This is a genomic window from Ekhidna sp., from assembly GCF_039940915.1.
In the GTDB taxonomy this organism is placed as follows: domain Bacteria; phylum Bacteroidota; class Bacteroidia; order Cytophagales; family Cyclobacteriaceae; genus Ekhidna.
Genome location: NZ_JBDVFO010000002.1, coordinates 979678 through 1095020, shown reverse-complemented (window position 1 = coordinate 1095020; position 115343 = coordinate 979678). Strand labels below are relative to the sequence as shown.

Sequence of the window (115343 nt, the reverse complement as noted above, 5' to 3'; positions counted from 1 at the left end):
TACACCATCAGTATACCCGGAAATTCCTGCATTCCTGCATTTTCAACGCTTATTTGCATTGAACACAAATAAATGGTCACTGAGTAAATGGTTCGCCTAAAGATCTTTTAATACGCATGATTGATAACTAGGGTGGCTACTGCTATGGTGGCTATTATTAGCAGCTCAGAGATGAGCTGCTTTTTTTATTTTATGTCATTAAGGAGGTAGTTTTGCGATCTATGAAAACAGCAGAAATACATACCAAGAAAGGAGTGATGAAAATCGAATTCTTCGAGGAAGATGCTCCGAATACCGTAAAGAATTTCATTGATCTTGCCAATGATGGATACTACGATGGATTGACTTTTCATCGCGTCATTCCAAACTTTGTGATTCAAGGAGGCTGTCCACAGGGAGATGGAACCGGTGGTCCTGGCTACCAGATAGATTGTGAGTTGGATGGAGAGAATCAGCATCACGATAGAGGAGTCTTGTCAATGGCACATGCCGGAAGAAATACTGGAGGATCACAATTTTTTATCTGTCATAGCAGGGAAAATACTGCTCATCTGGATCGCAATCATACCGTATTTGGAAAGGTGGTAGAAGGATTGGAAGTAATAGATCAGATTCGTGAGGATGATGTGATGGAAAAGGTCGTTGTTAATGAATAAGTAAGTATCCATATAAGAAATGAAAGCTCGCAATTTTGCGAGCTTTTTTGTTTGGCGCAAACATCTTGCGTAGGATTGTGGTTAATAATTGAAAAGGGATGATGAAATATATACTTCTATCCATATTGATTTTTGACCTGGCTCTAACAGCAGTACATGGTCAGGTGGATACGATATCAACCGAAAATGGAGCTATTTCTATTCAACCCATCTTACATGGGACACTTGTTTTAACATGGAATAATCAAACAATCTACGTAGACCCATATGGTGGTGGTGAGAAATTTGAGGGATTGGAGCCGCCAACCTTGATATTGATCACCGATATTCATGGCGATCATCTGAATCAAAAAACACTTGATGAGATAAACACTGGGAGAGCCACTTTTATTGTTCCGCAAGCAGTAATGAAGAAATTGCCACAATCGATGCAAAAAAGGACAATGGCAATCGAGAACGGACAAACGGTGGTTTTTCAAGAAATGGAAATTTTGGCAATGCCGATGTACAATTTGCCAGAATCATCTGACTCGAGACATACCAAGGGCAGAGGCAATGGGTATGTGCTCACCATAGGAGGAAAGCGCATTTACATCTCAGGTGATACAGAGGATATTCCAGAAATGCGAAGCTTAAAAGGCATCGATGTGGCCTTTGTTTGTATGAACCTTCCATATACCATGGATGTCGATCAGGCAGCTAGCGCAGTTATTGAATTCAAACCATCCATTGTTTATCCCTATCACTACAGAGGTAAGGGTGGATTAAGTGATGTAGAATCTTTCAAAAATCAAGTAGATGCCGCTGGAATCCCAATAGAAGTACGATTGAGAGATTGGTATTCAAATTAGTGACTACAATTTTTCACATCGCTCTCTGAGACTGGCATACATTAGCTCATTCAGTTGTTGCCTAATGGCTGAGTCAGCATTGTTTTCAATGGTACGCCCATCAATTTCCATTACGGGAGTAAGCTCACCCATGGTTCCTGTTGCAAATACTTCGTCTGCATTGTAGAACTCGACTAAACTTAGATTTTTTTCTTGAACCGGGATGTTGTTATTCTGAGCCAACTCAATCACAAATCCTCTGGTGATGCCATGCAAGCATGCGTTGGCGAAAGGAGTGTAGAGTGTGCCATCCTTTACCATGAAAAGGTTCGTGTCGTTGAGCTCTGCAACAAAACCGCGTTCATCTAGCATCACACCCGCATCTACACCTGCAAAATTGGCTTGAATCTTAGCGAGAATATTATTGAGTAGGTTATTGTGATGGATTTTGCTGTCCAAAAATTGAGGCCCGTTTCTTCGTTGAGTGGATGTGATCACCCGAATACCAGAATCATTGTCATAGACCAGCGGCTTCCATTCGGCGAGTATAATCAAACAGCTCCCTTTTTGATTCAGTCTTGGATCCATGCCTGATGTGATCTTTTCCCCTCGACTCAACGTGATGCGCATCAGCGTATCTTCGGTCATGTTATTTGCCTCCAACGTTTGTTTAATGGCGTCTTTTATAAAAGCTCTGGTGGGGATATGGTCATAAGCCAAAGCCTTTGCTGAGGCAAATAAACGATCAATGTGTTGATCCAAATGAAGAACACCTTCTTTGTATAAACGTGAACCTTCCCATACAGCGTCTCCACCTTGTACGGTACTATCAAATACCGAGACTTTAGCTTCATTTCTATGATACAGACGGTCGCCTACCCAGACTTGTATGTTGTCATTTTTTGCATTGTACTTCTGAAGCATATAATCATTTATTGCGATGCGTGAATATAGTTCTTAAGTTTCTTGTAGTAAGGCAATGCCTCAGCATATAGTGCCTTGCATTGATCAGGTAAGGACCTTTCACTGGTCTTTTGCTTAGAGAAACCGGTAGAATTGTGTACATTTTTGTACCAGTATTTGGCCCAAGTACCATCTTCCAAAATTGGTCCTTTTTCCCATGAAAGCATGTTGGGTTCAAATGGGAGATTAAGCTTATGGAGCAAGTTAGAAAGGCCTTTTTCAGGATCTTTTAAGATGTCATTTGAATCAATAACAATGACAGGTTTAGTGCCGTGCTCGTTGACAAAATCCAATATTTCAGCCTCGTGTTTCAGCCCGATATCCTGCATTGTAGGGTTTTCAATTACTTGTGCAAATGATGCGATCAGCTGTTTTGGATCACGGATCAAAAAGACATTGCACATATCTTTCAAATAATTCCAATCAAGCCCCTCGTGATGATGAGCCATGTTTTTTAAGAAAACTACTTCATGATCTGTCGCTAGTCTGTTGATTTCTTCCAATACAGTATCGGCCCCAGCAGACATACTGGCAATTGTGTCCTCTCTGCCTGGATGATCAATGCCTGTATGAACTAAATAGTGAGCATAAAATGGTTCATCTACAACTTTGACTTGTGAGTGCTGAGCAAAAGAATACATCAACGCGGTGGAGATATTCCTTGGACCAGAGATCAGGTTGATTATCATTTTCTAATTTCCTTTTCCTAAGACCAATTTATATCCATTTATGTCTTCGATTACAAATTCTCGCATTTTATAGTCGGTATCATTGATGGGCTCTATAATCTTAGCACCAGATTTTTGATATTCCTCATAAACGGCATCAGCATCGTGCACAAATATGAAAAGCTTAGGAGAATCTTCCGTAGTAAGTTTTTTTTCGGTCTTCACAAAGTGGATACCCACTGCATCTTCCCGATTGATAACTGCATAGGTGGGCGGATCTTCCCAGAGAAATGAAATTGAAAAGCCGAGAACATCTCGGTAATATTCAGCGGATTCCAATGGGTCGGCCACCGGAAGAATGATGGAGGCGTGGGAGAATAGTTTCATAGTTGTTTTTCATGGTACCAGTTCAATGCTGAGTCTTCTATTGAGGCTCTTGATCTACGGTCATTGCTGATTTGATTGTAATTGAGTTCTTCAATCTCGATTAAATATTGGACTAAAACTTTGTCGGCAAGATATTGGGAAGGGAAGCCTGTTCCATCATCCAGTTTTATCCAAACCCAGTGTGATTCACCAACTTTTTCCCTTTCTGATAGTAGCAAGTCAATACTGGTATTCAATTCGCTATAAGAACTTTCGGATCTGGAGATGTACTCTGCATATCCTTCCAGTTTCCATGATGGCGTTTTTAGCGTAGCAAATCCATAGTGGTGATACTGGTAGGTATGGATGATTTCATGAGCGATTAGTTCTGCGAGATCCCAAGCCTGACCATAGCCAATAGCTTTATTTGTCTTAAAATCAGCCTCACATTTTAATATCACCTTGTTGCCCACCCCATAACCAAAGGCAGGACCTCTCAGTTTGTCGAATAGAAAGGCATAGTTTGATTCGTCATCCAGACAAAGGTCAATCTTGAAATCAGGATCAAATAGCTCAGATTTTTTTATCATTTTCAGGCTTTCATGCAGAAGTGATGTTGCTTCTACATCAAGGCTTGTATTGTAATGGATAGAGATATTTTCCACTTGTACCTTCTTTGCATAGGAAAGACCTGGAAAAAGAATGAATGCAATCAGGGAAAGCATCGGTATTGAGATTGTAATACCGAGGCGGATGAGGATTTTTTTCATGTAGTCTGCTTTGTTGCTGTAGCTAACTAACGAATGCGGAAATTTTGGGTTTTATTCGTCCCTTAATATCGTAGATGGATTGACAATCATCACTCGGTATACCTGATAGGCAAGTGTTACAGTGGTAACTAAAACGACAATGAAGAATGTGAAAACCGGAAATGTAAGATCGAGATCAATGCTATACGCATATCCTTCTAACCACCTATTCATAAAATAATAAGCAAAGGGGATAGCTATCAAAATACCTAGTATAGATGTCAGGAGGTAGTTTATGCTCACCACCTTGGCAATTTGCGGTAACTCTGCACCTAGGATTCTCCTGATGCCAATTTGCTTGATTCGTTGCTGGATGTTAATGGACGAAAGACCAAAGAGCCCTAACAATGAGAGGAAAATGGCAAGTCCGGTAAATACTTTCAAGAGTGAGGCAAACTCCTTTTCTTTATGGTACATGGATTGAATCTGCTCATCCAGAAACCGATAATCAAAAGGAAATCCAGTATTCCCAAACACTTCTTTCCATGTTGCATCCATGTCTTGAAGTGTTTGACCAATGTTTTCAGTTTGATACTTTATGAGTATGTTTCTGTGCTGCCCCAACCACATTTGTAACGCCATGGGTCCAATTTCGTGATGCAGACTTTTGTAGTGGAAGTTTTTGAAAACGCCGATGATTTTGTACGCTCGCTCAAACTGTACCACTTGTCCAATGGGATTATCAACTCCAAGCATTTCAGCAAGCCGCTCGTTGATGAGAATGGATTCCACAGAATCTCTAGCATAGTCTAATGAAAAAAATCTTCCTTCTTTGATTTCCAAATCAAGGACATCCTGTAACTGGTAGTCTACTCCAAAGTATGAAGTTTGGATTACTTGCTCTTCTGGCCACTCTTTCAATCTAAGAGGGCTGGCACTTGTGCTTCCGTCCAGTGATGGTCCAAAGCTGACTGCCTTAACTTCCGGCAGTTTCAACATGGCGTCCACGAAGGCTTGTCGCTTGGTATTCATTTCTTCGCTTCCAAACTTTGCTAATAGCACTCCGTTTTCATTATAGCCGAGATCTTTTTTTGAGAAAAAATTCAACTGACTAATCACGATCAAGCTGACCATAATGAGCGAGGCTGAAATGCTGAATTGCAGTAAAAGAATCAGGCTACCAGCAGACAGTCGATTTCGTGGAGCACTAATAAACTTATTTTTTAAAAGTGCCATGGCTGAGTACGAGGAGAAGGCGCTTCCGAAAAGGATGCCGCTTAGCAAAGTGAAAAGTATCACGATGCCTATTGAGACTAGAATGGATATTGAAATGCCATCGCTCAGAAATTTGAACATATTGCTTTGATTCATGAGAATGATGGCGAGCCAACTTGAAATTACAGCCAAGCCAACAATGATCAATGTCTCTGACCCCATCTGTGCAAAAACCTTGCGCCTGGACGAACCAAACACTTTTCGTATTCCAATTTCCTTTGACCTCATTCGCATGAGTGCGCTAGTGATGTTGAAGTAGTTAAAAAATGAAATTAGAATAATGAGGACAGCAATCACACCGAGACTTATGAGGTTGTCAATGTCGTTTACTTTGAACAATCCTCCCTGTGGGTTACTCAAATTACCAGAAGTCAGATAGATTTTGCTAAGTGGTTGAAGTTGAATTGCTAGGCTGGTGTTTGATGGATTCCTGTGCTCCTCAAACAAATCCAAAATCTTCTTTTCAATTACTTCAGGATCGGCCTCTGGTACGAGTTGGACATATGTGAGAAATCCCAGCCATCGCCAACTTGTCATGGGTTCTAAAGCTCCTGGCCCTGGTTTGAATGTTTCGAATGAGATTAGAAAATCGAAAGAAAAGTGTGAATGCTCAGGCACATCTTCAATGACCCCAACCACTTTCAAATCAATTTCATTATTGTACGTGATGATTTTTCCCAGTGGGTTTTCATTTCCAAAATACTTGGTACTCATCGCATTTGTCAAGACTATCGTATTGATTTCCGATAAGGCATTGGCGGGGCGGCCTGCTTTCCAATGGAATGAAAACATTTCCAGAAAAGTGGGTTCTGCAAAAAAGACCTTTTCCTCATAAAAGGATTGATTCTCATGTTGCATTAATACATCGTATGCATATCTGACGCGTGCGGTCTTTTCGATTTCTGCAAACGCTTCCTTTGAAGCCGGTCCTACCGCTGGAGGAATGATGGGATAGTTGATACTGCCTGAAGCCCGCTCCATAAGGGTGTTGACCCGATATATTTGATCGCTATTTTCATGAAAGCTATCGTAGTTCAATTCATAGTGAATGTAGAATATGATGTAAAAAACACTGGTCAGACCTACGATCAATCCGAAGAGATTCATAGCGAAGTAGGTTTTGGTTCTGGCAAATGATCGTAAACCTACTTTGAGGTAATTCTGAAATAGCCCACGATTAAGAAAGGTGTTGGATCTGCTATGCAGATAATTTTTGGCAATGGTATCCAAGTCCTTATAATCCTCTTGAAGAACTTGTTCGTATGCTTTATCAGGAGACAAGCCATCGCGAACTTTGTTAGCAATTTTAATCCGGAAGTGATCTTCAAGCTCATCAATATCTGCATCCTCGAAACCGGAATGTTTGCGCAATTGGGCTCTCCAATTTTTAATGCTCTCTTCTAAATGGAACTTCATGACCAATCAAGTTTCAGATTCCACATTTTCGCTAACATCTCTATCATTTTTTCCCATTCTTCTTTTTTCTCTGCCAACAGAGTTCGGCCTTCAGAAGTAATGGAATAGTACTTTCGCTTGCGACCATTATCCAGTATTCTCCACTGAGATTTAATTTGACCATTTCTCTCCAGTCTGTGTAAGACGGGGTAGAGCATGGGCTCACTCCAATCAAGGTTTCCACTAGAATATTGCCTCACTTTTTTGATGATCTCATACCCATAATCTTCTCCTGCAAGGAGTATGGTGAGGATTATCGGAGTGGTGGATGCTCCTATCATTTCTTTGGAACTCATACTTAATAGTGTTAGGTATAAGGTCAACGGAAACTTCTGAAAAAGGTTATTTTGGATGGATAGGCATGGGTTAAAAAAGAAAAAGCCTTGATTCTTTAAGAATCAAGGCTTTCAATATGAATATTTTTATCCTTAGGCCATTTGAGCAGTAAGCTTGTCGCTAAGAACCGTTTTTGGAACTGCGCCAATTTGCTTGTCTACAATCTCACCATTTTTGAATACCAACAAGGTTGGGATGGATCGGATACCGAACTTAGCAGATACTTCTGGATTTGCATCCACATCTACTTTGCCGATTACTGCTTTTCCTTCAAAATCTCCTGCAAGTTCTTCCACTACAGGGCCGATCATTTTACATGGACCACACCATTCTGCCCAGAAGTCAACAAGAACTGGTTGATCTGAATTGATGATTTCTTCAAAATTGTTGTCCGTAATTTCTACTGCTTTTGCCATTTTATTAATAATTGAAATTTTTGATTGCTTGTGATTCCAACACAAAAGTAATTTGAATAGTTTATTCTCTTTTGATAAAAGAATAGTTTGTTGTTGTCTTGACAATTAGCCCTTTTGAAGCAACACTCTAAAATGCAGTTCTTCGATGCCTTGAAGTTCCTTTATTAGCTCATCTGTAGGGTCTATAGTGAACTTTCTGCTAAGCATCTCTAAGTTGATGGCTCTGTTTTCATAAACACCAACAAGGGACATTTTGAGCAATGATTTGCCGGGAAATTTTTCAGCGATACGCTCCACTTCGTCCACTATGATGGCATTTACGTCTTCCAGTCTCATTTTGAGCTCAAGTCCTCTGGTCATTTTTTCACGAATCTCACTCAAATGTTCGATGTTTTGAATCTTGAATTCTAATTCTTCACTGTTCCATCGGTTTTGGACATTTCCTGTCAGGTACAAAAACCAGCCTTTCTCAAGCATTGGTTTAAACTTCAGATAGTCCTGCGAAAAGAGGTAAAACGTATAGTTATCATTAAAATCTTCTAAGGTGAATTGACCAAACGGATTACCTTTCTTAGAGGTACGATGCTGTACGTCGCTAACAATTCCTCCAATACGAACTTCTCGTCCTTGCAATTTTTCAGGTTCTGAAAGCTGATGAATGCCAGCATTTGTCAGATGATCCATCTCAAATTTGAATTGATTCAGCGGATGCCCTGAGATGTACAGGCCGACCATTTCTTTTTCAATGTTGAGTTTCTCTATATCACCGTAGGGTTCTATGCGACCCACCTTAGGTTTGGTAATGTCCGTGCCAGAGGCTCCACCAAACAACGAAGATTGATTACTGGCCTCTTCTTCCTGCATACGATTGGCATAGCGAATTGATTTTTCAATCAAGGAAGAGCCTTCATCGTCAGGTTCAACATATTGTCTTCTGTGGAATTCTTCAAAGCAGTCGAACCCACCGGCTTTTGCCAGACTTTCAAATGATTTTTTATTGACCGTGCGTAGGTTTACTCGTTTTGCAAAGTCAAAAATATCTGGGAATGGACCGTTTTCATCTCGCTCTTCGATGATCGCTTGCACAGCAGATTCACCAGTTCCTTTAATGGCACCCATTCCGAATCGTATTTCTCCATCGGCATTTACTGCAAAATCTTTCGCTGATTCATTGACATGAGGACCTAGTACTTTGATGCCGCGGTTTTTACATTCTTCCATGAAGAAGCTGACCTTGTCAATGCTGCTTTGGTTATGGGTAAGAACAGAAGCCATGTATTCAGCAGGGTAGTTGGCTTTGAGGTAACCAGTGTGATAGGCTACTACGGAGTAGCAAGTACTGTGCGATTTGTTAAACGCATATGCAGCAAATGCCTCCCAGTCTGTCCAAACCTTCTCAAGTTTATCTTCCGGGTGTCCTTTTTCTTTGGCCTGCTCGATGAATTTGGGCTTCATCTCATCAAGAACATCTCGTTTTTTCTTGCCCATGGCCTTACGCAAGACGTCAGCTTCTCCTTTGGTAAAGCCTGCCAGCGATTGAGACAAAAGCATTACTTGCTCCTGATAAACTGTAATGCCATACGTTTCGGCAAGGTATTCCTCCATTGCAGGAACATCGTAACTGATTTGTTCCTTGCCATGTTTTCGTGCGATGAAGTTTGGAATGTACTCCATGGGGCCCGGGCGATACAAGGCATTCATGGCAATCAAATCTTCAAACTTGTCCGGCTTCAGCGCTCGAAGGTGTTTTTGCATCCCTGGAGATTCAAACTGAAATGTGCCGTTGGTTTCTCCACGTTGATACAACTCGTAGGTTTTTTGATCGTCCAATGGGATCTGATCAATATCTATTTTGATGCCATGCCTTTTTTCTACGTTTTCTACAGCGGACTTTATGATGGATAGCGTTTTTAGTCCTAAAAAGTCCATCTTCAACATTCCTGCAGATTCTACCACGCTGTTATCAAACTGCGTAACCATCATCTCAGAATCTTTCTGCTTGGCCAGTGGTACGAATTTGCTCATATCATCTGGGGTGATAATCACTCCACATGCATGGACTCCTGTATTTCTTAAAGAGCCTTCTAAAACAACCGCTTGATTTAATACTTGAGAGGGGAGATCTTTCCCCTTTTTGAGGTCTTCTAACTCTTTAACCTCATCAAAAACTTTGGAGAACTTGGTTCCAGGTTGCTCAGGTACCAGTTTGGCAATAGCATCTGTTTCGGGAAGGGGTAATTCCATGACCCTTCCTGCGTCTCGAATAGCAGATTTAGGAGCCATCGTACCGTACGTGATGATTTGAGCAACCTGATCTTTTCCGTACTTATCAATGACATAGTTGATCACTTTCTCTCTACCTTCATTATCAAAGTCGATATCAATATCGGGCAGGGATACACGATCTGGATTCAGGAAACGCTCAAATAGGAGGTCGTAAGCGATTGGGTCGACATTGGTGATTCCTATGCAATAGGCGACTACAGAGCCAGCCGCTGAGCCTCGTCCAGGTCCAACGGCGACACCCATCTCTCTGGCTTTTGCCGTAAAATCCTGCACAATGAGGAAATAGCCAGGATAGCCTGTGTTGGCTATCGTTTCTAGTTCAAAATCGATTCGCTCGCGTATTTCATCGGTAATTTCATCGTAGCGCTTTTCAGCTCCCAGGTAGGTGAGGTGTTTCAGGTATGCGTTTTCCCCACGTTTACCACCATCTTTTTCATCTCCCTGATCCACGAATTCAGCTGGTATGTCAAAGGCAGGAAGTAGAACATCACGCTCCAGACTGTATTCTTCAACTTTATCAATTAGCTCGGAGATGTTTTCGATGGCATCCGGGATGTCACCAAAAGATTCTTTCATCTCTTGCTGCGTCTTAAAATAGTAATTGTTGTTGGGTAGTCCAGGGCGGAATCCCCTGCCTCTTCCTATTGGAGTGCTTTGCTTTTCGTTTTCTTTAATGCATATGAGCACGTCATGTGCTTTTGCTTCTTCTTGATCGAGGTAGAAATACTCGTTTGCGGCAATTAGTTTGATGTCATGTTTTTTGGCAAAGTCAACCAATATTTCGTTGAGTCTGTTTTCTTCTTCAAGTCCATGCCGGTTAATTTCAAAGTAGAAGTCATCACCAAATAGGTTCTTCCAGTACAGCACTGCTTCCTCGGCCTGCGTCTCACCAACGTTTAGTATGAGATGGGGGATTTCACCTCCAAGGCTACCGCTCAAAGCGATAATGTCTTCCTTGTATTCTTCAATGAGTGCTTTATCTATTCTGGGAAAGAGCCCATAGTTCCCTTCTTTGTATGCGATTGAGGTGAGCTTGATCAGGTTTTCGTAGCCCTTCTTTGACTTTGCCAACAAAAGTTGTTTGAAACGCTTATCGGGATTGTCCTTGGTGAATTGAAGTTTTAACCTTTCTTCAGCCACAAAGAACTCGCATCCAAGTATAGGTTTGATGCCGGCTCCTTTGGCTGCACGCACAAATTTGAAGGCTCCAAACATATTGCCGAGATCCGTCATAGCGACAGCAGGCATTTCATATTCTTTGGCCTTAGCGATGATGGCTCCTACATCTGGAGTGGCCTGCAATACCGAGAACTGAGAGTGGCCATGTAAGTGACAAAAATCCCCTTTAATGTCCTCTGCTTTTACTTCTTCCGTTCCAATTTTTCCGCTAGATTTTTCCCTCTTACTCGCAAAATTGGCTGCATCCAGATCTGGAGCTTCGTATGTTATTTCGTTCGGCTTTGTATCATCTATCGTGGGGATGATGGAGCGTTTGAGACACTCGAAAAAAGCTTTGGCCGTTGCATCCACATCGTATGCAGCATCATGAGCATCCGCGAATGGCTCACCAAAGAGCTTTTCGTAGAGTTCGATAAGTTTTGGGGACTTCAAACGGCCACCGATACCTCCTTGTAGCTGACAAAATTCTTTGGTATCCAGCGCCGTGTCTATGTTTTTGGCGTCACCCAGCAAATTGTCACGTTCAGTTCGTAGGTATTCAGCCCCTATGATCTTATTATCAAACTCGATGTTGTGTCCAACAAGGACTTCAGCTCGCTTTACATCCTCTGAAAAGATATCAAGAACTTCCGCAAGGTTTTCACCGACCTCTAATGCACGCTTGGTGGAGATTCCATGTATTTTTTCAGCATTGAAGGGGATCGTAAAACCTTCCGGTTTTACGATGTGGTTGCCTGTGGAAAGCAGTTTGCCAGAATGGTCGTGGAGCTGCCAAGCAATTTGTACCAATCGGGGCCAGTTGTCTAGTTCCTCAACGGGTGCGCTTTTGTTGTGAGGAAGTCCGGTCGTTTCAGTGTCAAAAATGAGGTACATAGGAGTGGCTTATATTCTTTTCAAAATAACACAAAGCCGGGCGATGTACGAATAAAAAAGCCCCGAAGAATCGGGACTGTGGATAACTTGTTGATATGTAAGCTATTTCAATTTCGTTCTACTCATCTTTGAGCGATTTAGCCGGGTTCACGCGTGCTGCTTTCCATGACTGGAAGCTAATAGTGATCCATGCTATGGCTATCGAAATGATTCCAGAGATGATATAGGTAGATGGCTTTAAGCCTGTTCGATAGGCAAACGCTTCAAGCCAGTAGTTCATCGCTACTGATGCGACAGGAATGGCGATGATCAACGAAATGAAGATCAACTTCAGAAAATTTTTCGATAGAAGGTTGACAATGCTTGGAATGGTTGCTCCGAGCGTTTTTCTGATGCCGATTTCTTTTGTTTTTTGTTCAGCTGTAAAGGCGGCTAGGCCAAACAGTCCCAGACAGGCAATGAATATTGTCAGAACAGCAAAAACAGTAAAAATGCCGCCAACCTTGTTTTCTGCCTCATACATTGCATCGAATTCTTGATTCATGAATTGATATTCAAAAGGTTGTCCGGGAGCAAACTTATCCCAGGTTGCTTCCAAATGATCAACTGTAGCATCAGCGTTTTCCATCTGAATTTTGAATAAAGCAAATCCTGAATTTTGTCCTAGGTGCATGACAAGTGGATCGATATTGCTGCGCAAAGATTTGAAGTGAAAGTCACTGACAACGCCAATGATTTTATATCCTTCAACCACAGGGTTTTCATTGGAACCTCCGTAGTTATAAATCATGGATCCAACTGGATTTTCATAGCCAAAGTTTCTTGCGGCGGTTTCGTTGATTAACACCGCAGTGGAATCGCTAGCAAACTCTTGGGAAAAATACCTTCCCTCATTTATTTCAATTCCCATGGTATTGATGAAATCATGATCAACTACTGCGATGTTGATGACCAAACTTTCGTCGGATGCTGCACTGGCATTTTTAAAGTACAAATCAGAGTTGTCGGTTGTTCCCATAGGAGTGAAGCTTGCTACCGTGCTACTTAGAATGTTGGAATTGCGGGAAGCTTCATCCTTGTAGGCATCGACCTGATCCCTCAAAATCCATGCATCGTTTACCATGATGATTTGGTCTTTTTCGTATCCAAGTTTTTTATTTTGAATGAACGAAAGCTGATCAAAGACGATGGCAGTTCCTATAATCATGATGATGGAAATGGCAAACTGGAAGACGACCAATACACTTCTAATGGGACCGCTTTTCATGCCTTGTCTTACGGTTCCTTTCAGTACTTCCACTGGCTTAAACATGGACATGTAAAATGCGGGATAGCTACCAGCCAAGAGCCCAACCAAGAGCATAACTCCAAGCATGAAAAACACAAATGATCCATCGAGAAGGTTGAGGAAACTAAGTTCTTTTGACGCAAGTGTATTGAAGGCAGGAATGGCCAAAAAAGCCATGAGGTATGCGATGAAGAAAGCAAGTACGGAAATGAGTAAAGCTTCAGAAACGAACTGGTTAATTAGCTGATTTTTGCGTGCACCCATTGCTTTTCTGACACCAACCTCTTTTGCTCTGTTGGCAGATCTTGCGGTAGCAAGGTTCATGAAATTAATACAAGCAAGTATCAGAATGAAAAGGCCAACCACAGAAAATATGAAAACATATTTGATGTCTCCGTTGGCTTCAAGGTCGCTTTCTTTATTGGAATTCAGGTGAATTTCCGTCAGAGGAAAGAGAGAGAATCCAACGGCGTTTCCACTGTTTTTGAACTCTTCCATATTCATGTTTAGAAATTGTTCAATGAGTGGTGCACAGTAGGTTTGAATCATTCCGGGAAATTTATCTTCCAGAACCTGACCGGGCGTTCCCTCCTGAAGTTTTACGTACGTATTGAAGTTGGTACTTAGCCAATTTTGATTATTTGTCCATTCAAAGGTGCTCATGGACAGCATCATGTTGTGATGGAAGTGTGTATTGTCGGGGATATCTGCGTAGACGCCAGCTACTTCATAGTCTGTTCTATTATCCAGGACTAAGACTTCACCAACAGGGTTGATGTCTCCGAATAGTTTTTTTGAGGTCGTAAGATCAATGACCAAGGTGTTGGGTCGATTCAAAGCTGTTTCCTTGTCTCCATAAATCAGATCAAGAGAAAAAAACTTGAAGAAGTTGGAATCGGCCATGGCTACATGCTCCTCCTTAAAGGTCTCTGTTTGTCCTTTACGCTTTACAAACCAGTTTCCACTGTTTCTGAATCGGACGGCATCTTCTACTTCAGGGTAGTCTGTTTTAAGTGCCAAAGCAGTGGGTGCTCCTACGGCCGCAGATATGTGATCTGATCCATTAAGGGTGGCCGCAAAATCTACCCGGTAAATGCGCTCAGCTCCATCAAAATGAGAGTCATAGCTCAATTCATCTTTTACAAAGAGAGAGATTAGCATAAAACATGCAAGACCAATTGATAATCCTATCACATTTAAAAGAGAATAGAATTTGTGCTTAAGAAGATTTCTTAACGCGATGTTGAAATAGTTTTTGAGCATAGTAGTAGAAGTTAGTTATACTATTGATGCATATGGATGCGAAAGGTTGCTTCACATAAAAAGGCCCGCTTTGTCAATACAAAGCGAGCCAACATAGTAGAGTAGATGAAATTATTCGTCTTTTAAGGACTTAGCAGGATTTACCCTTGCGGCATTCCATGACTGGAAGCTCATGGTGACCCATGCAATCACCAGAGCTAGTGTCCCAGCCAATAGGAAAATCATAAAGTTGATATTCGTTCTGTTTTGAAAATCCTGAAGCCACTTGTCCATGAAATAGTAGGAGATAGGAGCTGCAAATAAGAACGCAATCGCTACAAGCTTTAAAAACTCTTTTGACAGCAGCGTGATTATACTCATGATTGATGCTCCGAGCACTTTTCTAACACCGATTTCTTTTGTTCTTTGCTGTGCAGTGAAGGCTGCTAATCCATACAGACCCAAGCATGCAATGAAGATCGCTAGGAAAGCAAATACACCGAAAATTTTACCCAGTTTCTGTTCATTTTCATACATATCATTAAACTCCTGATCTAGGAAACTGTATTCGAATGGCTGGCCTGGAGCAAATTCAGTCCATTTTTCCTGCAAGTAATCAATAGTAGCTGGAATGTTTTCGGAATCAATTTTTAAGCTAAGGAAACCACGACTAGTGGAGAGTTCGAAGATCAAGGGTTCAATGCTGTTTCTAAGGTTTTGGAAATGGAAATTTTTGACAAGACCTATGACGGTATATGTGTCAACAGTTGGGTTTTCTTGCGAACCGCTGTAAGTAGACAACTTCATCCCTACAGGATCTTCCCATCCTAATCGTTCTGCAGCCGCTTCATTTATCAAAATAGCTGAGCTATCCGTTAGAAATTCCCTTGAAAAATCTCTGCCCTCTTTGATTTCAATGCCCAGAGTAGTTAAGTAGTCATGATCTATTCTAAACTCACTGAAAACATAGCTTTCATCTTTGGTGGGATTCGCACCTGGAAACCATAAGTTATTGTTGTTATTGCTTGGCACAGGCAGGAATCCGGAAAGAGTTCCTGACTTAATGTTAGCATACTGCAATACCTCGTTTTTATAGGACTCTGATTTATCTCCCATCATCCACGGATTATGAACCAAGAGCACATGATCCTTTGAAAATCCCAATTTCTTATTTTGTATGTAAGAAAGCTGCTGGTACACGATAGCAGTTCCAATGATCATGATGATACTCACACTGAATTGAATCACAACCAATGCGCTTCTTAGCCCGCCACCTTTTAGACCTAAATTCAGCTTACCCTTGAGCACTTCCACTGGTCTGAATCGGGACAAGAAAAAGGCAGGGTAACTACCAGCTAAAAATCCAACCACTATCAAGACACCGATCATTAGGAGAATGAATTGGGTGGATAGCAGCCTATTAAAATCCATTATTTTATCAGCAAGGACATTGAACTGACCGAGCAATAAGAACGATAGACTATAGGCAATGAGGATCGAAATCAGCGTGATTAGAAATGCTTCTGTCAGAAATTGTTTTCTCAACTGACTTTTATGAGCACCCATTACTTTTCTTACGCCCACTTCTTTCGCTCTACCTGCTGATCTGGCGGTGGATAGATTCATGAAGTTGATGCAGGCCAAAATCAGTATAAATAGGGCAATAGCTCCGAAAATTAATACATATTTAAAATCTCCGTTTGCATCCAATTCTCCAAGCTTGTCAGAGTTAAGGTGGATATCTGCGAGTGGATAAAGCTCAAATCCGGCACTATTGCCAGCTTCCCGAAATTCATCCATGGAAGCACCCATAAATTGCTCTATTTCAGGACCAATATATTTTTGTATTAGATCTGGAAACTTGGCCTCCAAGGCATTAGGATCAGCGCCTTCCTGGAGTTTTAAATACGTGTTGAAATTAAAACTCATCCAAAACTTTTGTTTTGCTTCCTCTCTGCTTTCCATGCTTAGGATGATGTTGTATCGGAAGTGGGAATTGGAGGGCATATCATCATATACGCCTGTGATCTCCCAATCCTCATCATTATCCATCACGACAATCTGACCAACCGGATTTTCGTCACCGAAAATTTTATTTGCTATTGATTGAGCAATAACCAATGTATTGGGTCTTTCAAGACACGTTTTACCATCTCCATCGGCTAAGTTGAAATCCCAGAACGTGAAGAAATTTGCATCCGCAAAAACGACATCTTCCTCATTGTAGGCATTGTCCTCTGCTTTTCTTCGTATGGTCCAATTGCCCGACCCCCTTAGTCGCGTCGATTCTTCTACTTCAGGAAATTCATTGGGCATGGTAGGTCCTGCTGGGGCACTGGCAAGTGCCGTAATAAACTCAGCGCCATTGATGGTTCCGGTGAAATCCATCCGATATATGCGATCTGTATCGGAATGAAATTTATCATAGCTGAGCTCGTCTACTATATACAACGAGATCATCAGAAAGCATGTAAGCCCAATTGAGAGTCCTAAGACATTGATGAGCGAATAAAATTTATGCTTAAATAAGTTGCGCAATGCAACATTGAAATAGTTCTTTAGCATGATTTTGAGTTTTTGTCCTTTGAGTTAGTCTAGTCCTTAGTCCTTGCGGTTAGTCGAGCTTTATTTTTTCGACTCGATCCCACGGTACGTAAACTCGGTCACCACTAGTCTTTATGAGCATTCCAAGATTTTTCTCGCTTACGTCCTGTCCATCTTCAAGGGAAAGTTTGCTTCCATCTTTAAGGGTCACGTTTGCAGCATAGGAGCCTCTTGGAGTTATTTCTTCAATGTTTCTGAAAGGAATAATGAATTTTACATCATCATCTTCTCCATTGAGCAGCTCGAAAGTGTATTCCTCATCCAGATCAAAAATAATTTCACCGGTATGTGTGTCTCCATTATCTACTTCTACTGTACCAGTGATTTTTGAAGGAGATGCAAAGGAGTTGTATGATGGACCACTATTGGGTGCTTTTTTGAATGTCACTTTATCGAATTCATCCCAATCGATATCTACACGGCCGAGTCCTTTAACCGTAACAATAATCCCCTTATTGTCATCATTAACATCGTTGGATCCTCTTAGATCAAGCGTACGCCCAGACTTAAGTTTGACGAGACTGCTGCTAAACCCATCGCGCTCAATTGACGCAATTTTATCAAAAGCTATTTCATAGTCATCACCATCTTCATCACCATCAAGCACATCTGTACCTACGCGCTCATCATGATCCCATTGAATATATCCCGTAAATTCTCCAAGATCGCAAATCACAGTGCCGTAAAGAGGATTTCCGAACTTTTCATCGAGATCGGATGGCGTTGAAAGAAATTCAACTTTATCAATGTTAATCCACGAGATTCTTACATTTCCCAGTTCCTGATCCAGGACGGTGATTTTAGCTCCCACATCATTGTATCCACTGCCGTCGACGCGCAGGAAATCACCATTTTTTAATTCTACTTCTACGCGATCACTGGAGCGCATCTTTAATGATTTCAGATTACCAAATTCGGTTGAAAATTCATGTACAAATCTTCCGTTATTGTCTTCATCCCATGAAATATTGACGAATCGAGAAACGATATTGTCATTCCTGTTATCGTATCGATCTTCAAGATCGTCAAGCTCTCGATTCGAGAGGTAGTCCAAATTTTTATTTTCTCTTTTCGAAGCATTGAACATGTCTGTCCAGTATACTTCTTCTTTGCCCCACCTTAGCGGGCCTTCATAAGTGTCACCATCTTCTGTGGTTACACGTCCATAGATAAATCCTTCATCTTGAGCTTCTGCAGTAATGAATAGCAAAGAGGCCAAGACCGCTCCAGGTAGTTTTAGGTAATTCGCAAATCGTGTCATAAGTATTGAGTTTAGGTTTCCTTTTTTTGATTTGATGCTACCTAAAGACAAAAGGTTGCACCGAAGGTTAACTTTAATTGTATTGATTAGTACTTGTTAATGCATAGTACAACGCACCAATAGCTTGGAAGTTACGATTGAGCCTAAATTTCTGGTCTTATCACAGATCGGAGAGAGGGTAAGCTAGTTGGTCTTCTTCACGTATAGATCAAAGTGCTCATTGAGTGGGCACGAAGCAGCAATACTGTTTGCTTCTTCATCGGATTTTGCATTGATTAGAACGAATCCAGCTATGAGTTCTTTTGCTTCGATGAAAGGACCATCTGTGGTTACACCCTTTTTGCTTGGAATTAACTCTCCAGGTTCCAATGAAAGCCTTCTGGCAGTCAGATGATTATCCGCAAGTTTTTCTGCCCATTTTCCATAATCCTGAATACACTGTTGTTCTTCTGATGGAGTCAGCCCCCGTTGGTTTTGAGCGGCTATGAGTATTAGGTATTCTTTCATAAAGATGTGACGATTTGGCTGATAAGAAATGGACTATTCAATGACGCCAATTTTTAGCATTTGACCTTCAGGGTTAAAGTTACCATCTCCATCGTAGGAGCCCCAAGGACTGTTAACAATAAAATAGAACTTTTTCGCTCTCCAAACACCTTGGGTAGGTTCACCAAGCGTACCTCCTTGAGCCAAAACCTCTTTGCTTACGATGCTTGATTCGTTTTCGGAGAGTTGGTAGCGAACTATTCGATTGGGGTTTGTTCCATTATGAAGTCCAATAAGGGTTCCATTGTCATAGTAGAGCCCGTCTATTCCTTTCAGGAGGATCTCATTGGCTTCCACTTTGAGTTTGATTGCCTCTTTGGTTGCAAGGTTTATTTTATAGATGCCGTCAATGTAATCGCTTAGATAAAGTGATTGCTGATCCTTACTTAAGGAAAGTCCCTGAAGATTAAATACAGTATTGGAGAGATCTAAATAAACTTCGAGCTTATTGACTTTCGACTGAACCCAATAAATTTTATTGGCAGAACCGTCTGAAATGTAAATGTTACCATTGTCATCAGATATCAAATCTCCAAAATTGTGTCCGCCAGGCAGGGCAAAAGTTTCTAACAACTCGCCATTTTTCAAATTGTATTTCAATACGCTTGCAAATCCATCCTCGTTTTGGTCGTAATCTTCAAAAAAACTCATTACGGAAGTGCATGCCCACAAAAATTCGTTATCCTTTGATACCTCCAATCCCATGACTGACCATGATTTTTTAGGAGACTCAGCCCAAATTTCCGGTTCTTTTCCCTCTTCAACTTTCCATATATTTCCATCTTTCACTCCTCCGATAAAAAACATGTCTTTATTTTCAGAATAGGCGATAGCTTCTGGGTGTGCGCTTAAGACAGGGTATTCATATGCCTTTTTTACTTCAATTTTCTTTGTTAGCTCCTTTTGCTTTTTCTGTATTTGGATGAATCCAGGTAACTCCAATATGGCATTGAAATCTTCGTCTTTTGTGAAGTCCTGCGTTGCGTCCATCAGGATGTATTTCTCAAGAACCTTTAGCGACAGCTCTTTTTGATCCGTTAGCGCATAACTGCTGGCAAGGTTGTACACAACAGCAGGGTAGTTTGGTCGCAACGTATCGATGGTGAGCATCTTCTCTTTGAAAAGCTCATAGTTCTTATCTTCATAAGCCTTGATGCCTTCTTGGTAAATCTCTCTTAATCCCTGCGCAGAGGTGGTTAAGTACGAAATAGTGAGTAGTGTATAGATTATTTTCCGCATGTTCTTTTCAATTACAACCCCAGAACAGGCAAAGAATATCAAACCACTAACCACTTGTAAAAATGATTAGAATCCGATATTGAAATTTAGTTTTTCACCGTTTCGATCGATCACAACGATCGTTTCGTCCCCTTTCTTAAAAGTCGATAAGGCACGCATATAGCTCATCATGTCGGTAACAGTGCTGTCACCTAGTTGAATGACAATATCGCCTTTTTGTATGCCTGCTCTTATGGCCGGTTTATCTTCACTAACACCATCTATGCGCATGCCTTCACCGTCAAACATATAATCAGGCACAACACCTAATGTCACGGTGAATCGGGGATTATCAGATTGGTCTTTTGTTTTAGTAAAAGCAATTTTTTCGTCATCATCCATGAGGATGATTATCCGCTCAATCATGGAAGCAACTTTGAGTATTCCTGCTTCATTGATTTTTTCCAAATCATCTCCCGGCTTGTGATAGTCTTCATGCTGACCTGTAAAGAAATGAAGTACGGGTATGTCTTGAAGGTAGAAAGAAGTATGATCAGAGGGGCCAACGCCTGACTCACTTTTTATGAGCTTAAGGCTGTCCGTATTCACTTCATCGAGTAGCCAGTTCCAAATGGGGGAGGTACCGGTTCCATTCACTGCCAGCCCTTTTTCTTTATCCAGCCGACCGACCATATCCATGTTGATCATGAAATTGACTTTGGTTAAATCCACCGTTGAGTTTTTTGTATAATAATTGGAACCCCATAGTCCTTTTTCTTCACCAGACATGCCAATAAAGACAATGTCTCTGTTGAGTTTTTTTGGAGCAAGCACTCTTGCCAGATGCATCATGGCAGCAACACCACTTGCATTGTCATCGGCTCCATTGTGGACGGCACGTTCGCCTCGGTGGAGTGAGGAAAAATCACCCATCCCTAAATGATCGTAGTGAGCGCCGACAACAACCATTTCTTCCCCAGGATTGTCAATCATTCCAATTACATTATATCCGGTTATACCATCGGAGCTGTCATCATTTGATGGTTGTGCATGGGGATTGTCCGGATCACTGACAAAAAATGACTGATAATAGCCATCAGTTCCTTGAGCGGTAAGATTAGCTTGCTGGAATTGAGAAACGATATAATCAGCTGCCATCTTTTCTCCAGGTGTTCCTACCTCTCTTCCCTCCAACGAATCGCTTGCGAGAACCTCAATGTCATTCTCAATTTGAGAAATGGCATCATAAGAAGGGGGTTGTTCACAATTTGTAAACGTGAGGATGGGTAGGATCAGGAGTAGATACTTTTTCATATTTGATTTGTGAGTTACTTTCGCAGGGTTAAATATACCAACCGATGAAGGATTTTACGATTTTCACACTTTTGCTCATTGCTTTTTCATGTGCTCAACCTTCCAAGGAAGAAAAGGAAGAAGCTGTTGTAGATTCACTGAGGTACGAAAATGAGGTGCACCTGAAGAATGTGCGGCAACTGACGTGGGGAGGAAACAATGCTGAGGCATATTGGAGTTTCGATGGAAAGCGTCTTGTGTTTCAATCAGATTATTCAGCATGGGGTGTATCGTGTGATCAAATTTTCACATTAGACATTGCAAATGTTGAGCAAGGTGTGAAGCCACCCATGGTAAGTACCGGATTGGGAAGAACAACCTGCGCGTATTTCCTTCCAGGTGATTCCCTGATTGTCTATGGATCGACCCATTTAGCAGATAGCCTTTGTCCACCTACACCTAGTCGAAATAGCGGAAAGTATGTATGGCCAATCTATGAAGGATACGATATTTTCGTCTCGAATTTGAGTGGTGAGATTGTAAATCAACTGACGAATGAGGAAGGATATGATGCCGAAGCAACAGTATCTCCAAACGGAGATCGAATCATTTTTACTTCGACACGATCGGGTGATTTGGAGTTGTACACCATGAATTTAGATGGCTCTGAGGTTGTTCAGCTTACCGATGAATTGGGATACGATGGCGGTGCTTTCTTTTCGCCTGATGGAAGTAAAATTGTCTGGAGAGCATCTCGACCACAAACGGAAGAAGAGATTGCAGAGTACACCGAATTGCTTGCTCAAGGTCTTGTTCAGCCAACAGAAATGGAATTGTATGTTGCGAATGCTGACGGGTCAGATGCGAAGAAAATCACGAGTTTAGGAAATGCCAATTGGGCACCTTTCTTTACGCCGGATGGTGATAAAATTCTTTTCTCCTCGAATCATGCATCGGAAAGAGGATTTCCTTTTAACCTATTCATAGCAAATCTGGATGGTTCTGGACTTGAGCAGGTCACTTTCGATGAGACTTTTGATTCATTCCCCATGTTTAGCCCTGACGGCAAGTACCTTGTATGGGCTTCCAATCGTAACAATGGAGGAACTCGCGATACCAATCTATTTGTTGCGGAATGGCTGGATTAAAATAGAGCTCGTCACCTTTTGTCTACCGTTTTGCTCAACGCTCTTCTTTGATTGGCGTTTCTCTTGAGCATGACGAAAAACATACTTAGATACGTGCTGGCTTTAATTTTATTTAGTAAATGCGGTTCGGACAATGATGTGATTCCAATTGACAAGGAACCTGACTTGGAAAATCCCTCTAATGGCGTTTACTCCATTCCGATTGTGGTACACATCTTACATAATGACGAGCCATTGGGAGAGGGTGGAAACTTATCTGAAGCGCGAATCTTGAAGCAGATAGAAAGTTTAAACAACGACTACCGTAAAAGACAGGGGACGAATGGATTTAACGATCATCCAGATGGCACAGATGCTAAAGTTGAGTTCGTTTTAGCAAGTCAAACACCAGAAGGGAAACAGAGCAATGGTATTGTTCGGATCAATATGTTGGATGTTGACAACCCAATGGAATCTAATTCAACATTTGACTATTGTGCATACTATAGCTACTGGAACCCTGAAGAATACTTGAATATATGGACAGTTCCGTATTTGGAATTAACAGATGTTTTTCTTGGGCTTGGAACAGGCCCTGAGACGGATCTTCCAGGAAAAGATGCCCTCGCTAAAGGTGAGCCTTTCCAAGCTGAGGGAGTGATTATCAATGCAGGCCACTTTGGAGAAAGTAGCCTTTCAACAACCTATAATCTTGGCCGAACATTGACTCATGAAGTAGGACATTATCTGGGTCTACTTCATCCATGGGGTTTGGGTGATTGTGACTTTAATGATTATTGTGCTGATACACCTAAGGTGAATGTACCTGTGACATCATGCACACCTGCAATTGGCTGTGATGGCGAAGAAATACAGGTGCAGAATTACATGAACTGGAGTCCTGATGATTGTATGAATATGTTTACGAATGATCAGGCTTTTCGTATGCACTATGTGCTGGAGAATAGCCCCAGACGAAAGACGCTACTGAGTTCCAAGGGTCTTCAAGAACCACTCTAATAAAAAAAATCGACCCACCGTGGGTCGATTTTTCATCAATTTCTAAAGGATCCTTACTCTCCCAATGTAACAGACCGTTCCACAGAGTTGAATGGTCCAGGTACAGCGTTTCCATCTGCATCCAATAACTCTAGCTTGATAGCTACATTCCCCAATGGCAACCCTTCAATGTAGTAGGGAGCCCATTCATCTATGATGAATTCGTTACCGTTGATTGTAGCTCTCACCTTATTGCCATCTGGTGAAATAGAAGTGTTCAGTAAGTAGAAGTCCAACATTACTTTTTTGGTGTCTGCGCCTTTGTAAGTTCCTTTTGGTCTGCTGTAAAATAAGTGTGGAGCTTCTAGATCTGCATCTTCACCATCGGCATTCCCAACATTTAAATTCTCGATATGGTATGCACCTTCACTTTTGACACTTTCATGATAGGATCTCGAAAGAAATGCCAGAACGACATATTTTCCTTCGTTCAGTTGATTGTTTACACCTGGCATATAGTGTGCAGAATAGGGACCATTGTTTACAATAAAGTGGATATGCTGACCTTTTCCGGAGTTTGCAATCCCTCTACTTCCCGCATCTTCTGTTTGCATTCCCAACTCGTAATTAGTCACATCAAAACCATAGTCAACGGTGAACATGGAATCATTTTCAACTACTGAAACACTATTTTTGGTTAAGACCGCATCTGGGTATTCAGGAGAAGGAGGAGCTTTTGTCAATGTGATTTTTGATTGTACCTCCATCGCCTCGGAGGATTCGGCAGAACTTTCTTCTACTTTTTGCGACGTAGTACATGAAAATACGGCAAATGAAATGAGCAGAAGCGCTAAGGTTTTAGTTGTGTTGGTCTTCATAATTTTGATTATATCTATTCTTAAAGGTAATGGTTATTATTTGTTCCAATTGTTTAGGTAATGGATTTAAATTTTAGACTTATTGTTAAATTCTACTTCAATCAGCCATGAAAAGATTATCAGCAATTTCACTTTTAGCTCTCTGCATTTCCACTTCTGTTCACAGTCAGCTTGGTTTTTCAATTCCAGCAGATTCTGGTAAAGTCGAAATCCCATTTGAGCGATCCAACAACTTGATTATCATTCCTGTTACCATTAACAAGAAAGTTACTCTGAAGTTCATTTTAGATTCTTCTGTAGAGTATAGCATTTTGTCTCAAAAATCAATAGGAGATGAGCTAGGATTGAATTACCTCCGTAAAATAAGACTTGGAAGCACCAATGGTGTGACAAACTTTGGGTATTCAGCGAATGGTGCGCAGTTGTCATTGGGTGCGGCCAGTACGGGCACAAACCATTCAATGGTAGTTCTGGAAACGGATTTCATGAATCTTTCGAACGCTGCCAGAACGCCGGTTGACGGAGTGATCGGGTATGATTTGTTTGGTGCTTTTGTAGTGGAAATAGACTACTCGGATGATATGATCATTCTTCATCCTCGATCTTCTTTTGAACCTCCAAGGGGGTACGATGAAGTGCCCCTTGATGTTGTGGCCAGGAAAGCGTATCTCCCAGCGGACATTGTTTTTGAGAATTGGGATGAAGAAACGAAGAAGTTTCAGATTAAAACCGGAGCAACACATACTGTTTTGTTCAACAGTGACTCCAATCTTTTTCATCTTCCTGCCAGAAAATTGGAAATACCTCTTGGTATGGGTCCCAGTGGGCCTGTTGAGGGGTATGTGGGACGAGTGCGCGAGTTAAGAATTGGAGATGATGAATTTGAAAATGTGATTGCTTCATTTACCAAAAGTGAGGTCGGAAAAAGTAATGAGACAGGCTCCATAGGCATGGGTATTTTATCTCGATTTGATATGTTCCTCGATTACCAAGGCAGCCGCATTTACATTAAGCGAAACCGGGAATTCACCAATTCATTTGAATATGATTTGAGTGGAATGCGAGTAGACGCTGAAAGTGAAAACACATTTCGTGTTACGCATATTGTTTCAGACTCTCCTGCAGCGAAAGCAGGTGTTCAGGTTGGCGATCGTGTTGTGAGCGTGCAAGGTGAAATACTTACAAAAGACAATTTGAATGAGCTGCTGAGGATTTTTTTGGAGAAAGAAGGTAAGCGTGTAAAGATGGAAGTCGAGCGGAGAGGGGAGATAAAGAGTGTTTCCTTTACACTCGCAAGGTTGATATAAAAAAAGCCCCGTTTCCGGGGCTTGATTCTTATTTTGCCATGATTTCAACAGGATCTTCATACCCAAATAGTTCATCTAATTGAACTTCGTTGATTTCTCCATATTTCTTTAGACTTTCGAAATCAATCTTATCTCGTGAACCCACCAGAACCGTAACATAGTTTTTGTCCTTGATGTACTTTTCATGGAAAGAAGAAAGGTCACTGAAAGTCATGCCTTTCACTTGCTCGTAGATATCTTTTCGGATATCATAGTCGAGCCCTTTGTCTTGCGCACTTATGTAGTTCCAAATTACACTGGATCCAGTGACACGCTCACTTTCGATTTTATTTAGAATAGCTTCTTTAGCAATATTAAATGCGCCTTCTGACTCAGGCATGTTGTTAATGAGATCCATCATCGCATTCATTGCTTCTGCTTGCTTGTCTGCTTGTGTCCCTACATAAGCAAGCACGTAGTTGGCTTTTTCTTTTTTAGATGGTTGAGAGAAACTGGAAAATACTGAGTAAGCCAGACCTTGTGCCTCTCTGATTTCCTGAAAGACTATGCTGTTCATTCCACCCCCGAAATACTCATTAAACATCCTGACAGCTGGCGCATTTTTCGCATCATAATTTTCTCCTTTGGCCAGAAAAACTATTTCAGTTTGAACCATGTCATAATCTGTCCAATAAACCTTGGGATCATTCATGTCTTGTTCTTCATAGGCTTTTAGCGTAGGAATGGGATCAAATTCTCCGGGTACCGGGTGATGGGATGCCAGGAATTTGCTTACGCCACTCTCTTCTCTGGGGCCATAGTACAGCACCTTATGAGGGAGTCGTGTGATCCCTTTGATGATATCTGTTAACTCTTCAGCTCGTATCTCCTGGAGCTCATAATTGGCCAATACATCATTGAATGGATTGTCAGAACCAAATTTGCCATAGTTGTATAGACCGCTCCATAAGATTGCTCCCTTATTCTTTTTAGCGTCGGATCTTGATTTGAAAGTTCTATCGATCATTTTATCCAAGGCGTCCTGATCGGCTGCAGGATTAGCCAACAAACTTTCAAATAGCTGGGTGGCCTCTTCCATGTTTTCATCCAGTCCAGAAAGTGTCACGTATGTTCTTTCAGTGGAAGCAAACACATTGAAGCTGCAGCCAAGTTTGTAAAGCTCTTTCTTGAATTCTTCCGCAGTGTACTGATCGTTGCCAATGTATTCTAGGTATTGAGCCGCTATTGACAACTTAGGGTCCGCATTCTTTCCTAAATCCAACAGATAGGTTAGTTCAAATAGCTCATTTTCACTGTTCTTTCGTGAAAGCACAGAGACATTGTTCACAGAAAATTGATTGATATCTGCAGCATAATCAACAAATTTCGGCGTGAGCTTGTTGACTTCCTTCTTTGAGATGGCTAAGTGAAAATCAGATTTTGTTTCTCTATTCAGAGGAACCTTTGTAATGGTTGGCTTATCCACCTTTTGCTTATTGGGATCCTCACCATTTCGTTTATAGACCACTACATAGTTATCTCCATAGTTATCGTTGGCAAACTTGACCAATTCCTCTTTTGTGATCATTTCCATCTTGTCGATGTTTTGGATATAATCACTCCATTCCATGTTATTGGTATAAGCCATTACCATATCGTTTGCACGCGACCAGTTACTTTCAAGTCCTTTCATTCTTGAAGTTTTGAAGTCTGTGATAACGGCATCAAGCAGCCAATCCTCAAACTCACCTTTTTTCAAAAGTTCGATTTGCTCAAGTACCAAATCCTTTACTTCTTCAAGCGATTGATTCTGTTTAGCATTTCCATAGATGGTATGAACGGAATAGTCGTTCATGTTATCTACATAAGAGCCTGCATTTAAAACTGCTTGTTTTTGCTTTAAGTTTAAGTCGATCAATCCTGCTTCTGAATTATTTAAGAGCATGTCGATGAGCTGAACTTTGATGTAATCAGCAGAATTGGTTCCGTCAAACCGAAAGCCAATGTTCAAAAATTCAGCATCTGGCCCAAATACCTCGACTACTCTTGGCTCAGTGATTGGATCTTCTTGAATTTTGTTCCATTCTGGAAGGTTCTCATTTGGTTCCCAATCTCCAAAATATTGATCAATGAGCTTAATTGTTTCGCTGAATTCAATATCTCCACTCATGCATATGGCCACATTGTTGGGCTTGTAGTAGGTGTCGAAGTAGTTCTTGATTTCAGTAATTGATGGATTCTTCAGATGCTCAATGGTACCAATTACCGTTTGAGTGCCATATGGATGATTTTGAAACATGGTTCCGTACATGGACTCAAATACTTTCCAACGATCGTTATCCAACGATCTGTTCTTTTCTTCATAAACGGCCTCTAGTTCCGTATGAAAGAGTCGGTTGACAATTTTCTTGAACCTCGCCCCCTCAATTTCCAGAAAACGAGGTAGTTCATTGGAAGGCACGTCTACGGTGTAGACCGTACGGTCTTCAGTCGTATAGGCGTTGAGTCCTTTACCACCGATCAGCGAGATCATTTTATCGTATTCGTTTGGAATGGCATAGTTTGCTGCATCATTCGAATAATCATCTATTTTTTGATAAAAATCTTTTCGGTCTGAGTCGCTGGTAAGGGTGGCGTAATGGTTGAACATTTGCTCAATGCTATCAAGCATCACAACCTCTGTTTCGTAATCGGTACTTCCGAATTCATTGGTTCCCTTGAACATCATGTGTTCCAGGTAGTGAGCCAAGCCTGTGTTCTCAGCAGGATCGTTTTTTCCTCCCGCCTTTACAGGTAAAAAAACATGCACCCTTGGTGCATTTTCATAGTCACTCAGATAAACTTTTAGTCCATTGTCAAGTGTGTAGATGCGCGTGTTCATTGCATCGCCTGTCACATATTCATGAGTGTAGCCATCTTCAGTGGCTGTTTTGGTATTGTATGCTTGTTCTGTGGTTCCGCAAGCTGACAGAAGTAATACCAAAACAATTAGATAGGGTAATTTTTTCATTGTTCTGTTTGATTAAATATAGGTTCTATTCAAGGATAATTTTACTACCAAAAAGGTTGCAAACAAAAAGTCTGTTCGGTATAAAAACAGACTTTTTGAAGAAATAATATATAGTTAACGTATTAGTTGTCGCTTTTCAAGAAATTCCTCAGTACATAATTTAGTATACCTCCATGCTTGTAGTACTCGACATCTACTCCCGAATCTAGCCTGACAAGTGCTTTAAATTCGATTTTGGAACCATTCTTTTTGGTAGCGGTTACAGGTACCAATTTACCAGGTGTAAGGTTTGATGCTATTCCTGAGATATCGTATGTCTCTTCTCCAGTCAAGCCAAGCGTATCTTGTGTTTCTCCTTCCTGAAATTGAAGGGGCAGTACACCCATTCCTACTAAGTTGGATCGATGAATACGCTCATAACTTTCAGTAATCACAGCTTTCACGCCCAGTAGCAGAGTTCCTTTGGCAGCCCAATCTCTGGAAGACCCTGAGCCATATTCCTTCCCACCGATTACAACTAAAGGAGTTCCTTCTTGTTGATATTTCATTGAGGCATCGAATACAGGCATTTCTTCACCTGTTGGAATGTATTTTGTCCAGCCGCCCTCTCTTGAAGCGAGCTTATTCTTAATTCTAACGTTGGCAAAAGTTCCCCTCATCATTACTTCATGATTTCCCCTGCGGGAGCCATAGGAGTTAAAGTCCCGCTTTTCTACACCATTGTCTACCAGGTATTGTCCGGCAGGGTGTTCTGGCAAGAACTTGCCAGCAGGTGAAATGTGATCCGTGGTAACCATATCGCCTAGCTGGAGAAGTACATTAGCTCCTTGGATATCTTTTGGTTCAGGCACCTCCTCAGTCATGTCATCGAAGAATGGCGCTTCCTGAATATACGTTGATTTGGCATCCCAATCGTACGTTTGACCTGTTGGGGCGTCCAGTGCTTTCCAGGTATCGTCACCATCAAAAGCAGCCGCATATGTTTTAGCGTAATCCTCAGGAGTCACCACTTTGCTCATTATTTCTTCGATCTCTGCATTTGAAGGCCAGATATCTTTTAGGTAGACCGGATTTCCATTTTGATCATCGCCAAGAGAATCATTGTTCATGTCAAAATCCATGGTCCCTGCAATGGCATAAGCTACCACGAGCATGGGAGAGGCCAGGAAGTTCATTTTTATGTTAGCGTGTATTCTGGCTTCAAAGTTTCTGTTACCAGAAAGCGCCGAACAAACGACCATGTCATTATCAATTACAGCTTTTTGTACTTCCGGTATCATGTCTCCTGAATTACCGATGCAGGTTGTGCAGCCGTAGCCTACCACATAGAATTTAAGTGCTTCTAATTCTTGCAGAAGCTCGGATTTCTCCAAATACTCTGTTACGACTCTTGATCCGGGAGCCAGTGAAGTCTTTACCCAAGGTTTTACTTCGAGCCCCTTTTCATGCGCCTTCTTAGCTACAAGCCCGGCACCTAGCATTACCTTTGGATTGGAGGTATTGGTACATGATGTGATTGCGGCAATAACCACATCGGCTTCATTCAAGGTGAAATCGCCATGATCTTGTGTTTTGATCTCAATGCTTTGCCTTTTTGATTTATACTCATCTAAAAGCTTATCCATTTGAGGTTTAGCTTCTCGCAGCAAAATCTTATCCTGAGGTCTCTTTGGACCAGAAATAGTTGGCTCTACTGTGCTTAAGTCTAGCTCAATTACATCTGTATATTCGATCTGAGCATTGTCATCCCTCCAAAGCAGGTTTTCCTTTGCGTACGCTTCTACCATGTCGATGTGAGCGGCTGGGCGATTGGTTTTTCGCATGTAATCCAGCGTTTGGCTATCGATAGGCCAGTGGGTGTCTGTGCAGCCGAATTCGGGGGACATATTGGAAATCGTCGCTCTATCGGTGACGGCAAGATTTGCAAGTCCCGGGCCGAAGACTTCAACAATTTTCCCAACCACTCCATAATCTCGCAATAGTCTGGTTATGGTCAATACAAGATCCGTCGAGGTATTTCCTTCTTTCATTTTTCCAGTAATCTTTAATCCAATTACCTGTGGAAGAATCATGTAAATAGGCTGTCCAAGCATTGCCGCTTCTGCTTCAATGCCCCCAACTCCCCAGCCAAGTACACCTATGCCATTGACCATTGGCGTGTGTGAATCAGTTCCTACGAGCGTGTCGGGAAATAAATAGCCATCTCTTTCAATAACCCCTTTTGCTAAATATTCCAGGTTTACCTGGTGACAGATGCCCATTCCGGGAGGAACTACAGAGAAGTTTGTGAATGCCTGCTTTCCCCATTTCAACAGTTTGTAGCGCTCCTCATTTCTTTGATATTCAAGATCTACGTTTTTCTGATAGGAATCAGCGCCACCAAAGTGATCGACAACCACTGAGTGATCTATGACCATATCTGCAGGGACTACTGGGTTAGTCTTTGCTGTATCTTTTCCTTTGGCTGCAACAGCCGCTCTTATGGAGGCGATATCTACCACAGCGGGAACTCCGGTGAAATCTTGCATCAAAACTCTTGCTGGACTGTATGGAATATCCTTAATTCCGGCAGTCTCTTTCCAATTCAGTATCGTTTCCACGTGCTCTTCCGTAACCGCAAAAGCATCGTAGTTGCGTATGGTGTTTTCGAGAAGAATTCGAATGGAATAGGGGAGTTTGTTTACCGTTTCTTTCCTTTTTGCTAGTTCGCTAAGGCTGAAATAGCCATGGGTGCCAAGTTGGGTAGTGAGTTGTCTTTCGATTCCAAGAAAATCCTGAGGCATAGAAATGGTGTTTTAAAGGTTAAATAATCTGTAAAATATAAACATTATGTCGGTCTTAAAGTTCCGACCGGACACCCTTTCACTTGTATTGCAAGCCGCAACTGATTTTAGAAATTTCACCACACAAGGAATTTTGACGCATTGCACCATTTATTCGATCGTACCAAATAAGATCTGTAATTTTGCAGTCCTACCATTTCTTAAAAAAGTCTACCGCTGGGAATGTTTAAAAAGCTAAGTACAATCTATAGACTGGGTTTTTCGGACTCGCTGAGTACATATGATGCTTTCAAGTTGCAGATTGTCAATAGGCTGGCAGTTCTTTGCATAGGGGTTGCCCTCATTTTAATCCTCATCAATCTTGTTTTTCAAAACTATACAGGCATTCTTATTGATGTTGGTGCGGCCGTTCTTGTGGGTTTTCCGGTACTTTTATTCAACAAGTTCGAGAGGTATCAGCTCGCCATCTACCTATTTCTACTGGGATTTCACATTGCATTGATTACTGGGACGTATCATACAATCGTTGAGGGACGTCAGAATGGAGTGGAATATTTATTCATACCTGGGGTAATTGCCATCATACTTTTAGTAAGTGGAGCAGGGCAGTACATTGGCGTACTTCTAAATTTTGTGATGCTCACAATTCTGAATTACGTCCGATTTGAATACTACGATACGGGTGATTTTTCGACCTATTTCCGCTTGACACTGATTCTGTTTGCTGCCTATCTGATGGTCTATTTTTTTGTGGTGAATTTCAAAAACCAACTTTTTAGGACACTGGAAAATACGGAGAAGCTCAACGCTGACTTGTTGGATAAGGAGGAAGCGTTATTGGATTCTAATAAATCAAAAGATCGATTATTTTCCATCATTGCGCATGATCTAAGGGCTCCATTGACATCAGTTCAAGGATTACTTCAGCCGGATGTCATTCAATCCATGAGCAAGGAGGATTATTTCAAATATGCGGAAACAGCACGTGAGAAGGTTGACAATCTTCAAGACACAATGAATGGCTTGCTCGGATGGGCAAAATCACAGTTGGATAGTTTGACGGTGCATCCTGAGACCGTGATCATACGTGACGAAATTGAGAAAATAGGGGATCTGTTTTCTGGTGCCATTGCTGCGAAAAATATCCACTGGAATTATGATGCAGATGATTCTCAAGTCTTTGCAGATAAAAATCAGTTGATCATCATATTGAGGAATATCATTCATAATGCAATTAAGTTCAGTTCCAAAGACGGTCGTATTCAAGTCTCCGCAGTGTCTAAGGGGACAGAAGTTTGCATATCTGTGGAAGATGCCGGAATGGGCATGGATGAAGAAATCCGTGACCGAATTCTCAAGGGGCAATTGAATGAATCTGCATTTGGGACAGCTGGTGAGTCAGGTTCGGGGATCGGACTCAGCTTCTGTTACGAACTGCTCAAGAAAAACGATGGTCGGTTGGAAATTGAGAATGCTATACCTACTGGGACAATTTTTAAAGTTTGGTTGGCTGGTGTGAGTTCCAGATAATTTGACTCAGGTTTCTCTATAGCAGAATGCCTTAGCTTTTCACGGAAGTAACTTCTGCGCTAGAGGGTGATTTTAAAACCGGCAAAAAAGCCCAAGTCATTATCGCAATTGGTCATTAGATCACCTGGTATAATATCGGTTGAGCGCCAACATTATTCGAATAGAAGTTGTCTAGCACATACTTCTTGAATGAACGCTTAAAAACTAGAGAAGGTAAAATATCTAGGTACCCATCCCATCTGCAATGGTTGACTACTGAATAATGTGTGTCTTTTTCATTTAAAGGAAATAGCAAAGTAGAATTATCTAATCCGGTTTCCTTTTCAAACCAGCCAGCAGTGTATTCCCAGACTTTCAGGTTTTGTTGTCTGCTTTGAGCAGAGAAGTAATTAAAGAGGAAAACCCCCTGCTTTTTATGATTTACTTTTCCCATTCTTTTTATGTTTGAAGCAAGCATGACTTGAGAATAGCTTGCCACTTGCTCAATCTCATTTACCATCACTTCATAGACTTGATGGTGCTTTATTTCAGCGATTATGTTTTCATTGACAATTTCTATCAATATGACAAAATCAAATTTTGCTAAGTGTATGTCATCTGAATTTTCCTTGACATACTTTCCCATGCCTGGGGGAATTAGTGTTGCTTTAAAAAGACTGATTTCGATTACGCCATTGATTTGCTCTAAAACTTTACACCAGTTTTTACAGTGTTCAATTAGTTTTTTCTTTTTCGAACTTGTCGTTAAAAATAGAGGAGTAGGTTGTATATCAATTTCTGCGACTATGTGAATGTAGCTCGAATTTGATGGCTTTATTAATGAGACCTTATCGTAGTTCAGATGCTTGTTTACTACGTTCAAATCATATTCTCCACTCATTTGTTGCTGTTTTATAACTACGTCAACAAAAGTATGATGTGGCTTTACTAAAACTTTTAACAAATGATAAAAACGCTATTTACTAGCCCTAATTCTACTTAACGAAACCTGAGTAATTCCTAAATAGCTAGCTAAATCCCCCAAGCTTATTCTATTGATTAGATGCGCATTTTTAGTTGTGAAATTGGTATATCTTTTTTTCGCGTCTTCTTCAAGAATTTCGCTTATGCGTGCCATCATATTCACGCTGGCAGTTGTCATAAATTTCCGAAAGAAAGTTTCTAGTGAATGGTGTTTTGTGCAAAGCTGTTCAAACTGAAAAAAAGGTAAAGAGTAGTATTCCGTGTCTTCTAAGGCAACTATTTCATATTTGGAGGCTTTCTTGTTGAAATAACTTTCTATATCAGTGAACAATATATTTTCATTAAAAAACCGCATGATGAATTGCTTCCCGTCTGCATTAAAGCAAAATTTTGTAATTCCTTTTTTGATAAAAAAAAGTTCTTTCGAATGAGAACCAACTCTCAATAAGGGCTCATTTTTTTTCACATTTTTTAATTTCAAAATGGAGTTTAAATCAGCTATGCATTTTTCATCAAGAGGTGAGATCTTTTTAGAAAATTCAATGATTTCAATCATTTTTTAGTGGGTGGTAATTGGGTGCTAACGTCCAAGATGGCACGTGCCTCTGGGCTTAGTTTATTTCTTCTAAGCTAGGGGATTTGGTTGTACTTTCATGTTGCTATTGGAAATGGTTCTGTTGGGGAGCACAAGTTATAAACTTGCGCTAGCGGAGATAATGTTTAGCTGAAATGAATATCTGATTAGAACTGCTCAAGAAAAACGAGGGCGTTTAGAAATTGTGAATACGACGCCTACCGGAACGATCTTTAAAGTCTGGTTGGCTGGTGTGAATTCCTGATAAGGATTCTTTATCGAAGAAGGCACCATTTCCTACTTTTTTTCTTCACGCAAAATTTTCTCCATTTTACGACCTTTGGCCAATTCATCAATTAGCTTTTCCATTTGTCTGCATTGTTTATACAATTCAAATTCATCTGCTATTTCTTCAATTCGATAACCACAAACGACTCCTTTAATCATGTGTGCGTTCGGATGTATTTTAGCTTTTTGAAAAAATGTCCCAAACGTGGCTTTTTCGTCGATAAGTGCTTGTAAAGCATCTTGATCAAACCCGGTAAACCATTGAATTACTTGATCAAGTTCTTCTTTTGTTCTTCCATTTTTCTCTAGTCTATTCAGGTAATGTGGGTAAATGGATGCAAATATCATATTGGCAACCTGTTCATTTTTTTCAGCCGTAACTTCCATGCCTCCGGGTTTTGTTTGCCTTCTAAACTAGCGATTTTGCACAGCACTTTCAAGTTGCTGCAAAAAGCGGCTATTGGAAAGAGTTGAATGGGCACAAGTTATAGACTTGGGGCATGTTCAAAAAATCACCTGATTAATCAATGCAACTGTAAACAGACTCAGGAGAAACCAACCAATGAACCCCTGAATTATACACACGTACCTAGCCAGACCTTTCGTAGGAATTGTGCCAAATCCCAGAGTTACAAGCGAATTAATACTAAGAGTGAATGCGTTGACAAAGCTTAAGACAAATAGCCCAGTAGTTTTCATAAGAGGACGAGCAATTTGCTTGTGTTTTTTATCTAATATAAGCTTGAATTGTTCCAATAGTTGTTTTTTAGACGTAGTGTCCCATTCTGAAGGGAAAAAAAAGTAAAAAATGGAAAAAGCAAGAATGATGTAGAAGGAGACCACTAGTGCTCTGGCAGGCGCTGTACCATAAACCACATAATACTCAAGCAGTTGATTAAGTTGCCATTTGAACCAGTTTTCCAAGCCCCCCTCTGTTTGGGATACGTATTCATACCTCCTTGTGTACAAACCTTGCAGTTCCGCATATGCCCCGTTTGCGGAGCTTATATCACCATCTTCTTTATTAATTCGGTACAGTTTTGTGTAAACAGTGATTAACTCTCTAAACCTATCCTTCCGTGCGAGTTCTTCATTTGTTTTACCAAAATATGGTAAACAATTATGACAGGCAAAACCTGAAGTTGTCTCAGCAGCGGTTTGATCTGCGTTTATATATAGTTTATTACCCTTAAGTTGTTCCCAATCAATGTTTACCAGTAGTTCGGGTAATACCGTTTGAGATAGAGAAAATCCATTCGCAAATTCATTATCATAAATAACAACTCTATCTTTTATGATTGCCCTATCTAAAGTGACAGTATTAGTAAATGAATTTCCTGTCATATATAGATTTTGCAAGTCCATCTCAATTAAATCCACTACTCCATAATTAAATATATTATTGGTAAAAGAAATGTTCTCATTACTTTGGAAGATGAAATGGTTAGTTGAAGAAAGCTTATCAATAAAATCGGATTCTTTGGCTTTACCTGTACGTAATTGGATACTATCTGTCACCTGAAAAGTATTTCTATCAAGCCAAATACTACCACTAAAAATTTGAATTCCTTTTTCAACGTTTATATTGCTTCTATATATTCCTACACCTCCATTCGCTACATGGACTTCTAAATTTGAATTGATTTGAGATGCCTCAATTGTAACATAGCCAATGATATTGCTTCGAATATCGAGTCCATTGATTAGGCAATCATTAATGCTTACATCTGAAGGCTCCAATAATTTGTCTTCAGAGTTGGTGACAATCAATCCTTTTTCAAAAACTAAACTATCTAAAGGCAACTCACCGAGATAGGATATTAATTCAACAGAACTTGGAACAATGACTCTACCGATGCTGTCCAGAGCAATGCTAGGATATTTGGATTTCAGATAACTAGCTGTAGAACGATACTGGTAAGGGTAACCATAGCTTAAATTTTTGACTTCAGGTATATTGTCCAGTGATAGTTCAACATCCTGATAGATCACCTTCTCTCTTCCTGAAAATATTGCTTCTTCGAGAATATCGGATAAATAAACTGTTCTTTGTTGGCACATTAAAATAGTACTCAGAAGAAGGGTTAACAGTGTTAATACGATTTTCATTTTTTTTGTGATATTCTACTTAAAGAAACTTGTTCGCAATAGAGAAACGCGATTTATGTAGCTGATAACGTCCCAGATATGCCAAGTGCCTCCGGGCTTTGTTTGTTCTCTAAACTAGCGATTTTGCACAGCACTTTCAAGTAGCTAGAAAAAGCGACTATTGGAAATGGTCTTGTGTAAGGAGCACAAGTCACAAACTTGCGCTAGCGGTGATTCCAATTGTGAATGGTTGCAGTCCAGAAATAGATCTTCCCTGTTTCAGTGTACGACTTTCTGATTTTTTCGAAATAATTCATCTTTGAAAGATAGGAATTATGTTATCAAGGCTGGAATGTAGGTTCGTGGGGACACGAACCTTGGCGTAGGGAAGTACCATGTCATGCCGTGCTTGACACGGCATCTTCAAGTCTTGGGGAGTTGTTTTTTCCGGTGAATTGGTTCGTGAGGACACGAACCTGGGCAGGGGAGCGTCTGTTATGTGCTTTAATTATCCGTTTAGTTACAGTCGTCTTCGTTCGTTGGTTCATTTACATGAATCGCCAGGTTGGTCTCTATGCTACCTGATACTGATTCGTAATCTTCAAATGTCAAATCGAAATTTATAACATATCTTCCTCCCTGTTCGGAAATCGAAATCTGACCACCTGCGGGAGCAGAGAGGTTACCATTATTGGATAGGTAATGTGAAAACCATGCAAAAGGTGGATTTGTTGACTCTTCATTTAAAAGGAATTCATACGTTCCTGTACCCAGTTCAAAATCCTCAAGGTAAAAAGCAATGTGCATTTCCATTTTCCGTTCCTGAAATCTCTTAAAGAATGGAAAATCAGATATTTTCATGTCATAGTAAAAATCATAGTTGTCCCGAAGCGGTCCGAAATGGAAACATTCATAGTAATCTATCTCAGTATATTTTATGCTGAATTGTTCTCCATCGATAATCAGTTCACCTGAGACGTTCGGGTCTGGTAAATCATTATCACAGGATGTTAAGAGGGGAAAGGTTACCACAATGAAAGAAAGCAGTTTCAAGAAGTTGGTTACTTGTTTCATTGATTTTCGTTTTTTACATATTGCACATAACATTTATGTAACAACAGATGTCGTTTATCTGCCTTTCAAATATAGTTTATTCCATCTCGATAGTCACATAACGCCTCTTTGCGAAATAGAATATATAATTTTCTGCTGATAGAAATAGTCTTCTGTAGTATTCGCACAAAGCAACCTTTATCAAACAAAAAAAGCCCAAGTCATTGACCTGGGCTTTGAGATTTTATTGGCGTAATAGTGCTACTTGCTGTGCTACTTACCTCACCAGCTGTTTGTTGGAAGGTGCGAACCGTGTAAGCACAATCCCATCAACAGCGTCTTCATATTCTTTCATGGATGGTGTTCTTCCAAGAACGGTTGAGAGCACTACCACAGGAGTAGATGAAAGGAGTGATTCTCCTTTTTTCTCATTGGAATCTTTTACCACTCTTCCCTGAAACAATCGGGTCGAGGTAGCCATTACCGTATCACCTGGGGCTGCTTTCTCCTGATTTCCCATGCACAGGTTACAGCCCGGACGCTCCAGGTAAAGCATGTTCTCGTATTTCTTGCGTGCTTCTCCCTTAGGCGCATCATCGTCGAATTCAAACCCAGAATACTTCTGCAACACTTCCCAGTCTCCCTCAGCTTTCAATTCATCTACAATGTTGTAGGTAGGAGGTGCAACCACCAAAGGCGCTTTGAACTCAACTTTACCTTGCTGAGATTCAATGTTCTTGAGCATCTGGGCAAGGATTTTCATGTCGCCCTTGTGCACCATGCAAGAACCAACAAAGCCTAAGTCCACTTTCTTATCACCACCGTAATAGGAGAGTGGTCGGATGGTATCGTGGGTGTATCGCTTAGATACGTCATCGTTGTTTACATCTGGATCGGCAATCATTGGCTCAGCGATCTCATCCAAGTCCACCACCACTTCTGCATAATACTTTGCGTTGGCATCAGGTCTGAGTGCTGGCTTTTCACCCGACTGGATTTCCTGGATTCGGTCATTTGCCTTATCCACCAAACCTTGAAGCACTTGCTTCTGGTTGTCCATTCCCTTTTCGATCATGATCTGAATTCGTCCCTTCGCAATCTCAAGTGACTCGATCAAGGTCTCATCTTCTGAAATACAGATGGATGCTTTGGCCTTCATCTCTGCCGTCCAATCGGTGAATGTGAAAGCTTGATCAGAAGTCAATGTTCCTATGTGAACTTCAATAATTCGTCCCTGGAATACATTTTCACCACCAAACTGCTTCAACATTTGTTGCTGTGTAGCATGTACCACATCACGGAAATCCATGAAACTTCTCATCTTTCCTTTGAAGGTAACTTTCACAGATTGCGGAATTGGCATGGTAGCCTCGCCTGTGGCCAATGCAAGCGCAACGGTTCCTGAATCTGCGCCAAAAGCGACACCTTTAGACATTCGTGTGTGCGAGTCACCACCGATGATGATGGCCCAGTCGTCAATCGTAATGTCATTCAGCACTTTGTGAATAACATCTGTCATCGCATGGTACACGCCTTTTGGATCACGTCCCGTGATCAATCCAAAGTCGTTCATGAATCTCATGAGCTTAGGTATGTTGGCTTTTGACTTGTCGTCCCAAACAGAGGCTGTATGACATCCTGATTGGTAGGCTCCATCTACGATGGGTGATATCGTGGTAGCTGCCATTGCTTCCAATTCCTGTGAAGTCATCAGTCCTGTGGTGTCCTGCGAACCAACAATGTTGACTTCTACTCGTGCGTCAGAGCCGGCATGCAAGGTTTTACCTGGAGTTATACCTACTGCATTTTTATTGAAAATTTTCTCAACAGCGGTCAATCCCTGACCTTCGATTGAAACCTCTTTTGAAGGAGCATAAACTTGAGGAGCCTCAATTCCTAAAGTCTTAGCGGCAAAAGTCTGCAGCTTTTTCCCGAATACCACCGCATAAGATCCGCCAGCTTTGATGAACTCCACTTTTTGTGGCGTCAACGAACTTGAGATATCAATGAGCTCTTGGTCACCATTGTATAGCTTCTTCTTCTTGGTATTGATGGTTAGAACAGTACCGGTAGCCACTGAGTAGGCTTCTTCAAGAACGGGCTCGCCATCAGCATTGACAACTGTATTGCCATCTGCATCTTGTTTCTTCACCCAGTTTTTTAAGTCAATCCCAATTCCTCCTGTAACTCCAACAGTCGTAAGGAAAATAGGCGAAATGCCATTAGTGCCAGCAATAACCGGTGCGATATTGATGAATGGGACGTAAGGGCTAGATTCTATTCCGGTCCACAAGGCAACGTTATTTACGCCTGACATCCGTGACGAACCAACTCCCATTGTTCCTTTTTCAGCGATAAGCATGACACGCTTATCAGGATGCTTTTCTTTCAAAACTGAGAGTTCATTCTGCATGTCTTTGTTGTGTTCGAACAAACACTGACCATGCAATTCGCGATCTGATCTGGAGTGTGCATCAGCACCTGGAGAAAGTAAATCTGTAGAAATATCCCCTTCTCCAGAGATGAATGTGACGATTTGGATTTCTTCATCTACCTCCGGGAGCTTAGTGAAGAACTCAGCATTGGCGTAGCTCTCCAAAATATCCTTAACAATTGCGTTACCTTTTTTATATGCTTCTTCTAACCGGGCCGTATCTGCGTCGTAAAGAAAAACTTGAGTTTTTAGCACCTTAGCCGCTTCCTGAGCAATTGAAGAATCATTACCAAGCGTTAAATCAAGTAAAACTTCGATTGAAGGGCCGCCTTTCATGTGGGACAGTAGTTCAAAAGCGAATGCCGGAGTAATTTCTGAGACCGCCGATTGTCCGAGAATAATTTCTTTCAGGAATTTAGCCTTTACCCCAGCTGCGCTGGTAGTTCCAGGTAAGGTATTGTAAATGAAGAATTTAAGAGAGTCTTCTCTGTGTGTATGGTCTTCATCCTTTATCTGTGAAATGATTTCGCTTAGTAATGCTGCATCATCAATTGGCTTTGGGTGCAGACCCTGATTTTTTCGTTCCGCTATCTCCTTGATGTAATCTTGATATGTATTCATTAAGTAAGTTATTTCAGTGTTTTAGCTGCCTTAAAAAAGGTATTCGGTCTCCTCTTTTTTTAAGGGTCGACAAAGATAATTGATTCTTTGACTGATTTGTTAACAAAAATTTGCTCAAAGAAATCAGGCTAAACTTGTCAAAAATTTCAATGTATCGACATCATCGGCATAATCCCATAACTCGGGTCTTTGCGCCTTTCCAAATGGGATGTAGTCCTTACCGACAATGCATTGAATTTTCTCCTTTTTAGTATCCAGAATGGACTCAAGGTTCTCCAGCGAGTCATACTCCTGATGAAAAAGGACACCTATTGGCGATACCAACTCATCTGTCGAATTGATTAAAAGAAACCCGGTATCTAGATGAGGTGTTTTGTTGACTAGATATATTGACTTGTAGTAGTCATAATTGTTTCGATACTTGTTGTGGTTGGCCACTTCCTGAAACCTTTCAAAATGTGGAAATGCTTCTCTGAAATCATATCCTTTTGACGTAAATACCTTCGATACATTTCTACAACCTAAGCCAAAATAAGAGAAAATATCTTCTCCTAATGCGCTCAGTTCATCGGAAGTTTCTTTGCCTGTGAGAATGGCAACTGAGGTTCTGTTTTTGCGAATGATGTTGGGTACCTCTTTGAAATAATACTCAAAATACCTAGCGGTATTGTCACTTCCTGTGGCGATTACCGCATCAATATTGGTGAGCTTTTCGCGTACTTCAATGTTCTTTTTGAGGCGAGGTTCTATATCGATGATCCAGTCGATTAAGGTGTTAGTCAAGAATTGATCATCGCTGCTTGGTTTCACGGCAGCAAAATGACCAGAAATTAAGACAGAAAGCAGGTCATGAAATCCGACAAGCGGAAGGTTTCCTGCCATGACAATGCCAACTACTTTGGGCGTTTCAATCTCAACAGCGTAGTGATTGACCCACTCATTTAGTTTATCTTCTTTCAACATGAAGCTGATACCTTCGAGCGCATTTTGTACACTTTCTGTAGAAAACCAACCATTGGCAGCCTTCGCTGAAGTTGCCAATTGTTCAACTTCTTCGCTTGAAAGTTGAGCTATTTTTTCTCCTAGTTTGGCAAAAGCGTTGATTTTGTCTTGAATGTTCATGAAAAAGTGAAATTGTTAGTCTCTGCTGGTTGGCTACAAACATATTGCGATTAATTTTGTTCACTCATTTGTAACACGAAAAAAGCGTTTTTTCTATGGCAATTATTATTACGGACGAATGTATCAACTGTGGAGCATGCGAACCCGAATGCCCAAATACCGCAATCTATGAAGGTGGAGTAGAGTGGAAGTGGGCAGATGGTACAGATCTGAAGGATATTGAAATGGAGGATGGATCTAAGGTAGATGCAAAAGAAATTCAAGAACCGGTTTCGGATGAATTCTACTATATCGTTCCAGGTAAGTGTACTGAGTGTACCGGATTTCATGAAGAACCTCAATGCGCCGCGGTTTGCCCTGTGGATTGCTGCGTACCTGATCCTGACTATGTCGAGACGGAAGAGGAACTTGCAGCAAAGAAGGAGTGGCTACATCTCTGATTTGAAGAAACTGCGCTTTGGTGGCCTTGTGAATTCGCAGGTCATCTCATTTTCTTTCGCTTGATAAGGTAAGCTCCAAGAACCTTGTCATATGAATCGTTGGTGTTAACTGGTACAAAGTCAACTTTCATCATTCCGCACTTAATTTTTAGGTCTTGATAAAACTTTGACATTTCATCCCTGTAGAGATCCTTTACTTCGTGGGGATTTACTTTCACTGATTCTTTTGTTTCTAAATCAATGAATTTGTGAGGCCTGTCTTCAAAGTCAAAATTTAATTCGCTGGAATAGTCAGAAACGTGAAAGAGAATAACCTCATGTTTTTTATGCTTTAAATGTTGTAGCGCATTTAGTAAATCCTCTTCATTGTGATTTTGAAACATATCTGAGAATATGACTACAAGTGATCTTTTATGCATTTTCTCAGCCATTTCATGAAGCACAGAGCTAATATCCGTCTGGGACTCTGGATTGCGCTGATCCAAGACAGATAGCTTCGATAGAATGGTGCTTAAATGTGCTTTTGTACTTCTCAAGTCTGTCTCCTCTTCAATTTTGTCTGAGAAAACAGAAAGACCAACTACATCCCTTTGTTTCATGAGTAGATAAGAAAGGGCAGAAGCAGCGAATACCGCAAATTTTAACTTGTCTTTTCCAGGAGCGGGGTAGTGCATGGATGTAGAATTGTCTACCAATATGCGACATCTCAAGTTTGTTTCCTCTTCGTATTGCTTGGTATATAGCCGATCTGTGCGCGAAAAGATTTTCCAGTCCATGTGACGCGTGCTTTCTCCGAAATTGTAAAGCTTATGTTCTGCAAATTCAACTGAAAAGCCATGATATGGTGACTTATGTAGCCCCGTTATGAAGCCATCCACCAGTTGCTTGGCGATTAATCCGAGGTTATCAAATTGGTTTATTTCTGAAATGTTTGTCTTCATATGCATGTTTCGAGTGCTAATCATAAGCTGATTTTGCAGATAAAAAAGATAATGCCGTATATTTAGCCCGATTTTAGTAAAAAACTAACACCTAACACTAATATTTAAGCAAGTGGAAGATAATAACGAAAAAGGAAGAGACGAGATCTATTCTGAGAGAGTAAAGGCGGGAAAGCGTACGTACTTTTTTGATGTGAAAGCGACACGGTCGAATGATTATTACCTGACAATTACAGAGAGTAAACGAAAACCTAAAGACGATGGTTTTTTCTATGAAAAACATAAAATTTTCTTGTACAAAGAAGATTTCAATAAATTTGTAGATGCGCTAAATTCCACTGTGAACCATGTGAAGGACGAGTTAATGCCTGAAGTGGATTTCACCCAATTTGACAGAGATAACGAAGAAACGCACACGGTAGCGAATGCGGACGTTTCAGATTCGGACTCTGATCTTAAATGGGATTAAAAATACTTTTTAGTATGTATGAAGAGAGAGGCTCTCAGGAAATTTTCTGAGGGCTTTTTTATTTTATCAACTAGCTTTGCCTGGCGAAAGACTTTCGAGCTTTCAGAACCTCAAAATTATTATCTCCTATGGGATTACAATGTGGAATTGTAGGGTTACCGAATGTAGGTAAATCCACACTTTTTAATGCACTGTCAAACGCGAAAGCTGAGGCAGCAAACTTTCCTTTTTGCACGATCGAGCCAAACGTAGGCGTAATCACGGTGCCGGATGAACGTCTTCAGATTCTTTCTGATTTGGTCAACCCCAAGAAAGTGTTGCCAACCGTAATGGAGTTTGTTGATATAGCGGGGTTAGTAAAAGGAGCGAGTAAAGGGGAAGGGCTTGGAAATCAATTTTTAGCCAACATTCGGGAAGTTGACGCAATTATCCATGTAATCAGGTGTTTTGACGATGATAATATCGTCCACGTTTCCGGTAAGGTAGACCCCATTGAAGATAAAGAAGTCATAGATACAGAGCTGCAGCTAAAAGATTTGGAATCTGTCGATAAGCGAATCCAGCGTGTGGAAAAGATCGCTAAGTCAGGAGATAAAGAAGCCAAGGCAGAGTATGAAGTTCTTTTGAAGTTCAAAACTCATTTGGAAAGTGGACAGAATGCACGCTCCCTAGAGATGGATAAGGAACATCGATCTTGGGTTAAAGTCCTCCAACTGCTCACCGACAAACCAATCATTTATGTTGCTAATGTTGATGAAGAATCGGTGAATACAGGAAATGAATGGAGTAAGAAACTCGAAGAGAACATTAAAAATGAAGAAGCACAGCTCATTCTTGTTTCCGCAGGACTCGAAGAGCAGATAGCAGAGTTTGAAGATCCGGAAGAGAAGCAAATGTTTTTGGATGAATATGAGTTGACAGAATCCGGATTAAATCGATTGATTAAAGCTTCATATTCACTATTAGACTTGATTACCTATTTCACTGCTGGCGAAACAGAAGTAAGAGCTTGGACGATTAAAAAGGGGTGGAAGGCACCACAAGCAGCAGGAGTGATACATACGGATTTCGAAAAAGGATTTATCAAAGCAGAGGTTATCAAAATACCAGATTATCAGGAATACAAAACGGAGGCCGGATGTCGGGAAGCGGGCAAGCTATCCATTGAGGGGAAGGAATATATCGTAAAAGACGGAGATGTAATGCACTTCAGGTTCAATGTCTGATTAAGGCTCAATGGATCGAAATCTTTTATAGCCAATCAATTCATCATTGACATTACCAGGTCTTCGATAGTAGATCAAAATTTCGTACTGATTTTCGGATTGGAAATGACTTCCTTCAAAATAGGTCGCAGGTAATTCATCACTTTTTACATAGTAAAGATATTCGTAGTAGCCTTGTTTGAGAGGGATGGAAGCAGTGTATCTGTTAATGCCATTTTCATTCGTGAATCGCATGCGATTCATGTCATTTAGCTGCCAATTGTTAAACTGTCCCCAGACATAAACCTCACCAGGAATTTCATCTGCTTTGAGATTGAATTGCACATTGGCATAATCTGCGTTTAGAAAACCTTCCCCAAGATCCGTGGTTTGTATGATGAAGTTTCCGTTGATGTCCTGGAAGTTTTGGGAATAGGTTAAGTCGCCTCTGGATCCTCCCAATTGGAGTGGAGCTATTATTTGCTTTCCGGTATTTATGATTTTCCTAACATTCCTACCTGACACACTAAAAGTTCTTAAGTCTGCAAATCTAAAATCATTCCAACCGGGAAAATTGGTTTTCAAATCAACGTGACGATATTCTACAAAACCCTCATTGGTCTTTATTAGCGTAGGAGAAATATCATCGATGGCTGTATTCCAATTGTGATTCTGGAGCAATATTGGACTGATATCCCTTGAAGGTGAGTTGACTAAAACATTTCCATAATTGAGACTAAACTCAATTTGATGATTATTGTCTCTTTTACTGATGGTATTGCTTACCCTTACAATTTGATCAATTGACACCTTGCTATCCGTCACCAGGAACCTTCTGGTTAGGAGTACATCATCAGGATTAGCCCTTCTGAAAATGGCTATTACATAATTACCTGATAAAGTAGGCTTAGCGATGGGTAGTCGATAGTTGATGTATGGTTGAACAGTATTGACACTGTAGTCAAATTCAGAAATCCGATAATTATTTATTTGACTTAAAAACTCCATATCTCTCAAAAGCGACTTATTCCAGTCTTTATTGCAATGGATGATTCTAGCACTTAAGTTTTCGAATTGATCAGTCAACAGATCAAAAGAAAGTACAAGTTGATTGGAAGAATTCAATCCAATTATTGGATGCTCCAGTTCTTTTTCCTGTCCATTCTCGAAAGGTGTGATTTTGGTTGTTCCAACAATGTCTTCATAGTCGTAATTGTCATAAATGATTTGTTTGCTGGAGGTCGATTGTTGGGGGACAATCGGTTCGCAGTTGACTAACAATAGGGCAATTGTTATTATGACTAGGTTCTTCATAACTTTATGGAGTACAAAAGCCCAAATTAGATATTACAACTATAATATTCAGCTTTGGGTCTAATTAAATACCAGCGTAATGTCGGTAACTGAAGAGAAATTGATTAAGGGCTGCCAGAAAGGCAAAAAAGAGTACCAGCAGGCACTCTACGACAAATACTGTGATGGTATGTATTTGGTGGCGCTTAGGTATTCTAAAATGCAGCAAGAAGCTGAAGATATCATTCAAGAAGCCTTCATTAAGGTTTTTAAGAATATCAAAAAATTCAGAAAAGACTCATCACTGGCATATTGGATAAAACGAATAGTTGTGAATACTGCCTTGAACCACCAAAGAAGCAAACTCTACTTATACCCTATGGTAGATGTGAGTGATCTGGAAGATTGGTCAGAAAAAGAGTCGGTGATTTCCGCACTTGGCTATGAAGAGCTACTGGGACTGATACAAGAGCTCCCGACAGGATGTCAAGTCATATTCAACCTATTTGCCATTGAAGGTTATAAGCATCATGAAATTGCAGAAAAATTGCAAATAAGTGAAGGAACCTCAAAATCTCAATATTCGAGAGCTAAATCGCTTTTGGCAGAAAAGGTCATGCAGAGAGAAAAGATAAAGTATGGGTCCGGAGAAGTTTGAAGATAACATCCGGAAAAAGTTTGAAGGACAAACGAAGCATACTCCAAATGGTATTTGGAGTCACATTGATAGTGAATTGAATGCTGAGCTTGTATCTGTTTATGCATCACGGCATGTGGTATATAAGTGGGTTTCAGTTGCAGCAATGGCAATAGTGGTGCTTCTCTTAGGCATAATCTATTCGCCCTCCTTCACGAAGCAGACTTCTGAAGAAATTGCATCCTACAATGCTTTCCTCGCAGAGGATATTGATTTCGATAGTTACCTCACACCTAAACTAACTGGTGTAAAGTCCATGGATTTGACTTTTGATAAAATAATTCCCAACGCGAAAAATGAAGAAGTTTTAATTCCTGAAGAACGTCCTGTATTTGAGATTAAAGGAGTGAATAGACGCAGACCTGTTCTTTATGCGGCTGTGTCTTCAAAAGACATCCATCGCTATTACCAAGTAGGTGCAGGCATAGTCCAGCACAAAGGAAACATTGACTCTGAAACTAAAATGTGGGCAGGATTAGAGGCAGGAGCAGGTACTTTTAATTCAAGCTTCGAAGGATCAGGAACCGTTGCAAATTCATTAAATCCCGGAGCGCTGGCTTCTGCGATTGGTTCCTCCAATTTTGTCAATCCAACAACCAATATTTCGGAGGAGATGGATCAAGGGGTCACCACAACTATTGGTGTTGACTTTGGAGTACAGTTGACCAAAAAATGGACGCTGGAAAGTGGCTTGGCCTATACGAATATGGACAATCAAGGTACCGCATCAATAAGTGTACTTGATGTTTATACCATACAAAACAATGATTTCATTACCAATGGAGGTGGTATTGATGGAGGAACCAGTTTTGGTCTGGCTTCACGAGAAGCGCCCATTGAAGTAAGAGAGAATTTCGATCACGAAGTTGAGCTCAATAACAACGTTCAAATAGCTTCCATACCCTTAAAAGCAGGGTATTTTGTTGTCAATAGAAAATTCAGCCTCCGTCTAAATGCAGGATTTTCAGCCAATTACCTTGTTGCCGGGAATATTTCAGACCCCTCTAAACAAATTTTGAATAGCGAGAATCTAAATTTCTACAATGATTGGTCATTTGATGGAGTAGGGGGACTGGAATTGGGATATTCTATTTTTAACAAATTTGATTTTACTCTTGAACCAAACTACAGGCATTCCATTACACCAATAAGTGATGTGGTAAACTCGCCTTCACGATTTGTCATCCAGACAGGCTTTAGGTATACACTTAAGTAGCCATCTATCCAATAAAAGGGCTGTTTCGCATAAAAGATGCAACCATACATCATAAAGAGAGTATTGCTGTTATAAGCTTTTGCAATTTTTGCGCGCTTGTCAACTAACTCTACTTCATGCAACTCAAAGAGCTACTTTGTGCTTTCTTTTTATGTGTTATTTATAGCGGCTTTACACAAGAAACCTCTTTAGCAGTCAAATCATACACGACAAATCGGATTGAGTCAGAAATTCAAATAGACGGCAAATTAGATGATGAAGCATGGAATCAAGTAGAATGGGGTGGCGACTTTGTAGGCCACCGACCCGATTTCAATGTGGCGCCTTTCCAGGAAACCCAATTCAAGATACTGTATGATGCAAAATACCTGTATGTTGGAATTCGTGCATTTGACAAGGAGCCTGAGAAAATTGTGAAACGAATGTCAAGGCGTGATGGATTTGATGGAGATTTCGTTGAAATTAATATCGACAGTTACGGTGATAAACGAACCGCTTTTTCCTTTTCAGCCTCCGTGTCAGGAGTTAAAGGCGATGAATATGTTTCGAATAATGGAGACAACTGGGATAGTACGTGGGATCCTATCTGGTACCTTAAAACCAGTATTGACGACCAAGGTTGGATTGCGGAATTTAAAATTCCACTTTCACAGCTAAGATTTGCGAATAAAGAGAATCACACTTGGGGGATTCAATTTACACGAAGAATTTTCAGAACGGAGGAGCGATCAACCTGGCAACCAGTGGATCCCAATGCTCCTGGCTGGGTACATCTATTTGGTGAACTGAACGGACTAAAAGGCATAAAACCTCAAAAACAGTTGGAAATTCAACCATATGTGTTAGCCTCAGTTGAAAAGTACCCAAGAGAACCAGAGAATCCTTTCAGAGATACAGGTGAAGAAATGAAGGGTAACCTGGGTTTGGATGCCAAGATAGGATTGACTTCAGATATCACATTAGATCTTACGGTAAATCCTGATTTTGGACAGGTAGATGCAGACCCTTCCAGAGTTAATCTTTCTGCTTTTCAGCTGTTTTTTCGAGAGCGAAGACCCTTTTTCCTTGAAGGGAGCAGCTTACTAACTTTTGGCACCAGCGGAGGGCCTAATAATCTTTTTTATTCCAGAAGAATAGGAGGTAGACCAATTGGCCGGCTGCCGGGCGATGTTTCGTATTCAGATTTCCCCAATCAAACGCAGATCTTAGGTGCCGCAAAGCTTACAGGTAAAAATGCAAAAGGCTTTTCTTGGGGTCTGCTGGAATCGTTTACCAATAAAGAAGTGATTGATGTAGTAGATACATTAGGTGTAAGAAGAAGAGAGCAAGTCGAACCTTACACCAATTATTTGGTAGGAAGAGTGCAGCAGGATTTTAATGGAGGCAAGACGGTAATTGGTGCGATGGTCACCAATATGAATCGAATAGACAATGAAGGCTACAACCTTGAATTAACTCACAACAACGCGCAAAGTGCAGGTGTGGACATTAATCATAATTTTAAAGATAGAAAGTATGGGATGGAAGCTCGATTCGCTACGAGTAGAGTAGAAGGATCTCAAGGTGCTCTGTATCGGACGCAGACCTCTTCGGTACGTTTCTTTCAAAGACCCGACAATAATTATCAGGAGGTAGATTCTTCCAGAACTGAACTTGTGGGCTCTGCTGCTAGCTTATCCTTTGGTAAAAGAAGTGGAAATTGGAGGTGGACCTTTGGATCAAATTATCGCTCTCCTAAACTTGCACTCAACGACATTGGGTTCTTGCGTGTCACTGATAATATCAACAATTGGCTCTGGAGTTCCTATCGGGTCAATAAGGTAACGAATCTGTTCAGATCTCAGCAGTACAACATGTATATGGAACAAAACATGGATTTTGGAGGTGTTACCACGGGCAAGGGAATGAACATGAACATGAACTGGGAGTTTATCAATTACTGGGGGTTTAATCAGGGCTTGTGGATTGGTGGAAAGAGAGTGTCTAATGCGGACCTTCGTGGTGGTCCTTCCATTACCTATCCGGGGAACATTAATTACTGGTATTGGCTGGGATCAAATAGTAGAAAAAAGGTAAGAGTTACGTTCAATAATTGGTTCAATTGGGGTAGAAATAATTCCAGAAAGAGCTCAGGCGTTTCTTTAAGGATTGATGTACGCCCTCTTGATGCGATGCAAATATCAATCTCTCCAAACATTAACTGGAATCGGGATGATCTTCAATACATTTCTCAGGTTGAATTTAACGGGGAGGATAGATATGTTTTGGGAAGGGTCGAACAAAAAACGTATAGCATGTCTGTTCGAATGAACTACAACATTACACCGAACCTAACCCTTGAGTTTTGGGGGCAACCATTCATTGCAAGCGGTGAATACAGTCAATTTAAGCGCGTAAACGAACCAAATGCAGAAAATTACAATCAAAGATTTATCCTTTTTGATGAAGCTGAAATCGATTACAATGAGGAAGATGAAAAGTATGAAGTGTATGAATCCGGATCTACAGAATCAGATTATAACTTCAGTAATCCCGACTTCAATATTGTGCAGTTTAGATCCAATTTCGTGATGAGATGGGAGTACATTCCAGGGTCTACACTCTTTTTAGTTTGGGCTGGAAGTGGTTCTTATTCTGATAATTCCAGGCAAAATGACTTTAGCGATTTGTCTGCTAAACTTACCGGACTCACTGGTACCAATACCTTCTTGGTAAAATACACTTATCGATTTATTTTGTAAGGCTTCTTCCTACTAACTTTGGGCAAATTCAAATATTCAAATATGCCTAAAGTTGTAATAATTGGAGCTGGAGGAGTGGGGAGAGTCACCGCATTCAAGTGTGCTCAAAACCCTGATGTATTTACTGAAATAGTGTTGGCCTCTCGTACACAATCAAAATGTGATGATATCGCAAAAGATATCAAGAACCAACTTGGAGTTTCAATCAAGACCGATCAGGTTGATGCAGATCATGTAGATCAAGTTGTTTCTTTATTTAAAAAACACGATCCAAAATTGGTCATCAATGTTGCACTCCCCTATCAGGATCTTACCATCATGGATGCCTGCCTCGAAGCGGGAGTGAACTACCTTGATACGGCAAACTATGAACCGCCTGAGGAGGCTAAGTTTGAGTACAAATGGCAGTGGGCATATCAGGAGCGTTTCAAGCAAGCAGGACTTACAGCGGTGTTAGGATGCGGATTCGATCCAGGTGTGACAGGCGTTTTCACTTCCAGAGCAGCAAGGCACTTTTTTGATGAGATACACTATTTAGATATAGTAGACTGCAACGCGGGAGATCATGGAAAAGCATTTGCTACTAATTTTAATCCCGAAATCAATATTCGCGAGATCACGCAAAAAGGAAAATATTGGCAGGATGGAGAATGGATAGAAACCAATCCCTTCGAATTTAAGAAAGACCTGGACTATCCCAACATTGGCAAGCGTCCATCATACTTGCTATATCATGAAGAGTTAGAATCTCTGGTCAAGAACTACCCATCAATAAAACGTGCTCGTTTTTGGATGACATTCGGGGATGAGTATTTGACGCATTTACGCGTAATCCAAAACATTGGTATGGCTTCCATTGAGCCTGTAAATTATGAAGGAAAGGAAATTGTGCCACTTCAGTTTTTAAAAGCCGTACTTCCAAACCCAGGAGATTTAGGAGAAAACTATGAAGGGGAAACCTCCATCGGTTGTCGAATAAAAGGCGTGAAAGATGGGAAAGAAAAAACGTACTATATCTGGAATAATTGCAGTCATAAGTCAGCTTACGGCGAGACAGGAGCGCAAGGTGTTTCATACACCACTGGCGTACCTGCAATGACCGGAGCATACATGATGCTCACTGGCAAATGGACAGGGGCGGGCGTCTTCAATGTTGAAGAATTTGATTCTGACCCATTCCTGGAAAAATTGGCAACATCGGGTTTACCTTGGCATGAAGAGGAAGATTTAGACTTAGGAATGGACTAATATGGTAGATATAGAAAAGGTACCGGAATTTTACAGAGGCTATGTAAAAGCTGCAGGAAGCGGAGAGCTCGTACCTCTTCTGCTTAAATCAGGAGATGACTTCATTACTTTTTGTAGAAGTCTTACTGAGCAGCAAGGAAACTATCGGTATGCACCAGATAAGTGGAGTATCAAAGACATTATCCTTCACCTGATCGATGCAGAAAGAGTGTTTGCATACCGCGCCATGCGATTTGCGAGAAATGATAAGACGGAGCTTTCAGGTTTTGATCAAAATATTTATGCTCCTGAGGGCAAGGCTGATGAGCGAACGATTCATAATCTACTTTCGGAATTCACCAATGTGAGAGCCGCGACCGTTGATATGTTTTCGTCTTTCAGTGAAGAGCTACGGCAAAGGTCTGGCGTGGCAAGTGGTGTGGAAATGAGTGTAGAAGTACTGGGATATATAATTTCAGGGCATTTAATTCACCACATGAATGTGATTCAAGAACGATATACCAGTTGAAAATACCATCTCCTTGCTTTGTATTGGATGAAGAGGCGCTCCTTCGGAACCTTCAGCTCATTAATGATGTGCAGCGAAGAGCCGATGTTGAAATTATACTCGCGTTCAAAGGTTTTGCCATGTGGAGTGTTTTTCCTCTGGTAAAGCAATATGCAAATGGCGCAACGGCTAGTTCACTCAATGAAGTGAAACTGTGCAATGAAGAAATGGGGGTCAAATCTCATACGTACTGTGTAGCGTATGCAAATGATGAATTTCCCGAGATCGCCAGTCAATCTTCGCACATCACATTCAACTCTTTGAGCCAATACCGCCAGTTTGTTGATAAGGTTCCTGAAGGTGTTAGTGTCGGTCTGAGAGTGAATCCTGAGTGGTCGGATGTTGAAACAGACCTGTACAATCCATCAAGTCCTGTTTCTAGATTGGGGATTTCACATGAGAGCCTAAAAGAACTGCCCGCCGGAATAGAGGGTTTACATTTTCATGTATTGTGTGAGTCGGATTCATATGCCCTGGAAAAGGTAATGATGTCATTTGAAAGTAAGTTTGGACATCTTTTATCGCAGGTCAAGTGGGTGAATATGGGTGGGGGCCACCTGATGACAAAAGAAGGGTATGACACCAATCATTTGATCAAGATTCTTTCGAATTTTAAGAAAAAATACGATGTACATGTGATTCTCGAGCCCGGAAGTGCCTTTGCCTGGCAAACCGGAGACCTTCATGCGACAGTGCTGGATGTTGTAGATCGTGGAGGAAAGAAGACTGCCATTTTTGATGGCTCATTTACTTGTCACATGCCTGATTGTCTCGAAATGCCTTATCGTCCCAAATTAGAAAATGGCTCGGATGAGCATGTAGCAGGGTGGCATCCCTTTCGCTTGGGAGGTGTTAGTTGTTTAGCTGGAGATTTTCTAGAAGAATACTGGTTTGAAAAGCCACTTGAATCAGGAGATCAGCTTATTTTCAAAGATATGATCCACTATACCATGGTCAAGACCAGCACTTTCAACGGAGTGAAGCACCCTTCAATTGGTATACTTAGGAAGACCGGTGAGTTTGAATTGATTCGGCAGTTTGGCTATGAAGACTTCAAAGACCGCCTTTCTTAGTTCCCGATTTTTGCTTTAAGATCCCCTCTCATGAATTGATTGTACTCTTCGCAGGAAAGGTACCCCTCACCCAATGAATAGGGGCAAGTTTTATACACCTCATTGAATAATCCCGCTTGAACGACTACACCCGATCCATGGCAAACTGGGCAAAGCATTTTTTCCAATCCGCCACAATCATATTCCGCGGATTCAAGATCTTTCGTTAGTTGCTTAGATTGAGAGCGTTGAATTTTGAGGTACTCATCTTCCGCATATTGTAAAAACTGAATCGCAGGTTCATAATATTTTCCCTTCGTCCCTTTAAGCTGAATATACTTGTTGAGCCAATTGATGCTTTGCTTATATTTTTTAACATGAAAGCTATTTCTACCAAAAAGATAAGCCATCTCAGAAGGAAGCTTTTCCATGTTTTGCAAAACGAACTGAAAAAGAATTTGAGCACTATCGTATTTACCTAGCGCCATCAACTCAGCGCCTTTCTCCATTTTGCCAATCAACTCAGATTCACGTACAATCTGCGAATGACAGACAAGTGTGGAAACAAACAGGAGAAAAAAGAGTAATTTTTTCAAATTTCTATAGTTAATCAAGCTTAAGTTTATCAATTGCAGCATTGATAACGACCGGAAAATTAAAATGGTTTGTCGGTCTTCTACCTTCTTATAGCAAAAGATTAACCAAATTTGTGATTACCCTCAATCTTTTGACAGTTTTGGCAATAAAATTTCCTGTAAACGTTTTGGGAGTAAGGAACTCAATTTTATGAAAAAGGTCTATCTAATCATTTTTGTTGTTTGTTTGTTTGCTACTGATGTGACTGGTCAAAACACCAGGAGCACTGAAACACCGAAACCACCTCAGCCACAGTATCAAGCGGCAAAAAAAGAGAAGAAAAGCTTTTTGTCGTTTTTGAAGAAGAAGGATAAAAAGCCAAATCCATTCTATTCTACGAAAGAAGAAGAAGTCACTGCTTTTAGAAAGAAAATGAAAGCAGTATCTAAGAAAAAGGCAAAGGAGGAAAAATTAGCAAAAAAGCCTGAGTATTCGGACCCATCATACTTTGGACATAAACGTCCACCGAAGAAACGACCGGTAGGCAAGCAGAAATTTTGTAAAGTGTGTAAAATGAAGCACTAAATTTGAACATTACGAGCACCTATTCTAAACCAGGCCTTGAAAAAATGTCGTTAGAAAATTCAGCTAATGGTGAAATGCTTGTGAAATCCATTGTTTGAGCGAAGTGAGTTTGGATTTCATTCCGTATTCAAGCTGAATTTTAGATATTTATTCACAGCCTTGTCTTTTTTTGTTTCGTTTTTTGGGACAAGCCAAAAAATGAAAAATGTTGTTTTGACAGCTATATTAAGCACTCACGCTATAAATCGTCTGCGAACGCATTTTTAAATTAAAATGCGAAAGAATGGCTCGGCGAATGGATTGAGCTAAGAATGTGTGATTCACACCACCCTCTGAAACTGCATACTTGATAATCGGTCGCTGAATTTCCTTAATCAGGGATAATTCCTGAATCCATTGAGTAAACATCAGCTTCCAATCGGAATCATATGCCTCCATGTGTGAACGTCCATCCCACATGATTTCCAGTTGGTTGTCCGCGTGATTGTGACGATAGATGGCAGCAAGAATATCGTAGTTGCTTAACAGTAGCGCTTTTCCTGTACTGATCTTTGTTTTGAGCTCTATGATGAAGTCATCTTCCAACCCCATCGGGTTATGCTGCTGGCTATAGGTAGATAAGGTTTGCTGAAGCCACTGATCCAATAAGCTGTCTTTCGAAAACGCTTGAACGGATTTTAGTAGATAATTCTTATCCTGCGAGAAGTATTTTTCTTCAATTAGCACAGTGCAAAGATATTGAATTGTGCCATATAACCCTGTAAGTAAGAACAGTGTTTGTTGGATTTAAGCACAAGCCCTTTTCATGAGGATGTTACATTGATGTGAGTATGGGTGGTCCAGAGGCATTGGGGTTGAAGCTAGGACAAAAAAAAGGCAACCTACGGTCGCCCTTTAAATTTTATTAAAATTCTTTTGAATTACTTAGTGAACTGGAATGTCCATTGTTCATCAAAAATTCCAGAAGTTCTAGCAGGACTAGCTACAGTAAACTGCATGGATAATGCTGAAGTAGAAGGAGTAATTACAATTTCTACATTGTCACCACCACGAATCACAGTTGAAACATTTGTAGCACTTTGAAATGCCCAAGAACCACTAACGGAAGTTTCCGTACTGGTTCCACCCCAAACTTCTCCATAACCTGTTGGAATTCCAGATGCACTATAATTTCCACCCCAAACACTGTTGGCGCCTTCAGCAGCACCACTGATTGTAAGAGTAAAACCGGTCCAATCGGCTTCAGGGCCATCTCCAAAAATTGGATCGCCTGAAACAGCCCATGTACCTTCGAAAATTCCAGCTTGGGTTTCACCAACACTTGGTCCTGGATCATCACCACCACCGCCGCACGACATAAAAATAACTAAGGAAGCAAAAACTAAGGCAGCAAGTAAGTTTGATAATCGTTTCATAAAATTTGAATCTAATTATTGTCTGATTTTAGATATAAGTTCATTCCAAAAGTAGAACTTTTTAACTTTTATACCTACTTAACAGCGAAAACCCGTCGAAATTATTCGTTAACTACCTTTTTTTTAAAGATTAAGCAGTTTGGAACAATGTTTTATCTCATTCTGATCATTAGAAGCTATAATGAGCAGTTGATCCGTTTTTGTATTGAGCTGATTTTCCCACCATTGAAAGCCCTCACTATCGAGATTTGAGGTGGGTTCATCCATCAAAATAACGTCGTTTTCAAAGAAAAATGCAGTGATGAGTTTCACTCGCTGTTTCATTCCTGTAGAAAACTCTCCAATGATTTTGTTTAGCGGTAGTGTTGCCGAGTCGGCCATCTCCTCAATGCTACAAAGTGGCTTTTTGAATTCGCGATGAAATTTCAGGAATTCGCTCAGGGTAAATTCTTCAATCACTTCGGTGTAAGGTCCGATCAATACAGCTTGAAGGGATTGGTCATCTACTTTTTTTCCGTCAAGGAGGATGGTGCCGGCACTAGGTGTAAGATACCCTGCTATAATTTGAAGTAATGTTGACTTTCCTGCTCCATTTTTCCCGGTTATCGCAGTAGGATCACCTGATTGGAGTTCAAAATTTTGATGCCTGAATATCCAGGTTTTTCCAAACTTCTTTCCAATATCTTCTCCAGCTATGATCATTTTTAATCCTTAAAGAGGCCTTTTGGTGCACACAAATAATGCTTTGTCACAATTTTACTCATCGCTTTGATGTTTGGGAGATCTGAGGCTTCTGCGACATCTACAACATCTCCGTGCTTTCTTAGAATCTTGATAGATTGTCCTGAGGCAATGTATGCGGAGTTGCTAACCGAACCAGTTTTCATAAAGTATCCTGCTTCATGCACATCAATACCATAATGCTTCATCACTTTTTGAATCAAATCGTCTGTAACGATTCTACCAATCGGATCATTTGAAAAGGATATTCCGAGCAGTCGCCTATCCAGGAGCATATCACTCAGGGATCGTAGTACAGGGTCTTCATGATCCCGCCAAAATTTGATGGAACCCCATATGTCATTGTCATCCAAAATAGAGTAGACCTCCAGAATGTCAGGATCATCTTCAAAATCTTTTTTAGTAATGTCTTGCTCCAGAAAGATGCTCAGCGCGGGGGTTGCTATCACTTTTTCACCTCGTTGCGTTAGCTCTTTAGCTCTTTTTATCAATTCGATGAGCATGACTTCTGCACTTACCGCAGTTTTGTGTAGATAAACTTGCCAATACATCAACCTACGTGCACTCAGGAAGTTTTCAATGCTATAAATGCCTTTTTCTTCAACCACGAGATGTTCGCTTGCTACATTAAGCATTTTTATAATCCTTTCGGAACCGATAGAGCCTTCATAGACGCCAGTAAAAAAAGAATCTCGCTTCAGATAGTCCAATCGATCAATATCCAGTTGGCTGGATACCAACTGATGAAAGAAGGGTCGGTCGTATTCGTCTTTGAAGATTTTGATTGTTAAGTCAAGCGCTCCATTAAATTCTTTATTCAAGCGCTCCATCATCCAAATACCGACCTGTTCATGATGAACGTGCTTGAACAATGAAAACTCCAACGTATGGGAAAAAGGACCATGGCCCACATCATGAAGTAAAATGGCAAGCATACTAGCCTGGCGCTCTTCCTCCGAAATTTCTATTCCCTTGTCTTGCAAGGCATTGAGTGCTCTTCTCATCAGATCCATCGCGCCAAGTGCATGATGAAACCGAGTATGAAGTGCACCTGGATATACCAGATCTGTTAGGCCCAGTTGTTTTATCCGCCTCAGTCTTTGAAAATAACGATGCTCAATGATGTCAAAAATGAGATCGTTGGGTATATTGATGAATCCGTAAACCGGATCATTTAGAATTTTCTTTTTGTTCAACAGTGTTTGTGATTTACTTAGCAAACCAATGCTAAAACTGAATTAATGCAGCAATTTAAAATCTTATGGGCGGACGATGAAATTGAGCTACTAAAGCCACATATTTTATTTCTCGAACAGAAAGGATATAAGCTCACTCCGGTAAACAGCGGAGCTGACGCGTTAGAAGAAATCGACCATAATTATTTTGATATTGTATTTCTGGATGAAAACATGCCTGGTATGACGGGTTTGGAGACGCTGAATTACATCAAATCCACGCATCCCAATCTTCCAGTGGTAATGATTACCAAGAATGAAGCTGAGGAAATCATGGAAGAGGCCATCGGTGCTAAAATTGCTGACTACCTCATTAAGCCGCTGAATCCCAATCAGATATTGCTTTCTGTCAAGAAGATTTTGGATAATAAGCGCATCATTTCTGAAAAAACAAATCAGGGGTATCAAAAGGATTTTCAGCAACTGTCCATGGGAGTAATGGATGCGGAGGATCACAATGATTGGATGGAGATTTACCGTAAGTTGGTCTACTGGGAGTTGGAGTTGGATGAAACGCAAGATAAAAGCATGGTGGAAGTGCTGAATGCTCAGAAAGTGGAAGCAGATGCTGATTTTGCCAATTTCATCACATCCAATTATGAGGATTGGATTACAGATCCGGACATTGATCGACCGATGCTTTCGCATAATTTGCTGAAGCATAAAGTCTTTCCTGAAGTTGGTGAAGAGCCTGTATTTCTGATTGTCATTGATAACTTGAGGTATGATCAGTGGAAAATGATAGAACCAGAAGTAGCGGAGCTTTTTAACGTTGACTCTGAAGAGATGTACTTTTCCATTCTGCCAACTACCACATCTTATGCAAGGAATGCACTTTTTGCTGGGCTCACCCCATTAGAGATATCGAGACGCTACCCAGACCTTTGGGTGGGGGAAGAAGCTGATGAAGGGAAGAATATGAAGGAGAAAGACCTACTCGAGGCTAACATGGCTCGCCACAAGTTGAATGCGAAATTTAGCTACCATAAAATTCTACGTGCGGACGAAGGGAAGCAGCTAAGCGAAAATGTTCCCAATTTGATGAATAACAAGTTGAATGCAATCGTGTTCAACTTTGTGGATATGCTTTCCCATGCACGCACAGATATGCAAATGATCCGAGAGCTCGCTCCGGATGAATCAGCCTATCGCTCCTTGACCAAATCATGGTTTGCTCATTCTTCTCTGTATGATACACTGAAAGAGCTGTCCAGGAAGAAAGTAAAAGTAATGATCACCACAGATCACGGAACCATTCGCGTGAATAAAGCACAAAAGATTGTCGGTGATCGAAATACCAATACAAATCTTAGATACAAAGTTGGTAGAAATCTGGCTTTTGACGAGAAGGCTCACTTTTATACCCGCGAGCCTGAAAAATTTGGACTTCCCAAAGAGCACGTAAGCTCATCATATGTTTTTACAAAAGACGATCATTTCTTTGCCTATCCTAACAACTACAATCATTATGTGAGGATGTACAAGGATACTTTTCAGCATGGAGGAATTTCTATGGAAGAAATCATGATTCCATTTATCGTACTGGCAAACAAATGACAATAGCGAATTACAATGAGGAGGAATTGCAAGAGGTGGCCAGGAAGCTAATCAGCAATTTTGGGCGCATCAATGTATGGTGTTTTGATGCTGAGATGGGAGCAGGTAAAACAACACTTACCAAGAAAATATGCAAAGAACTTGGCGTAGAAGATGAGATGAGTTCCCCCACATTTTCAATAGTAAATGAATATCAAACCAGAGATGGAAAAGATATTTATCACTTTGATTTCTATAGACTTAAGGATATTGAAGAGGCGATTGACATAGGCGTAGAGGACTATTTATTTTCAGGAAATCGCTGTTTGCTGGAGTGGCCAGCAATCATTGAGCCGCTTTTACCTGATGAATACCTCCAAATAAGCATTAAATTAGTAGGTGATTACACCCGATCACTAACTGCGCACCCTAAATGAACGAGACGTCTAAATCCGGATTTGCGAAGCTGGCTCAGGAACAGACCTTGTATCCTCAGGAAGCTCCAGCTAAGATTTCAAAAAAGCATCAATCAATGCAGATAGGTGTACCTCAGGAAGTTGCCCATCAGGAAAAGCGCATGCCTATACAGCCTTCTTCCGTGGGCGTATTGGTGGCCAACGGTCATGAGGTGCTCATCGAATCTGGAGCTGGAGATTCTGCCAACTTCTCAGATAAAGAGTATAGTGATGCAGGAGCAAAGATCGCTTACAGTGCAAAGGAGATCTTTGAGTGTCGCACGGTACTGAAAGTAGAGCCACCAACTATCAAAGAAATTGAACTGATGAAGCCTGGGAGTACGCTCATTTCGGCGTTTCAGGCAGGCAAGCAAAATGCAAAGTACCTGGAAGCGATCAATAAGAAGAAATTGATTGCCATTGGGTATGAATTTATCCAGGACAAAGTAGGAGGTCTCCCGCTTGTTCGCGCGATGAGCGAAGTGGCTGGAAGTACGGTTATGGTGATTGCCGCAGAATATCTCAGCAGCTCCAATGCAGGGCTGGGTGTGATCCTTGGAGGAATCACTGGGGTGCCACCCACACGAGTAGTAATTATTGGAGCAGGAACTGTAGCAGAGTTTGCAGGACGCGCTGCGCTTGGTCATGGAGCTGAAGTGAGGGTGTTTGATAATCAGATTTATAAAATGCGCAGACTTAAGCATACGCTGGGACAAGAAATCTATACGTCAACGTATGATCATACTTTGCTTGAAAAAGAAGTGAAGGAAGCAGATGTACTCATAGGTGCTGTGCGCTTTGAAAAAGGTCAGAATAAGATGCTTGTGACTGAAGATATGGTGATGAATATGAAGCCTGGATCGGTAATCATAGATGTGAGCATTGATCAAGGGGGATGCATCGAAACCTCCGAGTTGACCAATCACAAGAAGCCAGTCTTTGTGAAACATGACGTGACACACTATTGTGTACCCAATATTGCCTCCAGAGTGGCGCGAACGGCCTCTTTAGCCATATCCAATATCTTCACACCCATCTTGTTGGAAGCAGGAGACTGTGGCGGTTTTGATGAAATGATCTACACGCATCCTTGGCTCCAAAAAGGTGTTTATTCTTATAAAGGAACACTTACAAGCCTATCGCTGGCAAAGCGATTCAACCTTGCCTTCAAAGACATTAGCCTTTTCATGGCCGCTAGGATTTAGGTATCATTTTCGAACGACCTTGGCATGTTTATGTCAGCTGGAATCTACTTCGCCGATAAATCCTCATACATACTGGTTTAAAATTTCGATAGGCTAGGAGATTCGAGAAACTTTGCTTTTTTTTAAAGCCTCACTATACTATAACACTAAAACTGACCTTCTTTATGAACTGGTTTCAAAGGGAAATTCTCTATGCGGGTACACATTCCGATATGGAGGATATCATTAAGAATCGAATTTTCTATTCCAATTGCCTGAATCTATTTCTGATTCCACTGTTGAGTCTGCTCAGCCTCGTTCAGATTGCTTCTGGTGTCATGGAAGCAGCGACCGAGACACTTGTGCTTTTGCCCGTTCCGATCATCAGTTTCATCCTAAATCGAGTAGGTCTACATAAGTATGGGAGGCTATTCCTGTTGTACGGGGTGGCGCTTTACTTGTCGCTATCTTTCTATTATTTCAACCTGCAGTTTATCGCACAAGGTATTGACCCAGGAATGATGCGACTGCCGACCACCAAACTGCATTTGTGGCCCGTGATCGTGGGTACAGCCGTTATTTTCGATTTCAAGCGAGAGAGACTCTTCTTCAATATCACCCTGATTGGAATGTTTCTGAATTTCATATTCTTTGAAAACATTCAAGCGCTTCTGGGACTTCCGGTTTCAGAATTGCCTTTCCAAGACCCCTCTCTGCTGAAATACAATATTTCTACAACCGCCACAGCGTTTATTATACTTTTTGAATTGTACCTCCTGGTATCCATCAATTTGAAATTTGAGCAAAACATCCTGGAGCAGCAGCAAGAACTTCAGGTGAAAAGCAATGAATCGGATGTTCAACGCAAAGAGCTTGAAGATCAACAATCGAACTTACTGAATGCGGTAGGTGAGACTGAGCAAATCATCAGTCACGTGGTGGAATCAGGAAATTACAGCATCCGAATGGAAACCGAAACGCATACAGGAGCATGGAAGAAATTGGGAGAATCAATCAATGGACTTTTCGATTCCCTATTGGTACCCTTCAAAGAAATTGATCGGATTGTTAATCATTTGGCGTCCGGTGACCTGAAAGAGCGATACAGTAAGGAAAGCAAAGGGGAGGTGTTGGCCTTAGCGGAAAATTTAAATGTGGCGCTTGACAATGTATCGGAGCTCATCAATGACATAGTGAATCAGGCCGAAAAGATTAAGTCCATTGCACACGTAAGCAATGAAAATAGTGAGCAGGTAAGTGTGCAGATTTCAGAGATGTCTCAAGTGATCTCAGAGATTAGTTCAGGTGCGGGCAATCAAGTGATGCAGGTAAACAATACATCTGTCTTGATCGAAAACATCATGACTTCTTCTGGGCAAATCAACAATCAGGCAAATTCAATCAACGATGCTTCGTCAGGAGGGCTGGATAAAAGTAAGAATGGTGTGGAGACCATTGAGAAGGTAGGGAATAGCTTTCAGGACATCCTCTTGTTTTTTGATAAAAGTACAGCCTCAATCAATGACCTGAGCAGGTACTCCGCGGAGATTTCCGGCATACTAAATATCATTCAAAGCATAGCTTCACAAACCAACCTCTTAGCCTTGAATGCCGCGATAGAAGCTGCGCAGGCCGGGGATGCCGGCAAAGGGTTTTCCGTAATTTCAGATGAAATCAGGAAGCTGGCAGAGCAGTCTCAAAGCTCGGCGAAAGACATTGAAAAGCTTGTGGGAAATGTTCAGAAGTCAGCGACAGAAACGAGCAAGTTTATTTCTGACATGAACGGCGTAGTGAAAGAAAGTGAAGGCTCTGTAAAAAATGCCCAAGCATCATTCAAAGAGATACTGGAGAGCTACAATGTGACGTTCGATATTTCAAAAGACATAGTGCAATCCACACAAAAGCAGACGCAGGATGTCAAACAGATTGTCTCGCTGATCGAGCAAATAGTGGTGATCTCAGAAGAAACAGCTGCTGGATCTGAGGAAGCGGCTACCTCTGCTAAGCAAGTGGCAGACATCATGAAGAGTTACCATGATCTGTCTTACGACATCTCGCAGATAGCCGAAGATTTAACAGATAAAACGGGCAGGTTTACGCTGAAAGAAAAGGAGCAGAGTATCGGAGGATGACTTGATACCAAAGTAAACTACAAGTGGCCAACGTCTTAAACTGAGTGATTAATTGCTGTTTTTTGATGATTTCGGACCTTAGAGGCCAACCTTAAATAGTATAGTGCAAAAAATATCTAGATTAGCTCATACCAATGCCTTTGAGATTTAGATATATTCTGCTATTCCTTCTTGGGACGATACCAGCCATGCTTTTTGGCCAATTCAAGTACCCGCACAGGTATTTTGATCCCAGAGAATACCAGTCAGATCGTGAGATTCTGAGCATAGATCAGTCAGAAGATGGGACAATGTACTTTGGTACAGGTACTTCTCTGTTGGTGTATGACGGTGAAAGGTGGCAGGAAAGTGTCATTCCAGGTAAAAAAGTCATCTATTGGATTAAGGTCGATGATGCTAGTGGTCGGATTTATTTGGGGTCCAATGGAGAGTTTGGGTATTTTGATTCTGAACTTACATATTTTTCGTTAAGTGACAGATTAGATACAAACACCTCTGATTTTGGACCTATTTGGGAGGTAGACCTGAGTTCTCATGGAGTTTACTTTCGTTCTTCAAAATACATTTTCAGGTACTGCGAAGACGAGCTTTCGCGAATTGACAAATTAAGTCCAAATAACTCACGATTTGATGTCATGTTCACGGTGAATGATACAATTATCACCAAAATAAGGAATGTTGGTCTTGTGGCTATCTACAATGGAGAATTGGAGGTATTGGCAGACTCGGAGGAATTTGATGAGAAGGCAAATGCATTCCTTCCACACCCTGGAGGAATCCTTATTGCGACCCGTTCAAGTGGACTCTTTTTATATAAGGATCATATCGTGCAGCCTTTTGATGCAGAGGTTAATGACTATCTTCAAGAATACCCAGTATATCATGCTGCAACACTTTCCAATGGCCACTTCGCCTTTGCTACTCTGACAGGAGGTGTTTTGATAATGGATAAAAACGGCGGATTGGTACATTTAATCAAACAGTCCAACTACGGTATACATGAAGGTACCCAATATGTTTTTGAGGATAGCCGTTCCGGGCTTTGGGTGGGTACTAAAAGGGGAATGGCACGTGTAGATATCAATAGCCCTGTTCAGTATTATCAACTGGAAGAAATGACTGAAAATATGTCGTATGAATATTTTGATAATAAGTTTTATTTCGGAGCAATTAACGGGATGTATGCACTGGAAGACGGAAATAAAACTCCTCAAAAAGTTCAAGGATTTCCTAATCTTGTCAATCGCATTTTTGAAATGGACGGGATCCTTATGGCCACCGATCTGAGTGATACGTATATAGTGGAAGAGGATATGGCGACTAAGATTTTTTATCCGCCTCTAAGAAGCATAGCTGAGACAGATAATGAAAACTATGACTTTGTCGGGGGTACTCAGGAAGGACTTATTTTTTTTGAGAAAGATCCTGAATGGCGGATTATCTATGAAGATGAGGAAACTGTAAAAAATGTGACCGACCTGATAACTCATGATGCAAAAATATGGGGCATTTCTTCTAGAGGACTCTTTAGATATAATGACGGAAATGTGACCTTTTACGATCTTGAGGGTGCTCACTCACTTGATCAATACAAAAACCAACTGATTGCAACATCTAACGAAGGTTTTTACTCCTATGATGCTGTAAATGACCAATTCGAGTCCTTTTTAGCCTTGGATACACTTGTTCCGGAAAGTGCTGTGGAAGTTGATGATTTTTACATTCAGGGCGATAGCACATGGCTACTCTATTTCAATGCTGAGAAAGTACTTACAGGGGACGTCTATGCTGGTAATCAATTAGTTAAAAAATTACCTCTCTTTGATGCAAGGTTAGAGGAAGACATAAGCATTGAATTAGTCAATGGATTTTTGTTCATAGACAATGGAGCAGACATATTTCGGTATGATATCAACACTACCGATAAGAGATCGGAAAATGAGTTGGCTTCAATTCACTCAGACAAGCTTCTGGAGGTGAGTGATATTCCGTATACGCAAAATCAGTTGCGATTTGATTTCAGCGTAAAAGCAACATACTCATTTGGTGAAAACTACTATCGATACAAAATTGATGGCTACAATGATGAATGGTCTGAATGGAGCACGCAGAACTATATGGAAATCACTAACCTTTTTGAAGGCAATTATAACCTAATGCTAGAGGCAAAGACGCCTGATCGTTCAGTCATATCTTCATCTCTTTCGTTCACAATTTTGCCGCCTTGGTATCGTACATACTGGGCATACATTTCTTATGTGGTTTTTTCGAGTCTTCTTATTTGGCGATTCGTAAAATGGCGATCCAGCTACCTGGAAGATGAACGGAATAAACTAGAAGAACTAGTATCTGAGCGGACATCTGAAATTATTGCTCAAAAAGCCACCATCGAACAAGCACTGAAAGAAAGAGAAGTGTTACTTCGTGAAATTCACCATCGTGTGAAAAATAACCTGCAGGTCATCTCAAGCATATTCAATATGCAGTCGAAAGAGGCAAGGACAGATGAAGTAAAAAAACTCATCAATGATGGACAAAGCAGGGTGAAGACCATGTCCTTGATTCATCAAAAACTCTATCAAAGTGACAAACTGGATGCCATTGATTTCAAGGATTATACCGAGGGCTTAATCAGTCAAATTAGCCAGCTATACAGCAAAAAAGAATGTCAGATAGTGAATAAGGTGATGGCTAAAGATATCCACTTGGATATTGATACGGCCATCCCCATCGGATTGATTTTGAATGAGCTCCTTTCAAATTCATATAAATACGCTTTTGACGAAGGAAAAGGAAATATCTCTATTCAGATAGCAGAAACTTGCTCAGGCAGCTATCAATTAAAATATTGTGATGACGGAAAAGGCTTTCCTGATGGGTTTGATTGGGAAAAAAGTGAATCGCTTGGCTTACGACTTGTATCCATATTGGCTAGACAATTAAAGGGAACAATGGAATTTAAAAATGGAAATGGAGCTTGCTTTACTATCTCATTCAGAGCAGTTGATTTATAGTTGTTTTTGGAAAATTTTTAAATTCCTTATCTTAGAAAAGGACATCCTATCAGTAATAAGTTATTTGAAGGGTGCCACATGAGGAGGACCAGCTACACCATGAATAAAGTACGAATACTTATTGTTGAGGATGAACTCATCATTGCAGAGGATATGAAAGATATCCTTGAGGATCTGGGGTATACTGTTGTCGGAATTACTGCGGATGAACAGGAAGCTAAGCGAATGTTGGTAGCTACCAAGCCGGATTTGGCCATTTTGGATATTACCCTAGGAAAGGATCAAAGCGGATTGAATGTTGCTGATTTCATCAACCAAAACATATTTATTCCATTCATTTTCTGCACCAGTTACGCAGATAAGAGTACTGTTACCAAAGCCAAAGACCTACACCCAAATGGTTACTTGATTAAACCCTTTGATAAAGATGATCTGTATTCAGCAATTGAAGTTGCCTTATCCAACTTCTCGATCAAGCCGGAATCAGACGATCATTCACAAGACGTCAAAAATCTAATCATGAAGGATGCCTTATTTATCAAAGAAGGTAGTGTGTATCAAAAAGTGACCTTCCCTGAGATCATGTGGGTGAGCCCGGAAGGAAACTATTCCATTATTCACTTGAAAGGCGATAACAAATTTGTGGTGCGAATGCCGCTCAAAGATTTTCATGCCCAATTACCCAAAGATCGATTTTTCAGGACTCATCGCTCGTACATCGTGAATGTAGAGCAGATATCTGCCATCAATAGCAACAACGTGTTTGTTGACGGGAATGAAATACCTCTGGGTAAGAGTTTTAGAGATGTCTTGCTCAGTCAGTTGCGTAAGTTGCAATAGAATCCCCATCATCTTCTTTTGGGTCTCCATACACATAATTTCTTCGTTCATCCCTGATCATTGAAATGCCTTCAGGCCACTTGTAGCTTCGAGATAAAGCTAAAAGTCAAGTTGCCATGAAAAAGTTTATCACACTAATTGTATTTCTGAGTATGACCTCAGCTCTACAAGCACAGCAACCTCCTTTTTACATCACTCCGGGTGATGCTGAATTGACCCTGGTAGGATCAGGAGGAGGCATTACCAATCCAACACACTATGATGTATACCGCGGAACATCTGATCCTCCCATTGATTTGTACCGTACGTTCGTCGCTGGATTCAACTTTCAGTGGAAAGACACGCTCGTAGAGAACGGGATCATGTATTACTACAGAGTCAGGTCACGTGATGAAAACTCAGGGGGTGTAAGTAGCTTTTCCAATGTAGTTGGTGCCGTACCAATTGCTGATCTGGGAAACCACTACGTATTTGATGGTGTAGATGATCTTGTTGCTGTGCGAGGTACGGGTATAATTAACCCCATTAATAAATTGGAATTCAGGATAAGGATTGATGAAGTTCCATCCGGGAAGAATATGGAGATTCTGAGGATCAATGACCAGGCGGGAGTAGAGCCTAACAACAACTTATTTATCATTTACCATACTGCAGATAAATTGGAATTTTTGTTTGAGCGAGATGACTGGTATTCAACGAGAACCTACCTGAGATCAACCAAGAATATTGCGGATGGCGCCTGGCATTCGGTAGTCGTTTTTAACTTGGGGGAGACACATACGGGTGTATTAGTAGATGGAACTGAATACACACTTCGTAGGGTACATCACATCCCGGAGTTTCGCACTCCGGTAGATGGAGCTTCCTACAGCTTTGGCACACACCAGATGATTATCGGTGGACAATCGACAGCCACTTACACTCCGCTAAAGGGAGCGGTAGATGACGTCAAACTCCTCCAGGGAAACAACCTTCGTCATCATTGGAGATTTGATGAACCCCAAAACACAAGTAAAGCCTATAACTCACTTGCTTCAAATAAAAATATGGTTAAAGAAAATGGGGTAGGGTCAAGTTTCTCCAACTTTAAAAATATTGCAGCTATCAGTCATCCAACTGGAATCCTAACCCGTTGGAATCCCGAGCCGGATATTCAGAGATACGAAGTGTGGAGAGGATCTGAAGTTAATGCATTGACTTTTCTATCATCCGTCAATGCGAACGACACTTCTTTCGTAGATACTCAGGCATCGGATGGCATATCATATGAGTATCAGGTAAGAGCAGTGAAACCGGGGCCATTTCCTATCTCAAATACGGACATTGCCATGCCAAATGAGACGTTTGCAGAAAGCTTAAAGCTAGATGGCAATGGTGAAGTACAGTTTCCATATACACGTTTGTTTCCCGAGGACAGAGGCACAATCGAATTCCGTTTCAAAGCGTCATTCGACGATGTTATGTCTACCAACGGTCACTCCATTCTCAATAAGCATGACGGTAGTGGATCCGACAATGGTTTCAATTTCATTCTTAAACCCTCCAACCTGACTGTTCAGCTCAAGGGTTCTGGAGGGACCAGTGTCGCCCTGAATTCAACAAGTAATAATCTTGCAGATGATGCCTGGCACCATGTGGCACTCACCTATGTACTTGGAGGTACAACTAAACTCTACATCGATGGGGTAGAGCAGGACGTATCAAATGCGACACCCAACATAGATTTTTCGGTTGAACCCATGCGTTTAGGGAAGAGTCCTGATAGTTTTTGGAAACCTTTCAAAGGATTCGTAGATGAAGTACGTGTCTGGAGTAAAGTGTTGAGCGATACTGAAGTCTCGACAGCTAAAGACACCCGTGTCAGCGGAGATCAAGCTGGATTGGAAGGTGTCTGGAGATTTGATCTTCTGGTAGATGACGGAATAGCTTACGATGATGGCTTAAATGAATACGACGGCTATGTATTGGGTAATCTTCAAGTGCTCGCACCTGCATCAGGCAGTATGCATGGGTACTACAATGACGGAGAAGTCGTACTTAACTGGGAAATTGAGGCGACTGAGGTGATCGATCAATATGTTGTTACCCGTAACCGATTAGATGATGAAACTTCTCAACAATTGGGAGTATTAACAGCTACTGCCACCAGTTTTACTGACATCAACCCAATATACAGCGGCATGTATGAATACGTGGTGGAAGCCAAAAGTAATGGCGAGACGGTTATTAGTGTGTCGGACGTCATTTCAATAAAAGATGGCTTTGGAAACGAACTATTTCTTAGGCAGTCCAACAGTGACGATTATGTTGAGATTAGCGAAACGCTGCTGAATAATCAGACCGGAACCATTGAATTCCGGTTCAAAGGGCAGGATGCTCCACCTTCGGGTGAATCGTATTCCATTTTGAACAGGCATAATCAGTCCGGGTCGAACAACGGATTCAACTTTATTCATACTGCTTCCAATCTCTTTGTTCAAATCAAACAGGCCGGAACAGCAGTTAACCTTTCCGATAATGAAAACCTGCTAGATGGAGAATGGCACCACGTCGCACTGGTGTACAACTGGAATGGAGAAAATCAACTATTCGTAGACGGAGAACTGAAAGATACCCAGTCGGTTTCCAATATCAGTATTTCGGATGAACCACTCCGAATTGGGCTCAGTCCGGATAGTTTCTGGACACCATTTGATGGCTCGTTTGATGAGTTACGCATATGGTCCACGCAACTGACCGGTGCAGAGATCAATGCCTCAAAGGATATACGACTTCCTGGAAACACCGCTGGTTTGAGCGGAGTTTGGCACTTCGATGAAAGCGTGGGTACAACTGCTTACGACAATGGCAGCAACAATTTCAACGGCTCCCTTGAAGGTAATGCCTTTTTCTATCGATTTCCGGGAGTGCTTAGCTTTTCTTCTAGCAGCGAAGGGTTCACTGAGACCGTTGGAAATGGTGGAAAGATAGCCGGTAGAATGGAAGTTACCATCACCGGTAATAGGTTTAAAAATCCCGGAGGTGTTGTTGATAATATGTTATACGATGTTTATTATCCTGTGGTAGTTGGCAATGAGCCGGGAGGAGAACCCATCCTTGATAATCTTTTTTCAGGATTAGATCCGGTATTAACAGTAGAACCTGATGGAAGATCTGCCACATTAGTTTTCAATGGACAAGCCATTTTTCACGAAGCTGAAAACTCTGTCAATTCCTGGACCATGAGTTTCAGCGACGATGTTTTCCTGGACCCTTATCCCATATTTAGCATCAATCAGGTAGAAACTGAAACTTCCTATACGCTCACAGACAATGTGGTACCTACGCTCACGCAGCCCATCCCGGATTTCGACTTATTGCTCGATGATGATCCGATTGAAATCAACCTAAGCGATTACTTCTTTGATCCGGATTTCGATCAGAACCTACAATACATCATTGAAGCTAATAATGCCATTGTTTCCACCTCAAAAGTCGAATCTCGACTGACCTTTGGTGTTACAGCTGCAGGTGCCGGGTCTACTGAGATAAGTGTTACGTTGGCAGATTTCACAGGAGGAGAAGTCACCGATACCTTCATTGTGACGGTGGCCAAAAATTCGCAAACTATTACATTCAATCCGATTCCAGATCTAGACCTGGAATTCCAAAATACGGTAAGCTTGATAGCATCTTCTGATTCAGAACTACCGGTTCAATTTGCATTGATATCAGGTGACGGCTCCCTTGCCAATGATATACTTACCATCAATCAAACAGGTTTTTTTGAAGTCCAGGCTAGTCAACTTGGAAATGAGACGTATGCCGCTGCACAACCGGTGACCGTCTCCTTCAATGTGTTAGACAGTAGGAAGACTGATCAGACCATCACATTTACTGATGACCTATCTGGACTGACCTACGGTGCCGCTTCGATTCCGCTAACGGCTACTGCTTCTTCAAACCTGGAAGTGACCTACAACACGACAGGACCTGTTGAAATCAATGGTACAGCGCTGAGTGTCCTGGGTGCGGGGAATGCAAGTGTGACAGCCATCCAATCGGGAGATGGAGACTACAATCCGGCCGATCCTGTAACGATCGATTTAACCATAGCGAAACAGGCATTGACGGCTACTGCAGACGATAAGACCATTACGTTTGGAGAAGGCATACCCCAATTTACCGTTTCCTATTTAGGATTTGTTGAAGGAGATGATGAGACAGCTATTGACGGGTTGCCGGGCACACAGTCGTTAGCTTCAGCTGCTAGTGATGCAGGAAGCTATGAGATTGAAGTGGGCGATGGTAGTGACAATAACTATGCATTCGAATATGTGAGCGGCACACTCACAATCAACAAAGCCGATCAGGTGGTGATGTTTTCATCCGTTTCGGATATTGATTTTGCACAAACAAACACAATTACGCTTTCAGCTTCCTCAACATCCGAATTGGCTGTTGACTTCACACTGGATCAAGGGGATGGTCATTTGGTGGATAATGTCTTAACGATCAATGGAATAGGAACCTTTAAGGTAACAGCCTCTCAGCCCGGCAATGTGAATTACAATGTTTCGAATGCGGTGACACAATCCTTTACAGTTACAGATTCACGAAAAACCGATCAAACCATCACATTTGGTGCCATTGAAGCGCAAGAGTATGGGGATCAATTGACACTTGGCGCCACAGCTTCCAGTGAGCTTTCCATCACTTACACGTTGACAGATGGAGCTGGATCAATTACCAACGGCGTACTCACCATTGAAGGAGTCGGAGACTATGAAGTGGTGGCCAGTCAGGATGGGGACAAAGACTTCAATCCAGCGGTGGCTGTGACCCAGCAGTTCAGCGTGGTAAAATCTACCTTGACGGTAACTGCTGATGATTTGTCCATTCAGGAGGGAGCAAGCATCCCCGAACTAACCTTTACCTATTCAGGATTTAAGCTGGCGGATAATGAATCGGTGCTGGAGGTGCAACCAGCGATCAGCACCACTGCCACTGCTTCGAGTGCTGCAGGAGACTATCCAATTGTACTCGAAGGAGGTTCGGATGACCTGTATGAGTTGACGTTGATCAATGGCACCTTGACGATCGAGTCTGTGCTAACTGTGGATGATGTCCAACTTACTGTTTACCCGAATCCTGCAACGGAAAGGTTGTTGGTGAAAGGAGCCGAAGTAGCAACCATGCGATTGCTCTCCATGGAGGGCAAGTTGATCCAATCGATACAAGGAGTCAATGCCATGGATGTCCGTAATTTGAAGCAAGGCAATTACATCCTTCAGCTCGAGGAACAAAACGGAGAAGTCTCCACCCACATCATCATTAAGAAATAACTAAGGCAGCAGGACTAAAGGCAGTTTTGCATTGGCGACCCTCGAGGAGGGTCGCTTTTTTTGTGTCATAGACACTTTTCTACAACCAAGCCCGGATCACTAGTCATGCATGGCTAGATCCGGCATCTTCCGCTTTGACTCTCAATCAAAATCAAAGATTCCTGAATTCCACTGCGTTCCATCAGAAATGACGCACGGATCAAATTGAGAACGTCATTCCGAACCTACCTTTTCGGCAGCAGGCTCGATCCGGCACCTTCAACCTCCCTCAAAAACAACAGCAAGTAATACACATGCCTCACCATCTCATGAGAAGGGTAGACCACATCCTTTTCAGATAAGTAATTAAAGAATAGGTCCTCGATGCTTGCATGCAAGTCCTTGGGGGATACGGACTCAAAAAGATTTCCCAGAGATTGCAGTTGATGTTGCGAAAGATTTTTTGATTCCATGTTGACGTGCTGATTCTTAAAACGCTAATATAACGGATACGTTATAAGATATTGGAATTTAGTCCACCAAATTCCGGTATGGAAAATGATAAGCTGATCTTATTGGGAGAGCGAATAAAAAAGGCACGCGAGAAGCAAGGTTTAACGCAAGAGCAGCTAGCCTACAGCATCGGTAAAGATCAACCTTCCATCAATCGCGTCGAAAAAGGTAAAATAAACCCCAGTTATCTGTATTTGCTTGAGCTAGCTGACGGATTGGGAGTTAGTGTAAAGGAGTTGTTGGGATAATTTAAAAGGCTATGCCTTCTAAAGAAGCATTCTTTCGACAAGTAGGTAAACGCATAGATGAAATCAGGCAAGAAAAAGGCCTGTCCTTTCCAGAACTCGCAAATCGCGCGACCATTGAAAAATCCAATCTGGTCAAAATCACCAAAGAGGGCAAGAACATAACCATAGGTACACTTTGGAATATTTGTAAGGGGTTGGAGGTGGAGGTTAAGGATTTGGTTTGAGGAGCGTTTGAGTTTGTAATCTTAGATTCCAAGAAATGTAAAATAGATAAGTGCCACAATAGCTATTCAAGCCATTCTTCTTTCTTCAATTTTTTAAGTGATCTGTAAATTTCGAAATGGTGGTTTAAAACTGATTTAATTCTGATTTCATAAACATTGCCTCTTTGCAATTTTTCCTGAAGTTCGTAATCAACAATAAGCTTACATCGATTTCCTCGTTTTTGTTCAGAACATATTTCAGCATTAATTTCCCATTGATTTTTCAGCAGCCTCTTTCTGAAAATATAGAGTACAATTATATCTTTTGGATTAAACCAAGGATGTTTGATTAGAGGCCCATATAAAAAGAACTCTAGCCTTATCCTTTATTTCAGGTAAAGATTTCGACTTGAAAATTTTCCTATTCGATATAAAAAAATTCAACATTATTTCTCTTTTAAGTGGCGAATAACTTAATACAGCATCAATCTATCCCGCACCTTATGCGATATACTCCCTCCAAACTCCCCAATACCAAACCCCTAATTCTTAAATAAACATGTGTTGTTGGCGATAACAGGCACGGCGATAAATTAAAACGGTGTATTCAAATATACGCTTTTCTCAAGTTTTTGTCAATTAACTGTAGTAGGGAAGTAGGATATTGTTAATAGACTTATTAAAGGCTTCACGTTATGTCATACAGAACCAATGGATCGAATAAAATAATAATTAAATAACTTTATCGAAATGACTCATTGACTTACATCAAATGATGTTAAAATATTATAAGAAAAACCGCAAGAGAAAATCTTCAAAAAAGGATAAGTGGGACAAGATGCAAATCATATTCTCAGGGCTTACGCCTATCTTACTTTTGATTTTTGGGTCGCTCCTGACATTCCAATTGGATCAGACTAAGATTGAAGTAATAAAATCTGAAGCTAAAGTTAAACAAGCAGAATTGATCAAATCTTTCCTTGAAGATTTGTCGAGTTCAAGGGCAGAGAGACAGAGATTAGCGATAGATGCCATTTTTTTTGCGCTGCCTTATGATATATCACTAGACTTGTTGATTGGATTTATTGAAACAAGCGGAAATTCAAGGACTACAGCATATGCAAGCCAGCTCATTGGTAATCCAAATAGATCTGAGTTGGACGTTTTTGATGAATATGTTATATGGATTCGCAGTTATGAAAAATCAGAAGGACTTTTTGAGAAGTTGTTGGACTTAAGAGATGCAATTGATTCTAGTAACTACCCTATTTGGAGTGAAGATTTGCATATAGTAAGAGATCCAAAAGATTCAAAGAAATGGTGGATTGTAATGGACACTTTTACAGGCCCATCATACTCGGACAAGGTTAATGGGGAATTAGAGTACATCAAGAATATTTATAATGTTAGCGATAACTTCTACCTTCAAGATTGGTTCAAAGATGCTTCCGTTGAGGAATATCAGTCAAAAACCTTCATAAGAACCTACGGTTCTTCAAAAATTATTGAGAAATCATTCCACTAAAGTATGATTTGGGACCATACCTAAGTGATACTCATGCTTATACCTGTATTGCTAACAGTTTGTAAGTTATGAACAGAAATTCAATCGATGAACTCAATGAATGTTGGACAAAAAGTAAAGTCTAAAGACTCTGCAACTCAAGGAAATTTCTTTGATCTGGCTTTAAAGATTCCTCGTTCTTCGGAATGACACCAAGATAATGATAGGATCGCTTGAAACTAATTACTAGTAACTCATCACTAGAAACTAAAGGCCCGCCAAACTCTCCTCCAGCGTCTTCACCTTCGCTTCAGCATCTGCCAGCTTCTTACGCTCCATGGCTACCACCTGCTCAGGTGCGCCATTCACAAACTTCTCATTGGATAGCTTCTTCTCTACAGACTTCATGAAGCCTTTAGTGTAGTTCAACTCTTCCTCGATTTTCTTCTTCTCCGCCTCAATGTCGATGTTCTCTGTCGCAGGAATGAAGAACTCATCCGACCCGATCACAAAGCTAAAGGCATTCTCCGGCTTGTCGCCGCTTTGGATACTCGAGAGATTACTGAGTTTTATCAAGGAGTCCCCAACCTTAGCGATGGCTTTTGAATCCGTGGTTAGTTCCAGGGATTCCTTGGGAGAAATACCTTTAGAGTTTCGGATGTTGCGAACACCGGAGGTAATCTCAAACAAGAGATCAGCCTCTTTCAACACAGCCTCATCAAAACTTTCAGCTTTTGGCCACTTGGATACAATGATCGCTTCCCCATCTTTTCGGTCTTTCAGCTCATGCCACAGCTCCTCCGTAATGAACGGCATGAATGGGTGAAGTAGCTTCAATACTCGTTCAAAGAGCTCTACCGTAGCTGCATGTGTCTTTGCGTCGATCGGCTGACCATACTCAGGTTTGATCCACTCCAGGTACCAGCTGCAGAAGTCATTCCAGATCAGCTTGTAGGCCGTCATCAATGCATCAGACATGCGGAACTTAGAGAAGTGATCTTCCAATTCTGTCAAGCCTTTGTTGAGCTTGCTCTCAAACCAGGCGATGGCTTGAGTGTTTATTGCTGGCTGCTCGGTTTCACTTATTTCCCATCCTTTCACCAATCGGAAAGCATTCCAGATTTTATTAGAGAAATTTCTCCCTTGCTCCACCAACTTTTCGTCAAACAGCAAGTCATTTCCAGCCGGGGAACTGAACAGCATGCCTGTTCGCACACCATCTGCACCGAATTGTTTGATTAAGTCTAAAGGATCGGGTGAGTTACCTAATGACTTTGACATTTTGCGTCGCTGCTTATCCCGCACGATTCCAGTCAAGTATACATTCTCAAACGGCTTTTCATCCAGGTATTCGTACCCGGCAATCACCATCCTCGCTACCCAGAAGAATAGGATCTCTGGAGCGGTTACAAGTGTCTGAGTAGGGTAGAAGAACCTCAGGTCTTCGTTCTTACTCTTGTCAATCTTCCCGGTTTCCTTGTCGAAGCAGTTATCATTGAACCCATCAAACACTGCAATGGGCCACAGGTTCGAAGATGCCCAGGTATCCAGCACATCTTCGTCTTGCCTCAGGTCATCAGCAGTCAAACGATCATTTCCAGAAGCTTTTCTTGCTTCCTCAATCGCTTTCTCGATGTTGTGTGCAACCACAAAGTCATTTTCCCCTTGACCATAGTAGTATGCCGGAATGCGCTGACCCCACCACAGCTGACGAGAAATACACCAGTCACGTACGTTCTCCATCCAGTGGTTGTAGGTATTCTTGAACTTGGCAGGAAACAACTGAATTTCATCGTCCATCACTGCTTTGTGCGCTTGTCTGGAGATGTCTTTCATTTTGATGAACCACTGCAACGATAGCTTAGGCTCCACCACAGAATTAGTGCGCTCGGAGCGTCCAATTTTCGTGATAAACTCTTCTTCCTTCACCAGGATTTCAGCTGCCCTCAGATCTTTGACGATCATCTTACGCACCTTGAATCGATCTTCGCCGACATACTTGTCTATCTCACATTTCTCATTCAAAGTACCATCCAGATTGATGGTATCTACTGTTTCCAGGTTATGACGCTGACCAATTTCATAGTCATTGGGATCGTGTGCGGGCGTTACTTTCAGACAACCGGTACCAAAATCCAGCTCTACATAGTCATCCCCGATAATGGGAATCTCCCGATTGATGAATGGAACCAAAGCTTTTTTGCCAATCAGATGTTTGAAACGATCGTCGCTTGGGTTGACAGCAATACCTGTGTCACCCATGATGGTCTCCGGTCGCTGCGTAGCGATAGTTACAAATTCATCCGAGTCCTTGATCTGATATTTTACGTGATAGAGAACAGCCTGTTCACCATCTTCTTTGTAGATCACTTCTTCATTGGAGATGGTCGTTTGTGCCTCTGTGTCCCAATTAACCATGCGCAAGCCACGATAGATGTAGCCTTTCTTGTATAGGTCTACAAACTGTTTGATTACGGCATCATGATAGTTAGGATCCATGGTGAACCCTGTCCGCTCCCAATCACACGAAGCCCCTAGCTTCTTCAATTGCTCAAGAATGATGCCTCCATATTTCTCCTTCCATTCCCAGGCGTGCTTCATGAATTCTTCTCTGGAAAGGTCTGATTTCTTGATGCCTTGTTCTCGTAGCATGCGCACAACCTTTGCCTCTGTAGCAATGGAGGCATGATCCGTACCGGGAACCCAGCACGCTTCTTTGCCTTCCATGCGTGCTTTTCTGATAAGCACATCCTGAATGGTATTGTTGAGCATATGTCCCATGTGTAGGACGCCGGTGACGTTAGGGGGAGGTATTACGATGGTGTACGCTTCTTTGCCAGTCTTGGGTGTGGCATGGAAGAAGTTTTGGTCCATCCAGTACTTGTACCATTTGTCCTCTACTTTGGTCGGGTCGTATTGTGCAGAAATACTCATGAGTGCTCGTTCGTCTCGTTAAATTTTTTGAAGCCGCAAAGTTAGTAGCTCTCTTACTTCTTTACCGCTTTGTGGATGCAATTATGCCGTGCATATTTGCAGTACCAGAATAAAAAAATAAAAAATGGAAATAGCTGCCAATAATCCCAACCTGAAATCATGGGTAGAAGTACCTGTCGATTCGGACTTTCCCATCCAAAACCTGCCGTTCGGTATTTTCAAAGAGAGTGGAAAAAAACGGGCAGGAGTAGCCATAGGAGATAAAGTCTTGAGCCTTGCCGGGTTACAAGATCATGGTTTGCTAGACGGCCTGGGATTACCTGAAGGCATATTTGATCGAGAAGTACTTAACAGTTTTTTGAAGTTGGGTAAGCCGATGGGCAGGGCAGTTAGAAATCGGATTTCGGAATTGTTACAGGAAGGTAATGAGGAATTGAAGAGTCATTACGCCCTTGGATCGATCTTGTTTGAGCAGGATCAAGTGAAAATGTGTCTTCCTGTTCAGATTGGAGACTACACGGATTTTTATTCCAGTGAGCAGCATGCCTACAATGTTGGGTGCATGTTTCGCGACCCGGACAATGCATTGATGCCCAACTGGAAACATATACCTGTTGGCTATCATGGGAGGTCTTCTTCAATCATCGAATCAGGGGTACCGATCCACAGACCCAAAGGTCAGCAGAAGCCCAATGATGACGAACCACCAGTTTTTGGTCCATGTAAGCTGCTGGACTTTGAACTAGAAACGGCATTCATTACCTGCGGATCAAATGAATTGGGTGAATCCATTCCCGTCGACAAAGCTGAAGACCACATTTTTGGCATGGTGCTATTCAACGATTGGTCAGCAAGAGATATTCAAAAGTGGGAGTATGTACCATTAGGGCCATTTCTCGCCAAGAATTTTGCTTCATGTATTTCTCCCTGGATTGTGACCTTGGATGCATTGGATCCATTTCGAATCCCGGGTCCGAAACAAGATCCTAAAGTGCTTCCATACTTGGAGTATGAAGGGAATAAGCACTTTGATATTGACCTGGAGGTGGCTATTCAACCTGAAGGTGGCGAAGAAAAGGTTGTTGGGAATTCCAACTTCAAATACATGTACTGGAATATGGCTCAGCAGTTGGCCCATCAGACAGTCAATGGATGCAACATCAATACCGGAGATATGTATGGAAGTGGAACGATCTCAGGACCAGATGCGAGTCAATTTGGCTCCATGCTGGAGATCTCTTGGAAAGGAACTAAGCCAGTAGCTATGGCTGACGGTACTGAGCGTAAGTTCATTCAGGATGGTGACACGGTGATTATGCGCGGACACGCTGAACAGAATGGCGTGCGCATTGGTTTTGGTGAGGTATCAACAAAAGTGTTACCAGCTAAGAAGGAAAATTAACCAGAAGTGTCATTCTGAGCGCAGCGAAGAATCTCATTAAAAGAACGAATTGGAATTATGACAATTGACCCTAAAGACATCCCAGTCCCTCAGCTGCATGGACACCTGCTCAGCGCAGTAGCGCCACGACCCATCGCATTTGCCAGTACAGTAGACAAAGAAGGGAATGTAAACCTGAGTCCATTCAGCTTTTTCAACGTTTTCAGCGCCAATCCTCCAGTGATGATATTCTCACCTGCCAGAAGAGGGCGAGATAATACGACGAAGCACACGTTGGAAAATGTGAAAGAACATGCAGAAGTAGTTGTGAATGTGGTCTCTTATGACATGGTGCAGCAGATGTCACTGAGCAGTACAGAGTACGAAAAAGGAATTAATGAGTTTGTGAAAGCAGGATTTACAGAAGTGAAGTCGGAACGCATTACTCCCCCAAGAGTGAAAGAAGCTCCGGTTTCCTTTGAATGTAAAGTCATAGAGGTAAAGTCACTGGGTGAGCAAGGAGGAGCAGGGCAGTTGGTGATTTGCGAGGTTTTGCTAATGCACATTGCAGATCGTGTATTGGATGAAAATGGCAAGATCGATCCGAACAAAATCGACTTGGTGGCAAGAATGGGAGGAAATTGGTATTCCAGAGCAAAAGGAGATGCTATATTTGAAGTAACCAAACCTCTGACAACCATGGGCATAGGCGTAGACCAAATACCTGACAGAATCCGGACAAGTACGGTTCTCACCGGCAATCATTTAGGACAGCTGGGCAATGTAGAAGCTTTACCTTCGGCAGAAGAAGTGAAAGATTTTGAAAATGAACCAGAAGTTCGGTCAATCCTCGACTCATTCGATGATGACGAAAACATCCAACTGGAGCTTCATAAGTTAGCAGCTGATTTACTGAATGAGGGTGAGGTAGATACAGCCTGGAGAGTGTTGATGATAGGATAGTTGCCAGGCAACAGTAGAATTTATCTACTAACTCAGTCCCGCAAACTTCACATTTGTAGATCTCCAGCGACCAACTTGCAACTTATAGCTAATTACTTGCAACTCTTAAATGAAAGACAACTTTTCCAGCCAATCCGATGACTATGCAAAATTTCGTCCGATTTACCCACAAGAACTGATCGATTTCTTGCTATCTCTTACATCTTGCCATGACACTTGTTGGGATTGCGGAACCGGTAATGGTCAGTTAGCAGTGGCGCTAGCTGAGAAATTTAAGAAGGTCCATGCTACAGACATCAGCGAGAAGCAGCTAAGTAATGCAACTCAGAGACCAAATATTGAATATTCCAAACAACCGGCTGAGCTAACTGATTTCCCTGATCAGCATTTTGATCTAATCACAGTCGCACAAGCTGCTCATTGGTTTGATCATGAAAAGTTTAACAGAGAGGTTAAGCGCGTGTTGAAGCCGAATGGAGTTGTTGCACTCTTTGGATACGGGTTGGTGAAAATTGAAGGGGAAGTTGGCCAAATCGTTCAAGATTTTTACTGGAGCGTAACTAAACCTTACTGGGATCCAGAACGAAATCACATTGAGGAAAAATATCAAACCATCCCTTTTCCTTATCAAGAGATTCAGGCAGATCAAAATTTTGATATCATTGATGAAATGACCTTAGAGCAACTCACAGGATACATCGGCACCTGGTCTGCAGTTCAGCATTACATCAAGGCGAATGGACATCACCCCGTCGATAAGCTAAGGGCTGATCTTAAGAAAATTTGGAAGGAAGGAACGCTTGAAGTGACCTTTCCCGTTTTTATACGAATGGGGAAAGCTAGCTAAAAGGCAAACCGTTCCTTAAACTCCTCCAATTCTACTTTCAATTCCCTCGACTCGAATCGCTCTATTTGATTAAATAATTTACTATCAGGACTGATCTTCAGTTCACGTAAATTCATGTGCTGATTGGTAAAGAGAAATTCCAGCGTTGGATAAACCTCCTTGAGCACATCCACAATGTCAAGTATTTGAAGGTTCTTATCCACCAAGTTATACGTTCCACTTTCCACCTCTTTTGTGACCGTCTGCGCTAAGGCATCACACAAAGAGTCTACATGAATAAAAGCTCTTGATTGCTTTCCATTTCCATTGATCTGGATTCGATTGGTGAAATTGGCATCAAACATGAAACGATTGATTACCGCATCAAAACGCATGGATTTGCTATAGCCATAGACATTTCCTCCTCGAATATTGATGGCATTTTTCTTCTCTGCTAACCGATTCACATGCTCTTCCCCACGTAGCTTGGAGATGCCATAAAAAGTAGAAGGAGATGGGATGGTATCCTCACCAGCTATCATTTCACTCGCTCCAAAAACAGATGTACTACTGAGATAAATGAATTTTGAGATGTCTGATTCTTCTGCACAATAAACGACCTCAGCAGTTCCCCAATGATTGACTTGCTCGTAAAAATGCGGATCCGTATTGGCGAAAGGAGTAGTCACGATTGCCGCCAAATGAACAACCACGTCAGCATCCTTCATGAGCTTTTTTAGCTGACGAGTGTCAAGGATGTCTCCTTGGACGGATTGGATTTTTTCAGCATGTTCATACTCATCACCCAAGAAAAAATTGTGATGACCTTTGCTTAAGTTATCATAGATGCTGATTTTTTCTATCCCAGCTTGGGAAACGAGATGCTTTACCAGTTTCGTTCCTATGTACCCGGCTCCTCCGGTTATGAGTACTTTCATTATTGTAGTGAATTTGTAATGAGTTAATTAGTAAGCGTGATAATCAATTAGTCTACTTTAAAAACTAATCAACTATTTAACCAAGTCTGTATGAAGCCCACATTCTACTTTATTGAGTCCGAACCATCTGGCCTCTCGATCTTGCATATCTAGATCCATCTTTCGGGTACAGGGCTCGCACCCTATGCTGATGTATCCTTTGGCATCCAGCGGGTGTTTCGGCAAGTCGTATTCTTTTATGTATGCGAAAATTTTGCGATTGTCCCAGTCCAGCATGGGATGAAAACGAATGCTATCGAAAGGAGCCGGTTGCTCAACTTTCATCGCTTTTCTGACAGCACTTTGATCTCCTCGTACTCCATTGATCCATACATCATGGCTTGCGAGTACGGATTCCATGGGTTGGGTTTTGTTAAGGTAGCAGCAATGATCAGGATCAGTAGTAAACATCAGCTTACCGTTCGTCTCTCGCTGCATAAATTTCGGTGTATTTGGCTTTAGGTCAACAAACTGAAGACCCAATCGATCAGTTACCTCATCCCGAAAAGAGACAGTCTCAGGAAAGAGGTATCCTGTATTGATGAAATAAACAGGAATAGAATTGTCTATTTCACTGAGAATATGGAGCATGGGAATACTGTGCGTTTGGAAAGAAGAAGTAGTGAATATCTTCTTACCATTCGATCTATATTCCTCAATTTTCCTTCTGATTTCTGGTATCTCCATTGGCTAAATTTCAAAGCAAAACAACATTGCATGGAGATAAATTCATAATTTCTCAACTGTTTATTGCCTGATCGTTTGCAGCCATGCCATACTTTCTTCCAACGTCGCAAAAAATTGATAGTTGAATTGCTGTCTAGGATCGTTATCGACTGTAAGCTCAACGGAAAGCTTTGCAATGATCTCTGGCCCTAGGCAGTATGCCTTATGCCTTATCCCGGCTTTCAAGATCATGGGATAAAACTCCTCATGCATGAATTGTTGCACTTGCGGCTCCATGGTAGGACCTCCTGCAAGGGTATTTATGATAAGCTTTGAAAACGGTTGTTCTTTGGATTGATTCTCCACAATCGCCTTTCCAAAAAAGGATACTTCTCGGATGTAATCCTCTCCAAAGATGTGAGAGGAGGCTTCTTTGAATCGTTCTTCGAAAACTCCAAGGTCTTCATGGAGTAGGATTTCCTGATATTCGTTTTCTAATAATGTTTTCATTCTTTTCTCTTTTTGAATTCTATAATCGCGTTTGTTCCAATACCATCTTCCACCTCGAAGTGGATATGGCCTTTATGTTCTTCAATGATTCTCTTGACCACAGAAAGACCCAGGCCGGTTCCTTCACCTTTTTCCTTTGTAGTAAAGAATGCTTGAAATACTTTGTTTTGAATCTCTTTCGGTATACCTCCTGCATAGTCTTTGATGGAAACAGATACTTTTTGATCGTCCTCCTTGATGCTCACTTCAATTTTCCCCCCAAAATTTGATGCTTGTGCCGCGTTCATGATTATGTTGGTCCAGACTTGTGACAATCGGTCGGGATCCCCGGTGATTTTTACATCATCAAAGTCTCTGACTATCTCAATGGAATTCAGCTTGGATCGGTAAATTGTCAGGATATTATTGATTGATTTAGGGAGACTAATCAAAACGTGTCGACCCGTGTTTCTGTAGGAATAATTTTTTAGCTCGTCGACTAATTTCACGGCTCTGTCAATTGAGTTTCTAGCAATCCAGATGGAAGTTTTTAGCATGAGATAGCTCGCTAAATACTCTATTATTCCTTTTGCATTGGGTGATTTTAATACAGGTAGAAAATCCTTTATATGCATGTGACGCTCTACATCAATCTCGGAGACTAATTCTGTTAAATCATCACTTAGCGTTACACCCAATTTGCGGAGGCTATTCTCCAATTGTTCTCTATTGTTTTTTTGACCTTGCTTATAAATCTGTTCCTTATCTATCACAAAAGACATTAGTGGAAGGACAGCCTTGAATTCTTTTTCAGATAGCATCCTTGCCACCTTGAAGGTGTCTATCGGTATTGCTGAGGCAAATTCGCTAATTATGTTGTTGGCAGCAGAAATGGCACCCAGCGGAGATTTTATCTCATGAGAGATCGTGGCGATTAGTTCACCCAAAGAGGCTAGTTTCTCCGATTCTACGAGAAGATCTTCGGTTTTTTTAAGTTCATCAAGCGTTTTATGAATTTTCTCATACGCTTGGATCAACAGCTCATTCTGAGCTTTGTACCGCTCCATTTTATGAGCTAATTCAAGTGGATCTGAGTATAATATATCGTTATCCGTGGACACAATTCGTTCTGTTAGGTAACTAGTTTAGTCCAGCGTGTAATAAGAGGTGGATGGTAAGATAAGGTCCCTTTTTTACCTTTAAGAAGTTATTCTATGAAAATAGAATACCACTCGATTTGGCATGTTTTTTTACAGATAAGCGAAATTAGTGCTAATTGAGAAGCGTAATTGAACAACTCACATACATTCGTTGTTACGAGTTCTCGTAATATTGCAACATGCACAGAGTCACTGTCAACAGGAAAGAACATTTTAATGCTGCACATCGGTTGTATAACCCGAACTGGAGCGATGAAAAGAATGAAGAAGTATTTGATAAATGCAACAATCCGAACTGGCATGGACATAATTACGAAATCATTGTAAGCTTAACTGGCGAAGTGGATTCGGAAACAGGATACGTTTATGATATGAAAAAATTGAGTGATCTTATCAAAGAGCGGGTGCTTAGTAGATTTGATCATAAAAATTTGAATTTAGATGTAACTGAATTCGAAAATTTGAATCCAACAGCTGAAAACATCGTCAAAGTCATCTATGATCTGTTAAGACCAAAAATAGAAGACCGCTACGAGATGAAAATAACACTTTATGAAACAGAAAGAAACTTCGTTGAATACCCAACATAAGGTAGATGAGTTTGGAGATGATCACGTAGGTACTTCTTACGACACTCCGTTGCGTCCAGATGCCTTTGAGCAAGACGATGAACTGAAAATCGAACTGATATCGAAACACTTCAGAGAGATTATGCAAATATTGGGACTTGACCTGGAGGATGATAGTCTGGCCGGGACACCCAAGCGAGTAGCTAAAATGTATGTAGAGGAAGTATTCTCCGGACTCAATCCTGCGAATAAGCCTAAAATTCGTCTATTCGAAAATAAGTACAATTACAACCAGATGCTTGTTGAGAAGGATATTACGTTCTACTCTCACTGTGAGCATCATTTTGTGCCAATATATGGCAAAGCACATGTAGCATACTTTTCTAGTGGGAAGGTGATAGGACTATCCAAAATTAATCGCATCGTTCAGTACTTCTCAAAACGCCCTCAGGTTCAGGAAAGATTGACTGTTCAAATTGGAAATGAAATGAAAGCTATTCTACAGACTGATGATGTTGCGGTGGTTATGGATGCCTCGCACATGTGCGTTTCTTCACGAGGGGTGAATGATACCAACAGCAGGACAGGAACTGCTTTTTTTGACGGAAAATTCAAAGATCAGGATATTAAAAACGAATTTTTGAACTACATCAATACGGATTCCTCAGACCTCTAGCCATTCATTTAAATTTCACTTAAAAACAAGGTTTTCTATAAAAGCCTGATGACCTATCTTTGCGCACTGTTTTTGAAAACCATTTAAAAAATCATGGATAAAATAATCTATTTAGTGCCTGCCCTTGGACTTCTTGGGCTTCTTGTAATGATCATCAAATCTAGATGGGTATACAAGCAAGATGCTGGTGATGAGAAGATGCAAACACTTGCAAGATACATCAGAGAAGGGGCATTGGCATTCCTAAGTGCTGAGTATAGAATTCTAGCAATTTTCGTTGTAATTGCCGGCGCACTTTTAGGAGTCATCTCAATGATGGTTGAAACCACTCATTGGTTCATTGTCGTAGCATTTGTCATTGGTGCTTTCTTCTCGGCCTGGGCGGGGAACATCGGAATGAGAATTGCTACTGCAGCAAATGTAAGAACTACACAAGCAGCTCGAACAAGCCTTCCACAGGCATTGAAAGTATCATTCACTGGAGGTACAGTGATGGGGCTTGGAGTCGCAGGACTTGCAGTGTTTGGGCTTAGTGTTCTGTTTATATTCTTGTTTCAATTCTTCATGGGCGGTCAATGGACAGTCAATGGAGTAAACGATATGACGATAGTGCTAGAGGCACTTGCAGGTTTCTCTTTAGGAGCTGAATCAATCGCACTTTTTGCTAGAGTAGGAGGTGGTATTTACACCAAAGCGGCGGATGTTGGAGCGGACCTAGTAGGTAAAGTAGAAGCAGGAATTCCTGAGGATGATCCGCGAAACCCAGCTACAATTGCCGATAACGTTGGAGATAATGTAGGCGATGTTGCAGGTATGGGAGCAGATCTTTTTGGTTCATATGTAGCCACCGTGTTAGCATCTATGGTTCTTGGTAACTACGTGATCAGAGATATGGGCGGATCTGTTACTGATGAATTTAATGGTATTGGCCCAATCCTTCTTCCACTGGTGATCGCTGGTCTTGGAATTGTATTCTCATTGTTCGGTACACTATTTATTAAAATTACCGACAATGGTGCAAAAGAGGCACAAGTACAAGCAGCTCTAAATAAGGGAAACTGGAGCGCGATTATTTTGACTGGAGTTGCATTGTTCTTCTTACTTCCTGAGATGCTACCAGCTACTATGCAGATGGATTTCTTTGGTGAGGGACTCAAAACAATTACTCCAATGGGAGTTTTCTATGCCGTGTTAGTTGGATTGGCCGTAGGAGGATTAATTTCATACTTCACAGAATATTACACAGGCCTTGGAAAAAAGCCTGTTTTAGATATTGTTAAAAACTCTGCAACAGGAGCAGCGACTAATATAATTGCAGGCTTATCAACGGGTATGATTTCAACCTTCGCACCAGTTTTGCTTTTTGCGGGAGCCATTTGGGGGGCATATGAATTTGCAGGATTTTATGGAGTAGCGATCGCTGCTTCTGCCATGATGGCCACAACCGCAATGCAATTGGCTATTGATGCATTTGGACCAATCGCTGATAATGCAGGAGGTATTGCTGAGATGAGCGAACTCCCTGACGATGTAAGAGAGAAAACTGATATCCTTGATTCAGTAGGAAATACAACTGCAGCTGTGGGGAAAGGATTCGCAATCGCTTCCGCTGCATTAACCGCGTTAGCACTATTTGCAGCTTATGTAACATTCACAGGAATTGATGGTATCAATATATTCAAAGCAAAAGTGCTAGCAGCTCTTTTCATAGGAGGCATGGTACCAGTGGTATTTTCAGCACTTGCGATGAGATCTGTTGGAAAAGCTGCAATGGAAATGGTAAAAGAAGTAAGAAGGCAATTCAAAGAGATTCCAGGTATCATGGAAGGAACTGGCCAGCCCGAATATGGCAAATGTGTTGATATTTCTACAAAAGCAGCACTGAGAGAAATGATGCTTCCTGGAGCCATTACCATTATCGCTCCGGTATTGATTGGTTTTACAATGGGACCTGAAGCGCTTGGTAGCTACATGGCTGGTGTTGCCGTTTCTGGTGTACTTTGGGCAATCTTCCAAAACAATGCAGGGGGAGCTTGGGATAACGCTAAGAAATCATTTGAAGCAGGTGTGATGATTGAAGGTGAGATGACCTACAAAGGATCTGAAGCTCACAAAGCTGCAGTGACTGGAGATACGGTTGGAGATCCATTCAAAGATACTTCAGGGCCATCTATGAATATTTTGATCAAGTTGACTTGCCTTGTTGGATTAGTAATTGCTCCAATCTTAGGAGAAGTTTACGGTTCTGGTGGACATGCATCTGCTGATACAGAAGCAAAAGAAATCAAGCTGACCGAAGCAGAAGTTGCTGAAGTAGAAGAGGTAAAAGCAGAAGCAAGTATTGTAGAATAACATTTACTTAGAAATATTAACAAACCTCGGCCGTTTGGTCGAGGTTTTTTTGTGCCTTTCCTTAACTTCCCTCCATGTCCGATGAGAAGCTTTTTCAGATTGCTGAGGATTGGTTCAAATCCAAAAGATGGAAATCCTTTGATTTTCAACGAAAGACTTGGGAAGCTTATCTGTCTGGTAAAAGTGGACTTTTAAACGCGCCAACCGGATCTGGAAAAACCTACGCCCTTTGGATTCCCTGCGTGCTGGAATTTCTAAGAGATCATGAGCCTTTTGATGTAAAGCCTGAAGTACAGATACTCTGGATTACCCCCCTTCGTGCATTGGCAAAAGACATTCAAAGCGCGATGCAGCTGTTTTGTGATGATGTAGATGTACGATGGAAAATAGGCCTGCGTACAGGCGATACTACAACTACTGAACGTCAAAAACAGAAAAAGACCGCTCCTCAAGCATTGGTCATTACTCCTGAAAGTTTACACGTATTATTAAGTCAAAGCGATTATCCAAACTACCTCAAAAATGTAAAAAGCATTGTAGTCGACGAATGGCATGAATTAATTGGAACAAAACGAGGGGTCGCGACAGAGCTAGCCATTTCCAGGCTTAAAGCATTAACCGAGAATAAACTCAAAGTATGGGGAATCTCAGCTACTATAGGTAATCTACCTCAAGCGAAGCGCGTCTTACTAGGGGAGGATTTATACAAAGAAGCAGTCGCGGTTAAATCAAACATTGAAAAACAGATTGAAGTCTCTTCGATAATGCCAGATGAGGTAGAGAAATTTCCATGGTCTGGCTATCTCGGAATAAAGTTGATTGATAAGGTGTTGCCGATTATAGAAAAAAGTAACACCACTTTACTTTTCACAAATACCCGTTCGCAAACAGAGCTTTGGTATCAGGCAGTCCTCAAAGAAGCTCCTGATTTGGCGGGGGTGATGGCCATGCATCACGGGTCGATGGATCAACATATTCGCAACTGGGTCGAAGATGCTTTGCATGATGGTAAATTGAAATTAGTCGTATGTACTTCCAGTTTGGATCTTGGTGTAGATTTTCGCCCGGTTGACACCGTCATTCAAATTGGCGGACCCAAAGGAGTTTCTCGTTTTCAACAGCGGGCAGGAAGAAGCGGACATGGTCCAGGCGAACTGAGTCGAATATTCTTTGTGCCTACCCATTCACTTGAGTTAATAGAAGGCGCGGCTTTGCGTACAGCTATTCAAAATGGGAAATTTGAGCAGCGTAAGCCATTAGAAAAATGCCTGGATGTTTTAGTTCAATACTTGGTTACCCTTTCAGTAAGTGGTGGTTTTCGTCCACTGAAGATTCTGGAAGAGGTCAAGCAAACCTATTGCTATCGACTGTTAAGTGCGGATGAGTGGAATTGGGCGCTCGAGTTCATTACCACAGGTGGAAGTACACTCGGCGAGTATGATGAGTTTTCGCGTGTATACAATGATGCTGGTATTTACAAAATCATCAATGCAAAAGCTGCGCAACGGCACAAGCTCTCCATCGGTACCATAGTTGGCGATCCCGCAATGAGTGTAAAATTTATCACCGGAGGACATTTGGGTACCGTAGAAGAAAGTTTTGTTTCCAAACTCAATCCTGGGGACACCTTTTGGTTTGCAGGCCAAAACCTGGAGTTTATGATGATCAAGGATCTAACTGTTCTGGTAAAAAAATCGAAACGTAAAAGTGGTCTCACTCCTGCCTGGGGAGGAGGCAGACTGCCCCTATCATCGCTGCTATCGGATCAAATCAGAAACAAACTGCAGCAAGCCATCGATGGTAATTACGAAGATGTAGAGCTGCAGAAAATTAAACCCATTCTGGACTTGCAGAGTAGAATGTCAATGATTCCTGATAGTAAATCATTGCTGATTGAAAAGGTAGAAACGGAGCACGGACATCACTTGTTCTTCTTCACCTTTGAAGGCATGTTTGTCCATGAGGTATTGGCTGGGTTGGTAGCCTACCGAATGAGTAAACTTCAGAAAATCACGTTTTCTATTTCGATGAATGATTATGGATTTGAGCTCTTGTCAGATCAAGAGATAGCCATTGAAGAAGGATTAGAACTTGATCTATTTTCAGAAGAGCATATTTATCAGGACATCAATGAATCCATCAATATGACCGAAATGGCACAACGAAAATTCCGGGATGTGGCCACCATTGCAGGATTGATTTTCCAGGGCTACCCAGGTAAAAACATAAAAGCCCGGCACTTGCAAGCTTCCTCTGGTATACTCTACAAGGCATTTAAAGAGTATGATGAAAACAACTTGCTTTTAAAACAGTCAGTAGAGGAAGTGATGACCCTTCAGTTAGATCAATCTCGGTTTATGGAGGCCATCCGCCGGATTAACAGCCAGAAGATCGTACTTCGACAAACAGAAAAACCCACACCTTTTGCCTTTCCAATTTTGGTAGATATGATCCGAAGGGAGCGTCTAAGTTCTGAAGATGTGACGGATCGTATATTAAAAATGCAGATGCAACTTGAAAGGTCAGTAAGTCAAGATTAAATTTGACGATATGAAATGAGTGTACATTTTAGGGATACTAAGCATACCAGCTTGAGGTACCTAAAGGTTATTACGAATTCCACGTGACCGCTGAAAATAAAATATAATACACATGAAAAGAATGATACCATTTGCTTTGATGCTGCTATTTTCCACATCAACCTATTCGCAGACAATTGTGGGGACATGGAAGACGATTGATGATGAAAGTGGAAAAGCAAGATCAATTGTCGAAATCTATGAGGAAGAGAATAGATACTATGGTAAGATACTGAAGTTGTTTAGAGAGGAGGACGAAGACCCGGATCCAGTTTGCGATGAATGTGAAGATCATCGCAAGGGTCAAAAAATCATTGGAATGGAGATTATTAGTGATATGAAATTCAACAAAAAAGAGAACGAATATCACAAAGGAGAAATCATGGATCCAGAGAACGGAAACATCTACGATTGTAAACTCTGGGTTGCGGATGATGGTAACCTAAAAGTGAGAGGGTATCTGCTGTTCTTTTATCGTACACAAACCTGGTTGCCTTACACCCGTGAGTAGTGGTAGCATAACAATTGAAGGGGAACGCCTCATCTTACTTCCGGAACGAGCGATTTATTGGGAAGCAAAAAACACATTGCTTGTTTCAGATCTTCATTTAGGAAAAGCAGGACATTTCAGAAAGCATGGAATCCCCATCTCGCGGAAAATTCATGTAACAGATCTTCAAATACTAGAATCCCTGATCAGAACACGTAGGCCTAGGCAAGTAATTTTACTTGGAGATTTGTTTCATAGTTCAGAGAACAATGAATGGCAGGATTTCCTTCAATTTATTAACATATACGACTTTATCAAGTTTGTTCTCGTCGAGGGCAATCATGATATTCTAAATGAGTATCCTACGTCTCTGAACCTCACACGATTACTCGAACTCCCACCGTTTTCATTCAGTCATATTAAGGAAGAATCTTCCTATTTTAATATTTCAGGACACATTCACCCCGGGATTGCGCTAAGAGGGAAGGGGAGACAAACCGTTACAATGCCGTGCTTCTATTTTTCAACGGGATACGGGATATTACCAGCATTTGGTCAATTTACAGGGATAAAAAAAATTTGGCCAGCTAAAGAGGATAATGTATTTGGAATTGCTGAAGGAGCAGTCATTGAATTAACGTAAGATTTATCGTATTTTACAATTTGTAACCCTAACACTCACCCTTGAGGGGTTACTTAATTAGTTTAAATCGTATTAAAAACTGGCTTGGTGTATGAAGGACAGTGAGATATTGGAACGAATTGGTCGTGGAGACGAACGCGTACTTGATCATCTGTATAAGAAATATTACAGAATGATGACCAAGATCGTGCTATCCAATAATGGCACTGAGGATGAGGCGAAAGATGTATATCAAGAAGCTTTACTCGCTTTTTGGCAGAAAGCTGCTAGTGGTAAACTGGTTTTGACTTCAAAAATCAGCACTTATCTATACAGCATTTGCCTTAATCAGTGGAGAAAGGAATTGGATAGAAAAAGCCGTTTGAGCTCAGAGACGGTAGACGGAGAAGAGCATCAAACGCATGACGCTAAAGAGCGACTTAAGATTGTAATGGAATGCATAGGAGAGTTGGGAGATGTGTGTAAAAATGTTTTGACACATTATTATTTTGACGGGATGGGAATGCAGGAAATTGCTAAAAAAATGAATTTTGCCAATACGGATACCGCCAAAACGAAGAAGTATAAGTGCAAAAAGAAACTAGATAGCTTAATAAAAAGCAAGTACACCACTGAGGACTTTTTTGATTAACCATGACTAAACTAACTCAAGAGCAAATCGATAATTATCATTCAGGAAGGATGAACGAGTCTGAAATGGCAGACTTTGAAAATCTTCTTGAGTCTGATCCTGCAATGAAGTCAGAAAGCAACTTGCAATCTGATATCGTTAGCGGACTTAAAGAATACAGAAAAAATCAGCTCAAATCGAGACTAGATGCCATAGATGTGGGCCCCACATGGATGGAGTTTGCACAGCAGTCTGTTCTGATGAAATCAATGGGTGGTGTTATTATAGCCTCAATTATAGGGACTGGAATCTATCTATATGGTGAAAGAATGGAAGTTCTGAGTACGGCCGAGCTAGCTACAGTAGAGGCACTTGAAGTCGAGTCCATTGAATTTGTATGGGATTTGGGAGAGGAAGAAGCCGAAAGCAATAATTCACTTGAAAAGCCAGAGCAAATAACGGATCAAGCTAGCAAGAAGATTGCCGAAGCTGTTCCCCAGATCGAAGAACAATCGGATGTGGTGAATGAAGAAGTTACTGCAATAGCAAACAACGACAGTGAGAAAACGGAAGTGTTTAAGCCAGTCTTTGAAGCACCTGATGCAGAATCTGTGGAGGATGACGCTGAGTTCTCAGCAACAGATCTAGATAAATTATCTGAGAGCAGCGATAATGCGGCAGATGAGCAACCAATTGATGTTCAAACAGAATTATCGAAAGGCAATAAAATAAGGTATAAGTACTACGATGGGAAATTGTTCCTAAATGGAGATTTCGACAAAGCTCCTTACGAAATTTTGGAAATTAATAGCGCAAGAGATCGGCGCATTTATGTGTACCACTTAGGGAGCTATTATAAAGTAGACATTGCTGATAAGTTGACTGAATTGCCGAAGGTTACTAATCCAGATGTCATTAGTGAGCTTAAGCTGCTTAGAGAAAATAAGTAACGCTCATTACATTTCAAAACCCTCCATTTTGTCTAAATTCGTGGCTTAATGGAAGAAAAGAAAACCAGGAAGAAAAGAAAACTAGGGAGCTACCCTTTTGCAAGCGTGGTATTTAGTATCACCGTAGCCCTGTTGGTTTTAGGTCTTTTTGGATGGCTTTTACTTCACAGTTCAAGATTAGGTACTCGAATTCAGGAGAGTGTAGAAGTTCAGGTTTATCTAAATAAAAATATCAGTCAATCCGACATTACCAAAATTAGAACTGCCATTGCTAATAAGCCATACACATTGGTGAAAGAAGTGCCACAAATAGCACTAATAACCAAACAAGAAGCAGCACAGCAATTTATTGAAGATACAGGAGAGGATTTTAAAGATTTTTTGGGTGACAATCCACTTAGGGATCTTTTCGCAGTGAAGATAAAAGGAACGTATCAGGCTTTGGATAGCCTGAATCAAATAAAGTCAGAAATTGAAAGTATCCGAGGTGTTTTTGAAGTAGAATACGAAGAAAGCCTTATTGAGAGCATTAATGAGAACCTTACGAAGATTGGATTCATCCTACTGGGGATCGCTATTTTTGCACTAATTGTGGTGATTATTTTGATTAATAACACAATTAAGCTGGCACTTTTTTCTCAGCGGTTTCTTATTCGAAGTATGCAATTGGTAGGTGCTACAAGCGCATTCATTCAACGACCTTTTCTCTACAGATCAATGATTTATGGGTTTTTTGCTGGTATCCTCTCATGTGGAATAATTTATGGGTTCACCCAATATATGAATTCGATAATAGATGGACTTGAAGAACTTCAAGATACCAATGGCTTCCTGATGTTATTCGGTCTAATATTGATCATGGGAATAATTGTTGGCTACTTTAGTTCATTGAGAGCAATCAGAAAATATTTAAAAATGTCTTTAGACGAACTTTATTAAAGCAATGTCAGAAAAAAGAAAACTAGCTTTCACTAAAGCTAACTATATGATAATGATTGTTGGTGTTATTGTTTTAGCACTAGGTTTTATCATAATGACCATGGATTCAGAACCCTATGGTTTTGGATTTTTAGGACTTACACTTGGACCTGTAGTTGTAATGATTGGCTTTATTATCCAGTTCGTTGCAATTTTCTATAAGCCTAAATCAAAATCAGATACTGAATGAGTTGGGTTGAAGCCCTAATTCTAGGGATTATTCAAGGGCTCACAGAGTTCCTCCCTGTCAGCAGTAGTGGTCACTTAGAAATAGGATCGGTTCTATTAGAGGTCTATAGTACAGACAACTTACTTTTTGCAGTTACTGTCCATTTAGCCACTGCCTTGGCAACAATCGCTGTTTTCAGGAATGATATATCAATCCTGCTAAAAGATATTTTTAAGTTTCAGTGGAATGAATCTACGGAGTTTGCCGCTAAGATTATCATTTCCATGGTCCCCGTTTTCATTGTGGCTATTTTTTTTAAGGATCAGATCGAAGAGCTGTTCGTAGGAAATTTACTGCTTGTAGGCTCTATGCTGTTGATCACCGGGGGATTACTATTGTTCGCTCACTTCAAAAATGATGGAAATAAGCCTGTTGGTTTTGTAGCTGCAATACTGATTGGATTGGCTCAGGCTTTCGCTGTTCTTCCTGGAATATCCAGGTCAGGTTCGACTATAGCAACCGCACTTATTTTAGGAGTGGAGCGATCAAAAGCTGCTCGTTTTTCATTTCTGATGGTTTTAATACCCATTATGGGTGCCAGCTTACTTGAGTTGCTGGACTATACGGAGAATCCGACAGGACATTCAATAGATACTTTGAGTCTCATTGTTGGGTTTGTTGCAGCATTTGTATCGGGATATATCGCATGCAGATGGATGATTAAAATAGTGAAAAGAGGCAAGCTGACATACTTTGCGATCTATTGCTTTATAGTTGGCCTCATTGCTATTATTGCTGCCTAAGAAAATGGAAAATCCCTACGAAGAAGGACGGTTGCTGCTTATCAACAAACCTGTTGACTGGACATCTTTTGATGTTGTAAAAAAATTAAGATACACCCTCAAAGTCAAGAAGATTGGTCATGCGGGTACACTAGATCCACTGGCTACTGGCCTTTTGATAATTGGTACAGGCAAGTTCACCAAGAAATTGAATGAACTGCAAGGTCTTGATAAAACCTACGAAGGGATTATTGAAATTGGTAAAACTACTCCCTCGTACGACCTGGAGACAGCGTTTGATTCTGAATCAGAATGGTCACATATCACTGGCGAAGATTTAGAAGAAGCAAGGAAAGCTTTTTTGGGAGACATCTCTCAGGTTCCACCGGCGCATTCAGCTGTAAAAGTTGGTGGAGAACGAGCATATAAGAAAGCTAGGAAAAATGAGGTCGTAAAACTTGAACCACGTTTACTAACTATTCACAATTTCGAAATAGACGCATCTAATTTGCCCGAAGTTAAGTTCAGTGTTTCCTGTTCGAAAGGCACGTACATCAGGAGTTTAGCCCATGATTTTGGACAAAAAATTGGTGTTGGCGGGTATTTAAAAAAACTTGTCCGAACCAGCGTAGGGGAATATCAGTTATCAGATGCGGTAAATTTAGATGAGTTTATTCTTCAACACAATGAAGGTAGTTGATCGCTTAGAAGATTTCGAAAAACCAGGTTTCGCCGTGGTGACCATTGGAACCTTTGATGGTGTGCATATTGGACATCAAACAATCTTAAAAAGGCTAGTTGAAGAAGCCAGAGCAAATAATGGTAAGAGCGTGCTGATCACCTTTTGGCCGCACCCAAGATTTATACTTAACAAGGATGCAGATAAACTTAAGCTTCTTACCACTTTTGATGAAAAAGTGGAGATGGTTAATGATTTGGGCGTTGACTACATTCTTAAAATTGCATTTACACCACAATTCTCTAATTTAAGCGCAGATGAATTCGTACGAAATGTGCTTGTGGAATATGTTGGAACAAAACAGCTTTTGATTGGATATGACCATCATTTTGGTAACAATAGAGAAGGAAACATAAAATTCCTTCAAGAGCATTCATCCAAATATGGTTTCAAGGTGAATGAAATTTCCAAGCAAGAGATTGATCACATAGGAATAAGTTCGACCGAAATTAGAAATGCACTAGAAAGCAGAGAGATTCATCTTGCAAACTCCCTTTTAGGTAGAAATTATTCCATTCAAGGAAAGATTATTGATGGAAATAAGAAGGGCAAGTCACTGGGGTTTCCCACCGCAAATATTCAAGTGCATGAGGCTTACAAACTTCTGCCAGCTGATGGTGCATATGCCATAAAAGCATTTCTCAAGGGAGAAGAATTTGATGGAATGCTTAATATTGGGTTTAAACCTACTGTCGATGGTAGAGAAAGAACAATAGAGGCACACTTGTTTAATTTTGATGAGAACATTTACGGAATGGAAATGAAAGTAGAATTTGTGAAAGCTCTTCGAAAGGAAATGAAGTTCTCCAGTATTGAGGCATTGAAGGAGCAATTGAATAAAGACAAAGAATTAGCGTTAAGTTTTTTGAAATGAAATTCAATGTTTTATCCATATTGATTTTATTCTTAGGAATGTGCCATGTGCTTTCTTCGTGTAAGAAAACCGAAGAGTTAATAGATTTTACAGAGGAGGATGAAATAGCATTGGGTGAGAAATTGGCAGAAGCAATTGCAGCAGATGAGGGTTTTAGCATTCTTCCAACCGAAGGAAATAGCATACCATATGGCTATGTCAATTCCCGCATTTTGGAAATTACCTCTGCATCACAGATCTCCAAAGGAGATGAATTTATTTGGCGCATTTATCTATTGGATGACCCAGAGCGACAAGCCTTTGCTTTACCAGGTGGGCATATTTATGTTACCACAGGTATGATTTTCTTTTTGGATAACGAGGATCAGTTTTCAGGATTGCTAGCGCATTTGATAGCCCATATTGATCAATCCCACATTACTCAGGCACTATTCTTTAAATATGGTGTGAACAGATTGAAAAATCTGTCAACCTCTGGAGGTGTCACAGAACTAAAGAGTATTATCGACGATTTAGATCTGTCAGATAGTTTTTTACCTTTCTCCAGAGGAAATGAGCTTGAAGCGGATACTTTAGCCATTTCAATGCTAAGCGAGACGGAGCAGTCATGTGAGTCTGTTAAGCTCTTTTTTGAAAAAACCTTGAATGTGCAGGCCAACAATCAAGCAGCTTTGATTGCAGCACATCTATTACAAGAATCGCGACTGGAAGATATCAGTACTTTCGCCTCTTCCGTAGGCTGTGATGTTACAGTCGATGATCAGTCAGGCTCGAGATTCCGGTCGTTCCGAAACGCATTACCATAGTTTATCAAGGAATAGAAATCACTTTTCAAAACAGTAATTAGAACCAAATGAAAAAATCAGAAATCAAATTCGTGGTAGAATTAGATGACGAAAACATTCCCGAAAGAATTATGTGGGATGCAGACGAAAAAGAACAAAAAGGACCCTCCGAAACTAAATCCATTAGTCTATCTCTTTGGGATCATGATAATAAAAATACCATGCGCATCGACCTATGGTCCAAAGACATGCCAGTGGACCAAATGAAGCATTTCTATATTGATTGTCTAGGTGGATTAGCTCAGAGTGTTTTGAATGCCACTGGCGATGAATACATGAATCAAGAAATATCTCAGCTATGCGATAAGCTTGTAGAACATGTAAAAAATGAAGGATGATGAGATATTTTCATTTTAATAGAATCCTCTCTATTTCATGAAAAATCATTAATATTATGCATGCATAATATTTTCTTTTGAAAAATTTGCATAAACCTGCCTCAATAAGTTCGTTGCAAATGCGTATTTGTAGGCTTTTTTAAGTATTATTAGTATCAAAATTTTAATTCACAAAACATCAACCTTATGATTAGGAATTTGACAAAGATGATTTTTGGGTTGGCTTTGACTGTCCTGTCTGTCACTGCTTATGCCCAAACCACGATAAGTGGAAATGTCACAGATAGCGAAGGAGAGCCACTGATTGGCGTAAACGTTCTAGTAGAAGGTACCGTTTTAGGTACAATCACAGATATTAACGGGGACTTTAGCCTTGCTGTGCAAGCATCGCCTCCAATTAACATAGTTATCTCATATGTAGGATACGAAAGGCAGCAACTTGAGGTCAATTCAGATATGTCAGGTATCAAAATTGTTTTGGAAGAGTCAACAATGCTGGGTCAGGAGGTAGTTGTTTCGGCGTCTAGGGTAGAAGAAGGGATACTCGAATCACCTGTATCAATTGAAAAAATGAATATACGAGATATTCAAAACACTTCATCAGACGATTATTATAAGTCAATAGCCAATCTGAAAGGTGTTGATATGACAACAAGTAGTGTGAATTTCCAAATCATCAATGCAAGAGGTTTCAACTCTACTGGAAATACACGTTTCGTCCAATTAATAGATGGTATGGATACTCAGGCTCCTGCACTGAATTTCCCAATTGGTAACTTAAATGGACCGTCCGCCATCGATGTGGAAAGTGTAGAACTTATACCTGGTGCAGCTTCTGCACTTTATGGACCCAACGCTTTCAATGGTATTTTATTAATCAATAGTAAAAGTCCATTTGACTACCAGGGATTGAGTGCGTATGCCAAAGTAGGTGTAAATCATATTGCTGATTCAGAATTGAACACCGAAGGTCAAGAAATAGGACCTGGTAGTGCTCAGATGATGAATGAGTTTTCAGTTAGATATGCAAAGGCATACAATAATAAGTTTGCTTTTAAGATCAATGCTTCTTACAGCAGAGCTGAAGATTGGTATGGTACAGATTTAAGAGATAAAAGTTCGGCGATTCAGCCAGCAGGATTGAGTCATAATCCAGGATCTAACTTAGTACACGGATACGGCGATGAAGTTTCAGCTGCCATGAGCTTAGTAAAAATTAGTGCCGCATCTAGTTTTGAAGGAACTGCACTAGAGCCATTTTTGAATTACTTCCCTACAGAAGTTGTTTCTAGAACACCATATGAAGAAAGATTCCTAGTTGATTATGGAGCAAAAAACATAAAGTTCAACACAGGTCTTCACTACCGTTTGAATGATAATCTAGAGATTTCATATACCTTGAACTACGGAGCTGGTACAACAGTATACACAGGAGCTCAGCGCTATTCTTTGAAGAACTTCAATATTCAATCCCACAAGCTTGAGTTGAAAGCAGACAATTTTTTCGTCAGAGGATATACAACGATTGAAAATTCAGGAGATTCGTACATTGCTGATTTGTCAGGGGTATTAATTAATAGAGCATGGAAAGGAGATTCACAGTGGTTTGGAGAATATGCTCAGGGATATCTGACCTCTTTGGCAACATTCGCAGGTGCTGGTCAGTTTGATTTCACAAATGGACCCACAGCTGCACAGCGGGATGCCGCTCATTTAAATGGCCGTGCTACTGCTGACGTTGGTAGATTAATTCCAGGTACTCCCGAATTTGAAGCGGCTCTGCAGGAGTCAACTCAATCCGTAATTCCAGGAGGATCCAAATTCAATGACAAATCCAAATTCTATCACTTTGAAGGGATGTACGACCTGAAAAATCAGATTGACTTCATGGATCTTCAGGTAGGAGCAAGCTATAAACTGTACGATCTAGGATCCAATGGTACCATTTTCGCAGATTCAGTAGGGAACGATATCACAATACAGGAGTTTGGCGGCTTTGCTCAGGCTTCCAAAAGATTGCTTGATGATAAATTGAAGTTAACAGGTTCTGTACGATACGATAAAAATGAAAACTTTGATGGTCAATATAATCCACGTATTTCGGGGGTATATAAAGTAGCTAATGATCATAACATCAGGGCTTCTTTCCAAACAGGTTTTAGAAATCCGACAACTCAAGGACAACACATTGATTTAAATGTTGTGACTGCCAGACTTTTAGGAGGTTTGCCAAGATATGCAGAAGCATACAACATTTATGAAAATGCGTATACCGCACAATCGGTACAGGAATTCATTGGCCTAGTAGCAAGTGATCCTGATCCGGCGCTGGCCTTAGCAAACCCTGCATATTTGGATGTATTGGTTGCTGCAACTGAGCTTGAACCAGTTAAGCCAGAGCAGGTTAAGTCAATAGAGATTGGTTATAAAGGTTTAATAGGTAATAAGTTGTTCGTTGATATGGCTTACTATAGAAACATTTATTCCGACTTCATTGCTCAGGTTCAAATAAGAAAAGCAGCAGGTACTTTGGATCTAGATGCGACAGTTCCTACTGAGCAAAATCTAAGAAACGCTCAAGGGCTATTAACGCCAACTTCAGAGCCTGAAAATACATTCCAGACTTATACCAATGTAAATAGAGAGGTCAGTGCACAAGGATTCGTGTTTGGTCTAGAGTATATTTTGGGTAATGGATACCGTTTAGGTGCCAATTACAATTGGAATAAATTGAATGAAGAGTTAGGTTCAGGGTTTTTGAATGAATTCAATACTCCTGAAAATAAAGTGAACTTCACTATCGCAAATAGCAAACTGACAGATAAGTTAGGATTCAATGTTGCGTATAGATGGCAGCAAGACTTTAGATGGGAATCATCTTTTGGTCAGGGTGACATGCCTTCAGTTTCAACAGTAGACGCTCAGGTTAGCTATAAATTGTCAGATTTGAAGTCTATTTTGAAAGTAGGTGGTACCAACATACTTAACCAAGATTATACGCTTAGTTATGGAGGACCTTCTCTAGGTTCAATATTTTATGTTTCTATCACATTCGATGAATTTTTAAACTAAGAATTATCATGAAGTTTTATATAAAGAACATTTCACTAGCCCTAGTAACTGTAATAGCAGTTTCATGTACGCATGAATTTCCGCCTGTTGACGAACCAGATGCAGGATCAGCCGATTTTACTAAAATGGTATCAGTGGGTAATTCATTAACGTCTGGATTTTTAGATAATGCCTTATACCAATCTGGTCAGGATGCTTCATTCCCAGCTATAATAGCGCTTCAAATGGAGGCAGTAGGCGGTGGACAATTCAACGCGCCAGATGTTGGATTGGAAATTCCTGATGGTAGATTAGTTCTCGCACAGAATGTATCCGCCAATCCAAATGCAAGTCCTGTACCAACTCCGGCTGGTACCGCTGGCTTACCAGCTCCTTTTAATGCAACTCAGGGAAATCCGACTGCATATACGGGCGATAAATCTGCACTAAATAATTTCGGTGTGCCAGGAATGAGTCTTGGAATGTCTTTGGCCACTATTGCCAGTTATCCCCCAGGAACTGAAGGAACTGCGGCACTCTTTGGTCGTTTTGCTGCAGACCCGGCAACATCTACTCAAATAGGTGATGCTGCGGCAGCTTTGGCTGATGGCGGCACTTTCTTCACCTTTTGGCTAGGTAATATTGATGTGTTAGGGTATGCAACCGGTGGAGCTTCAAATCCAGCACTATTAACGAGCGATGGTGACTTTAATACTTTCTTAGGTTTAGCTCTTGGGGCGCTAACCACCGCAAACAGCAATGCTAAAGGAGCGGTTGCTAACATCCCCAATGTTCCGGATGTTGCATATTTCACTACCATTTCATGGAATCCAGTTCCATTGGATCAGGCAAGTGCAGATGCCCTTAATGCTAACTATGCAGCTTACAATGCGGGTATTAGCGCATCTCCGCTATCAGCTGAAGAAAAAGCGTTGAGAACGATAAATTTTGTTGTAGGAAATAATGGATTTGTTATAGAGGATGATCTTCTGACTGACTTAACGGCTGGTGGTCTGCCAAACTACAGACAAACACAGTTAGGTGATTTAGTGATACTTCCAGCGGCAGCTCAATTGCCGACAGGTCTAGGTACTTTGGCAGGTCCTGCCGCGGATCAGTGGGTATTGACAGGAGTTACTTATCCAAACGGAAGCGTCTCCGAAGTTGCAGAGGTTGCAAACTCAATTGCTGCATTTAATGGCCATATTAAAACGGCTGTCGATGCAAATCCAAATTTGGTTTTGGTGGACGTTAACGCAGAGTTTGCATCGCTAGCTGCAAACGGTGTTTCTATCAACGGTTCCGGAATGAATGCTACTCTTCAGCCACCTTTTGGAGGCTTTTCCCTGGATGGAGTGCACCCGAACAAAAGAGGATACGCATACATTGCCAACCTTTTCATTTCAGCAATAAATGCGGAGTTTGGATCACAAATTCCATTGTGCAATCCGAACGATTATGCAGGCAATAACTTGCCAATTCCCTATTAAGAACATTTAGGATTAATTCATTCTTAAAGTTTTAAGGTAGAATTAGAAAATAAAAAACCTCGCATCAAGCGAGGTTTTTTATTTAATAGTATTTTTAACGCATGTCTCACCCCGATTTTAAATTTTTACCTCAACTAAGAAAGAATCTCTTTGTGATAGTGTTTGGCACAGACACCAGAGCAGGGAAACTTTTTGATATTGTTCTTCTTTGGGCAATTGTGCTGAGCGTGCTAAGTGTAATGCTTGAAAGTGTACGCGAGATAAGGGAGGCGTATGCAGATCTTTTTTTTATTTCAGAATGGTTTTTCACAATCCTCTTCACCATTGAATATTCCCTTCGGATTTTTATTACAGCAGAACCTAAGAAGTACGCTTTTAGCTTCTTCGGCATCATAGATCTTTTAGCCACCCTACCAACCTATCTAACACTATTTGTTGCAGGGGGAAGCTACCTGATCGTTATTCGATCCATACGATTGCTACGAATATTTCGAATTCTCAAATTAGGAAGATATCTAAGGGAAGCTTCTGTTTTGTCTAATGCGTTGGCGGCAAGCAGACACAAAATCTTGGTGTTTCTTGGTGCTGTATTTACGCTTGCCATGATCATGGGAACACTCATGTATATGATAGAAGGAGGTGAGAGTGGGTTCACAAGCATTCCTAGAAGTATTTATTGGGCGATTGTGACAATTACTACTGTGGGATATGGAGATATTGCACCACAAACTATTTTAGGCCAGGCAGTGGCGTCAATGCTGATGCTGATGGGCTATGCCATTATTGCTGTACCCACTGGAATTGTAACGACAGAGATAGCTCAGGCAGAGAAAAATCGAAAGAAAAAGGAATCTGCAGCAAAAAGAGAATGCATTGCATGCGGTAAAATAGGACATGCGAAAGATGCAATCTTCTGCAAGAATTGCGCTGCGAAGCTTTAAGCGGAAGACTTTCCTCTAAATGTTCGAATCACAAGCCACACAATCACTATGATAAATACTGTCATCAGGAGAATATTTACCGCATCAGTAACAGTGAGAGATGCCATCCATTCAGAGAAATTCGTCGATTCTGTTTCTTGCATTCTTTTTTTGGCATAAATATAGCACGGTAAATGATATCTAAGTATTTGTTTTTGTAACTTACTTATTTAGAATTGTATTAATCTATGAAATTACTCGTAATAACTCTTGTTTTATCACTTTTCCAGAACTCGCTAACAGTTGTGAAAAACAACGGAGATCAGTTGAGTTTGAGCAGTGTAAAAATTTATCAAAATGAGACTAACAGCTCGCCTAATGAACTCAGCTATACTTATAGAGGAGAAAGCTACAACGTTTTATTTAGAGATATTAAGCGAATCAGTTTTAAGGAAACGCTGAAGAAAAAAAAGGGAGTGACAACCTATCGGGTTGTACTGGTAAAGTCTGACAATAATAAATTGGAAGTTGAAATTGATTTGGTAAAACTCGAGGGAATGAATACTTCCGGCAAGAGCGAATCAATGAATTTTAGTTCCATCGATAAGATTTCGTTTTAATCCAGTTGATTCTATATTTGCGCTCAGAAAATGCACTCGTAGTTCAACTGGATAGAATACCAGATTTCGGCTCTGGGGGTTGAGGGTTCGAATCCTTCCGAGTGCACATTTAGCACCTACTTATTTTTAGTAGGTGCTTTTTTATTTACGTTCCTTTATGAGATGAAAACAGGAAGGATGAGAATCTTCGAGATGAAGCGAAGCGAAATTCACGAGGGGTTTGGCGCATGGCTGTGGGTATGAGTAATCCTTCCGAGTGCACATTTAGTATCTTCATTTGTAGTAGACCGTGACCCCATAAAACTAAAAAGGTCCTCTCATGCTGAGAGGACCTTTTTAGTGGTGATTGCGGTAGTTATCTTTTTTTATTAGCTCAACATGACAAGCAAAACAATCACCGTTAATATGGAAAGGAAAAATCTTACGTAACTCATAATTGATATCATTTTGTTGTCGCTAGTAAGGCCAGTACTGACTTAGATACCCCCAACTATTTCTTTGAATAGGTCAATTATTTCGATAAAGAGAATGTGTATGTTCTATTGCCTTCTTTAAAATCGGAGGTGATTTTGTGATAATCACTTCTGGTTTCATCTATATACCATACTTGAAGGCTATCATCTATTTCAATGAACAATCTATCTTCTTCATTATCCAAATACCATTGACCGATAACACCGGGAAGATCTTCAGGATTGCATTTGGTAGCTCCTTCATTGATCTCGTACGTGCCATTAGGATAATAAGTAATGAAGTTATCTGTAACGCAAGATTTGGGTAGTAGCGTGCCTAGCTCAATTTCTATTTGCTGAATTTGCCAGGTCTTGCCAAACTTATCCTGACCTGAAAAAAGATCGGACCTACTCAATGGGCGTGGGCTGCTATCGGCGCAGCTGATGACAATAAAAGAGAGAAGGATTAAACGTAAAAAAGCCATAGTTGTGTGATTTACAACTATGGAAAGTTTTTATGAATTGACCCCTAAGAGGAAAGGTCGGTTTCAGCTTAGGAAAGTACCTCTTTTACTTTATCTGCAGCATCTTTCAATACGATTGCAGAGGTTACTTTCAATCCTGAATCTTCTATGATTTTCGCACCCTCCTCAGCATTTGTTCCTTGCAGTCTTACGATGATAGGCACAGTGATATCTCCAATATTTTTGTATGCTTCAACTACTCCATTGGCTACCCTGTCGCATCGAACAATCCCGCCAAATATGTTAATAAGTATGGCTTTAACATTTGGATCTTTTAAAATGATTCTGAAGCCGGCCTCAACAGTCTGAGCATTAGCCCCACCACCTACGTCAAGAAAGTTGGCAGGTTCGCCACCTGAGAGCTTTATGATGTCCATGGTAGCCATAGCTAGACCAGCACCATTTACCATACAACCAACATTTCCATCAAGCTTCACGTAATTCAATCCAGATTTCCCAGCTTCCACTTCTAGTGGATCTTCTTCGGAAAGGTCTCTTAATTCAGCAATGTCTTTATGTCTGTAAAGTGCATTGTCATCAATGTTCACTTTTGCATCAACGGCAAGAATTTTATTATCTGAAGTTTTCAAAACTGGGTTGATCTCGAACTGAGAAGCATCAGTCCCTTCGTAAGCTTTGTACAGAGAAAAGATAAACTTAACCATTCCTTTAAAAGCATCGCCTTCCAGACCTAATGCAAAAGCCACTTTTCTTGCCTGAAATCCCTGAAGACCAACCGCAGGATCGATCCACTCTTTCACAATTTTATCGGGAGTCTCCTCAGCCACGGTTTCTATGTCCATCCCGCCTTCAGTAGAGGCCATGATCACATTTTTACCAGTACCACGATCCAATAAGATTGATAGATAATACTCCTTCGGATCAGATTCACCAGGGTAATAAACATCTTGTGCGATGAGCACTTTATTCACTTTCTTTCCTTCAGCACCAGTTTGGTGAGTTACCAAAGTACCCCCTAGGATATCTTTTGATTTAGGAGCTACTTCATCCAGGCTTTTTGCAAGTACTACACCATTTGAGCCAGTCTCGTTCACCTTTCCTTTTCCTCTGCCGCCCGCGTGTATTTGAGCTTTTATTACATACCATTCTGTACCTGTTTCTCTGTTCAATTCTTTAGCGGCTTCCACTGCTTTATCAGGTGTGTCTGCAACAACACCCTCTTGGATGGTTACTCCATATGACTTGAGAATTTCTTTGGCTTGGTATTCGTGAATATTCATGGGAAATAAATTTTCTGCGAAGCTAAATCATCGCAGACGTATAACCAAGATTGAAGGCCATTGAGTTAGTTCAATTGAAGTAGATAAGCATATCTTTGCCGGCATGCTTAAGGCGGAAAATATTCATAAATCGTATAACGGATTAAATGTTTTAAAAGGAATCGACCTTTCCATTGATAAGGAAGAAGTGGTAAGTATCGTTGGTACATCGGGGGCTGGAAAAAGTACGCTTCTACATATTTTGGGTACACTGGATGTTCCGGATGAAGGAAAAGTCTTGTTTGATGACGTTGAAGTGTCGTCTTTGAATCAAAAGAAAATGGCACTTTTTAGGAATGAGCGGATAGGATTCATATTTCAATTTCATAATTTATTCCCAGAGTTTACCGCCATAGAAAATGTTTGCATACCTGCGCTAATCAGAGGGGATAGCGATGCGGATAAAAGAGCAAGACATCTCTTGGAGATTTTAGGTCTTTCTGGAAGAGAAGAGCATAAACCTTCTGAACTATCAGGTGGAGAACAGCAACGTGTATCTGTTGCGCGTGCCTTGATTAATGAGCCGTCTGTTGTGTTTGCGGATGAGCCAAGCGGAAATCTAGACTCACAAAGTGCTGATGATTTACATCAACTATTTTTTGATCTAAGAAACAAAATTGGCCAAACTTTTGTCATAGTGACTCATAATATGGAACTCGCTGGGATGGCAGATAGAAAACTCGAAATAAAAGATGGAATCATAACTACTTGAACATTTGAGTCAGGGAGTTAGATACATGCTTTTTGCTTCATTCACCTTCACCATTATGAAGGTGTGTGTTAAACTTGTTCCTCATATCCCGGCAATTGAAATTATCCTCTTTCGCTCGGTCATATCAATGGCGATAAGCCTTTTCTTCTTGACCAGGCAGCGTGTTTCGATTTGGGGAAATAATAAGCTTGTATTAGTTGGTAGAGGGGTTGCAGGTGCAATTGCTTTGGTAATTTACTTTAGTCTCCTGCAACAAATTCCTTTAGCTACGGCATCTACTCTACAATATTTAGCACCAATATTTACTGCCGTTCTTGGGATATTTTTAGTGGGAGAGAAGGTTAAGCATATCCAATGGTTATTTTTTGCCATGAGTTTTGCCGGAATAATGGTGATACAAGGATTTGACTCCCGAATCTCACTTGTCCATGTTGTGATGGGTATTGCTGCGTCGTTATTTATGGGGCTGGCATACAATTTTATCAGGAAGCTGAAGACGAGCGAGCATCCGCTTGTAATCATATTCTATTTCCCCTTGATTATGCTACCAATCTCAGGTATCTGGGCTTCTTTTGTTTGGGTTCAGCCGGAAGGTATCGACTGGCTGATATTGATATTGGTAGGAATTACTACTCAGATCGCTCAATTTTTGATGACCAAGGCCTATCAGAAAGAGGAATTGAGTAAGGTTTCCATTCTTACCTATGTTGGTATTATCTATTCATTGGCCTTTGGCTTTTTCATCTTTGATGAGACCTACAATCTGGTGACCTATGGGGGAATGGCTTTAGTTTTATCAGGTGTTGTTTTGAATGTTGTCTGGAAGCGAACCTAATCTTGATTTTAATCTGAGCTTCGTATTTATTTGCACTGATAACTAACATAGAAAATCATGGGAAGAGCGTTTGAATATAGGCGTGCTGCTAAAGAGAAAAGATGGGATAAGATGAGTAAGGTCTTTCCTAAACTCGCCAAAGCGATAACTGTGGCAGTAAAGGAGAGTGGACCTGATCCTGAGATGAATGCTAAGCTTAGAACGGCTATTCAGAATGCCAAGGCAGAAAATATGCCTAAGGACAATATTGACAATGCCATAAAGAGAGCTGCGGGAAAAGATAGTGAAGATATCAGTGAGGTAACTTATGAAGGCAAAGGGCCACATGGTGTTCTTGTCTTCGTTGAATGTGCCACGGATAATACAACGCGGACTGTTGCGAATGTGAAGTCGTACTTCAATAAAGCAGGTGGGGGTTTTGCTCCTTCTGGGTCTCTGGAATTCATGTTTTCTAGAAAATCTGTTTTCGAGTTCGAAAAAACAGAAGAAACGGATATTGAAGAATTGGAATTATCATTAATAGATGGCGGGCTTGAAGAAATAGAAGAGAATGATGGGATGATCTATGCATATGCGGACTATACGAATTTCGGAGATATGTCTAAGATTCTCGAAGAATTAAATATTGAAATCAAAAAAGCCAACCTTAAACGAATACCCACAAGTCCGGTAGAATTTACGGATGAGCAACTTGAAGAGATTGAGAAGATGCTGGACAAGATTGAAGATGATGATGATGTGCAGGCGGTTTATACAAACATCGCTTAGCTGTTAGGGTCTTACGAGAAACAAAAAAAGGGAGCATTGGCTCCCTTTTTTGTTTTCAATACGAAATTGGATTACGCAATCTTGCTGATTAAATCAGCTGCTCTTGCAGAGTATCCCGCTTCATTATCATACCAACCTACAACTTTCACCAGGTTACCTTGGCATGAAGTAAGTTTTGAGTCAAAGATGTTTGAGTGCGGATTGCCCACAATATCTATGGATACGATTGGATCTTCTGTGTACTCAAGAATCCCTTTCATCGGACCTTCTGCTGCGGCTTTCATTGCAGCGTTTACTTCTTCAGCAGTTACATCTCTACTTACCACACATGTTAAGTCTGTCAATGAACCAGTAGGAGTAGGAACTCGCATAGCAATGCCGTCTAATTTCCCATTCAAGTGAGGAAGCACCAATCCTACAGCTTTTGCAGCTCCAGTTGAGGTTGGGATAATAGAGACTGCAGCAGCTCTGGCTCTTCTCAAATCTTTGTGAGGAGCATCTTGGATTCGCTGATCTGATGTATAAGCATGAACAGTCGTTATATAACCTTTTTCAATGCCGAAGTTATCGTCCAGTACCTTGGCCATGGGGGCCAAGCAGTTGGTAGTACATGAAGCATTTGAAAGAATGGTTTCATTGCCAGTCATGGTATCTTCATTGACACCTAAAACAACTGTAGGGATGTTCCCTTTTGCTGGCGCAGAAATCACAACTTTTTTAGCACCAGCCTCCAGGTGTCCACCGGCTCCTGCTTCGTCAACAAAGAAACCAGTCGACTCAAGGACAATCTCAACTCCAAGTTTCGTCCAAGGAAGATTTTTAGGATCACGCTCAGCAGTTACTGGAATAGACTTGCCATTCACAATGATGTTGTTATCATCAGCTTCGACAGTTCCAGGAAACCTGCCATGGTTAGAATCATATTTTAATAGATGAGCAAGTGTGTGCGTATCTGTGAGATCGTTGATCGCCACTACTTCTACATTTTTCTTTTCGAGGAGCGCTCGGAAACTTAGTCTTCCAATTCGTCCAAATCCGTTAATACCAATTTTCGTTGACATGAGATCTTGCTTTGATTTTTGAGGTGCAAAAGTAAAACCACTTTTCGAGCTAATCAATTTTATTCGCAAAGAGACCGCTAGTGTAGTGAGGATAGCCTTTAATGTTAAAAAACTTTTATGTGGTGTTTTCTTTGGTTATATAGCGGGTTAAAATAAATTCTTACCACAATATGAAAAATATTAAAAGTATAGCTACCATCATGTTTGTCTTGGTGGTACTTGTTTCAGCTTGTACCTCAGGTGGGGGTGAAAGTAGTGATAAACTATCCCTGGACTATGAGAAATTCACTTTAGACAATGGACTAGATGTTGTTCTTCATCAAGATGATTCTGACCCAATCGTGGCAGTATCTATTTTAGTTCATGTTGGCTCTAATAGAGAGAAGCCAGGAAGAACAGGATTTGCTCATTACTTTGAGCACATGCTTTTCCAACGATCTGAAAATGTGCCTGATGGCGGATTCTTCAAAAACATCAATGAATGGGGAGGGACTTTCAATGGAGGTACCTGGACCGATGGAACGATCTACTTTGAAGTGGTTCCAAAGGATGCACTTGAGAAAGTACTTTGGATGGAATCTGACAGAATGGGATTCTTTATCAATGCTGTTTCCTTGGCAAGCCTTGAAGGTGAGAAGCCTGTAGTTCAGAACGAGAAAAGACAAAGAGTTGACAATCAACCTTATGGTCATACACAAAGTGTAATATTAAAAGCACTTTATCCGGAAGGTCACCCATATAACTGGACAGTTATCGGTGAGCTAGAAGATCTTCAAAATGCTACATTGGATGATGTAAAGGAATTCTACGAGCAATGGTATGGCCCAAACAATGCCACTTTGGTTATTGCTGGTGATATAGACAAAGAGGGAGTTAAAGCAATGGTAGATAAGTACTTTGGTGAAATTCCTTCACGGGGAATTGACACACCAATGGATCCTCAACCAGTAACTTTAGATGAAACGAAGATCTTTTATTATGAAGACAACTTCGCTCAGCTTCCTGAGCTTAGAATGACTTTTCCTACCGTTGAGCAGTACCATCCTGACCAGTGGGCTTTAGACGCATTGGGACAAATTTTGTCTGATGGTAAAAGAGCAGCGCTCTATAAATCTATCGTTGAGGAGTCTAAATTGGCACCTGGCGTTTCTTCATTTAACAGTTCCAATGAATTAGCAGGAACCTTTACGATTCGTGTGAGAGCAAACGGAGGAACTGATCTGGATTCTGTAAGAGCAGTAGTTAATCAAAGTTTGGCAGCTTTCGATGCAGAAGGATTTGATATCAAAGACTTGGACAGAATTAAAGCCGGTCTTGAGACCAATTTCTACAATGGAATCAGCAGTGTTTTCGGGAAGTCTTTTCAGTTGGCATCATACAATGAGTATGCGGGTGATCCAGGCTTTATCGAACAGGACATAGCAAATATCAAAGCTGTCACTCAGGAAGATGTCATGCGAGTGTTCAGAAAGTATATTCTCAACAAGCATATGATTGTTACCAATTTTGTTCCTAAAGGTGCCGCGGACCTAGCGATGGAAGGAGCTGTAATGGCCGATATTAAAGAAGAGGGCATCAATGAATTCGGACAGAGTGAAGTGATTGAAGAAGAAGGAGATTTTACCATTGTTAAAACCGAGTCTTCATTTGATAGATCTCAAGAGCCAGATTTCGGGGAAGCACCACTTGTCATTCCTCCAACCATTTGGACGGATGAAACTTCGAATGGAATAAGTATATATGGCGTAGAGGCTGATGAGCTTCCACTTGTAAACTTTTCTATGCGAATTATGGGAGGGCATTACCTGGATAATCCTGATAAGATAGGAGTTGCCAACTTGATGACTGACATCATGATGGAGGGTACAGCCAATAAGACCCCTGAAGAACTAGAGGATGCCATTGGACAGCTTGGAGCAAACCTGAATATGTTCACAGCAAATGAATACATCCAGGTTTCAGGAAACTGTCTCTCCAGAAATTTCGAGGCGACAATGGAGTTGGTTCAGGAGATTTTACTTGAGCCAAGATGGGATGAGAAAGAATTTGAACGAATTGTCAATCAGACAATTCAGAGCATCAAGCAGAGAGAAACCAATCCTAACTCCATTGCTACCGTTGTTATGAACAAGAAACTCTATGGTGACGATCATATCATGAGTCATCCAGCAATTGGGTATGAAGATCATGTGCAGAGCATTACAATAGATGACCTGAAGGCTTTCTATGCTGAGAACTTTGCTCCGAACGTAACTAATTTCCACGTTGCTGGAAATGTTTCGCAATCACGCGCTATTAAGGCTCTGGGAAGATTGACAAAGGAGTGGAGCCAGAAAGAGGTGGCTATGCCTACCTACGAAGTACCAGCCGTACCTTCTGATCCGCAGGTCTATTTTGTGGATGTTCCTAATGCAAAACAATCTGTCATTCGAATTGCAAGACTTACTGTGGATGCAGATGATCCTGCTTACAACGAGATTATGGTTGCTAACGATAGATTAGGAGATGGTTCTTCAGGGCGACTTTTCCAGATTCTAAGGGAAGAAAAGCAGTTTACTTATGGAGCTTATTCTTTTCCTGGTAGAAGCGTAATGGCGCCAGGAACATTTACAGCTTTCTCTAGTGTAAAGTCTTCCACTACGAAGGATGCCCTAGATACCTTCAAAGAAGTGATTGGCAGTTATGCAGATACGTATACTGATGAAGACCTGCAGAAAACGCAGACAGCCATGATTAAGGAGAATGCGAGAAACTTCGAGACGCTATTTAATCTGCTCGGTATTCTTCAAAACATCAGTACCTATGATTTACCTCAAGACTACATTGATCAGGAACAAAAAATAGTTACTGCAGCTACAATAGAAAGTATTCAAGCTACCGCAAATGAATATTTTGATCTTAGCAATTACATCTTTGTGATTGTTGGAGATAGGGCTACACAGTATGATCAACTGCGAGTTGATGGACCTGGTGATCCTGTTTTGGTAGATAAATATGGTAAGGATGTGGGGGTGATGTAAATCACTTCAACACCAAGACAAAAAAAAGCGAAGAAAATCTTCGCTTTTTTTTATCCTCTTCTTTGCAAAACTGAAGTGAGATTCTATATTTGCAGACCCAAAACAACATGGTCCGTTCGTCTAGGGGTTAGGACGCCAGGTTTTCATCCTGGTAACAGGGGTTCGATTCCCCTACGGACTACTTAACTAGCCTGTAAGTCATTGATTTACAGGCTTTTTTGTTTTTACACTGTCGTTATTACTGTCGCTATTTGAAAGAACTGTTCATCTTGTTGAACCAATTAGTATTTTTAGAAAATTGATTTTAAGCATACTACGATGGAAATAACTTTACCTACAGTTGATGAAATTAGGGCTGTCCTCAAAGAAGAGTTGGAACAACTTAGATATACTGATGAAAGATTGATGACTCGAGAGGAAGCTGCTGAGTTCTTAAGTATCTCATTACCTACATTAAACGATTGGACAAAGTCGGGAAAGATCAAATGTCATCGTATTCCAGATACAGGTCGAGTTTATTACCTAAGATCAGAACTACTTGATGCAGTTGTAGAATGTAAAGTCTCTTAAAACGAGAGTTTCTAGAAATGGTTTCTGTGTGCTACAACTTCAATGAATTCTAGCTCTACATTGTGCAACAATTTTCAATGTGCTATATCGTTTGTTATGATCTTAAGTGACAGTTCTTAAAGAGTCTTTTCTATAGGAATAGCGAGTCTGACTAAAACCCTTATGAACTTAAAACCGTGAACCGTATTATGAAGAAAGTAATTACCTCAGTTCTCTTTTTAGTAATTGCTCACCAGCTTTTGGCTCAAGAATCTCCAGAACCTCGTGACCATCATGCAATGACGTTCGACAATGCCAGAAAGCGAATCGTTATGTTCGGAGGAAATGGTTCTGGTGAATCCAAATACTTCTCTGATCTATGGGAATTGGATAATACATCATGGCGGAAAGTGAATGAGTCCGAAATGACTGAACGTAGCAGTCATGCTATCGTGTTTATTCCTAACATAAATAAAAATTTGCTGATAGGCGGAATATCAAAATCTGGAGAATATCTTATTGATATGGGCTTCTGGGACGGAAAGAGCTGGACACCCGTTGCAGAGGGCCCTTCTCCGAGATATTCACCAGCAATTGCTTATGATGAGTTTAGGGAAACTTTGGTTTTATTTTCAGGAGCAGGGCGAGGTGAAGATGAAATGTGGGAATGGAAAGACGGTGTATGGACACAAATTTCTTTAAATCAAGAAAACCGACCCTTGGCAAGAACACGTTCACAGATGGTCTATGATTATGTCAGGAAGACTGTAATTCTTTTTGGAGGATATGCAGAAGGAAAATCTGTGGACGATATGTGGGAGTGGAATGGGAAAGAATGGACTAGACTGCAGGTGAATGTGCCCCCGGCCAGAAACAATCATCTTATGGTCTCAGATAAACATCGCAAACATGTGGTTTTATTTGGTGGCAAGAATAGGCAAGAGGGAATTCTATTTGGAGATACATGGGAGTGGAATGGTGAGGCATGGAGTAGATTATCAAAGTCCGGGCCTGAAGCACGTGACATGACATCTGGGGCGTTTGATGAAAATGGACGCAGGATTGTTTTGTTTGGAGGAAGAAATGAAGATCGAAAAAAGTTAGGCGATTTATGGTCTTGGGATGGGAGGAGATGGTCTCAGCTAAAATAACTGAACATAACGCCCAGATATGGCGCTGTGGCCTCCGAGCTTTATTTTTTATGATAAAAGTAGCTTATCTGCCGGTGCATTCAAAGTATCAGAGAGGCACTGCGTCATGCAATAAAAACTCCCAAGAGATGCTGGTGCTAGAAAGCACATCAGTTTCTTGGCGGTAGATAAGCGGGATGTTGAGCAAGTACCTTGCAGATAGCTAAGTAAGGCCATGCGCCATCATCGTTTGTTACATGCTTTATTGGTCAGCAAATTGATATGTCATCCTGCTTCTTTGTTCACCATATTCGTTCTCGTAGTATTCTCGCTTTTCATCTGGTTCAG

General features: G+C 41.0%; 95 protein-coding genes and 2 tRNA genes. 56 read left to right on the top strand and 41 right to left on the bottom strand.

Annotation, left to right across the window (positions count from 1 at the left end; translation table 11 throughout):
• Positions 1-221 precede the first annotated feature (221 nt).
• Positions 222-656, top strand: coding sequence for a peptidylprolyl isomerase (locus tag ABJF57_RS10005; RefSeq protein ID WP_462234796.1), 435 nt, complete (start codon positions 222-224; stop codon positions 654-656).
• Positions 657-754: 98 nt separating this feature from the next.
• Positions 755-1507 carry an MBL fold metallo-hydrolase gene (locus ABJF57_RS10000; RefSeq protein ID WP_462234794.1) on the top strand — a complete coding sequence of 251 codons (753 nt, stop codon included), beginning with the start codon at positions 755-757 and terminating at the stop codon, positions 1505-1507.
• A gap of 3 nt (positions 1508-1510) precedes the next feature.
• On the opposite strand, the gene ABJF57_RS09995 is transcribed toward ABJF57_RS10000, so the two are convergent.
• From ABJF57_RS09995 to ABJF57_RS09930, 14 genes are all read right to left on the bottom strand, one after another.
• Positions 1511-2410 (bottom strand): aminotransferase class IV, encoded by a 900-nt coding sequence (locus ABJF57_RS09995; protein WP_462234792.1) that lies wholly within the window; start codon positions 2408-2410, stop codon positions 1511-1513.
• 8 nt (positions 2411-2418) lie between these two features.
• On the bottom strand, positions 2419-3138 hold the full coding sequence (locus ABJF57_RS09990; protein WP_462234790.1) for a sulfotransferase-like domain-containing protein: 720 nt from the start codon (positions 3136-3138) through the stop codon (positions 2419-2421).
• Between the two features lie 3 nt (positions 3139-3141).
• Complete coding sequence (locus tag ABJF57_RS09985) at positions 3142-3504, bottom strand: VOC family protein (RefSeq protein WP_462234789.1); 363 nt, start codon at positions 3502-3504, stop codon at positions 3142-3144.
• Positions 3501-4253 (bottom strand): hypothetical protein, encoded by a 753-nt coding sequence (locus ABJF57_RS09980; protein WP_462234787.1) that lies wholly within the window; start codon positions 4251-4253, stop codon positions 3501-3503. The genes ABJF57_RS09985 and ABJF57_RS09980 overlap by 4 nt, the downstream gene beginning before the upstream one ends.
• A 51-nt stretch (positions 4254-4304) precedes the next feature.
• Positions 4305-6923: an ABC transporter permease gene (locus ABJF57_RS09975; RefSeq protein WP_462234785.1), complete on the bottom strand. Its 2619-nt coding sequence runs from the start codon at positions 6921-6923 to the stop codon at positions 4305-4307.
• The gene (locus ABJF57_RS09970; RefSeq protein WP_462234784.1) at positions 6920-7258 is read right to left on the bottom strand and encodes a PadR family transcriptional regulator; all 339 of its coding nucleotides are present in this window, start codon (positions 7256-7258) and stop codon (positions 6920-6922) included. Before ABJF57_RS09970 ends, ABJF57_RS09975 begins: the two co-directional genes overlap by 4 nt.
• Positions 7259-7390: 132 nt before the next feature.
• On the bottom strand, positions 7391-7714 hold the full coding sequence (trxA, locus tag ABJF57_RS09965; RefSeq protein ID WP_462234782.1) for a thioredoxin: 324 nt from the start codon (positions 7712-7714) through the stop codon (positions 7391-7393).
• A gap of 105 nt (positions 7715-7819) precedes the next feature.
• Entirely contained in the window at positions 7820-12052 is a 4233-nt protein-coding gene (dnaE, locus tag ABJF57_RS09960) for a DNA polymerase III subunit alpha (protein ID WP_462234780.1), read from the bottom strand.
• 118 nt (positions 12053-12170) lie between these two features.
• Entirely contained in the window at positions 12171-14603 is a 2433-nt protein-coding gene (locus ABJF57_RS09955; protein WP_462234779.1) for an ABC transporter permease, read from the bottom strand.
• Between the two features lie 111 nt (positions 14604-14714).
• Positions 14715-17147, bottom strand: coding sequence for an ABC transporter permease (locus tag ABJF57_RS09950; protein WP_462234777.1), 2433 nt, complete (start codon positions 17145-17147; stop codon positions 14715-14717).
• 49 nt (positions 17148-17196) lie between these two features.
• Positions 17197-18447 carry a hypothetical protein gene (locus tag ABJF57_RS09945; protein ID WP_462234775.1) on the bottom strand — a complete coding sequence of 417 codons (1251 nt, stop codon included), beginning with the start codon at positions 18445-18447 and terminating at the stop codon, positions 17197-17199.
• 183 nt (positions 18448-18630) lie between these two features.
• Complete coding sequence (locus tag ABJF57_RS09940) at positions 18631-18954, bottom strand: YciI family protein (protein ID WP_462234773.1); 324 nt, start codon at positions 18952-18954, stop codon at positions 18631-18633.
• 33 nt (positions 18955-18987) lie between these two features.
• Positions 18988-20232, bottom strand: a complete 1245-nt coding sequence (locus ABJF57_RS09935) for a TPR end-of-group domain-containing protein (RefSeq protein ID WP_462234772.1) — start codon at positions 20230-20232, stop codon at positions 18988-18990.
• A 66-nt stretch (positions 20233-20298) separates the two neighbouring features.
• Positions 20299-21525: a M20/M25/M40 family metallo-hydrolase gene (locus ABJF57_RS09930; protein WP_462234770.1), complete on the bottom strand. Its 1227-nt coding sequence runs from the start codon at positions 21523-21525 to the stop codon at positions 20299-20301.
• A gap of 44 nt (positions 21526-21569) precedes the next feature.
• On the opposite strand from ABJF57_RS09930, the gene ABJF57_RS09925 reads away from it, so the two are divergent.
• A complete protein-coding gene (locus ABJF57_RS09925; protein ID WP_462234768.1) occupies positions 21570-22652 on the top strand; it encodes a TolB family protein in 1083 nt (360 codons plus the stop codon).
• Positions 22653-22721: 69 nt separating this feature from the next.
• Complete coding sequence (locus ABJF57_RS09920; RefSeq protein ID WP_462234766.1) at positions 22722-23651, top strand: M43 family zinc metalloprotease; 930 nt, start codon at positions 22722-22724, stop codon at positions 23649-23651.
• 53 nt (positions 23652-23704) lie between these two features.
• On the opposite strand, the gene ABJF57_RS09915 is transcribed toward ABJF57_RS09920, so the two are convergent.
• Positions 23705-24508: a phosphopeptide-binding protein gene (locus tag ABJF57_RS09915; protein WP_462234764.1), complete on the bottom strand. Its 804-nt coding sequence runs from the start codon at positions 24506-24508 to the stop codon at positions 23705-23707.
• A gap of 107 nt (positions 24509-24615) precedes the next feature.
• On the opposite strand from ABJF57_RS09915, the gene ABJF57_RS09910 reads away from it, so the two are divergent.
• Complete coding sequence (locus tag ABJF57_RS09910) at positions 24616-25815, top strand: aspartyl protease family protein (RefSeq protein ID WP_462234762.1); 1200 nt, start codon at positions 24616-24618, stop codon at positions 25813-25815.
• 28 nt (positions 25816-25843) lie between these two features.
• On the opposite strand, the gene ABJF57_RS09905 is transcribed toward ABJF57_RS09910, so the two are convergent.
• Both ABJF57_RS09905 and acnA read right to left on the bottom strand, forming a co-directional pair.
• On the bottom strand, positions 25844-28804 hold the full coding sequence (locus ABJF57_RS09905) for a M16 family metallopeptidase (protein WP_462234761.1): 2961 nt from the start codon (positions 28802-28804) through the stop codon (positions 25844-25846).
• Between the two features lie 122 nt (positions 28805-28926).
• Positions 28927-31587, bottom strand: a complete 2661-nt coding sequence (acnA, locus tag ABJF57_RS09900) for an aconitate hydratase AcnA (protein ID WP_462234759.1) — start codon at positions 31585-31587, stop codon at positions 28927-28929.
• A 222-nt stretch (positions 31588-31809) separates the two neighbouring features.
• On the opposite strand from acnA, the gene ABJF57_RS09895 reads away from it, so the two are divergent.
• On the top strand, positions 31810-33117 hold the full coding sequence (locus tag ABJF57_RS09895) for a sensor histidine kinase (RefSeq protein ID WP_462234758.1): 1308 nt from the start codon (positions 31810-31812) through the stop codon (positions 33115-33117).
• A 115-nt stretch (positions 33118-33232) separates the two neighbouring features.
• Here ABJF57_RS09895 and ABJF57_RS09890 read toward each other — a convergent pair whose 3' ends face one another.
• From ABJF57_RS09890 to ABJF57_RS09860, 7 genes are all read right to left on the bottom strand, one after another.
• Positions 33233-33997 (bottom strand): hypothetical protein, encoded by a 765-nt coding sequence (locus tag ABJF57_RS09890; RefSeq protein WP_462234756.1) that lies wholly within the window; start codon positions 33995-33997, stop codon positions 33233-33235.
• 75 nt (positions 33998-34072) lie between these two features.
• Positions 34073-34636, bottom strand: a complete 564-nt coding sequence (locus ABJF57_RS09885; protein ID WP_462234754.1) for a Crp/Fnr family transcriptional regulator — start codon at positions 34634-34636, stop codon at positions 34073-34075.
• Positions 34637-34951: 315 nt separating this feature from the next.
• Positions 34952-35329 carry a DUF2200 domain-containing protein gene (locus ABJF57_RS09880; RefSeq protein WP_462234752.1) on the bottom strand — a complete coding sequence of 126 codons (378 nt, stop codon included), beginning with the start codon at positions 35327-35329 and terminating at the stop codon, positions 34952-34954.
• A 117-nt stretch (positions 35330-35446) separates the two neighbouring features.
• The gene (locus tag ABJF57_RS09875) at positions 35447-37051 is read right to left on the bottom strand and encodes a hypothetical protein (protein WP_462234750.1); all 1605 of its coding nucleotides are present in this window, start codon (positions 37049-37051) and stop codon (positions 35447-35449) included.
• Between the two features lie 495 nt (positions 37052-37546).
• Entirely contained in the window at positions 37547-38104 is a 558-nt protein-coding gene (locus tag ABJF57_RS09870) for a hypothetical protein (protein WP_462234748.1), read from the bottom strand.
• Positions 38105-38360: 256 nt separating this feature from the next.
• Positions 38361-41138, bottom strand: a complete 2778-nt coding sequence (locus ABJF57_RS09865; protein WP_462234747.1) for a bifunctional aconitate hydratase 2/2-methylisocitrate dehydratase — start codon at positions 41136-41138, stop codon at positions 38361-38363.
• Positions 41139-41261: 123 nt separating this feature from the next.
• On the bottom strand, positions 41262-42260 hold the full coding sequence (locus ABJF57_RS09860) for an acyl-CoA reductase (RefSeq protein ID WP_462234745.1): 999 nt from the start codon (positions 42258-42260) through the stop codon (positions 41262-41264).
• A gap of 95 nt (positions 42261-42355) precedes the next feature.
• Here ABJF57_RS09860 and ABJF57_RS09855 point away from each other — a divergent pair, with 95 nt between their 5' ends.
• Positions 42356-42700: a 4Fe-4S dicluster domain-containing protein gene (locus ABJF57_RS09855; RefSeq protein WP_462234743.1), complete on the top strand. Its 345-nt coding sequence runs from the start codon at positions 42356-42358 to the stop codon at positions 42698-42700.
• Between the two features lie 41 nt (positions 42701-42741).
• Here ABJF57_RS09855 and ABJF57_RS09850 read toward each other — a convergent pair whose 3' ends face one another.
• The gene (locus ABJF57_RS09850; RefSeq protein WP_462234741.1) at positions 42742-43641 is read right to left on the bottom strand and encodes a DUF58 domain-containing protein; all 900 of its coding nucleotides are present in this window, start codon (positions 43639-43641) and stop codon (positions 42742-42744) included.
• A 112-nt stretch (positions 43642-43753) separates the two neighbouring features.
• Here ABJF57_RS09850 and ABJF57_RS09845 point away from each other — a divergent pair, with 112 nt between their 5' ends.
• On the top strand, positions 43754-44110 hold the full coding sequence (locus ABJF57_RS09845; RefSeq protein ID WP_462234739.1) for a DUF3276 family protein: 357 nt from the start codon (positions 43754-43756) through the stop codon (positions 44108-44110).
• A gap of 128 nt (positions 44111-44238) precedes the next feature.
• Positions 44239-45336: a redox-regulated ATPase YchF gene (ychF, locus tag ABJF57_RS09840; RefSeq protein ID WP_462234738.1), complete on the top strand. Its 1098-nt coding sequence runs from the start codon at positions 44239-44241 to the stop codon at positions 45334-45336.
• Here ychF and ABJF57_RS09835 read toward each other — a convergent pair whose 3' ends face one another.
• A complete protein-coding gene (locus ABJF57_RS09835) occupies positions 45337-46629 on the bottom strand; it encodes a type IX secretion system plug protein (RefSeq protein WP_462234736.1) in 1293 nt (430 codons plus the stop codon).
• Between the two features lie 79 nt (positions 46630-46708).
• Between ABJF57_RS09835 and ABJF57_RS09830 the strand changes: the two genes are divergently transcribed.
• The 6 genes from ABJF57_RS09830 to nspC all read left to right on the top strand — a co-directional run bounded on the left by ABJF57_RS09830 (position 46709) and on the right by nspC (position 54130).
• Positions 46709-47266, top strand: a complete 558-nt coding sequence (locus ABJF57_RS09830; protein ID WP_462234734.1) for an RNA polymerase sigma factor — start codon at positions 46709-46711, stop codon at positions 47264-47266.
• A complete protein-coding gene (locus ABJF57_RS09825) occupies positions 47247-48521 on the top strand; it encodes a porin family protein (protein WP_462234732.1) in 1275 nt (424 codons plus the stop codon). Before ABJF57_RS09830 ends, ABJF57_RS09825 begins: the two co-directional genes overlap by 20 nt.
• 116 nt (positions 48522-48637) lie before the next feature.
• Entirely contained in the window at positions 48638-51262 is a 2625-nt protein-coding gene (locus ABJF57_RS09820; protein WP_462234731.1) for a DUF5916 domain-containing protein, read from the top strand.
• 42 nt (positions 51263-51304) lie between these two features.
• Positions 51305-52510 carry a saccharopine dehydrogenase family protein gene (locus tag ABJF57_RS09815; RefSeq protein WP_462234729.1) on the top strand — a complete coding sequence of 402 codons (1206 nt, stop codon included), beginning with the start codon at positions 51305-51307 and terminating at the stop codon, positions 52508-52510.
• 1 nt (position 52511) lies between these two features.
• Complete coding sequence (locus tag ABJF57_RS09810) at positions 52512-53018, top strand: DinB family protein (RefSeq protein WP_462234727.1); 507 nt, start codon at positions 52512-52514, stop codon at positions 53016-53018.
• Positions 53015-54130 (top strand): carboxynorspermidine decarboxylase, encoded by a 1116-nt coding sequence (gene nspC, locus ABJF57_RS09805; RefSeq protein WP_462234725.1) that lies wholly within the window; start codon positions 53015-53017, stop codon positions 54128-54130. Before ABJF57_RS09810 ends, nspC begins: the two co-directional genes overlap by 4 nt.
• Here the strand turns inward: nspC and ABJF57_RS09800 are convergent.
• Positions 54127-54705 carry a hypothetical protein gene (locus ABJF57_RS09800; RefSeq protein ID WP_462234724.1) on the bottom strand — a complete coding sequence of 193 codons (579 nt, stop codon included), beginning with the start codon at positions 54703-54705 and terminating at the stop codon, positions 54127-54129. The two genes, nspC and ABJF57_RS09800, sit on opposite strands and share 4 nt — an antisense overlap.
• A gap of 190 nt (positions 54706-54895) precedes the next feature.
• On the opposite strand from ABJF57_RS09800, the gene ABJF57_RS09795 reads away from it, so the two are divergent.
• On the top strand, positions 54896-55270 hold the full coding sequence (locus tag ABJF57_RS09795; RefSeq protein WP_462234722.1) for a hypothetical protein: 375 nt from the start codon (positions 54896-54898) through the stop codon (positions 55268-55270).
• 225 nt (positions 55271-55495) lie between these two features.
• On the opposite strand, the gene ABJF57_RS09790 is transcribed toward ABJF57_RS09795, so the two are convergent.
• The 4 genes from ABJF57_RS09790 to ABJF57_RS09775 all read right to left on the bottom strand — a co-directional run bounded on the left by ABJF57_RS09790 (position 55496) and on the right by ABJF57_RS09775 (position 58622).
• Entirely contained in the window at positions 55496-55996 is a 501-nt protein-coding gene (locus tag ABJF57_RS09790; RefSeq protein WP_462234720.1) for a hypothetical protein, read from the bottom strand.
• A gap of 194 nt (positions 55997-56190) precedes the next feature.
• Entirely contained in the window at positions 56191-56685 is a 495-nt protein-coding gene (locus ABJF57_RS09785) for a hypothetical protein (protein WP_462234718.1), read from the bottom strand.
• A 123-nt stretch (positions 56686-56808) separates the two neighbouring features.
• Complete coding sequence (locus ABJF57_RS09780; RefSeq protein WP_462234717.1) at positions 56809-57387, bottom strand: ABC transporter ATP-binding protein; 579 nt, start codon at positions 57385-57387, stop codon at positions 56809-56811.
• A 2-nt stretch (positions 57388-57389) separates the two neighbouring features.
• Positions 57390-58622, bottom strand: coding sequence for an HD domain-containing protein (locus tag ABJF57_RS09775; protein WP_462234715.1), 1233 nt, complete (start codon positions 58620-58622; stop codon positions 57390-57392).
• Positions 58623-58667: 45 nt separating this feature from the next.
• Here ABJF57_RS09775 and porX point away from each other — a divergent pair, with 45 nt between their 5' ends.
• The 7 genes from porX (at position 58668) to ABJF57_RS09740 (ending at position 73146) form a co-directional block, all read left to right on the top strand.
• On the top strand, positions 58668-60218 hold the full coding sequence (porX, locus tag ABJF57_RS09770; RefSeq protein ID WP_462234713.1) for a T9SS response regulator signal transducer PorX: 1551 nt from the start codon (positions 58668-58670) through the stop codon (positions 60216-60218).
• Entirely contained in the window at positions 60215-60634 is a 420-nt protein-coding gene (gene tsaE, locus ABJF57_RS09765; protein ID WP_462234711.1) for a tRNA (adenosine(37)-N6)-threonylcarbamoyltransferase complex ATPase subunit type 1 TsaE, read from the top strand. The genes porX and tsaE overlap by 4 nt, the downstream gene beginning before the upstream one ends.
• Entirely contained in the window at positions 60631-61857 is a 1227-nt protein-coding gene (locus tag ABJF57_RS09760) for an alanine dehydrogenase (RefSeq protein WP_462234709.1), read from the top strand. Before tsaE ends, ABJF57_RS09760 begins: the two co-directional genes overlap by 4 nt.
• Before the next feature lie 164 nt (positions 61858-62021).
• Entirely contained in the window at positions 62022-63968 is a 1947-nt protein-coding gene (locus ABJF57_RS09755) for a methyl-accepting chemotaxis protein (RefSeq protein ID WP_462234708.1), read from the top strand.
• Positions 63969-64102: 134 nt separating this feature from the next.
• A complete protein-coding gene (locus ABJF57_RS09750; RefSeq protein ID WP_462236074.1) occupies positions 64103-66982 on the top strand; it encodes a histidine kinase dimerization/phosphoacceptor domain -containing protein in 2880 nt (959 codons plus the stop codon).
• A gap of 78 nt (positions 66983-67060) precedes the next feature.
• The gene (locus tag ABJF57_RS09745; RefSeq protein WP_462234704.1) at positions 67061-67822 is read left to right on the top strand and encodes a LytR/AlgR family response regulator transcription factor; all 762 of its coding nucleotides are present in this window, start codon (positions 67061-67063) and stop codon (positions 67820-67822) included.
• 116 nt (positions 67823-67938) lie between these two features.
• Complete coding sequence (locus ABJF57_RS09740) at positions 67939-73146, top strand: LamG-like jellyroll fold domain-containing protein (RefSeq protein WP_462234702.1); 5208 nt, start codon at positions 67939-67941, stop codon at positions 73144-73146.
• Positions 73147-73370: 224 nt separating this feature from the next.
• On the opposite strand, the gene ABJF57_RS09735 is transcribed toward ABJF57_RS09740, so the two are convergent.
• Positions 73371-73598, bottom strand: a complete 228-nt coding sequence (locus ABJF57_RS09735; protein ID WP_462234700.1) for a hypothetical protein — start codon at positions 73596-73598, stop codon at positions 73371-73373.
• A gap of 78 nt (positions 73599-73676) precedes the next feature.
• On the opposite strand from ABJF57_RS09735, the gene ABJF57_RS09730 reads away from it, so the two are divergent.
• The 3 genes from ABJF57_RS09730 (at position 73677) to ABJF57_RS09720 (ending at position 75614) form a co-directional block, all read left to right on the top strand.
• The gene (locus ABJF57_RS09730) at positions 73677-73886 is read left to right on the top strand and encodes a helix-turn-helix domain-containing protein (protein WP_462234698.1); all 210 of its coding nucleotides are present in this window, start codon (positions 73677-73679) and stop codon (positions 73884-73886) included.
• A gap of 11 nt (positions 73887-73897) precedes the next feature.
• The gene (locus tag ABJF57_RS09725) at positions 73898-74110 is read left to right on the top strand and encodes a helix-turn-helix domain-containing protein (protein WP_462234696.1); all 213 of its coding nucleotides are present in this window, start codon (positions 73898-73900) and stop codon (positions 74108-74110) included.
• A gap of 817 nt (positions 74111-74927) precedes the next feature.
• Positions 74928-75614 carry a hypothetical protein gene (locus tag ABJF57_RS09720; RefSeq protein WP_462236070.1) on the top strand — a complete coding sequence of 229 codons (687 nt, stop codon included), beginning with the start codon at positions 74928-74930 and terminating at the stop codon, positions 75612-75614.
• 246 nt (positions 75615-75860) lie between these two features.
• Here the strand turns inward: ABJF57_RS09720 and ABJF57_RS09715 are convergent, their stop codons facing one another.
• Complete coding sequence (locus tag ABJF57_RS09715; RefSeq protein WP_462234692.1) at positions 75861-78527, bottom strand: valine--tRNA ligase; 2667 nt, start codon at positions 78525-78527, stop codon at positions 75861-75863.
• Between the two features lie 124 nt (positions 78528-78651).
• Between ABJF57_RS09715 and fahA the strand changes: the two genes are divergently transcribed.
• The 3 genes from fahA to ABJF57_RS09700 all read left to right on the top strand — a co-directional run bounded on the left by fahA (position 78652) and on the right by ABJF57_RS09700 (position 81718).
• The gene (gene fahA, locus ABJF57_RS09710; protein WP_462234690.1) at positions 78652-79929 is read left to right on the top strand and encodes a fumarylacetoacetase; all 1278 of its coding nucleotides are present in this window, start codon (positions 78652-78654) and stop codon (positions 79927-79929) included.
• A gap of 57 nt (positions 79930-79986) precedes the next feature.
• Entirely contained in the window at positions 79987-80871 is an 885-nt protein-coding gene (locus tag ABJF57_RS09705; RefSeq protein ID WP_462234688.1) for a flavin reductase family protein, read from the top strand.
• A gap of 109 nt (positions 80872-80980) precedes the next feature.
• Positions 80981-81718 carry a class I SAM-dependent methyltransferase gene (locus tag ABJF57_RS09700; RefSeq protein WP_462234686.1) on the top strand — a complete coding sequence of 246 codons (738 nt, stop codon included), beginning with the start codon at positions 80981-80983 and terminating at the stop codon, positions 81716-81718.
• Here ABJF57_RS09700 and ABJF57_RS09695 read toward each other — a convergent pair.
• From ABJF57_RS09695 to ABJF57_RS09680, 4 genes are all read right to left on the bottom strand, one after another.
• The gene (locus tag ABJF57_RS09695) at positions 81715-82635 is read right to left on the bottom strand and encodes an NAD-dependent epimerase/dehydratase family protein (protein ID WP_462234684.1); all 921 of its coding nucleotides are present in this window, start codon (positions 82633-82635) and stop codon (positions 81715-81717) included. The two genes, ABJF57_RS09700 and ABJF57_RS09695, sit on opposite strands and share 4 nt — an antisense overlap.
• A gap of 72 nt (positions 82636-82707) precedes the next feature.
• Positions 82708-83361: a phosphoadenylyl-sulfate reductase gene (locus ABJF57_RS09690; protein WP_462234683.1), complete on the bottom strand. Its 654-nt coding sequence runs from the start codon at positions 83359-83361 to the stop codon at positions 82708-82710.
• A 60-nt stretch (positions 83362-83421) separates the two neighbouring features.
• Positions 83422-83850 carry a hypothetical protein gene (locus tag ABJF57_RS09685; protein ID WP_462234681.1) on the bottom strand — a complete coding sequence of 143 codons (429 nt, stop codon included), beginning with the start codon at positions 83848-83850 and terminating at the stop codon, positions 83422-83424.
• On the bottom strand, positions 83847-84896 hold the full coding sequence (locus ABJF57_RS09680; RefSeq protein WP_462234680.1) for a sensor histidine kinase: 1050 nt from the start codon (positions 84894-84896) through the stop codon (positions 83847-83849). The genes ABJF57_RS09685 and ABJF57_RS09680 overlap by 4 nt, the downstream gene beginning before the upstream one ends.
• Before the next feature lie 272 nt (positions 84897-85168).
• On the opposite strand from ABJF57_RS09680, the gene ABJF57_RS09675 reads away from it, so the two are divergent.
• From ABJF57_RS09675 to ABJF57_RS09590, 18 genes are all read left to right on the top strand, one after another.
• Positions 85169-85579, top strand: a complete 411-nt coding sequence (locus ABJF57_RS09675; RefSeq protein WP_462234678.1) for a 6-pyruvoyl trahydropterin synthase family protein — start codon at positions 85169-85171, stop codon at positions 85577-85579.
• Entirely contained in the window at positions 85542-86234 is a 693-nt protein-coding gene (folE, locus tag ABJF57_RS09670; protein WP_462234676.1) for a GTP cyclohydrolase I FolE, read from the top strand. Before ABJF57_RS09675 ends, folE begins: the two co-directional genes overlap by 38 nt.
• A 93-nt stretch (positions 86235-86327) precedes the next feature.
• Positions 86328-88586 carry a sodium-translocating pyrophosphatase gene (locus tag ABJF57_RS09665; protein ID WP_462234674.1) on the top strand — a complete coding sequence of 753 codons (2259 nt, stop codon included), beginning with the start codon at positions 86328-86330 and terminating at the stop codon, positions 88584-88586.
• 74 nt (positions 88587-88660) lie between these two features.
• Positions 88661-91126, top strand: coding sequence for a ligase-associated DNA damage response DEXH box helicase (locus ABJF57_RS09660; RefSeq protein WP_462234673.1), 2466 nt, complete (start codon positions 88661-88663; stop codon positions 91124-91126).
• A gap of 112 nt (positions 91127-91238) precedes the next feature.
• Complete coding sequence (locus tag ABJF57_RS09655; protein ID WP_462234671.1) at positions 91239-91676, top strand: DUF2147 domain-containing protein; 438 nt, start codon at positions 91239-91241, stop codon at positions 91674-91676.
• Positions 91669-92298, top strand: a complete 630-nt coding sequence (gene pdeM / locus ABJF57_RS09650; RefSeq protein ID WP_462234669.1) for a ligase-associated DNA damage response endonuclease PdeM — start codon at positions 91669-91671, stop codon at positions 92296-92298. The genes ABJF57_RS09655 and pdeM overlap by 8 nt, the downstream gene beginning before the upstream one ends.
• Before the next feature lie 91 nt (positions 92299-92389).
• Positions 92390-92929: an RNA polymerase sigma factor gene (locus ABJF57_RS09645; RefSeq protein WP_462234667.1), complete on the top strand. Its 540-nt coding sequence runs from the start codon at positions 92390-92392 to the stop codon at positions 92927-92929.
• 2 nt (positions 92930-92931) lie between these two features.
• Positions 92932-93858 (top strand): hypothetical protein, encoded by a 927-nt coding sequence (locus ABJF57_RS09640; RefSeq protein WP_462234665.1) that lies wholly within the window; start codon positions 92932-92934, stop codon positions 93856-93858.
• A gap of 48 nt (positions 93859-93906) precedes the next feature.
• Complete coding sequence (locus tag ABJF57_RS09635) at positions 93907-94797, top strand: cell division protein FtsX (RefSeq protein ID WP_462234664.1); 891 nt, start codon at positions 93907-93909, stop codon at positions 94795-94797.
• A gap of 4 nt (positions 94798-94801) precedes the next feature.
• Positions 94802-95026 carry a DUF3098 domain-containing protein gene (locus ABJF57_RS09630; protein WP_462234662.1) on the top strand — a complete coding sequence of 75 codons (225 nt, stop codon included), beginning with the start codon at positions 94802-94804 and terminating at the stop codon, positions 95024-95026.
• On the top strand, positions 95023-95808 hold the full coding sequence (locus ABJF57_RS09625; protein WP_462234660.1) for an undecaprenyl-diphosphate phosphatase: 786 nt from the start codon (positions 95023-95025) through the stop codon (positions 95806-95808). The genes ABJF57_RS09630 and ABJF57_RS09625 overlap by 4 nt, the downstream gene beginning before the upstream one ends.
• A 4-nt stretch (positions 95809-95812) precedes the next feature.
• Entirely contained in the window at positions 95813-96487 is a 675-nt protein-coding gene (gene truB / locus ABJF57_RS09620) for a tRNA pseudouridine(55) synthase TruB (protein WP_462234658.1), read from the top strand.
• A complete protein-coding gene (locus ABJF57_RS09615) occupies positions 96474-97400 on the top strand; it encodes a bifunctional riboflavin kinase/FAD synthetase (protein WP_462234656.1) in 927 nt (308 codons plus the stop codon). Before truB ends, ABJF57_RS09615 begins: the two co-directional genes overlap by 14 nt.
• The gene (locus tag ABJF57_RS09610) at positions 97397-98206 is read left to right on the top strand and encodes a M48 family metallopeptidase (protein ID WP_462234654.1); all 810 of its coding nucleotides are present in this window, start codon (positions 97397-97399) and stop codon (positions 98204-98206) included. The genes ABJF57_RS09615 and ABJF57_RS09610 overlap by 4 nt, the downstream gene beginning before the upstream one ends.
• Before the next feature lie 47 nt (positions 98207-98253).
• Positions 98254-98583, top strand: coding sequence for a gliding motility protein GldC (gldC, locus tag ABJF57_RS09605; RefSeq protein WP_462234652.1), 330 nt, complete (start codon positions 98254-98256; stop codon positions 98581-98583).
• Between the two features lie 186 nt (positions 98584-98769).
• A complete protein-coding gene (locus tag ABJF57_RS09600) occupies positions 98770-101655 on the top strand; it encodes a TonB-dependent receptor (RefSeq protein WP_462234651.1) in 2886 nt (961 codons plus the stop codon).
• An 8-nt stretch (positions 101656-101663) separates the two neighbouring features.
• Positions 101664-103124 carry an SGNH/GDSL hydrolase family protein gene (locus ABJF57_RS09595; protein WP_462234649.1) on the top strand — a complete coding sequence of 487 codons (1461 nt, stop codon included), beginning with the start codon at positions 101664-101666 and terminating at the stop codon, positions 103122-103124.
• Positions 103125-103225: 101 nt separating this feature from the next.
• Entirely contained in the window at positions 103226-104065 is an 840-nt protein-coding gene (locus ABJF57_RS09590; RefSeq protein WP_462234647.1) for an ion transporter, read from the top strand.
• On the opposite strand, the gene ABJF57_RS09585 is transcribed toward ABJF57_RS09590, so the two are convergent.
• On the bottom strand, positions 104062-104208 hold the full coding sequence (locus ABJF57_RS09585; protein WP_462234645.1) for a hypothetical protein: 147 nt from the start codon (positions 104206-104208) through the stop codon (positions 104062-104064). The genes ABJF57_RS09590 and ABJF57_RS09585 overlap by 4 nt on opposite strands.
• Before the next feature lie 84 nt (positions 104209-104292).
• Here ABJF57_RS09585 and ABJF57_RS09580 point away from each other — a divergent pair, with 84 nt between their 5' ends.
• Together ABJF57_RS09580 and ABJF57_RS09575 are read left to right on the top strand one after the other, a co-directional pair.
• Positions 104293-104664, top strand: coding sequence for a hypothetical protein (locus tag ABJF57_RS09580; protein ID WP_462234643.1), 372 nt, complete (start codon positions 104293-104295; stop codon positions 104662-104664).
• A 32-nt stretch (positions 104665-104696) separates the two neighbouring features.
• Positions 104697-104770, top strand: a tRNA-Arg gene (locus ABJF57_RS09575).
• A gap of 405 nt (positions 104771-105175) precedes the next feature.
• Here the strand turns inward: ABJF57_RS09575 and ABJF57_RS09570 are convergent.
• Together ABJF57_RS09570 and sucC are read right to left on the bottom strand one after the other, a co-directional pair.
• Entirely contained in the window at positions 105176-105601 is a 426-nt protein-coding gene (locus ABJF57_RS09570) for a hypothetical protein (protein WP_462234642.1), read from the bottom strand.
• A gap of 68 nt (positions 105602-105669) precedes the next feature.
• Positions 105670-106881 (bottom strand): ADP-forming succinate--CoA ligase subunit beta, encoded by a 1212-nt coding sequence (gene sucC / locus ABJF57_RS09565; RefSeq protein WP_462234640.1) that lies wholly within the window; start codon positions 106879-106881, stop codon positions 105670-105672.
• 103 nt (positions 106882-106984) lie between these two features.
• Between sucC and ABJF57_RS09560 the strand changes: the two genes are divergently transcribed.
• The 3 genes from ABJF57_RS09560 to ABJF57_RS09550 are packed head-to-tail and all read left to right on the top strand — an operon-like array spanning position 106985 to position 109235.
• The gene (locus ABJF57_RS09560) at positions 106985-107632 is read left to right on the top strand and encodes an ABC transporter ATP-binding protein (protein ID WP_462234638.1); all 648 of its coding nucleotides are present in this window, start codon (positions 106985-106987) and stop codon (positions 107630-107632) included.
• A 4-nt stretch (positions 107633-107636) separates the two neighbouring features.
• Entirely contained in the window at positions 107637-108467 is an 831-nt protein-coding gene (locus ABJF57_RS09555; RefSeq protein WP_462234636.1) for a DMT family transporter, read from the top strand.
• 57 nt (positions 108468-108524) lie between these two features.
• On the top strand, positions 108525-109235 hold the full coding sequence (locus tag ABJF57_RS09550; RefSeq protein ID WP_462234634.1) for a YebC/PmpR family DNA-binding transcriptional regulator: 711 nt from the start codon (positions 108525-108527) through the stop codon (positions 109233-109235).
• A gap of 71 nt (positions 109236-109306) precedes the next feature.
• Here the strand turns inward: ABJF57_RS09550 and gap are convergent, their stop codons facing one another.
• Entirely contained in the window at positions 109307-110296 is a 990-nt protein-coding gene (gap, locus tag ABJF57_RS09545; RefSeq protein WP_462234633.1) for a type I glyceraldehyde-3-phosphate dehydrogenase, read from the bottom strand.
• 170 nt (positions 110297-110466) lie between these two features.
• Between gap and ABJF57_RS09540 the strand changes: the two genes are divergently transcribed.
• From ABJF57_RS09540 to ABJF57_RS09525, 4 genes are all read left to right on the top strand, one after another.
• Positions 110467-113316 carry a M16 family metallopeptidase gene (locus ABJF57_RS09540; protein ID WP_462234631.1) on the top strand — a complete coding sequence of 950 codons (2850 nt, stop codon included), beginning with the start codon at positions 110467-110469 and terminating at the stop codon, positions 113314-113316.
• A 109-nt stretch (positions 113317-113425) separates the two neighbouring features.
• Positions 113426-113497, top strand: a tRNA-Glu gene (locus tag ABJF57_RS09535).
• Between the two features lie 137 nt (positions 113498-113634).
• Positions 113635-113886, top strand: a complete 252-nt coding sequence (locus ABJF57_RS09530) for a helix-turn-helix domain-containing protein (protein WP_462234629.1) — start codon at positions 113635-113637, stop codon at positions 113884-113886.
• Positions 113887-114074: 188 nt separating this feature from the next.
• Positions 114075-115016, top strand: a complete 942-nt coding sequence (locus ABJF57_RS09525) for a Kelch repeat-containing protein (RefSeq protein WP_462234627.1) — start codon at positions 114075-114077, stop codon at positions 115014-115016.
• The last annotated feature ends 327 nt before the right edge of the window (positions 115017-115343 follow it).

Coding starts and splice junctions, on each gene's coding strand:
- ABJF57_RS10005 (WP_462234796.1), top strand. CDS start 222: ATGAAAACAGCAGAAATACATACCAAGAAAGGAGTGATGAAAATCGAA.
- ABJF57_RS10000 (WP_462234794.1), top strand. CDS start 755: ATGATGAAATATATACTTCTATCCATATTGATTTTTGACCTGGCTCTA.
- ABJF57_RS09995 (WP_462234792.1), bottom strand. CDS start 2,410: ATGCTTCAGAAGTACAATGCAAAAAATGACAACATACAAGTCTGGGTA.
- ABJF57_RS09990 (WP_462234790.1), bottom strand. CDS start 3,138: ATGATAATCAACCTGATCTCTGGTCCAAGGAATATCTCCACCGCGTTG.
- ABJF57_RS09985 (WP_462234789.1), bottom strand. CDS start 3,504: ATGAAACTATTCTCCCACGCCTCCATCATTCTTCCGGTGGCCGACCCA.
- ABJF57_RS09980 (WP_462234787.1), bottom strand. CDS start 4,253: ATGAAAAAAATCCTCATCCGCCTCGGTATTACAATCTCAATACCGATG.
- ABJF57_RS09975 (WP_462234785.1), bottom strand. CDS start 6,923: ATGAAGTTCCATTTAGAAGAGAGCATTAAAAATTGGAGAGCCCAATTG.
- ABJF57_RS09970 (WP_462234784.1), bottom strand. CDS start 7,258: ATGAGTTCCAAAGAAATGATAGGAGCATCCACCACTCCGATAATCCTC.
- trxA (WP_462234782.1), bottom strand. CDS start 7,714: ATGGCAAAAGCAGTAGAAATTACGGACAACAATTTTGAAGAAATCATC.
- dnaE (WP_462234780.1), bottom strand. CDS start 12,052: ATGTACCTCATTTTTGACACTGAAACGACCGGACTTCCTCACAACAAA.
- ABJF57_RS09955 (WP_462234779.1), bottom strand. CDS start 14,603: ATGCTCAAAAACTATTTCAACATCGCGTTAAGAAATCTTCTTAAGCAC.
- ABJF57_RS09950 (WP_462234777.1), bottom strand. CDS start 17,147: ATGCTAAAGAACTATTTCAATGTTGCATTGCGCAACTTATTTAAGCAT.
- ABJF57_RS09945 (WP_462234775.1), bottom strand. CDS start 18,447: ATGACACGATTTGCGAATTACCTAAAACTACCTGGAGCGGTCTTGGCC.
- ABJF57_RS09940 (WP_462234773.1), bottom strand. CDS start 18,954: ATGAAAGAATACCTAATACTCATAGCCGCTCAAAACCAACGGGGGCTG.
- ABJF57_RS09935 (WP_462234772.1), bottom strand. CDS start 20,232: ATGCGGAAAATAATCTATACACTACTCACTATTTCGTACTTAACCACC.
- ABJF57_RS09930 (WP_462234770.1), bottom strand. CDS start 21,525: ATGAAAAAGTATCTACTCCTGATCCTACCCATCCTCACGTTTACAAAT.
- ABJF57_RS09925 (WP_462234768.1), top strand. CDS start 21,570: ATGAAGGATTTTACGATTTTCACACTTTTGCTCATTGCTTTTTCATGT.
- ABJF57_RS09920 (WP_462234766.1), top strand. CDS start 22,722: ATGACGAAAAACATACTTAGATACGTGCTGGCTTTAATTTTATTTAGT.
- ABJF57_RS09915 (WP_462234764.1), bottom strand. CDS start 24,508: ATGAAGACCAACACAACTAAAACCTTAGCGCTTCTGCTCATTTCATTT.
- ABJF57_RS09910 (WP_462234762.1), top strand. CDS start 24,616: ATGAAAAGATTATCAGCAATTTCACTTTTAGCTCTCTGCATTTCCACT.
- ABJF57_RS09905 (WP_462234761.1), bottom strand. CDS start 28,804: ATGAAAAAATTACCCTATCTAATTGTTTTGGTATTACTTCTGTCAGCT.
- acnA (WP_462234759.1), bottom strand. CDS start 31,587: ATGCCTCAGGATTTTCTTGGAATCGAAAGACAACTCACTACCCAACTT.
- ABJF57_RS09895 (WP_462234758.1), top strand. CDS start 31,810: ATGTTTAAAAAGCTAAGTACAATCTATAGACTGGGTTTTTCGGACTCG.
- ABJF57_RS09890 (WP_462234756.1), bottom strand. CDS start 33,997: ATGAGTGGAGAATATGATTTGAACGTAGTAAACAAGCATCTGAACTAC.
- ABJF57_RS09885 (WP_462234754.1), bottom strand. CDS start 34,636: ATGATTGAAATCATTGAATTTTCTAAAAAGATCTCACCTCTTGATGAA.
- ABJF57_RS09880 (WP_462234752.1), bottom strand. CDS start 35,329: ATGGAAGTTACGGCTGAAAAAAATGAACAGGTTGCCAATATGATATTT.
- ABJF57_RS09875 (WP_462234750.1), bottom strand. CDS start 37,051: ATGAAAATCGTATTAACACTGTTAACCCTTCTTCTGAGTACTATTTTA.
- ABJF57_RS09870 (WP_462234748.1), bottom strand. CDS start 38,104: ATGAAACAAGTAACCAACTTCTTGAAACTGCTTTCTTTCATTGTGGTA.
- ABJF57_RS09865 (WP_462234747.1), bottom strand. CDS start 41,138: ATGAATACATATCAAGATTACATCAAGGAGATAGCGGAACGAAAAAAT.
- ABJF57_RS09860 (WP_462234745.1), bottom strand. CDS start 42,260: ATGAACATTCAAGACAAAATCAACGCTTTTGCCAAACTAGGAGAAAAA.
- ABJF57_RS09855 (WP_462234743.1), top strand. CDS start 42,356: ATGGCAATTATTATTACGGACGAATGTATCAACTGTGGAGCATGCGAA.
- ABJF57_RS09850 (WP_462234741.1), bottom strand. CDS start 43,641: ATGAAGACAAACATTTCAGAAATAAACCAATTTGATAACCTCGGATTA.
- ychF (WP_462234738.1), top strand. CDS start 44,239: ATGGGATTACAATGTGGAATTGTAGGGTTACCGAATGTAGGTAAATCC.
- ABJF57_RS09835 (WP_462234736.1), bottom strand. CDS start 46,629: ATGAAGAACCTAGTCATAATAACAATTGCCCTATTGTTAGTCAACTGC.
- ABJF57_RS09830 (WP_462234734.1), top strand. CDS start 46,709: ATGTCGGTAACTGAAGAGAAATTGATTAAGGGCTGCCAGAAAGGCAAA.
- ABJF57_RS09825 (WP_462234732.1), top strand. CDS start 47,247: ATGGGTCCGGAGAAGTTTGAAGATAACATCCGGAAAAAGTTTGAAGGA.
- ABJF57_RS09820 (WP_462234731.1), top strand. CDS start 48,638: ATGCAACTCAAAGAGCTACTTTGTGCTTTCTTTTTATGTGTTATTTAT.
- ABJF57_RS09815 (WP_462234729.1), top strand. CDS start 51,305: ATGCCTAAAGTTGTAATAATTGGAGCTGGAGGAGTGGGGAGAGTCACC.
- ABJF57_RS09810 (WP_462234727.1), top strand. CDS start 52,512: ATGGTAGATATAGAAAAGGTACCGGAATTTTACAGAGGCTATGTAAAA.
- ABJF57_RS09795 (WP_462234722.1), top strand. CDS start 54,896: ATGAAAAAGGTCTATCTAATCATTTTTGTTGTTTGTTTGTTTGCTACT.
- ABJF57_RS09785 (WP_462234718.1), bottom strand. CDS start 56,685: ATGAAACGATTATCAAACTTACTTGCTGCCTTAGTTTTTGCTTCCTTA.
- ABJF57_RS09780 (WP_462234717.1), bottom strand. CDS start 57,387: ATGATCATAGCTGGAGAAGATATTGGAAAGAAGTTTGGAAAAACCTGG.
- porX (WP_462234713.1), top strand. CDS start 58,668: ATGCAGCAATTTAAAATCTTATGGGCGGACGATGAAATTGAGCTACTA.
- tsaE (WP_462234711.1), top strand. CDS start 60,215: ATGACAATAGCGAATTACAATGAGGAGGAATTGCAAGAGGTGGCCAGG.
- ABJF57_RS09760 (WP_462234709.1), top strand. CDS start 60,631: ATGAACGAGACGTCTAAATCCGGATTTGCGAAGCTGGCTCAGGAACAG.
- ABJF57_RS09755 (WP_462234708.1), top strand. CDS start 62,022: ATGAACTGGTTTCAAAGGGAAATTCTCTATGCGGGTACACATTCCGAT.
- ABJF57_RS09750 (WP_462236074.1), top strand. CDS start 64,103: ATGCCTTTGAGATTTAGATATATTCTGCTATTCCTTCTTGGGACGATA.
- ABJF57_RS09745 (WP_462234704.1), top strand. CDS start 67,061: ATGAGGAGGACCAGCTACACCATGAATAAAGTACGAATACTTATTGTT.
- ABJF57_RS09740 (WP_462234702.1), top strand. CDS start 67,939: ATGAAAAAGTTTATCACACTAATTGTATTTCTGAGTATGACCTCAGCT.
- ABJF57_RS09735 (WP_462234700.1), bottom strand. CDS start 73,598: ATGGAATCAAAAAATCTTTCGCAACATCAACTGCAATCTCTGGGAAAT.
- ABJF57_RS09730 (WP_462234698.1), top strand. CDS start 73,677: ATGGAAAATGATAAGCTGATCTTATTGGGAGAGCGAATAAAAAAGGCA.
- ABJF57_RS09725 (WP_462234696.1), top strand. CDS start 73,898: ATGCCTTCTAAAGAAGCATTCTTTCGACAAGTAGGTAAACGCATAGAT.
- ABJF57_RS09720 (WP_462236070.1), top strand. CDS start 74,928: ATGCAAATCATATTCTCAGGGCTTACGCCTATCTTACTTTTGATTTTT.
- ABJF57_RS09715 (WP_462234692.1), bottom strand. CDS start 78,527: ATGAGTATTTCTGCACAATACGACCCGACCAAAGTAGAGGACAAATGG.
- fahA (WP_462234690.1), top strand. CDS start 78,652: ATGGAAATAGCTGCCAATAATCCCAACCTGAAATCATGGGTAGAAGTA.
- ABJF57_RS09705 (WP_462234688.1), top strand. CDS start 79,987: ATGACAATTGACCCTAAAGACATCCCAGTCCCTCAGCTGCATGGACAC.
- ABJF57_RS09700 (WP_462234686.1), top strand. CDS start 80,981: ATGAAAGACAACTTTTCCAGCCAATCCGATGACTATGCAAAATTTCGT.
- ABJF57_RS09695 (WP_462234684.1), bottom strand. CDS start 82,635: ATGAAAGTACTCATAACCGGAGGAGCCGGGTACATAGGAACGAAACTG.
- ABJF57_RS09690 (WP_462234683.1), bottom strand. CDS start 83,361: ATGGAGATACCAGAAATCAGAAGGAAAATTGAGGAATATAGATCGAAT.
- ABJF57_RS09685 (WP_462234681.1), bottom strand. CDS start 83,850: ATGAAAACATTATTAGAAAACGAATATCAGGAAATCCTACTCCATGAA.
- ABJF57_RS09680 (WP_462234680.1), bottom strand. CDS start 84,896: ATGGAGCGGTACAAAGCTCAGAATGAGCTGTTGATCCAAGCGTATGAG.
- ABJF57_RS09675 (WP_462234678.1), top strand. CDS start 85,169: ATGCACAGAGTCACTGTCAACAGGAAAGAACATTTTAATGCTGCACAT.
- folE (WP_462234676.1), top strand. CDS start 85,542: ATGAAACAGAAAGAAACTTCGTTGAATACCCAACATAAGGTAGATGAG.
- ABJF57_RS09665 (WP_462234674.1), top strand. CDS start 86,328: ATGGATAAAATAATCTATTTAGTGCCTGCCCTTGGACTTCTTGGGCTT.
- ABJF57_RS09660 (WP_462234673.1), top strand. CDS start 88,661: ATGTCCGATGAGAAGCTTTTTCAGATTGCTGAGGATTGGTTCAAATCC.
- ABJF57_RS09655 (WP_462234671.1), top strand. CDS start 91,239: ATGAAAAGAATGATACCATTTGCTTTGATGCTGCTATTTTCCACATCA.
- ABJF57_RS09645 (WP_462234667.1), top strand. CDS start 92,390: ATGAAGGACAGTGAGATATTGGAACGAATTGGTCGTGGAGACGAACGC.
- ABJF57_RS09640 (WP_462234665.1), top strand. CDS start 92,932: ATGACTAAACTAACTCAAGAGCAAATCGATAATTATCATTCAGGAAGG.
- ABJF57_RS09635 (WP_462234664.1), top strand. CDS start 93,907: ATGGAAGAAAAGAAAACCAGGAAGAAAAGAAAACTAGGGAGCTACCCT.
- ABJF57_RS09630 (WP_462234662.1), top strand. CDS start 94,802: ATGTCAGAAAAAAGAAAACTAGCTTTCACTAAAGCTAACTATATGATA.
- ABJF57_RS09625 (WP_462234660.1), top strand. CDS start 95,023: ATGAGTTGGGTTGAAGCCCTAATTCTAGGGATTATTCAAGGGCTCACA.
- truB (WP_462234658.1), top strand. CDS start 95,813: ATGGAAAATCCCTACGAAGAAGGACGGTTGCTGCTTATCAACAAACCT.
- ABJF57_RS09615 (WP_462234656.1), top strand. CDS start 96,474: ATGAAGGTAGTTGATCGCTTAGAAGATTTCGAAAAACCAGGTTTCGCC.
- ABJF57_RS09610 (WP_462234654.1), top strand. CDS start 97,397: ATGAAATTCAATGTTTTATCCATATTGATTTTATTCTTAGGAATGTGC.
- gldC (WP_462234652.1), top strand. CDS start 98,254: ATGAAAAAATCAGAAATCAAATTCGTGGTAGAATTAGATGACGAAAAC.
- ABJF57_RS09600 (WP_462234651.1), top strand. CDS start 98,770: ATGATTAGGAATTTGACAAAGATGATTTTTGGGTTGGCTTTGACTGTC.
- ABJF57_RS09595 (WP_462234649.1), top strand. CDS start 101,664: ATGAAGTTTTATATAAAGAACATTTCACTAGCCCTAGTAACTGTAATA.
- ABJF57_RS09590 (WP_462234647.1), top strand. CDS start 103,226: ATGTCTCACCCCGATTTTAAATTTTTACCTCAACTAAGAAAGAATCTC.
- ABJF57_RS09585 (WP_462234645.1), bottom strand. CDS start 104,208: ATGCAAGAAACAGAATCGACGAATTTCTCTGAATGGATGGCATCTCTC.
- ABJF57_RS09580 (WP_462234643.1), top strand. CDS start 104,293: ATGAAATTACTCGTAATAACTCTTGTTTTATCACTTTTCCAGAACTCG.
- ABJF57_RS09570 (WP_462234642.1), bottom strand. CDS start 105,601: ATGGCTTTTTTACGTTTAATCCTTCTCTCTTTTATTGTCATCAGCTGC.
- sucC (WP_462234640.1), bottom strand. CDS start 106,881: ATGAATATTCACGAATACCAAGCCAAAGAAATTCTCAAGTCATATGGA.
- ABJF57_RS09560 (WP_462234638.1), top strand. CDS start 106,985: ATGCTTAAGGCGGAAAATATTCATAAATCGTATAACGGATTAAATGTT.
- ABJF57_RS09550 (WP_462234634.1), top strand. CDS start 108,525: ATGGGAAGAGCGTTTGAATATAGGCGTGCTGCTAAAGAGAAAAGATGG.
- gap (WP_462234633.1), bottom strand. CDS start 110,296: ATGTCAACGAAAATTGGTATTAACGGATTTGGACGAATTGGAAGACTA.
- ABJF57_RS09540 (WP_462234631.1), top strand. CDS start 110,467: ATGAAAAATATTAAAAGTATAGCTACCATCATGTTTGTCTTGGTGGTA.
- ABJF57_RS09530 (WP_462234629.1), top strand. CDS start 113,635: ATGGAAATAACTTTACCTACAGTTGATGAAATTAGGGCTGTCCTCAAA.
- ABJF57_RS09525 (WP_462234627.1), top strand. CDS start 114,075: ATGAAGAAAGTAATTACCTCAGTTCTCTTTTTAGTAATTGCTCACCAG.